This window comes from Mahella australiensis 50-1 BON (assembly GCF_000213255.1).
GTDB classification, from domain to species: Bacteria; Bacillota; Clostridia; order Mahellales; family Mahellaceae; genus Mahella; species Mahella australiensis.
In genome coordinates, this window is sequence record NC_015520.1 from 2189118 (window position 1) to 2304460 (window position 115343).

116 protein-coding genes, 1 tRNA gene, 1 pseudogene and 1 other annotated feature (2 of these 119 cut by a window edge) are annotated in these 115343 nt (G+C 41.9%); of the genes and pseudogenes, 9 read left to right on the top strand and 109 right to left on the bottom strand.

Going from position 1 to position 115343, the window contains the following annotated elements:
- From MAHAU_RS10240 to nagB, 4 genes are all read right to left on the bottom strand, one after another.
- Positions 1-117 carry the 5' portion of a GntR family transcriptional regulator gene (locus tag MAHAU_RS10240; RefSeq protein ID WP_013781658.1) on the bottom strand. It extends 639 nt beyond the left edge of the window, so 117 of the gene's 756 nt are visible here — the first part of the coding sequence; its start codon is at positions 115-117; its stop codon lies off the left edge, out of view.
- Positions 118-124: 7 nt separating this feature from the next.
- Positions 125-976: a sugar phosphate isomerase/epimerase family protein gene (locus tag MAHAU_RS10245; RefSeq protein ID WP_013781659.1), complete on the bottom strand. Its 852-nt coding sequence runs from the start codon at positions 974-976 to the stop codon at positions 125-127.
- Positions 977-991: 15 nt separating this feature from the next.
- Positions 992-2050, bottom strand: a complete 1059-nt coding sequence (locus MAHAU_RS10250) for a Gfo/Idh/MocA family protein (protein WP_013781660.1) — start codon at positions 2048-2050, stop codon at positions 992-994.
- 70 nt (positions 2051-2120) lie between these two features.
- The gene (nagB, locus tag MAHAU_RS10255; protein WP_013781661.1) at positions 2121-2879 is read right to left on the bottom strand and encodes a glucosamine-6-phosphate deaminase; all 759 of its coding nucleotides are present in this window, start codon (positions 2877-2879) and stop codon (positions 2121-2123) included.
- A gap of 635 nt (positions 2880-3514) precedes the next feature.
- Between nagB and MAHAU_RS10260 the strand changes: the two genes are divergently transcribed.
- The gene (locus MAHAU_RS10260) at positions 3515-5506 is read left to right on the top strand and encodes a right-handed parallel beta-helix repeat-containing protein (protein ID WP_013781662.1); all 1992 of its coding nucleotides are present in this window, start codon (positions 3515-3517) and stop codon (positions 5504-5506) included.
- Positions 5507-5705: 199 nt separating this feature from the next.
- Here MAHAU_RS10260 and MAHAU_RS16230 read toward each other — a convergent pair.
- The 4 genes and pseudogenes from MAHAU_RS16230 to MAHAU_RS10280 all read right to left on the bottom strand — a co-directional run.
- Positions 5706-5909, bottom strand: a pseudogene (locus MAHAU_RS16230) (family 43 glycosylhydrolase); the annotation flags it as partial.
- Positions 5910-5948: 39 nt separating this feature from the next.
- Complete coding sequence (locus tag MAHAU_RS10270; RefSeq protein ID WP_013781663.1) at positions 5949-6329, bottom strand: desulfoferrodoxin; 381 nt, start codon at positions 6327-6329, stop codon at positions 5949-5951.
- Positions 6330-6346: 17 nt separating this feature from the next.
- The gene (rbr, locus tag MAHAU_RS10275) at positions 6347-6880 is read right to left on the bottom strand and encodes a rubrerythrin (protein ID WP_013781664.1); all 534 of its coding nucleotides are present in this window, start codon (positions 6878-6880) and stop codon (positions 6347-6349) included.
- 84 nt (positions 6881-6964) lie between these two features.
- On the bottom strand, positions 6965-8941 hold the full coding sequence (locus MAHAU_RS10280; protein WP_013781665.1) for a beta-galactosidase: 1977 nt from the start codon (positions 8939-8941) through the stop codon (positions 6965-6967).
- Positions 8942-9089: 148 nt separating this feature from the next.
- Here MAHAU_RS10280 and MAHAU_RS10285 point away from each other — a divergent pair, with 148 nt between their 5' ends.
- Positions 9090-10169, top strand: a complete 1080-nt coding sequence (locus MAHAU_RS10285) for a Gfo/Idh/MocA family protein (protein WP_013781666.1) — start codon at positions 9090-9092, stop codon at positions 10167-10169.
- Positions 10170-10199: 30 nt separating this feature from the next.
- Here MAHAU_RS10285 and MAHAU_RS10290 read toward each other — a convergent pair whose 3' ends face one another.
- The 11 genes from MAHAU_RS10290 to sleB all read right to left on the bottom strand — a co-directional run bounded on the left by MAHAU_RS10290 (position 10200) and on the right by sleB (position 23606).
- Entirely contained in the window at positions 10200-12461 is a 2262-nt protein-coding gene (locus MAHAU_RS10290) for a glycoside hydrolase family 3 N-terminal domain-containing protein (RefSeq protein WP_013781667.1), read from the bottom strand.
- A gap of 277 nt (positions 12462-12738) precedes the next feature.
- Positions 12739-13767 (bottom strand): oligopeptide/dipeptide ABC transporter ATP-binding protein, encoded by a 1029-nt coding sequence (locus MAHAU_RS10295; RefSeq protein WP_013781669.1) that lies wholly within the window; start codon positions 13765-13767, stop codon positions 12739-12741.
- The gene (locus MAHAU_RS10300) at positions 13768-14754 is read right to left on the bottom strand and encodes an ABC transporter ATP-binding protein (protein ID WP_013781670.1); all 987 of its coding nucleotides are present in this window, start codon (positions 14752-14754) and stop codon (positions 13768-13770) included.
- A 10-nt stretch (positions 14755-14764) separates the two neighbouring features.
- Positions 14765-15619 (bottom strand): ABC transporter permease, encoded by an 855-nt coding sequence (locus tag MAHAU_RS10305; RefSeq protein ID WP_013781671.1) that lies wholly within the window; start codon positions 15617-15619, stop codon positions 14765-14767.
- Between the two features lie 6 nt (positions 15620-15625).
- Positions 15626-16612: an ABC transporter permease gene (locus MAHAU_RS10310; RefSeq protein WP_013781672.1), complete on the bottom strand. Its 987-nt coding sequence runs from the start codon at positions 16610-16612 to the stop codon at positions 15626-15628.
- Between the two features lie 75 nt (positions 16613-16687).
- Positions 16688-17590, bottom strand: a complete 903-nt coding sequence (locus tag MAHAU_RS10315; protein ID WP_041644078.1) for an ABC transporter substrate-binding protein — start codon at positions 17588-17590, stop codon at positions 16688-16690.
- Positions 17587-18573: an ABC transporter substrate-binding protein gene (locus MAHAU_RS10320; protein WP_041644080.1), complete on the bottom strand. Its 987-nt coding sequence runs from the start codon at positions 18571-18573 to the stop codon at positions 17587-17589. Before MAHAU_RS10320 ends, MAHAU_RS10315 begins: the two co-directional genes overlap by 4 nt.
- Positions 18574-18798: 225 nt before the next feature.
- Positions 18799-21129: a helix-turn-helix domain-containing protein gene (locus MAHAU_RS10325; protein ID WP_013781673.1), complete on the bottom strand. Its 2331-nt coding sequence runs from the start codon at positions 21127-21129 to the stop codon at positions 18799-18801.
- Between the two features lie 112 nt (positions 21130-21241).
- Positions 21242-21424, bottom strand: coding sequence for a small, acid-soluble spore protein, alpha/beta type (locus MAHAU_RS10330; protein WP_013781674.1), 183 nt, complete (start codon positions 21422-21424; stop codon positions 21242-21244).
- A 106-nt stretch (positions 21425-21530) separates the two neighbouring features.
- A complete protein-coding gene (ypeB, locus tag MAHAU_RS10335) occupies positions 21531-22883 on the bottom strand; it encodes a germination protein YpeB (protein WP_013781675.1) in 1353 nt (450 codons plus the stop codon).
- A 15-nt stretch (positions 22884-22898) separates the two neighbouring features.
- Positions 22899-23606 carry a spore cortex-lytic enzyme gene (gene sleB / locus MAHAU_RS10340; RefSeq protein WP_013781676.1) on the bottom strand — a complete coding sequence of 236 codons (708 nt, stop codon included), beginning with the start codon at positions 23604-23606 and terminating at the stop codon, positions 22899-22901.
- A gap of 125 nt (positions 23607-23731) precedes the next feature.
- On the opposite strand from sleB, the gene MAHAU_RS10345 reads away from it, so the two are divergent.
- Complete coding sequence (locus tag MAHAU_RS10345; protein ID WP_013781677.1) at positions 23732-23944, top strand: aspartyl-phosphate phosphatase Spo0E family protein; 213 nt, start codon at positions 23732-23734, stop codon at positions 23942-23944.
- Between the two features lie 9 nt (positions 23945-23953).
- Here the strand turns inward: MAHAU_RS10345 and MAHAU_RS10350 are convergent, their stop codons facing one another.
- From MAHAU_RS10350 to MAHAU_RS10400, 11 genes are all read right to left on the bottom strand, one after another.
- Complete coding sequence (locus MAHAU_RS10350) at positions 23954-25384, bottom strand: aminotransferase class I/II-fold pyridoxal phosphate-dependent enzyme (protein WP_041644578.1); 1431 nt, start codon at positions 25382-25384, stop codon at positions 23954-23956.
- A 98-nt stretch (positions 25385-25482) separates the two neighbouring features.
- The gene (gene spoIIR, locus MAHAU_RS10355; protein ID WP_483466652.1) at positions 25483-26127 is read right to left on the bottom strand and encodes a stage II sporulation protein R; all 645 of its coding nucleotides are present in this window, start codon (positions 26125-26127) and stop codon (positions 25483-25485) included.
- A 210-nt stretch (positions 26128-26337) separates the two neighbouring features.
- Positions 26338-27423, bottom strand: coding sequence for a uroporphyrinogen decarboxylase family protein (locus MAHAU_RS10360; RefSeq protein WP_013781680.1), 1086 nt, complete (start codon positions 27421-27423; stop codon positions 26338-26340).
- 155 nt (positions 27424-27578) lie between these two features.
- On the bottom strand, positions 27579-28340 hold the full coding sequence (locus MAHAU_RS10365) for a nucleotidyltransferase family protein (RefSeq protein WP_013781681.1): 762 nt from the start codon (positions 28338-28340) through the stop codon (positions 27579-27581).
- Positions 28334-29209, bottom strand: coding sequence for a 4-(cytidine 5'-diphospho)-2-C-methyl-D-erythritol kinase (ispE, locus tag MAHAU_RS10370; protein ID WP_013781682.1), 876 nt, complete (start codon positions 29207-29209; stop codon positions 28334-28336). Before ispE ends, MAHAU_RS10365 begins: the two co-directional genes overlap by 7 nt.
- 75 nt (positions 29210-29284) lie before the next feature.
- Positions 29285-31420 carry an ADP-ribosylglycohydrolase family protein gene (locus MAHAU_RS10375; RefSeq protein WP_013781683.1) on the bottom strand — a complete coding sequence of 712 codons (2136 nt, stop codon included), beginning with the start codon at positions 31418-31420 and terminating at the stop codon, positions 29285-29287.
- Between the two features lie 248 nt (positions 31421-31668).
- Positions 31669-32787 carry a galactonate dehydratase gene (gene dgoD, locus MAHAU_RS10380; RefSeq protein ID WP_013781684.1) on the bottom strand — a complete coding sequence of 373 codons (1119 nt, stop codon included), beginning with the start codon at positions 32785-32787 and terminating at the stop codon, positions 31669-31671.
- A 47-nt stretch (positions 32788-32834) separates the two neighbouring features.
- Positions 32835-33704, bottom strand: coding sequence for a carbohydrate ABC transporter permease (locus tag MAHAU_RS10385; RefSeq protein WP_013781685.1), 870 nt, complete (start codon positions 33702-33704; stop codon positions 32835-32837).
- 19 nt (positions 33705-33723) lie between these two features.
- The gene (locus MAHAU_RS10390) at positions 33724-34638 is read right to left on the bottom strand and encodes a carbohydrate ABC transporter permease (protein ID WP_013781686.1); all 915 of its coding nucleotides are present in this window, start codon (positions 34636-34638) and stop codon (positions 33724-33726) included.
- Between the two features lie 82 nt (positions 34639-34720).
- A complete protein-coding gene (locus MAHAU_RS10395; RefSeq protein WP_013781687.1) occupies positions 34721-36157 on the bottom strand; it encodes an ABC transporter substrate-binding protein in 1437 nt (478 codons plus the stop codon).
- Positions 36158-36384: 227 nt separating this feature from the next.
- The gene (locus MAHAU_RS10400; protein WP_013781688.1) at positions 36385-41121 is read right to left on the bottom strand and encodes an OmpL47-type beta-barrel domain-containing protein; all 4737 of its coding nucleotides are present in this window, start codon (positions 41119-41121) and stop codon (positions 36385-36387) included.
- A gap of 494 nt (positions 41122-41615) precedes the next feature.
- On the opposite strand from MAHAU_RS10400, the gene MAHAU_RS10405 reads away from it, so the two are divergent.
- From MAHAU_RS10405 to MAHAU_RS10415, 3 genes are all read left to right on the top strand, one after another.
- Positions 41616-44018 carry an AraC family transcriptional regulator gene (locus MAHAU_RS10405; protein WP_013781689.1) on the top strand — a complete coding sequence of 801 codons (2403 nt, stop codon included), beginning with the start codon at positions 41616-41618 and terminating at the stop codon, positions 44016-44018.
- A 108-nt stretch (positions 44019-44126) separates the two neighbouring features.
- A complete protein-coding gene (locus MAHAU_RS10410) occupies positions 44127-44489 on the top strand; it encodes a cupin domain-containing protein (protein WP_013781690.1) in 363 nt (120 codons plus the stop codon).
- 37 nt (positions 44490-44526) lie between these two features.
- Positions 44527-45369 carry an NAD-dependent epimerase/dehydratase family protein gene (locus MAHAU_RS10415; protein ID WP_013781691.1) on the top strand — a complete coding sequence of 281 codons (843 nt, stop codon included), beginning with the start codon at positions 44527-44529 and terminating at the stop codon, positions 45367-45369.
- Between the two features lie 231 nt (positions 45370-45600).
- Here MAHAU_RS10415 and MAHAU_RS10420 read toward each other — a convergent pair whose 3' ends face one another.
- The 19 genes from MAHAU_RS10420 to MAHAU_RS10510 form a co-directional block, all read right to left on the bottom strand.
- On the bottom strand, positions 45601-46533 hold the full coding sequence (locus MAHAU_RS10420; RefSeq protein WP_013781692.1) for a carbohydrate ABC transporter permease: 933 nt from the start codon (positions 46531-46533) through the stop codon (positions 45601-45603).
- An 11-nt stretch (positions 46534-46544) separates the two neighbouring features.
- A complete protein-coding gene (locus MAHAU_RS10425) occupies positions 46545-47495 on the bottom strand; it encodes an ABC transporter permease (RefSeq protein WP_013781693.1) in 951 nt (316 codons plus the stop codon).
- A gap of 160 nt (positions 47496-47655) precedes the next feature.
- Positions 47656-49371: an ABC transporter substrate-binding protein gene (locus MAHAU_RS10430; RefSeq protein ID WP_013781694.1), complete on the bottom strand. Its 1716-nt coding sequence runs from the start codon at positions 49369-49371 to the stop codon at positions 47656-47658.
- A gap of 403 nt (positions 49372-49774) precedes the next feature.
- The gene (locus tag MAHAU_RS10435; RefSeq protein WP_013781695.1) at positions 49775-51538 is read right to left on the bottom strand and encodes a sensor histidine kinase; all 1764 of its coding nucleotides are present in this window, start codon (positions 51536-51538) and stop codon (positions 49775-49777) included.
- Positions 51539-51784: 246 nt separating this feature from the next.
- Entirely contained in the window at positions 51785-53506 is a 1722-nt protein-coding gene (locus MAHAU_RS10440; RefSeq protein ID WP_013781696.1) for a hypothetical protein, read from the bottom strand.
- Between the two features lie 41 nt (positions 53507-53547).
- Entirely contained in the window at positions 53548-54351 is an 804-nt protein-coding gene (locus MAHAU_RS10445) for a response regulator transcription factor (RefSeq protein ID WP_013781697.1), read from the bottom strand.
- A 65-nt stretch (positions 54352-54416) separates the two neighbouring features.
- On the bottom strand, positions 54417-55184 hold the full coding sequence (locus tag MAHAU_RS10450; RefSeq protein WP_013781698.1) for an SDR family NAD(P)-dependent oxidoreductase: 768 nt from the start codon (positions 55182-55184) through the stop codon (positions 54417-54419).
- 11 nt (positions 55185-55195) lie between these two features.
- Positions 55196-55933 (bottom strand): SDR family NAD(P)-dependent oxidoreductase, encoded by a 738-nt coding sequence (locus MAHAU_RS10455; protein WP_013781699.1) that lies wholly within the window; start codon positions 55931-55933, stop codon positions 55196-55198.
- Positions 55920-57131 carry an AGE family epimerase/isomerase gene (locus MAHAU_RS10460; RefSeq protein WP_013781700.1) on the bottom strand — a complete coding sequence of 404 codons (1212 nt, stop codon included), beginning with the start codon at positions 57129-57131 and terminating at the stop codon, positions 55920-55922. The genes MAHAU_RS10455 and MAHAU_RS10460 overlap by 14 nt, the downstream gene beginning before the upstream one ends.
- A 25-nt stretch (positions 57132-57156) precedes the next feature.
- Complete coding sequence (locus tag MAHAU_RS10465) at positions 57157-58062, bottom strand: RraA family protein (RefSeq protein WP_013781701.1); 906 nt, start codon at positions 58060-58062, stop codon at positions 57157-57159.
- 11 nt (positions 58063-58073) lie between these two features.
- Positions 58074-59432 (bottom strand): mandelate racemase/muconate lactonizing enzyme family protein, encoded by a 1359-nt coding sequence (locus MAHAU_RS10470; RefSeq protein ID WP_013781702.1) that lies wholly within the window; start codon positions 59430-59432, stop codon positions 58074-58076.
- 65 nt (positions 59433-59497) lie between these two features.
- The gene (locus MAHAU_RS10475; protein ID WP_013781703.1) at positions 59498-60352 is read right to left on the bottom strand and encodes a carbohydrate ABC transporter permease; all 855 of its coding nucleotides are present in this window, start codon (positions 60350-60352) and stop codon (positions 59498-59500) included.
- 16 nt (positions 60353-60368) lie between these two features.
- Positions 60369-61292 carry a carbohydrate ABC transporter permease gene (locus MAHAU_RS10480; protein WP_013781704.1) on the bottom strand — a complete coding sequence of 308 codons (924 nt, stop codon included), beginning with the start codon at positions 61290-61292 and terminating at the stop codon, positions 60369-60371.
- An 85-nt stretch (positions 61293-61377) separates the two neighbouring features.
- Complete coding sequence (locus MAHAU_RS10485) at positions 61378-62787, bottom strand: ABC transporter substrate-binding protein (RefSeq protein WP_013781705.1); 1410 nt, start codon at positions 62785-62787, stop codon at positions 61378-61380.
- Positions 62788-63174: 387 nt separating this feature from the next.
- On the bottom strand, positions 63175-64170 hold the full coding sequence (locus tag MAHAU_RS10490) for a glycoside hydrolase family 5 protein (protein WP_013781706.1): 996 nt from the start codon (positions 64168-64170) through the stop codon (positions 63175-63177).
- A 102-nt stretch (positions 64171-64272) separates the two neighbouring features.
- The gene (locus MAHAU_RS10495) at positions 64273-65886 is read right to left on the bottom strand and encodes a type 2 periplasmic-binding domain-containing protein (protein WP_013781707.1); all 1614 of its coding nucleotides are present in this window, start codon (positions 65884-65886) and stop codon (positions 64273-64275) included.
- Positions 65887-66061: 175 nt separating this feature from the next.
- On the bottom strand, positions 66062-66991 hold the full coding sequence (locus tag MAHAU_RS10500; protein ID WP_013781708.1) for a carbohydrate ABC transporter permease: 930 nt from the start codon (positions 66989-66991) through the stop codon (positions 66062-66064).
- 18 nt (positions 66992-67009) lie between these two features.
- Positions 67010-67873, bottom strand: a complete 864-nt coding sequence (locus MAHAU_RS10505) for an ABC transporter permease (RefSeq protein WP_245543915.1) — start codon at positions 67871-67873, stop codon at positions 67010-67012.
- 254 nt (positions 67874-68127) lie between these two features.
- Positions 68128-69138: a LacI family DNA-binding transcriptional regulator gene (locus MAHAU_RS10510; RefSeq protein ID WP_013781710.1), complete on the bottom strand. Its 1011-nt coding sequence runs from the start codon at positions 69136-69138 to the stop codon at positions 68128-68130.
- A 324-nt stretch (positions 69139-69462) separates the two neighbouring features.
- Here MAHAU_RS10510 and MAHAU_RS10515 point away from each other — a divergent pair, with 324 nt between their 5' ends.
- Both MAHAU_RS10515 and MAHAU_RS10520 read left to right on the top strand, forming a co-directional pair.
- Positions 69463-70938, top strand: a complete 1476-nt coding sequence (locus MAHAU_RS10515; protein WP_013781711.1) for an aldehyde dehydrogenase family protein — start codon at positions 69463-69465, stop codon at positions 70936-70938.
- 17 nt (positions 70939-70955) lie between these two features.
- Positions 70956-71159: a DUF1858 domain-containing protein gene (locus MAHAU_RS10520; RefSeq protein WP_013781712.1), complete on the top strand. Its 204-nt coding sequence runs from the start codon at positions 70956-70958 to the stop codon at positions 71157-71159.
- Between the two features lie 290 nt (positions 71160-71449).
- Here MAHAU_RS10520 and yfmH read toward each other — a convergent pair whose 3' ends face one another.
- The 9 genes from yfmH to MAHAU_RS15115 form a co-directional block, all read right to left on the bottom strand.
- Positions 71450-72736, bottom strand: a complete 1287-nt coding sequence (gene yfmH / locus MAHAU_RS10525) for an EF-P 5-aminopentanol modification-associated protein YfmH (RefSeq protein WP_013781713.1) — start codon at positions 72734-72736, stop codon at positions 71450-71452.
- Positions 72733-74025: an EF-P 5-aminopentanol modification-associated protein YfmF gene (yfmF, locus tag MAHAU_RS10530; protein ID WP_013781714.1), complete on the bottom strand. Its 1293-nt coding sequence runs from the start codon at positions 74023-74025 to the stop codon at positions 72733-72735. The genes yfmH and yfmF overlap by 4 nt, the downstream gene beginning before the upstream one ends.
- Positions 74026-74076: 51 nt before the next feature.
- Positions 74077-74601 (bottom strand): YhcN/YlaJ family sporulation lipoprotein, encoded by a 525-nt coding sequence (locus MAHAU_RS10535; RefSeq protein ID WP_013781715.1) that lies wholly within the window; start codon positions 74599-74601, stop codon positions 74077-74079.
- 65 nt (positions 74602-74666) lie between these two features.
- Positions 74667-74864 carry a hypothetical protein gene (locus MAHAU_RS10540; RefSeq protein ID WP_013781716.1) on the bottom strand — a complete coding sequence of 66 codons (198 nt, stop codon included), beginning with the start codon at positions 74862-74864 and terminating at the stop codon, positions 74667-74669.
- A gap of 61 nt (positions 74865-74925) precedes the next feature.
- Positions 74926-75489: a flavin reductase family protein gene (locus tag MAHAU_RS10545; RefSeq protein ID WP_013781717.1), complete on the bottom strand. Its 564-nt coding sequence runs from the start codon at positions 75487-75489 to the stop codon at positions 74926-74928.
- A gap of 93 nt (positions 75490-75582) precedes the next feature.
- Positions 75583-75659: transfer RNA gene (locus MAHAU_RS10550), tRNA-Val, on the bottom strand.
- A gap of 58 nt (positions 75660-75717) precedes the next feature.
- Complete coding sequence (locus MAHAU_RS10555) at positions 75718-76245, bottom strand: nitroreductase family protein (protein WP_013781718.1); 528 nt, start codon at positions 76243-76245, stop codon at positions 75718-75720.
- Between the two features lie 12 nt (positions 76246-76257).
- Entirely contained in the window at positions 76258-76893 is a 636-nt protein-coding gene (locus MAHAU_RS10560; protein WP_013781719.1) for a bifunctional 4-hydroxy-2-oxoglutarate aldolase/2-dehydro-3-deoxy-phosphogluconate aldolase, read from the bottom strand.
- Positions 76894-77034: 141 nt separating this feature from the next.
- Positions 77035-78786, bottom strand: a complete 1752-nt coding sequence (locus MAHAU_RS15115) for an N-acetylmuramoyl-L-alanine amidase family protein (RefSeq protein WP_013781720.1) — start codon at positions 78784-78786, stop codon at positions 77035-77037.
- Between the two features lie 409 nt (positions 78787-79195).
- Between MAHAU_RS15115 and MAHAU_RS10570 the strand changes: the two genes are divergently transcribed.
- A complete protein-coding gene (locus tag MAHAU_RS10570) occupies positions 79196-79894 on the top strand; it encodes a cell wall hydrolase (protein ID WP_216086237.1) in 699 nt (232 codons plus the stop codon).
- On the opposite strand, the gene truA is transcribed toward MAHAU_RS10570, so the two are convergent.
- The 51 genes from truA to tuf (MAHAU_RS10825) form a co-directional block, all read right to left on the bottom strand.
- Complete coding sequence (truA, locus tag MAHAU_RS10575; protein ID WP_013781722.1) at positions 79891-80628, bottom strand: tRNA pseudouridine(38-40) synthase TruA; 738 nt, start codon at positions 80626-80628, stop codon at positions 79891-79893. The genes MAHAU_RS10570 and truA overlap by 4 nt on opposite strands.
- 4 nt (positions 80629-80632) lie before the next feature.
- Complete coding sequence (locus MAHAU_RS10580) at positions 80633-81421, bottom strand: energy-coupling factor transporter transmembrane component T family protein (RefSeq protein ID WP_013781723.1); 789 nt, start codon at positions 81419-81421, stop codon at positions 80633-80635.
- Positions 81411-82277 carry an energy-coupling factor transporter ATPase gene (locus MAHAU_RS10585; protein ID WP_013781724.1) on the bottom strand — a complete coding sequence of 289 codons (867 nt, stop codon included), beginning with the start codon at positions 82275-82277 and terminating at the stop codon, positions 81411-81413. Before MAHAU_RS10585 ends, MAHAU_RS10580 begins: the two co-directional genes overlap by 11 nt.
- The gene (locus MAHAU_RS10590) at positions 82265-83104 is read right to left on the bottom strand and encodes an energy-coupling factor transporter ATPase (RefSeq protein ID WP_013781725.1); all 840 of its coding nucleotides are present in this window, start codon (positions 83102-83104) and stop codon (positions 82265-82267) included. The genes MAHAU_RS10585 and MAHAU_RS10590 overlap by 13 nt, the downstream gene beginning before the upstream one ends.
- Positions 83105-83106: 2 nt before the next feature.
- Positions 83107-83601 (bottom strand): bL17 family ribosomal protein, encoded by a 495-nt coding sequence (locus MAHAU_RS10595; protein ID WP_013781726.1) that lies wholly within the window; start codon positions 83599-83601, stop codon positions 83107-83109.
- Positions 83588-84553 carry a DNA-directed RNA polymerase subunit alpha gene (locus MAHAU_RS10600; RefSeq protein WP_013781727.1) on the bottom strand — a complete coding sequence of 322 codons (966 nt, stop codon included), beginning with the start codon at positions 84551-84553 and terminating at the stop codon, positions 83588-83590. Before MAHAU_RS10600 ends, MAHAU_RS10595 begins: the two co-directional genes overlap by 14 nt.
- A gap of 59 nt (positions 84554-84612) precedes the next feature.
- Complete coding sequence (gene rpsD, locus MAHAU_RS10605; protein WP_013781728.1) at positions 84613-85233, bottom strand: 30S ribosomal protein S4; 621 nt, start codon at positions 85231-85233, stop codon at positions 84613-84615.
- Between the two features lie 22 nt (positions 85234-85255).
- Positions 85256-85660, bottom strand: a complete 405-nt coding sequence (gene rpsK, locus MAHAU_RS10610; RefSeq protein ID WP_013781729.1) for a 30S ribosomal protein S11 — start codon at positions 85658-85660, stop codon at positions 85256-85258.
- Positions 85661-85681: 21 nt separating this feature from the next.
- The gene (gene rpsM, locus MAHAU_RS10615) at positions 85682-86056 is read right to left on the bottom strand and encodes a 30S ribosomal protein S13 (RefSeq protein ID WP_013781730.1); all 375 of its coding nucleotides are present in this window, start codon (positions 86054-86056) and stop codon (positions 85682-85684) included.
- A 13-nt stretch (positions 86057-86069) separates the two neighbouring features.
- A complete protein-coding gene (rpmJ, locus tag MAHAU_RS10620) occupies positions 86070-86183 on the bottom strand; it encodes a 50S ribosomal protein L36 (protein ID WP_013781731.1) in 114 nt (37 codons plus the stop codon).
- 17 nt (positions 86184-86200) lie between these two features.
- Positions 86201-86419 carry a translation initiation factor IF-1 gene (gene infA, locus MAHAU_RS10625; RefSeq protein ID WP_013781732.1) on the bottom strand — a complete coding sequence of 73 codons (219 nt, stop codon included), beginning with the start codon at positions 86417-86419 and terminating at the stop codon, positions 86201-86203.
- A 4-nt stretch (positions 86420-86423) separates the two neighbouring features.
- The gene (locus tag MAHAU_RS10630) at positions 86424-86708 is read right to left on the bottom strand and encodes a KOW domain-containing RNA-binding protein (protein WP_013781733.1); all 285 of its coding nucleotides are present in this window, start codon (positions 86706-86708) and stop codon (positions 86424-86426) included.
- A gap of 4 nt (positions 86709-86712) precedes the next feature.
- Complete coding sequence (gene map / locus MAHAU_RS10635) at positions 86713-87480, bottom strand: type I methionyl aminopeptidase (RefSeq protein WP_013781734.1); 768 nt, start codon at positions 87478-87480, stop codon at positions 86713-86715.
- A complete protein-coding gene (locus MAHAU_RS10640; protein WP_013781735.1) occupies positions 87477-88112 on the bottom strand; it encodes an adenylate kinase in 636 nt (211 codons plus the stop codon). Before MAHAU_RS10640 ends, map begins: the two co-directional genes overlap by 4 nt.
- Positions 88113-88131: 19 nt before the next feature.
- Entirely contained in the window at positions 88132-89388 is a 1257-nt protein-coding gene (secY, locus tag MAHAU_RS10645; RefSeq protein WP_013781736.1) for a preprotein translocase subunit SecY, read from the bottom strand.
- A 1-nt stretch (position 89389) separates the two neighbouring features.
- Positions 89390-89830 (bottom strand): 50S ribosomal protein L15, encoded by a 441-nt coding sequence (gene rplO, locus MAHAU_RS10650; protein ID WP_013781737.1) that lies wholly within the window; start codon positions 89828-89830, stop codon positions 89390-89392.
- A gap of 20 nt (positions 89831-89850) precedes the next feature.
- The gene (rpmD, locus tag MAHAU_RS10655; protein ID WP_013781738.1) at positions 89851-90036 is read right to left on the bottom strand and encodes a 50S ribosomal protein L30; all 186 of its coding nucleotides are present in this window, start codon (positions 90034-90036) and stop codon (positions 89851-89853) included.
- A 13-nt stretch (positions 90037-90049) separates the two neighbouring features.
- Complete coding sequence (gene rpsE / locus MAHAU_RS10660) at positions 90050-90553, bottom strand: 30S ribosomal protein S5 (RefSeq protein ID WP_013781739.1); 504 nt, start codon at positions 90551-90553, stop codon at positions 90050-90052.
- 15 nt (positions 90554-90568) lie between these two features.
- On the bottom strand, positions 90569-90940 hold the full coding sequence (rplR, locus tag MAHAU_RS10665) for a 50S ribosomal protein L18 (RefSeq protein ID WP_041644592.1): 372 nt from the start codon (positions 90938-90940) through the stop codon (positions 90569-90571).
- A 21-nt stretch (positions 90941-90961) separates the two neighbouring features.
- Positions 90962-91504 carry a 50S ribosomal protein L6 gene (gene rplF / locus MAHAU_RS10670; RefSeq protein WP_013781741.1) on the bottom strand — a complete coding sequence of 181 codons (543 nt, stop codon included), beginning with the start codon at positions 91502-91504 and terminating at the stop codon, positions 90962-90964.
- Between the two features lie 21 nt (positions 91505-91525).
- Complete coding sequence (gene rpsH / locus MAHAU_RS10675) at positions 91526-91921, bottom strand: 30S ribosomal protein S8 (RefSeq protein ID WP_013781742.1); 396 nt, start codon at positions 91919-91921, stop codon at positions 91526-91528.
- Between the two features lie 22 nt (positions 91922-91943).
- Positions 91944-92129, bottom strand: a complete 186-nt coding sequence (locus tag MAHAU_RS10680; RefSeq protein WP_013781743.1) for a type Z 30S ribosomal protein S14 — start codon at positions 92127-92129, stop codon at positions 91944-91946.
- 14 nt (positions 92130-92143) lie between these two features.
- Positions 92144-92686, bottom strand: coding sequence for a 50S ribosomal protein L5 (rplE, locus tag MAHAU_RS10685; protein WP_013781744.1), 543 nt, complete (start codon positions 92684-92686; stop codon positions 92144-92146).
- A 27-nt stretch (positions 92687-92713) separates the two neighbouring features.
- A complete protein-coding gene (rplX, locus tag MAHAU_RS10690; RefSeq protein ID WP_013781745.1) occupies positions 92714-93040 on the bottom strand; it encodes a 50S ribosomal protein L24 in 327 nt (108 codons plus the stop codon).
- Positions 93041-93052: 12 nt separating this feature from the next.
- The gene (gene rplN, locus MAHAU_RS10695; RefSeq protein ID WP_013781746.1) at positions 93053-93421 is read right to left on the bottom strand and encodes a 50S ribosomal protein L14; all 369 of its coding nucleotides are present in this window, start codon (positions 93419-93421) and stop codon (positions 93053-93055) included.
- Positions 93422-93458: 37 nt separating this feature from the next.
- Positions 93459-93716, bottom strand: a complete 258-nt coding sequence (rpsQ, locus tag MAHAU_RS10700) for a 30S ribosomal protein S17 (RefSeq protein ID WP_013781747.1) — start codon at positions 93714-93716, stop codon at positions 93459-93461.
- Between the two features lie 26 nt (positions 93717-93742).
- Positions 93743-93943 (bottom strand): 50S ribosomal protein L29, encoded by a 201-nt coding sequence (gene rpmC, locus MAHAU_RS10705; RefSeq protein ID WP_013781748.1) that lies wholly within the window; start codon positions 93941-93943, stop codon positions 93743-93745.
- The gene (gene rplP / locus MAHAU_RS10710; RefSeq protein ID WP_013781749.1) at positions 93933-94376 is read right to left on the bottom strand and encodes a 50S ribosomal protein L16; all 444 of its coding nucleotides are present in this window, start codon (positions 94374-94376) and stop codon (positions 93933-93935) included. Before rplP ends, rpmC begins: the two co-directional genes overlap by 11 nt.
- Positions 94300-95046: a 30S ribosomal protein S3 gene (gene rpsC / locus MAHAU_RS10715; RefSeq protein WP_013781750.1), complete on the bottom strand. Its 747-nt coding sequence runs from the start codon at positions 95044-95046 to the stop codon at positions 94300-94302. Before rpsC ends, rplP begins: the two co-directional genes overlap by 77 nt.
- A 12-nt stretch (positions 95047-95058) precedes the next feature.
- The gene (gene rplV, locus MAHAU_RS10720; RefSeq protein WP_013781751.1) at positions 95059-95448 is read right to left on the bottom strand and encodes a 50S ribosomal protein L22; all 390 of its coding nucleotides are present in this window, start codon (positions 95446-95448) and stop codon (positions 95059-95061) included.
- Between the two features lie 26 nt (positions 95449-95474).
- Entirely contained in the window at positions 95475-95759 is a 285-nt protein-coding gene (gene rpsS, locus MAHAU_RS10725; RefSeq protein WP_013781752.1) for a 30S ribosomal protein S19, read from the bottom strand.
- 17 nt (positions 95760-95776) lie between these two features.
- Positions 95777-96607, bottom strand: a complete 831-nt coding sequence (gene rplB, locus MAHAU_RS10730) for a 50S ribosomal protein L2 (protein WP_013781753.1) — start codon at positions 96605-96607, stop codon at positions 95777-95779.
- A 30-nt stretch (positions 96608-96637) separates the two neighbouring features.
- Positions 96638-96928, bottom strand: a complete 291-nt coding sequence (gene rplW, locus MAHAU_RS10735; RefSeq protein WP_013781754.1) for a 50S ribosomal protein L23 — start codon at positions 96926-96928, stop codon at positions 96638-96640.
- A complete protein-coding gene (gene rplD, locus MAHAU_RS10740) occupies positions 96928-97551 on the bottom strand; it encodes a 50S ribosomal protein L4 (protein ID WP_013781755.1) in 624 nt (207 codons plus the stop codon). The genes rplW and rplD overlap by 1 nt, the downstream gene beginning before the upstream one ends.
- A 17-nt stretch (positions 97552-97568) precedes the next feature.
- A complete protein-coding gene (gene rplC, locus MAHAU_RS10745) occupies positions 97569-98207 on the bottom strand; it encodes a 50S ribosomal protein L3 (RefSeq protein ID WP_013781756.1) in 639 nt (212 codons plus the stop codon).
- Between the two features lie 13 nt (positions 98208-98220).
- Positions 98221-98529 (bottom strand): 30S ribosomal protein S10, encoded by a 309-nt coding sequence (gene rpsJ, locus MAHAU_RS10750; protein ID WP_013781757.1) that lies wholly within the window; start codon positions 98527-98529, stop codon positions 98221-98223.
- Between the two features lie 94 nt (positions 98530-98623).
- Positions 98624-99823: an elongation factor Tu gene (tuf, locus tag MAHAU_RS10755; RefSeq protein ID WP_013781758.1), complete on the bottom strand. Its 1200-nt coding sequence runs from the start codon at positions 99821-99823 to the stop codon at positions 98624-98626.
- Positions 99824-99842: 19 nt separating this feature from the next.
- Positions 99843-101912 carry an elongation factor G gene (fusA, locus tag MAHAU_RS10760; RefSeq protein ID WP_013781759.1) on the bottom strand — a complete coding sequence of 690 codons (2070 nt, stop codon included), beginning with the start codon at positions 101910-101912 and terminating at the stop codon, positions 99843-99845.
- Positions 101913-101969: 57 nt separating this feature from the next.
- A complete protein-coding gene (gene rpsG, locus MAHAU_RS10765; RefSeq protein ID WP_013781760.1) occupies positions 101970-102440 on the bottom strand; it encodes a 30S ribosomal protein S7 in 471 nt (156 codons plus the stop codon).
- Positions 102441-102468: 28 nt separating this feature from the next.
- Positions 102469-102843, bottom strand: coding sequence for a 30S ribosomal protein S12 (gene rpsL, locus MAHAU_RS10770; RefSeq protein WP_013781761.1), 375 nt, complete (start codon positions 102841-102843; stop codon positions 102469-102471).
- A gap of 58 nt (positions 102844-102901) precedes the next feature.
- Positions 102902-103153, bottom strand: a complete 252-nt coding sequence (locus MAHAU_RS10775; RefSeq protein WP_041644089.1) for a ribosomal L7Ae/L30e/S12e/Gadd45 family protein — start codon at positions 103151-103153, stop codon at positions 102902-102904.
- Between the two features lie 172 nt (positions 103154-103325).
- Entirely contained in the window at positions 103326-106856 is a 3531-nt protein-coding gene (rpoC, locus tag MAHAU_RS10780) for a DNA-directed RNA polymerase subunit beta' (protein WP_013781763.1), read from the bottom strand.
- A gap of 14 nt (positions 106857-106870) precedes the next feature.
- On the bottom strand, positions 106871-110656 hold the full coding sequence (gene rpoB / locus MAHAU_RS10785) for a DNA-directed RNA polymerase subunit beta (protein ID WP_013781764.1): 3786 nt from the start codon (positions 110654-110656) through the stop codon (positions 106871-106873).
- 307 nt (positions 110657-110963) lie between these two features.
- Positions 110964-111344, bottom strand: a complete 381-nt coding sequence (gene rplL, locus MAHAU_RS10790; RefSeq protein WP_013781765.1) for a 50S ribosomal protein L7/L12 — start codon at positions 111342-111344, stop codon at positions 110964-110966.
- Between the two features lie 35 nt (positions 111345-111379).
- Positions 111380-111907 carry a 50S ribosomal protein L10 gene (gene rplJ / locus MAHAU_RS10795; protein ID WP_013781766.1) on the bottom strand — a complete coding sequence of 176 codons (528 nt, stop codon included), beginning with the start codon at positions 111905-111907 and terminating at the stop codon, positions 111380-111382.
- Positions 111908-111939: 32 nt separating this feature from the next.
- Positions 111940-112086: a sequence feature (ribosomal protein L10 leader region), on the bottom strand.
- Positions 112087-112097: 11 nt separating this feature from the next.
- The gene (gene rplA, locus MAHAU_RS10800) at positions 112098-112793 is read right to left on the bottom strand and encodes a 50S ribosomal protein L1 (protein ID WP_013781767.1); all 696 of its coding nucleotides are present in this window, start codon (positions 112791-112793) and stop codon (positions 112098-112100) included.
- Between the two features lie 53 nt (positions 112794-112846).
- Entirely contained in the window at positions 112847-113272 is a 426-nt protein-coding gene (rplK, locus tag MAHAU_RS10805) for a 50S ribosomal protein L11 (protein WP_013781768.1), read from the bottom strand.
- A gap of 23 nt (positions 113273-113295) precedes the next feature.
- The gene (nusG, locus tag MAHAU_RS10810) at positions 113296-113847 is read right to left on the bottom strand and encodes a transcription termination/antitermination protein NusG (RefSeq protein WP_013781769.1); all 552 of its coding nucleotides are present in this window, start codon (positions 113845-113847) and stop codon (positions 113296-113298) included.
- A 6-nt stretch (positions 113848-113853) separates the two neighbouring features.
- Positions 113854-114096: a preprotein translocase subunit SecE gene (gene secE, locus MAHAU_RS10815; RefSeq protein WP_013781770.1), complete on the bottom strand. Its 243-nt coding sequence runs from the start codon at positions 114094-114096 to the stop codon at positions 113854-113856.
- A gap of 6 nt (positions 114097-114102) precedes the next feature.
- A complete protein-coding gene (gene rpmG / locus MAHAU_RS10820) occupies positions 114103-114252 on the bottom strand; it encodes a 50S ribosomal protein L33 (RefSeq protein ID WP_013781771.1) in 150 nt (49 codons plus the stop codon).
- 112 nt (positions 114253-114364) lie between these two features.
- Positions 114365-115343 carry the 3' portion of an elongation factor Tu gene (gene tuf / locus MAHAU_RS10825; RefSeq protein ID WP_013781758.1) on the bottom strand. Its footprint extends 221 nt past the window's final position, so 979 of the gene's 1200 nt are visible here — the last part of the coding sequence; its start codon lies beyond the right edge, outside the window — the gene reads right to left on this strand; it ends in the stop codon at positions 114365-114367.

Sequence of the window (115343 nt, forward strand, 5' to 3'; positions counted from 1 at the left end):
GCCCGGTTTTAAGTCTCCAGCCTCTATGAGAGCCCTCATACGTTCCTTTATCTGATAGTATATAGGTATAGGTGATTCTTTATCTATATCGCTTATATCGATTAAATCTATGAGCAATCGCCTCCTATAGCCCAAGACCTTTCAAAAATTCTACCGCCTGGCGTATATCGGCCTCGGGATCAGCGCCCGCCTCGCGCTCTATAGTAAAGAAACCTTTATAACCCACCTCATCCAATGCTTTCACGTATGCTGGAAAATCCACGGCACCTTGACCTAACGGCATCTCTTCAAAATAATCGCCAATACGGAAATCCTCTATACCCCCATCAGCGAAAAAGCCATATATGATCTCAGGATCGGTTTTTTTCTTCATTATGCCGTCCTTCGCATGCGTATGAACTATGTAGTCTTTTAGATTATACACGCCCCCTACAGGATCATCGCCCGTAACCATTACCAGATTGGCGGGATCATAATTCACGCGCACACCTCGGCTATGCAAGCTATCCAAAAAGCGCTTTAAGGTCTCGGTTTTTTCCGGCCCCGTTTCTATAGCAAAATACGCGCCCACTTGATCCCCGTATTCTCCCAATTGCTCGCAAGCCTCTTGCAATATCTTGTATCTGTCGTGATTCGGATCGGATGGCACTACCCCTATATGAGTGGTCACCACATCTGTCTCTAAATCCCTTGCCAGATCCATTATACGCTTTGAACGTTCTATTCTTGCCGGATTATCTTCTTTTACCGCAAAACCATGCCCACCCATATCGCCGCACAAGGCCGAAACCTTAAGACCGTTATCTTTTATATAGTTTAAAAGTTCATGCCGTGCAGAAAGTGATAGATTCTCTGGAGCCATTTCTCCTGATACCGCATAAATCTGTATGGCAGCAGCACCTACCTCACGTGCTTTCTTTATACCTTCACGCACACCCAGACGGAAAGAATCCACCATTACGCCTATCCTATTCATAATGCTTTTACCTCCTTATTTGATTATGACTTCATGTCCTGTGCTGGCTGATTCATATATTGCATCCAATATTTTCATAAGCTCCACACCATCCTCACCGGGATTCAAACACGGTGTGCCGTTGGCTACACAATCTATAAAATGCGCCATCTCTTTGTCGAATATAGGTTGAAAATCATTTTGATTCACATCTATGAAAGGTTTTGTATCCGTAAGCACATCGTTGCGTTCAGAATAAATCTCAAAGTCTGGTTCCATAGTAACACCGGCCTTGCTGCCGTAGAGCTCCAAATAAAGCTTATCGCGTTTTATATGCTGAGTCCAGCTATTCTCGACTATAAGCGTAGCCCCGTTGTCAAAACGCACAAAACCCGCTGCCAGATCCTCCACATCGTTATAATCGCTGTAATCAGCCGATTTATACTGTTGTATGCCTATTATATTTGAACGCGGCCCCACTAAATCATAGGTTGAACCCATTGCCAGCACCGCTTTGGGTTTATCCATCAGATAACGCACCAAATCGATCATATGTACTCCGAGATCGATAAGCGGTCCCCCGCCCGAACGCTTTTTATCGGAGAACCAGCCACCCGGATTGCCTACGCGGCGTAAGCAACCTGTCTTTGCATAATATATCTGTCCCATATCGCCGTTATCTATCATGCGCTTTAATATCTGCGTGTTGAGTCCAAAACGCCTCACAAAACCGACCATGAGGAGTTTACCCGCGTCTTTTGCAGCATCCACCATCTGCTGAGCCTGTATGGCGTTCAACGCCAACGGTTTCTCGCATAATACATTCTTACCGGCTTTAAGAGCTGCTATGGTAGCCGGGGCATGTACGTTATTCCAAGTGCATACGCTGACCGCATCCAAGTCCTCCTGCTTTAACATCTCATTATAATCGGCATACGTATGAGGAATATTATAATACTGTGCAAACTGTTTTGCTCTCTGTTCATTTATGTCGCAGTTGGCTACTACCTCAACATGGTCCAGCTTCTTATAGCCGGCCATATGCGTATGGCTTATGCTTCCATTGCCTATTATACCTACTTTAACCTTCTTCATCGTTTCTGTCCCTGCGTCCTCGCGCAGCAGACAATCCTCCCCTCGTTTTAATTCGTTTATATTATATAATTTAAGCTACAAAACTGCAATCAAAATAATCTTTCGGCATAGATGACGCCGCTTGCCTATCCAGAATCACCGTAAGCTGAGGATGCAATTGCAATACCGAAGCCGGCACTCGTTGCGTTACAGGGCCTGTCAACGCTTTAGCAATTATATCAGCTTTGGCTTCTCCTGAAGCCATCAATATTATAGAACGGCTTTGCATGATGTTCTTTATACCCATGGTAACGGCCTGTTTGGGCACATCCTCTACAGAACCAAAAAATCTAGCATTGGCCGCCCTGGTAGTTTCGGTAAGATCGACCACGTGCGTAGTCGTCCCAAACGGCGTGCCAGGCTCGTTGAAGCCTATATGCCCGTTTAATCCTATACCTAATATCTGCAGGTCTATCCCCCCATGCTCTTTTATGGCGCAATCATACCTTTTGCATTCCGCTTGTATATCATTTGCCATACCATCGGGTATATGAACATTTTGGGGTAGTATATCTATATGCTCAAAAAGATGTTCATACATAAAGTGGTGAAAAGATGCCGGGTGAGATGCTTCGATACCCACATATTCATCGAGATTAAACGTCACAACCGATTTGAAGCTGATAATACCGCGTTCATACATTTGTACAAGATATCGATATGGTCCTATCATTGTACCACCTGTAGCCAATCCTAATGTAGTATCCGGGTATTTAATCAGCCGATCACTTATTACCCCCGCTGCATGATATGCCATCTCATCCTCTGTATCGGCCACATATATCCTCATATAATCCCTCCTTTCTTTGTCATATGGTTGTATAGTGGTCTATACCATTATTATAAAACAGACCTTTTTAAAAAGCAAGCGGGCCGTAAAATAAATTTCGGCCCTTCGTGATTCATATATACATAGAAAGGGGCCATATATGGCCCCCTTTCTATAAATCATCCCATATAGGCAAATGCTTATATAACCGCCATCTTTTATCATGTACATCATATGTAATGTGTCCGCAGTTAGGTAGGGCAAACTGCACAATCGTGGGCAGATGTAGCCACTATATAAAATGTACTATTATCTACATTGATAGATAGTACCTTTATCCCTTGCAATCTGACATTATTTTCGATAAAATCATTTATAGAATTCAATCCGATTCACCTTCTTTTTATTTTTTTGAATTCTATATTAACAAACGGTGAATCGGATTTTTTCTACCCTTTTATCAGCTATCTGCCAAAGTATTTTGTGGAATTAGCTAGGCTTCACAAAATTCGGCGTTGAACCAATATTATGGTTTGGAGCGGGTATTGTAAAAGGCCATCACATATAGTATAATCTCTAGTATGAGCGGCAGCCTCTGCCGCTTTATTTATAGCGATCATATCATACATATTTCAATAATAGGATAGGAGGTTCTTATGAAATACTACGTAGATGCAAATGCTGCAAAAGACGGAAACGGCTCTATTGAGAGACCATTCAAACGGATCGGCGAAGCCGCGAAGGCAGCGCTTCCCGGTGATGAAGTACTGGTAGCACCGGGGATTTACCGGGAATATGTAGATCCGATCCATTCCGGCACTGAAGATGGCCGTATCACTTATACAAGTACCACACCTCTTGGCGCAGTGATCACCGGCGCGGAACAGATAAAAACCTGGCAGCACTACAAGGAAAACGTCTGGGTATCCCGAGTCGCAAACAGTGTTTTCGGTAGTTACAATCCCTATACAACTTTGGTATATGGAGACTGGTATTTCGCGACGCCAAACAAACATACAGGCTGTGTCTATCTAAATAACAAATCGATGTATGAAGCCACAAGCTTGGAAGAGTGTATCAAAGGCGATGTTTATGAATGCAGTTGGGTACCGGAGGATTCTGTTTACAAGTGGTATACCGAGCAGGATACAGATGCTGATGAAACGATCATTTATGCCAACTTCCAGGGATTGGACCCGAATAAGGAAAATATAGAGATCAACGTCCGCCGCAGATGTTTCATGCCTTCCAGAACAGGCATCGGTTATATTACGGTCAGAGGATTCAAAATCGATAAAGCCGCCACCACCTGGGCGCCGCCTGCAGCTTTCCAGGACGGCATGATCGGTCCTCACTGGAGCAAGGGCTGGATTATTGAAGATTGTGAAATTTCGAACAGCAAGTGTGCCGGCATTTCTCTGGGCAAATATCTTGATCCTGACAACGAGCATTATTTTACAAATAAGCAGGTAAAGAGTCCTACCCAGATGGAACGCGACGCGGTTTGCCGCGGCCAGTATCACGGATGGCTGAAAGAAAAAATCGGCAGCCATATAGTACGCCGCTGCAACATCCACCACTGCGAACAGGGCGGCATTATCGGCCGTATGGGCGGTGTGTTCAGTATCATTGAGGACAACCATATCCACCATATCAATAATATGATGGAGCTGGGCGGAGCGGAAATCGCTGGTATAAAAATGCACGCGGCCATTGACGTGATCATACGCCGCAACCATATTCACCATTGCACTATGGGAATTTGGTGTGACTGGGAAGCCCAGGGTACACGTATTACCCAGAACCTGCTCCATGATAACCAGCGGCCGCCATATGCCAAAAATCTTCCTGGAAGTATGATGTCTCAGGATATATTTGTAGAAGTCAGCCATGGCCCAACATTGATCGACAACAATATCCTGCTTTCAGACGTCAGCCTTCGTATTGCAACACAGGGCGTGGCAATGGTCCACAACCTTATCTGCGGCGCATTTACCAGCGTCGGCAATGGAACAGGTACGCGCTATACGCCGTATCACATACCACACCGTACTGAAGTGATGGGCTTTATGACCATTCTTCATGGTGATGACCGTTTCTGCAACAATATCTTTGTCCAGAAGTGGCCTTCTGAAGACTATGTGGTCTACCATGATCAGAACACAAGTGTCATTCGGGAAAACAGACAGGTAGGTACGCATGTTTTCGATGATTACCCGACCTATGATGAATGGATCGCACAGTTCGATTTCACCAGGCGTCCGAATATGATGGCTTTAGAGCCTGCTCATTCAGGTTATCTACCAGTCTGGAGCGAAGGGAATGTATATCTGAACGGCGCCAAGCCATGGAAAAATGAAGTGAGCGGTCTGGTCGTTGAAAAAAATGATCAGGATCTCAAAGTAGAACTGGTGGAAAAAGATGGCCATTATTATCTGCACACAAATATATATGATTACATCAGGAATTTCAGTGATCGGATGATAAATACCGAAGTTCTCGGCAAAGCCTTTGAACCGGAGCAATACTATGAAAACCCGGATGGAACGCCGATACGCTTTGATACCGACTACTTCGGAAATCATCGCGGTATCCATGTTATACCGGGTCCGTTCGCATCATTTTCCGGTAATATTGAACTATTATAATCACAAATGTAACGAGGCGATAGGCGCGTACCTTCTTGTGATTCATTATTGGCAGTAAAGGTCATCGTCATAGTGCCTTCAGTGCAGACTCCTGCTGTACAACCGGCTCCGATGGTGACTGCCCCATGCTTCCCACAACACGGAACAGATATTCATTAGGAAGAGGGCCTTCCATTGTTTCCCGTATTACGCTTCTGTCGCCCGTGACATTGGTTGTTATCATATAGAATCTGCCATTATGATAACGGAGAGTCGGTGCATAGATACCGCCCGATGGCTTGCAGCAACGCAGCAGCACCTGACTTTCGCGCGTCAGGCAAGCACCGATCTGTTTCCAATTGATCAGATCGCGGCTATGAAAAATCGGAACGCCCGGAAAATACTCATTCGTATATAGATAGAAAAGGGCCATATATGGCCCTTTTCTATAAATCATCCCTTATTAAGACTTCCACAATCCGTGGACATTGCAGTATTCGCGCGCTTGCAGATCATCGCCCTGCACGGCAAAGAAAGCTTCCGGCTTATCGCCTGGTTTCAGGAACTTTCTATAAGAAGCCCCGTCAACTATCAGCTCGATCCATTCGATATAGTGCTCAGGCAACATAGGATGCGGTACACTCCCTACTTTGACCAATACGCCGTCACCCGTTTTCTCTATTACCGGCACGTGTTTCTCGGTCGCCGCATCAGCTGTCTTTTCTTCCAGCAATTCCATGGGCTTGCCGCAGCATACTAACGTGCCGCCGCCAACATGCAATACCTCTACGATATTACCGCATACTGAGCATTTATAAACCTCTTTAGTATTCTTGACGCTCATCATTCATACCTCCATTATTAAAAATTATCGCACAAAAGTTCAAAGAAAGACTGTGGATGTTTGCAGGCCGGGCATACCTTCGGCGCTTCAGCGCCTTCGTATATATATCCGCAGTTACGGCATTTCCATTTGGTAGGACCAGCCTTGACAAAGACCTCACCATTCTCCACATTTTTAAGTAAAGCGTTGTAACGCTCGTTGTGATGTTTCTCGACTTTGGCTACTTCATGAAAGAAGTCCGCTATGTCGTCAAAACCCTCTTCGCGGGCTACTTTTTCAAAGCTTGGATACATATCGGTCCATTCATAGTTTTCGCCTGCAGCAGCCGCCTTTAAGTTATCGGCCGTATTGCCTATGCCGTTCAAGAAACGAAATATGCGTTTGGCATGCTCCTTTTCGTTACCGGCCGTTTCTTCAAATATGCCGGCTATCTGCTCATAACCCTCCTTTGCCGCCTGGCTGGCAAAATACGTATACTTATTGCGCGCCTGCGATTCTCCTGCAAAAGCCGCCCAAAGATTTGCTTCTGTTTTGCTACCTTTTAACTCCATCGTTTCATACCTCCATTATTAAATTAAATTTGTTTGTTCAAACAAATTATAACACACAGGCGAATGATTATCAAGAGATATTTATTATTTTATTTCTAACACAGCTACATCGCCCGCAGTTATATCGATCGAAGAGCTCAATTGACGACCTGAAATAAGTTCGGTCCCATAAGGTATAGTTATGCTTACATCGTGATCGTTATGATTGAGTATGAAAGCATATACCGCTTCCCCTTTATAACGCGTACATATCTCTACGCCTTTTGGTGGGACAATCAATGGTTTTATGTGAGCATTTTGCAATATACCCACTAAGAGACTGTCGTAGAATTCTTCATCGTCAAAGCATGTACCTATATAATATACAGTACCATTACCATGATGGTTTATAGTGGCCGCCGCATACTCATCTATGCTTGTTTCTTCATAGTACGCCAGCGCCGTAGCTTTTTCAGGTATAATCCAATCAGCAAAGACGCTGCAGCTATACCGCTTATCGCCGCAAGCCACTCGATAACTGGCATGGTTATTTAATGCTTCATATTCCTCTATACGTATACCAGCCATGTCTTTTAAAAATCCTGGCAGCACCATATCATATGGTATATTCTCCACATCTTTAACGCCGCTTCTGAATGTTAATACGACAGTGCCACCATTTCTGGCAAAACCATCGAGCTTGCCGGCAATTTGCTCGGTCATTATGTAAGCTGTGGGTACTATCAAAAGTTTATAGCCTGACACATCGTCGACGTCTAAATTAACAAAATCAATATTTATACCTTGTTTGATAAAGGCTTTATAGTACTTCATCATATGATCTATGTAGTTAAAAGCATTGCTATTAGGCTGTATGTGAAATGCCCATCTATCTTGGTATGACAGAGCTATGGCCACATCAGCCTTTATTTGGGACCCCTCTATTTTAGAGGCGAGTTTTTGAAACTCATAGGCCACCTGAGCCGCTTCTCGATAGCGGCGGTTCGGCTGACCATCATGCTGCAACAGACCATGCCAGTATTGTTCCTGACCGTAACGGCTGGTACGCCAGCGGAACCACATAAGCCCATCAGCCCCATGCGCTACAGCTTGGTAATTCATACGCCTCATTTCTTTGGGCCTTAAGTTACGGTCATATATAGACGCACCTGTCGGACCGGCGCTGGTTTCCATAATCCAGAAATTCTTATGTTTGAGGCTGCGCATTAAATCATGCGAGGCTGATCCTCGTCTATACGATGCCATCCTGTCATCCCATGTCGAACCATAGTTATAATAGTAATCCCATGACACAAAATCCAAATCATGAGCTAGCTTATAATAATCGAGGTTATCGTAAAAGCCCATAAAGTTATGAGTAATGAATTGATGTGGGCAAACTTCCCTTAATATGTCGATCTGCTCTTTCTGAAATGAAACTACCTGATCGGAATAAAAGCGCATATAATCGAGTTCCAAACTGGGATTGCTAGGTATACGCCGCGGCAGCGGCACTTCGTCAAAGCTGCGATAACTATGGCTCCAGAATATAGTCCCCCAGCTTTCATTTAACCTATCTATACTGCCGAAACGCTTTTTTAACCAATCATGCCATGCTGCTTTACACGTATCGCAATAGCAATTAGGCTCGCCGAATTCGTTATCGGTCTGCCACCCTATAACAGCCGGATTATTCCTGTAATGTTCAGCCATAGCACGCGTTATGCGCTGGCTAAGCAGCCTGTAGGATAAGCTGCTTGGACAGTTATCTTTGCGCGCTCCATATGGTATTTTATGGCCGTTTCTATCGGTAGCCACCGTATCTGGATACTTCAATGCCACCCATGCCGGCATGGAACCTGTCGGAGTACCCAATATAACGCTTATGCCATGATTATGTAAAATATCTATAGCCTTGTCCAACCATGAAAAGTCATATATGCCTTCTATAGGTTCCATTTTTACCCAAGCAAATTCGGCCATGCGCACAGCATTTATGCCTGCCTCCTGCATCATCTCAGCATCGATCTGCCAACGCTCTTCCGGCCAATGCTCCGGATAATAGTCAACACCTACATACATAAGAGCACCCCTCCATAAAGTTATATATTCTAATGACATGATACTACAAACCCTGTACTATAGCAAGAAAGAAAACTGAGCTTGCTTATTATCCATTTGCGTTATACAATATAAGGCGTAAAATTAAAACTTGGAGGTTTTATTATTTATGGAAAAAGTAAAGGTGGGTATCATCGGAGTCGGCGGTATTGCCAACGGCAAACACATGCCGAGCCTATCTGCTCTAAACAACGTTGAGATGGTGGCTTTCTGCGACCTCATCGAAGAAAGGGCTGTAGAAGGCGCAAAAAAGTACGGCGTACCCGGCGCCAAGGTATTTACGGATTACAAGGATCTGCTGGCTATGGATGATATAGACGTGGTTCACGTATGCACGCCTAACAATGCCCATGCCCCTATAACTATAGCGGCATTGGAGGCAGGCAAGCACGTAATGTGTGAAAAGCCCATGGCCAAAAATTCCGAAGAGGCCAGAGCCATGCTGGAAGCTGCTAAAAGAACCGGCAAAAAACTGACTATTGGCTACCAGAACCGCTTCAGACCCGACTCTTTATACTTAAAGAAGATGTGTGAAAATGGTGAATTGGGTGAGATCTATTTGGCCAAAGCATTGGCTATACGCAGGCGTGCGGTTCCAACCTGGGGCGTATTCCTGGATGAAGAAAAACAGGGAGGCGGTCCACTGATAGATATAGGCACTCATTCACTAGACCTGACGCTCTGGATGATGGATAATTATAAACCAGCTATGGCCGTAGGGACCACATATCATAAACTGGGCAGCAAAGAGAACGCCGCTAATGCTTGGGGTTCATGGGATCCCAAAAAATTCACCGTAGAAGATTCAGCTTTTGGTTTTATAACATTTGAAAATGGGGCTACGGTGATACTCGAATCGAGCTGGGCTCTTAACACGCTGCAAACTGGCGAGGCCATGACCGTGCTTTGCGGTACCGAAGCCGGTGCCGATATGCTAGACGGTCTGCGCATAAACGGGGAAAAATATAGCAAAACTTATGTATTTAAGCCCGAACTAGGCGGCAAAGGCGTGGATTTCTATGAAGGAGAAAGCATTACTCCGGCAGAACTCGAGGCTAAGATGTGGATCGACAGCGTTATAAACGATACCGAGCCATTGGTCAAACCTGAACAGGCGTTGGTGGTAACCGAAATATTAGAAGCCATATACAAGTCAGCAGCCACAGGAAAACCGGTATATTTCAAGTAATCAACGGGGGCTTTACGCCCCCATTTTCATTTATTGAATAACAACATCGGCAAAGAATCTGCGTTCAGCCATTACCTCTCTCTTTTGGCCGTCTATTTCAAAACTTCCCTCCAGCCTTATGTCGTCGGATGAGCTCCCTACCATTATCTTAAACGTGCCGGGTTCAACGACCAACCTCATATCTTTATCGTGGAAGGCCAATTGATCGGCGTATAATGTAAATGTAATCTCTTTGGTTTCGCCCGGCTGAAGGTTTACGCGTTTGAAGCCCTTTAGTTCCTTAACAGGCCGAACAATGCTGGATACTTCATCGCGTATATAAAGTTGCACCACCTCGTCTCCGGCCAGTTGCCCTGCATTAGTCACCTTAAAGCTTATATCCACTTTACCAGCCGACGGCGCTACAGCAGGCGTTATGCTGAGATCGCTGTATCCGAACGTCGTATAGCTCATGCCATAGCCAAACGCAAAAGCCGGCTTAGTCTCGGTAGACAAATAATTTATGTAGGAAGCTGGCTTTAGATTATAATTTATAGGTATCTGACCCACTTCGCACGGCAACGATATTGGCAATCTCCCCGCCGGATTATAATCCCCAAACAGCACATCGGCTACAGCGTTGCCGCCTTCTTCACCAGGATACCAGGCTTCCATAAGCGCCGAGGCATTATCAGCCAATTCCTTTGCAGCGAATGCCCTGCCGTTTATGAGCACAACTATTACCGGCTTACCGGTATCCTTTATGGCTTTTACAAGCTGCATCTGAACACCCGGAAGCGTTATATCGGTTCTATCATCGTTTTCGCCCGATGTGCCTTTACCGAATATACCGGAATTATCCCCTACTACCACTATAGCTGCATCTGCTGCTCGAGCAGCGTTCACGGCTTCAACAAATCCATCTGTAGATGGATCTATAATATCGCATCCCTTGGCATATGTTATGCGACAGCTATCGAGCACCTTATTTTTGATACCTTCCAATACTGTAACTATATGTACCGATGTTTTATCATATGAGCGGTGTGCCATAAATGCATAGTCCCCGAGCATATTGCGCGCATTATCGGCATTTGGTCCTATCACTGCTATAGACTTTATATCTTTGCTTAAGGGCAATACATTGTCGTTTTTCAAAAGCACTATAGATTTGCGAGCTATATCGCGAGACATCTCCCTCTGCTCAGGCGTTTCAAATAAGCCAGGCACGCTGTCGACATCCACATATACACCATCGAAAAGCCCAAGCTCAAACTTGGCCGTCAAAACGCGTTCTACCGATTCATTTATCGTAGCCTCGGATATCATGCCTTCTTTTACGGCATCCATTAACGGCTGACCATAGCAATCCATCTTAGGCAATTCTATATCTATACCTGCTTCCAAGGCTTGAACCGCGGCTTCTTTTTTGTTTCCGGCGGTGAAATGGGCCTTTCTCAATCGATCTATGGCATCGTAATCCGATACTACTATGCCGTCAAAGCCGAAATGGCCTCGCAGAATATCGGTCAACAGCTCGCGCGATGCCGCACACGGTACGCCATCTATATCATGATAAGCGTTCATAACCGATTTAGCATTGGCTTCCCGCACCGCTGCCTCAAATGGGAACAGGAATATATCCCATAATTCTCTCTCCCCGACGTGAACAGGCGCACAATTTCGGCCGCCTTCGGAAAAGCTGTGGCCGGCAAAATGCTTCAACGTGGCAAATATACCTTTGGTTAAATCTTGCCCCTGCAAACCGCGCACATAAGATACAGCCATACTGGCCACAAGATATGGATCCTCACCAAATGTCTCTTCTACCCTGCCCCATCTTGGATCCCGGGCAACATCGAGCACGGGCGAAAGCCCCTGATGAGCGCCTGCCGCCTTCATCTGCTGCCTTATGACCCCTGCCATAGCTTCTATGGCCTCGGCATCCCATGTGCTGGCCAAACCTATAGCCTGCGGAAATACAGTGGCACCATCCGCCATAAAGCCGCTTAGGCATTCCTCATGTACTATAGCCGGTATGCCCAGCCTTGTTTTTTCTTTCAGATATTTTTGTATGGCATTGGCAAGTTCGGCAGCATGCTTAGGTGAAGTATCCACTTTGGATGGGTCGCCAAGGCCTCCGGCTACTCGAGTTATCTGGCCTATGCCATTTGAGAGCAACTCTTCCAGTTTTTCTTCCGATAGCTGCTCTCCGCTGTCATCCAACAAGTCCTCTATCGGAACTGCGTTGAGCTGAGCTATCTTCTCCTCCAGCGTCATTTGTGAAATTAGTCGTTTAACCTGTGCATACATATGAAATCCTCCCAAATACCCATTTTTGACATCATTATTGTTCAAATATTTATGAACCTGATCTCAGACTTTATTATAAACCACTACTTAGGTTCTTGCAATGAAAACTATTTGTCGGCCTTCTTTGAGGTTACGCGCAAATATACATACGCACTAATGACAGTCAAACCATTTATAGCTACTGCCATAATTATGATTATGAACTCCGGTGATGTCGCACTTATGAAAGGTAGTATTATTAAGCTCATAACCAACAACATTAGCGAGAAATACAATATCACTTTGAAAAAGCTGCTTCTTGTTCCCATTTCCACTTCGGTATCCTTTCTACTAAATGACAAGCCACCATTTCTTCTCCCAGGGGGATCAACGGTGGTTCTTTCTGTTCGCAGATAGCCTCGGCATATGGACAGCGCGGATTAAAGCGGCAGCCTGCCGGAGGATCGGCAGGATCCGGCATATCCAGGCTCTTCAAGGGCAAGGGTTTCATAGCCCTGGCAATCTTAGGATCCGGTATTGGCACTGCAGATAACAGCGCCTGCAAATATGGATGTCTTGGCTCTGCCAAAATCTTATTGAGGTTACCTGTTTCCACTATTTTGCCCAGGTACATGACAGCTATTCTGCCATGTGAAGCTATATATCTAGCTGTAGCAAGGTCGTGGGTTATATATATAAACGCGATATTGAATCTGGCATTCATATCCGACATAAGATCCAACAGCGATATACGCAGCGAAACATCCACCATGGATACTGGTTCGTCAGCTACTATAAGCTTGGGTTGAACCGACAATGCTCTTGCCAACAATATTCTCTGTCTTTGGCCGCCGCTCAATTGGTGGGGATATTTATCCAAAAATTGCTCTGGCGGTGTAAGGCCGACCATCGTGAATAAATCCTCCAACTGTTTTCTGGCTTCATTCTTGCTCTTAGCAAGCTTATGCCTGAATAACGGCGCGCTGAGAGACTGATATATGGTTCTGGCAGGATTTAACGCTGCATATGAATCCTGATGTACCATTTGCACGCTTCTCCTATATTCGAAGAAATCCTTGCCCTTTAATGACCAAATATCCTTGCCCATAAACGTTATGCTACCAGAAGTAGGCTTAAACAAACCTGTAACCATCTTACCTATGGTAGTCTTGCCGCATCCACTTTCGCCAACCACAGCCAGTATTTCTCCCTGATTTAACCGCATATCTACTCCGACCACGGCCCCCACTTTACGCTTAGGGGCTAATAACCCTGCCCTATTTTCAAATATCATATTTATATCTTTTAGCTCCAGCAAAGGCTCCATTTATGCATCCATCCTTTCCCATTCAAGGCATGTCGTAAAATGCCCAGGTTTAACCTCTATAAGCTTTCCTTGTTCCTCGCCGTTACAAAAGCCCGTATTATAAAAGCCGCATCGAGGAGCAAACCGGCATCCTTCCGGCGGATTAATAAGATCCGGCGGTGCGCCTGGTATGGGCCGTCGTTTACTCACATCATCGGTAAGCGATGGCGCAGCATGTATAAGGCCCTTGGTATATGGATGTAGCGAATTATAGAATACGTCATCGACCGTTCCCAGCTCTACTACCCGACCAGCATACATAACAGCCATTCTATCGGCAATTTTACCCATGATAGAAACATCATGCGTTAGAAATACCATTGTGATGCCGAGATCAGCATGTATAGCCTTTAATATATCCATTATATAAGCTTGAGTTATAACATCCAGCGCTGTGGTCGGTTCATCCAATATCAACAGCCTAGGGTCGAGTAAAAGGCTCATAGCTATAATGGTCCTCTGCTTCATACCACCGCTCAATTGATGCGGATATGAACTCAATACCTGATCTGGTTCCAATCTTACATACTCCATTAACCTTCGCGCTTTAGCTAAAACATCCCTTTCGGATATATTATCGCCGTTATGGGCTGCGGCCGTTTCAAGAAATTGTTCTTTTATCCTTATGACAGGATTCATGGAATTTTGGGCTGCTTGAAATACCATGGCCACGTCGCTCCATCTGTATTTTCGAATTTCCTCATCGGATAATTTTAATATATCCTTGCCATTATACAATATCTGACCGCCGCTTATCTCACCGGGCACAGATACTATGTTTAATACCGTAGATGCCAGCGTCGACTTGCCGCTTCCACTTTCGCCGACTATGCCAAGAATCTCTCCGCGCTGTACATCCAGCGACGCTTTATCTACCGCTCGCAATACCCCGCGGCGCAACTTGAATTCCACCGTAACATCCTTAAATTGTAATATATTCTCTGCCACTTATCTCACCTCACTGCGCACGTAGTCTGGGATTCAATGCCTCGTCCAGGCCATTTGCGAAAAACAGGCATCCCATCTGGAAAAACATTATGCCTAGTACCGGTACCAGGAAATAAATAATAGCGCTAGAACCATATAATGCTCCAGTATTAGATATTGCCATCTGTAGCATCATTCCCCAATGAGTAGATGAAAATGGAACAAGCCCCAACACCATGAGGCCAACACTGGCTGTAATAGCCCCTCGCATTATCATTATAAAATTTATAGCTATATATGATGTAATATTGGGTAACATCTCAGCGAATATTATATGTGGCAGACCCAGACCCAATATGCGGCTGGCCTCAATAAAATCTCTTTGTTTTAATGAAAGTATTTGTGACCGTATAGCCCTGGCTAACCCCGCCCATGACCATATGCTCAGCACTAGTCCGAAAGTCACAGGATCTGATATTTTTATAACCATTGACAATACCATCATTATAGGAAAACTTGGAACTGTTAATATAATATTTGTGATAAACATTAATATAGCATCTACTGTGCCACCTACCACACCTGAAACTGTACCCATAATAAACGCTATTAATAAAGTAAATAATGCCGATAAAAAAGCAACTACAAGCACGTTTCTGGAGCCATGCACAAATTGAGACAATGTATCTCTACCCGCATAATCCGTACCAAGAGGATGCTCCAAAGATGGGAGTTGAAGCCGTTCTGCATAATTGGTCTGCGTAGCAAGTGGTATAATATAAGGACCAACTACAGCCATAAACAAAAATATAAGCAAGATAATTAAGCCTACAAAAGCTTGCTTATTTCGATTTATCACACTAAAGAACCCTTTTATCGTGTTCATAACAGTTTATCCCTCCTGCCTGATTCGAGGATCCAAGATAGAATACAGTATCTCAGCTATCAAATTAGCCAGCACAACTGCTATCGTTATCATGAGAAACATGCCCTGCATAAGCGTAAAATCTCTGCGTCCGACAGCCTGATTCAAAAAATATCCCACACCCGGATAAACAAATATATTCTCAACAAGCGGTGAACCGCCGAACATCATACCGAACGATATAGCCAAGTTGGTTATCAGAGGCAAAAGAGCATTCCTACCTACGTATGTAGTTATTATTCTCCTTTGCGATAATCCTCTGGCCTTTGCCGCTGTTACGTAATCCTCCCCAAGAACGCTTATAGCATTGCCTTTCATAGCCAATGCCCATCCTCCCAAACCGGTAATAACATAAGCGCTTATCGGCAGTATAGCATGTTCTAGCACACTGGATATATAAGGCCAATTGAAGCCGGGCATAACGGACGAATCATATGGTCCCCGATTAGGAAGCCACTTCAAGTTTACCGCAAATATGATTATTAAGATAAGGCCCACTATATAATCCGGTATTGAGCCGGCAATAGAGGCATAAATAGAAACGATGGGGTCTACTATGGTATTTCTCTTCCATGCCACGTACATGCCTATAAATATACCAATTATAAATGAAATAAACAACGAAATGGACAATAACAATAACGTCCATGGCAGTGCACCTGCAATAACCTGTACAACTGGCTTTTTAAATGACATGGATTCGCCGAAATTCCCCTTTAATAAACCCGAAACATATCTACTGTACTGTTGGATTATCGGTATGTCCGGATCATAGTTTAACATCGATTTAGCACGTGCATACGCCTCTTCATAATTTACGCCCTGATTTCTCACCATATCCATGGCTAAGGTTTCTACAGGATTACCGGGCATCATTCTTATCACTACAAATGTAATGGTCATAGCAAAAAATATTGTCAGTATAATCAACATTAACCTTCTTATCCAAGCCATTTTATCACCTCTTCACATTATAGGTTGGATTAACCGCATGCTCAAAACATGCGGTTAATCCTTAAGGGGTCTTATTTACTTATAATACAGCTCGCCTAATTTTAATAATCTTGCTATCACACGCGTATTAGCTCCTCCATACCATTCCGGCAACAACGGATCATCAGGATAAGATAATTTAGTGTTGTGTATTTTTATCGGTGCTGTCTTCTCGCCTATCGGCATAATAGGCACAAATTCATTGGTGGCTTGTGCTAATTTTTCCGTTATCTTTGCTTGTTTATCCTTATCCGTGGCATAAAACAGATCATTCAATAAGGATATGGGATCTACGGTTTCACCAGAAGATAATTTCACGTTTATCTTGGGATCACCGCTTGCTGTAGGGGCCTTTAACCCCATCCTTACAGCACCATCTGCATAAATGCTCCTGTAAAATTCCCACGGTTGTCCAGCATACGATAATCCACCTGGGCGAAAATCAAAGCTCATCATAGCTTGGCCCCTATCCAAATAATCCCAATATGCACTTATTTCCATAGCTTTATATTCTGTTTTTAAGCCAAACTCATTGAGCTGGTTAGCAATCGCATCTCCGCACATAAAGAATATAGCCCATGAATTCATGGCTGCTACTTCAAGCTGTACCAATTGTCCTTTGGAATCACGCCAGAACCCATCAGAACCTTTGCTCCAGCCTTCTCCTTTCAATAAAGCCTCAGCTTTAGATGGATCATACGCATAATCTTCCATATCGTCCAATATATTTTGGCTTAACCATGAATCCCTTATAGTCGGTGTTAAACCTGAACAATAGGTATCAGGCATTTGAGTACCTGGCTCAGCTACCTCAAGCAACGCCTTCTTATCTATAGCACATATTATTGCTTTTCTGACGTTTGGATTATCTAACGGATACTTGCTAACATTAAATTGCATAGAAGGTTGGCTATATTCAGGGGACCATACAATTTTCATTTCAGGATATTTTTCCTGCAGTTGCTTTTTTCCTGCAGTTGCTTTAGAACATCAGGAGCAACACCACCTACATCGAGATCATATGCTCCACTCATAATATTAGAAACAAATGCCTCAGTAGTCGTATCTCTAAGTGCTTTTACCTGCTCTATTTTTAAATTACTGGCAGACCAACTATTAGGATTTTTCTTTAATATAGCTTCAGATGCTGTTAAATTAGATATAATGTAAGGACCGTTACCTACTATTTCCGTTACTGCCGGTTTAAACTTATACAGGTCTTCTCTTATCGCGGCTATTGCATCGTTTGTTGCCTGATCAACGTTACCTTGTGCATCTCTTTTTTCCGTCAACGGAGCTAACTGATCAGCCCATTTGCCATATATATGATAAGGACCTTGTATAAGATTAGCAAAAGCCATCGGAGCCATTACCGAACCGGTGTTTCTCCAATTTATAATTACCGTATAATCATCCGGGGTTTCGATGGTATCAACGTATTTCCACATAGGCCAACCAGCCATGAAACCCAAATAATAAGTGGATAAAACATCTTTACTAGTAAACGGTGTTCCGTCACTCCACTTTATGCCTTGTCTCAAATGTATTATGAGTTTATTACCCTCTTCCTCGAATGACTCTCCAAGCATAGGAATAAATTCTGTTTTACCTGCCTTTACATCAGGAACACAATCAAACAATCGATCATATACTAGGTCTCCTAAATTGTTTAACCCTGGTGGTGCCCAAGGGTTCCCATTTATTGCCGGAGGCGGATCAAATATAGCATTGATAGTAATTATTGTTGCGTCACCCTGTGCCTCTTGATCTGTCGAAGTACTTCCACTCGGCTCATTTGTATCAGTAGAGCTCTGCTCCCCACCTGCCGGCGGTGTCTCAGCAGGATTGCCACAGGCCACCAGCAGCAGTGACAACACCAGCAACAATGCCACAAAAACTGAAACCTTCCTCGTTCTTCGCATATTATATTCCTCCTATCTCCTATTTCTATTATATATTACATAGGGATGGGCTTTCCCATATAATAAAATTGCCCCTTATCACCTCCTATATAATAATGTGGTTCCCAAACCTTACCCTTATATCATAGGTGAGAAAGGGACAACTGTAAATTTCTAATTTCTTATATGGATAAACAATGCGTTGGAATTACGATGTTTAAAATCTTATTTTCAATATACAGTATCTTAGAAAGCCACGCCATTTCTGTATTCACCTGGCGTTATGCCTTCGCCCTTTTTGAATACGCGGATAAAACGCGCTGATGTGCCATAGCCTATTTTTTTCGCTATCTCATTTATGGATAGGTTCTCATCGTTTAAAAGTTCTTTGGCCTTTTTTAGCCGCACAGCATTTATATAATCGGTCATATTTTGATCAGTCTGTTCTTTGAAAAAATAAGATAAATAAGATGGATTAAGCTTAAAATATTCAGCTATCGTAGCCACACCAAGATTTACATCATTATAATGCTCCTCTATATACGCTATAATCCTCTTACACAATTCTACATTATGGCTTTTTCGATTGTCTATTATATAGCTGCATATACGTTCATATATATTTTTTATTGTATCATGCATCTGTTCCACCGTCTGGCACTCCAGAATTTGCTCTACAGGATTGAAAACAGGCCCGAATATATCTGCATAGTCTACTTTTATCTCATTGAGCGTCTTTATAGCTGTGCTCATTATATCAAAGAAAAGACATTGTATAAGGCGGTATGGGAGACTTCTTTCAATGAAATTTTCATGCAATATATCATTCAATATGCCCTCCGCCTTTTCAAATTCTCCTGCCTTTATATAATTGATGAGTTGGAGCTCTATGTTCAGTGGGTAATAATAATTCTGTTCCTTTTGTTGTATATCTCCATAATATATTATGGTATGACTACCTTTTATTATCTTATAATTTAACGCTGTAACTGCTTCTCTATAAGACGTTTCTATAGACGGTATGCCTTCATGCACATCGCCGATTCCTATCGTCAAGAAAAAATTAAACTCTCTCTCCAAAAATATCTTTGCTTCCTGAGCTATATTCATCATAATATTTGCAACTCCGGCAGTATTGGAATCATCGAAGTTAATCAGTAAAGCCAATTGATCCTTATTGAGCTCCACCATATAAGCCCTACCCACTCGGTTGCCTAATTCCTCCATAACATTTGTGGTGACAAATCGCACCAGCGCCCATTCATATTCTGAGTCAGCCTTTATGAAGCCGCTGCGATCATCTATATCCATCACCATGACCGCAAATTTGTCGGATATCAATTGGATATCAAAAAGCTCCAATGACCTATCTATATTATCTTTGCCCTGACTGTCGACATGACCGTGTATAAGCCTGAATAATAGATTGGTCCTTAGCATAGGGCGTTGACTGGATAATGTGTCTTTAATCCTTTGACTTTCGTCCACGGTAGACGTTATAGCTTCTTTTATAAAATCATATTCGTTCTTATACGTCGGCTCTCCCACAGTATTTGATTTGCTGGACAACATTGCGATCAACTCTTTTATGGGATTGTAATTTTTTGACGCGAGGAAATAAGCCAATACCAATCCAATAACCAGGCATACAGCCATAGTCCATAATGTAAATGTACGTATATACTCCACTTTATCCATGAAGATGCTTGTCGGCACAATCGAAACATATTTCCAATCAGTTACGTACGATGTAGCATAAGAAGCCACTACATCTTCGTTATCATAATTGGCTGTAACAGTGCCTTCTCTGCCAAACATATTATTGAATCCCGGTGCATCAGGTACAGTTAATGGAGCTGTGAGATTATCATAATTATTCTTTGTACTCGCTATCATATTATTTTGTCCATCTACTACATATATGAGGCCATGATTAGCCAACTCTATATTTTTCAATAAATCGTATATTTTGCGTTCATTTATGAGTATAATCAGATTGCCTGCATATACCTTGGAACGCCACATGAGCGGTTGTATATAGGTTATAACATTCTCCGGCCATTTGCCTGCCTGCATAGACTGAAGCGGCAGATAACCATTAAAGCCATCCTGTCTTTTTAGATAGCCATACCACTGATCATAGCTTATATCATCGTAATGATACATATTATCATAAAAAAACGATGGATGCCATTGCCCTGCGGGGCTTATAATAGTATCATCGTTTTTAAAGTATATATATACATCGTCTATAAATTGGTTCATGCTTTTATACCTGAATAAATCGCTTAGGGTTTTTACAACAAGCTGGCGTTGCTTTACATCATCTCCCGTACCTTCCAGCATAGCTTGTATATTGGGATTATATGTTATCTCCAAAGCAAACTGTTTCATATCCATAAGCTGCGCGTCTACAACTTGGCGCACTTGCTGTAACATAGCCATATTATAGCGCGTGGATTCCTGCTCCACTATTTGGCCGGCTTTCATATATGCTATACTCCCTATACCTAAAGGAATAGATAATATAAGCACATACGAAATTAAGAATCTTACAAAAACGCTTTTTTTAGGCATTGCATGGACCCCCTACTGAAATTTCTACAAACAGTTTTTACAATAAAATTATATACTTTTTATAATTTTTATGCAATAGCAAAAGGAAGGCCGAAGCCTTCCTTTTGCACGGTTACTTTGTGGAATTCTGCAGATTCTTTTCGGCATATTCGATAGCCTTTGATACCAAATTACCGCAGTTCCTGGAGCTCACGCCGCCCCAACCCTCATTTCGTACCGTCTCATATACGCCGAGTTCCTTGGCCAATTCCATTTTAAGCTCATCAGACATTAAGCTGTGATTCTTTCTAGCCATAGTCTGCGCCTCCAATCGTCTTTTGATGTTGGCGTTGCAACTGTTCGCTGATCAGCTTGGTATTAGTGTACCTCCCGTTATTTTATTTATCCTGCTAAAATACTTCCTAAATAGTCAATATACCATTATCAGTAGTCAATATTTTCAGTATATTTTCTTCATTTCCATTTAAGGCATTTATATACACAAGGTATTGTTCACCCGCAAATTCGGCTTTAAATTCATAAGTCAGCACTTCGTTTTTGGCTGGAGTAGGTATAACAGCCAAGCGGGCTGATTTTATACTCAGCCTGTCGCTGACGAATTCGCGGGCTTCTTTCTCCGTAAGTGTCGGTTCAGGCAGCTTACGCTGTATATGCGACATAAGATATCCTGTAGATTCAAAACCTACTATATTGCCATCGTCCATTGAAACCTTCACCTTTATAAGGTCGGGATATACTATTACATCATCCTGTTTATAGGCAAAGTTTATTATGGCTATGCCATTATAATGCTGTGCGTAGGTAGCTGCCATATTCTTATATCCTTTTTCTCTTAAAAAAGTACCGGCTTTGTCCATGGCCTGTTGTATGGTCATATTTTGCTTTGGCGCTGTGGCAGAACTGGTCATCCATATTATTCGGCCGCCCTTTTTGCTTATATTTATAAAAATGTGCGGCCGAGAGGTATTCTTGGGCGTTATTTCCATATTCCATGTAGGTATAGCGCCTTTATCCTCACCTATCTTTCTTATAGATGCTACAACGTCTTTTCCTATAAAGTTCTCAGCTATCTTTTGAGCCTGTTCATATGATACACTATTTCCTATCAATCCTAAAGGCTTGCGTCGCTCCACGCTTTCTGAAAATGGTCCGTCATATATGAGAGTCGGATAATCCATCATGGTTTTTTCTATATCTTGGAAATGACTATCCACTGTAGGTGCCTTCTGATTATTTAATGTGCGACCGCCTTTTTGCATTATCTCGCTCCACGATATATGATTGGCGCTTACATCCTGTTCAAGAGCTAGAAGTTGGGATTTCATGTCGGCGCTATAGTTATGCAGTTCCTCGAGTTTACGCCATTCTTCTCCGCTTATGGTCTTGCCTTTGGTGGCGTTGCGAGCCAGATAATATGAAAAATCGCCTATTTGATTGAGAAATTTAGCCGTATTATCCAGCGCTATATGGGATATAGGCAATTGCCCCAATGAATCACCCGCGCTTTCAGCCTGTCTCCATATATCGGTAAGTATAAGCGAATATTGGGCAGGCGTAGCGGTAGCCATTAGTTTCGACATATTCCCCTCTATGCTTTGCGTATAAGAAACGAGATTATAGAAAGACTTTTCGTAAAGGTTTTCCATATATATGTTATATTGCTGCTTTTGGCGATACTGGTCATATCCCCACAAGCCTACTACCACCAATGATGTCGCAAGAACCATGGGTAGTATCCAATGCCTTCGCTTCATTTATACAACCTCCTTCTATCTGGCAAACCTGTGCTTGCCTATCACCGTTATAACCGGCCGGCTCCATATCCATCCGCTGGTGGTCTTGGCGGGATTATAGTAATAGATAGCTCCGCCTGATGGATCCCATCCATTTAGGGCATCCACTGCGGCGTTTATCGACTCTTGATCCGGATCCAGCCACATCTGACCGTCGGCCACTGCAGTAAAAGCCCCCGGTTGATATATAACACCGGCAATGGTATTGGGAAATTTTGGGCTTTCCACACGATTCAATACCACAGCGCCTACCGCTACTTTACCTATATAGGGTTCTCCTCGGGCCTCGCCGTGTATGAGCCTTGCCAGCAATAATACGTCATTGCGGTTTGAACCGCCGCGTGAAGGTGTATAGGCTGTAGATGGCTTACCGGTATTAAGGGTCACACCCATAGCTGCCGCTGTAGCCGGACCAACCACACCATCGACTTTTAGGCCGTTTTTTCTTTGAAATTGTTGCACCGCTGCAAATGTCTTCGGCCCATAGGAAGCATCTACAGGCCCATCATAGTATCCCCATTGTTTCAGCTTACGTTGGACTTCGGCTACCTTATCGCCTTTAGCACCATAGTATAGATTACCGGTTTGCGCCTCCGCAAATTTCGGCATCTCAAAGCATATAGCCGTTGTGCTTACAATGGTTATAAGCACTGCTAGGCTTAAAATGGCATATCGTTTTTTCAATCCTTTCACTCCTCAATTTAGTTTACGGTTATATTTTTTGTAATATATTATCTAATATACGGATATTCGATCGCTTATTGAATATATTTGTCTAAAATGTTACAATATATTTGGAAACATTTTGGATGATAAAAAAGGTGGATGAAATGAATGATCTTATAATAGAAATAAAAATTCTTCAGCGATTGCTCAATCGATTGCTGGAGAATAATAAAAACGATGAATTAGCATCGGATGAAATATTAAATATCAGCAAAAAACTAGACAGGCTCATCTTGGAATATTACGAAGCTGAGCGGCATAAGCATAGCTTTCATAAGAAAAAGACAGCTTATTGATGCTGCCTTTTATTCACCCAAAACTTTTATATAATTGACATATGGATCCTCTGTGCCTTGGAGCTGACACTCTTCTTCTTTTAATATATTCACATAGTCCACCACATCCTGCGTGATCCTTTCTCCCGGACAAACGGCCGGAATACCCGGCGGATAAGCCATTATCATCTCGCCGCTAATCTCGCCAACCGCCTGTTCAAGGCGTATCGAACGCTTGCGGCTATAATAGGCCTCGCGCGGCGATATTACCACATGAGGCACGCATGGCACCAAGGTATTATTACGCATGGGATGTACACCTTGTTTAAGCGCCACCTTCTTTAATGCTTCTATTAAGCGATCGATGGTATTCTGATCGTCGCCTATCCCTATAATAGCCAATATATTATAAAGATCAGCCATCTCCACCTGTATATTGTGCTCATGGCGCAGTATATATTCCATCTCATATCCTGTTATGCCCAGCCGCCTTACATTTATGCCCAGCTTAGTTTCGTCAAAACCAAAGCTTCCGGGAGTACCCGCTACTTCCTGCCCAAAAGCATATAATCCATCTATTTGATTTATCTTATTGCGGGCATAACGGGCTAATTGTAGCACTTTGTCTATAAGTTGCGTACCTTCATGTGCTAATTGATATCGGGCTGCATCCAGGGAAGCCATTAATACATAGGACGCGCTGGTAGTCTGAGTGAGATTTAAAACAGTTTTCATATTGGCAGCCCACGCTTCTTCACCTTTAATCAATAAAATTGAGCTTTGTGTCATAGAACCGCCCGTCTTGTGTATACTCACTGAGCTCATATCAGCACCCACTTTCATGGCATGCTCCGGCAGTTCGTCATGAAATGGGAAATGAGCTCCATGGGCTTCATCGGCCAGCATCATCATCGCGTTATCGTGAGCTATAGCGGTTATAGCCCTTATATCTGATACAACACCATAATATGTCGGGTTTATAGCAAATACAGCTTTGGCATAGATGTGCTTTTCAACAGCTCTTTGAACACTTTCCACATCCATACCCATTGCAATTCCAAGCTCCTCGTTTATTTCAGGCGTAATGTATACCGGCACAGCGCCGCTTAATATAAAAGCTCCTATTGTGGATTTATGAGCATTTCTGGGTACTATAATCTCATCTCCCGGCTCACAGCTTCCCAATATCATAGCTTGTACGCCCTGTGTGGTGCCGTTAACCAAAAAAAAGCAATCGTCGGCATCATACAATTCGGCCATCAAACGCTCCGATTGCTTTATAACTCCTATAGGATTGCATATATTATCGAGGTCCTCCATGCCGTTTGCATCTATCTGCAGCACCCGCGCGCCTACATATTCGCGCCACAGCGGGACGCCGCGTCCTTGCTTATGTCCCGGCACATGGAAGGATATAACGCCATCCTCTACATATTTTTTCAATGCCTCCAAAAGCGGCATTTCGTTTTGATCCGGCAAGTATCATGCCCCCTTCCTCTATTAATAAACTATATAATATTAGCGCAATCAGGGGACAAATGCAACAATAATTTATGCGCTCATCGTACGGTAAAAATATTCGATATGCTGGGCCATGCCTCATCCCACCACTCAGCTATTTTAAACTTAAAATTTATACTCGGTACATCCTCTGTTTCTTGTGCATCCTCATCATCTTTATCAGGTTGCTGAGCTTTAGCCGTAGCCTGATCAACCGGTTTGCGCACAGGCTGAGACTCCGGGGATGGCTCTGTAGCTTCCTTGGCCACGCCATGATCGGTATCTATAAAGCAAAGCGGCGGGAACATGACACACCACCAATTGGCGCCTTCTCCTTGTCCTATCACGATCCTTAATGCCTCATAAGTGCCGGCCGGAAAAACCATTTCGCCGTAAACTTTAGTTGGAAAATCATAGTATCCAAAGTAAACCTTGGCAGTATAATCTTTGCCGGATCTTTTTATTTCATCATTAGCTATGGCTTCTATATAGGACATGTTGTCCATTATAGCCTTACGTTGTTCATTTATATCGTTTGCACTGTCAAATCTATTATGCACTTCATTCAATATGCGATCACGCACTTTAAGCTTAAGCGCTTGATCCTCCGGCGAATCACTATTAGCAATTACATGAAACCTTATTATATTGTCACTGGTAAGTTGCGGCGTATCTGCCGATGCCGGCGTATAGCCAGCATGCAAAAATGCCACCGCTGCTATAGTCAGTACAATAAAGGCCAATAACTGTTTTTTTACTTTCACATTAGCTCCTCCTTAGTATCGCATTACCTAATATGAAGTATTAACAGTTATTGACCTTTTTAAACATTTTTATATCGTTGCTTGGCCACAAATACTCCCCGCTTACGCTCCGGTTGAAATATGAGCCAGTATTGCACAAAAGCCGGAAGATTAAAATTTTATCGGATAATTACCGTATTGTTTTATCAATTCGGTTATAGCTATAAGGTTTTCTATAGGCGTACCATAAGATGTAGCATCACCAGTGGATAATATGAATCTATCGCCCGGAGCTATATTTTCAAGTATGTCCAGCACGTATTCTTTCGTTTGATCAACGCTCATGCGCTTCAACGCCGGCGGCTCTATACCGCCTATGATAACCTTGCCCGGCCACATCTCTAGGGCCTCATGTGCCCATGTATCGCCTGTAGTAGGCGGACATATCGAGTCGACTCCATCTACCGTAAGATTAGCCACCTGATAGCGCATTCCCTTTAATTTACCGCACATGTGTGATATATAAATCTTCCCAGCTTTATGCAATACGTCGGCGTATTGATTCAGATAGTCGGTACAGTACATATCAAACCATCTTGGGCTCATTACAGTAGTAGATGTATCCTCATATACGATTATAATCTCAGCCGGCGATTCAGCCATAACCTTATAGCATTCCAGATTGCTCTTATGCATGGCCTCCATAAGGTCATGCATCTCATCGGGATAATCGGCTACAGCGTAGGTAAAGCCCTCTATACCCATAATATCTTGTAGCAATACTTGTATCGGCGTTAGTGGACCTGACGCGGTTGCCAGACCATCATCGCCTATATAATCCTGCTCTTTTATGAATGGCTGGTAGTCAGGCTCGTAATAGCGGCTTTGAACGACATACTTGTACGTCTTTACATCGTCTTTATTTTCTATAAAATGTTTTATTCTGAAGCTGGTATTTCCACCTTGCTGATATACTTGATATACGCTGCCAACCGGCGTTTCAAAGGTCTGAATCTCCTTGTCGCCTTCACGTCTTACCGAATACTTCACACTAGCATCCGTTTTTTCCCTTACTACAGGTACATGTCGTTCAAACACATCAGCACCTATATAACGCAGCGTCTCTACCACATTCATCTCATGTATGCCCTGTTCAGCAAGTGATGATGTATAATATCCATCTATCAATGGCGCCCACGGTATCCTGTCCGGATGTTGATCATTTAGTACTGCCAATAATCGTTCTTTTGATGTCATATATCAAACACCTACCTTCCCATAAATTTATATGTAGCCTATTATCGCTAAATTTATATTATGGACGCATAGAAATACAGTATTCTTTATATTTACTCCAAATTATATGCTCTAGACTCAGGTAGTCAAGCACGTCCCATACCTGCTAGATATTTTCATATTGGTTGCGACTTACCTTGAGCAAAGTATTTCATTACCATTTCAATGTCATTGGGCTTATCCACATCGTTTCCTATTTCAGGGTAATCGGATATTATGGCCTTGGCTGTTATATTCAATATCTGACCGAAACGTTGTTCGATTTGCTGAATAGTACCTATACCCAGCACCAATTTTATAAGCAAACCGATGCCAAGTAACCTGGCTGTTTTTATAGGTTCTTTACGAAACTCTATCAATTTTTCGGCGAAGTCCTTGCATCTTTTAAATACCGCAGGAGAAATATAAATGATATTGCCTCCGGTAAATGTACCATCTTTTAGCTTTACATATGTACGCTTGACGCCTGGAAATCGTTTTTCATTTATTTCTTTATTAACTATAGGATAACAAAAATCTGCTTTTACATCTTCACTACGCTTTATGAAGTCCTCTATAGCCTCGGGCGTTATCATAGGTATATCAGACGTAAGTATGAGCACATGCTCATCCGAGGCGAACACCTCTATACCTCTGCTGGCATTTTCTAGCATAGAAGAGCCTTGTGGTATTATATAATCCACCTTATCACCTATAACCGGTTCAAGTTCTTCAGCAGGACCTACCACCGATATCTTACCGACATGGGGTGCTGCTCTCAACGCATCGATTATATACTCTATCATCGGCTTATCGTCTATAAGCATTAGCGCTTTATTGCCTTCTAAAGCGCTGTGGTCGTCTTCATTATCGCCGGCTAGTATAATAGCATTCAGCATATTTCCTCCCTTTCTCCCACAAGCTGTAACAAAAAAACTTCGCTGCCTGAAACAATGGTTTTAAGCCTATCAACAGCCGTTACAGCACTCACACGGCTATCAAATATACCAAAAACAGATGGACCGCTACCGCTCATACAAGTGCCTAAACACCCGCATTGAAACATAATATTTTTTATCTCGTCTATTATAGGATAATGCTTAAGCGCAACTATTTCCAAAGTGTTGAACATACATTTGCTTATAAGCCTTAGGTCCTTACGCTCTATGGCTTCAAGTATGGGTTCTATAGCTGCATGAGGCTTAATATCCATTCCGTCCCATTCTTTATATGCTGCCGACGTCGATATGGCAATAGGCGGTGTAATCAAAACCAAATATCCCTGCGGTAAAGCCTTTAACGGGATAAGATTCTCGCCTATGCCTTCGGCCAATACAGTGCCGCCTTCAACGCAGTAAGGCACGTCAGCGCCCAAGGTAAGAGCTATATCTCTAAGCTCCTGAACCGTCGCTTTTATACCCCATAGTTTGTTCAAACCCCTTAATACGGCAGCTGCATCACTGCTGCCGCCAGCCAGTCCCGCAGCAACAGGTATGCGCTTGTCAATGTATATACGTGCCCCATATGATACATTGAAATATCTGCAAAACGCTTCGGCAGCTTTATAAGCCAGATTGGTATTATCCCATGGCAAGCAATTGCTAGAGCCCTCCAATATTATACCATTATCGGCCTCGTCTATTTCTATTGTATCATAAAGCGGTATGCTATGCATTATCATCTTCAAAAGATGATATCCGTCCTGGCGCCGGCCTATTATATCCAGGAAAAGATTTATCTTAGCATTTGCTTTTTCTATAATTATCATGTATATAGTTTAGCATCAGACGTACTTTATTGCAATAACGAATGCTACTGTATAATACCCAAAAGTTATAAGCGTTTATATTCCTTCTACAGCAAAACCGGCATAATGCGTGTGACTGCCTCCAAAATTGGAAAATCCTATTTGGCCATGCATGTATGGACTAGTTTCATCCTTATATTCTATAAGATTTCTCCCATCTACTGATACCGTATACTCATTACCTACAACTTCTATCTCTATAGTATACATATGCCCATTTATCCAATCAAATTCGGACTGTGCCAGCACATTATATTCGCCGCTCTTTTTATATAGCGCTATAGTATTATTCGGCGCCAGTCCCACCGCATATGAGCGCATGGCCCCCTGCACACGAAAATTAACATTATGAAATTCACCTAACTTTGGTATAATCCTGGCTTCAAAGCGGTAATCCTTCCACTTGACATCGCCGGTATAGCTTTCAGCGACTCCCCCGCAATAACTGCCGCTTAACTGTCCGTCCTCCAAAGTCCATAATCCTCTTAGATAAGTAAGTTGGCTCACCATCTCGTGCAAACCTTTCCATCTTTCTATTCGTTCTTTGGAGAAATCTATGCTATAGCATGGTTTACCCATAAATCGAAAGTCATCTAAATAAATTGTTATTGGAAATTCTCCTCTGCCTATAAAGCGTTGTCCGGGCATAAATTCGATCCCCGACTCTGACAAAACTGCATCAGACATGCCGGGTATATCATAAGACAAGCGCACCCATTGCTCGGCTTCAACCATAATCTTGGGGCCATAATAACGTTTCCCCGAGTTCCTGTCTTTTACATACAGCGATGCCATTATACCATCTACATCCTTAGGTACTTTAATATAAGTTTCTATTCTCTGACCGGGATACAGCACCGATGAGAAATCCGGATCGTAACGGCTATCATCGAAATCATCAGGCGTATAATAGGTTTGGTAGTATACACGTACGGCATTGCCTGCGTGAGCTTTGGGTACCGTTATCTTAATGGAACGATTACCAGCATGTGCCGCTTCACTCGTATTCGAGAGTATCATTTTGCAAGATACTTCATCGCTGTCAGTGCGGAAAGCATGTGTGGAACCTGGATACTCAAAATGAAAGTATCTATCTTTAGCGTTTAATATCTCACACCATGTTTTCGGAGGCCGCTCGCCTGCTATCTTATATCCTAAATTAGCAGTATAACTGGCTAACGCCGGTATATCCCATATATTTAAGGACCCTATGGTGCTGGAACAGCACAGGAAATCGTTTATAGGCTCTATCCATGAGCGAGCTATACCATCTATGCCGTTCATCGTGCCTACTATAGCACCGGCATTACCCACATTGCAGTCAGTATCCCAGCCGCACATGTTGCATATGTTTATAGTCCTGGAGAAATCACCTTGTCCGTATAGCAGGGATAGCACTATTACAGCAGAATTAGGTATAATATGGCAGTTGCCCGGATAAAGGTGGTATCCAAAGTGTTCCCTTACATATTTAAAACACTGTCGCCAATCTTCCGGATGAGAATGATAAAATTCTATAATGGTTCCCGCCATACGGTTATACTCGCAATCAGCGGGTATAACTGACAACCCAGCTTGTATGATTTTTTCTATATCATTATCTATAAACGCCTGAGCTACACAAGCCGCTATGAACATACCGCCGTATATACCGTTGCCGCCGTGCGTAACACTAGCCATTTTTCTAGCATAATCGGCAGCTCTATGAGGTTGACCTGGATTCAAGAAACCCCATACATCTATAAATATCTGTCCACCTATCTGCTCAGCCACAGAAACACCATTTTGTTCTATAGAGCCGGAACGCGGCGCCATAATCCCACCCTTCAAGTTTGCATAAGCTGTGTGCTCCGTCGATTTGCCATATCCTCCCCACCAAAAAAATCCGTGACCGTCAGGTACATAATTCAGGAGGGTAAGGCCCATTTCTCGGGGCGTTATATCATCGGTGCGATCGTAATCCTCCAATGCTCGCATAAAGAACACTGGTCCATTTGTATCATCATCGGCAGCGAAATTTTTAAATTCATATGGATATGTACTTATCTCACCAAACGTGCGCTGCAGGCGGTCATAAGTCCAACCTTCCACATTGGCTCCATGGCGAACGCCTATAATTTTCCCCAGCCATCCGGAATAGATCCTCTCGATATAATTCTCAGGTATGTTCATAAACTTTCTCCTCCCTATAATAGGCCAAAAATATTAATCATCTATCTTGACGCACAAATATTATATAACAGCATTGCTATAACCGCAATCCTTTTGGTATCTACTGTATTTAATATTACAATTTCAGGTCTAAAAGGTAATAAATTCTAGTAAGCAGGCATTATTAAGGCAATTTATGAACAAAGATAAAATAATGTTCATAAATTGCCCATAAAACATCCTAAGTGAAATTATATTAAGATATGTCTCTACCATTCGGCAAAAGAGCCGTCGTCTTTATAATACCACCTTGGAGTATCCCATCCGCCATCATATAATTTACCTTTTATAGCTTCTTCATCGAGTTCTATCCCTAGGCCAGGCTTTTTAGGTATATCGATATAACCGTTTTTGATTTCAAACGGATGCTTTATATATCCTTCTCCTGTCGACACTTGTTCTTGACACAAAAAGTTTGGAATATTAGCATCTAGTTGTAAGCCTGCCGCCAACGAAATAGGCCCCAGCGGATTATGAGGCGCGACCGAGATATAATAAACTTCCGCCATAGCAGCTATTTTCTTTGCCTCCATTATGCCGCCGCAATGGCATAAATCGGGTTGTACTATCGAAACGGCTTGCTTCTCAATAACTTCTCTAAATCCCCACCTTGTAAAAAGTCTTTCTCCGGAAGCTATAGGTATAGACGTTGAATTAGCTATTTTAACCATTGCATCGGCATTTTCCGGCAGACAAGGCTCTTCCAAAAACATTATACCATACGGCTCCAATATTTTAGCCAGCTTTACTGCCATAGCCGGACTAAATCTACCGTGACAATCGATGGCTACATCCACATCTTTAGGTATCGCATTTCGTATAGCTGCTATCTTTTTTTCACACTCCTCTAAGAATGCCAAGGAATCAATAGCTCTCACCGGAGTATCAAATGATGTTTTCAACGCCGTAAAACCGGCATCCGCCTTTCCCTTGGCAGATTCTGCGCATTCGTCCGGCGTATTACCTGCTATATGGGCATATACTCGGACACGTTCCCGGACTGCCCCTCCCAACAATTGATACACCGGTACACCGAACCACTTTCCGGCTATATCCCATAATGCTTGTTCTACACCGCTTATAGCACTAACTAATACCGGCCCGCCTCTATAAAATGTTCCTCTATACAATACTTGCCAATGTTTCTCTATCTGCAGTGGATCCTGCCCTATCAGGTAAGGCTCCATTTCTTTTACGGCCGTCGCTACTGTCCGGGCTCTACCTTCAACTATAGGTTCTCCAAGGCCTACAATGCCCTCATCGGTATAAACTTCTAAAAAATGCCACCGCGGTTTAACAAATATACTCTCTAACTTTGTAATTTTCACGCTACCTACTCACTCCATTCATACTCATATAGTCAAATTAATATCTATCATCCTTTGATCCCTGTCAATTTTATACCCTGAACCAGATACTTTTGTGCAAATAAAAATACTATCAGCATCGGTATGGTCGCATATACCAACAATACCATTATTAAATGCCAGCCGAAGTTTCCGCTAGACTCCATATTATATATCGCCACAGTTATGGTCCATGCTTTGGAATCGGGCATCATTATTAATGGAAAAGCAAATTGTTGATAAACAGCTAAAAATGTTTGAAGCACCACAATGGCTATAATAGGTGTAGACAGCGGCAGCATTACGGAAATCAATACCTGCATAGTTGATGCGCCGTCAATTTTAGCCGCATCAAAGAGTTCATCTGGTAAGCCGTCAAAAAAACCTTTCAAAAGAAGTATGGCCCATGCCCAGGCGCTCCACGGTAATACAACGGCCCAAGGGGTATTTATAAGATTCCAACCTGTAATCGGAAAACGTCTCATTACCAAATAAGTAGGTATCATAGTCGCTTCGTTTGGTATCATCATAGTAGCCAAGAAAAACAACAATATATATTTGCTTCCTTTAGGCTTTAGCTTTGATAGAGCAAAAGCCGCGAGAATGCTAATAGAAACCTGTATAGCAATTGTTAAAGCTGCTATTAAAAATGTATTGTAAAAATAATGACCAAGGGGAATAAGCTTAAATACTTGCGTATAGTTCTCAAAGTGGAATTCTTTGGGGATTAATCTAGGCGGAAGTTCAAATATATCCCTTATACCTTTTAATGAAGATGATAGAAGCCAAATAAATGGAAATATTTGAATCGGGATCCCAATGCTTAGTATCGCTATGATAATGGCATAAGCGCCTTTATACTTCGGTACTTTAATCTCGCTATCGGTTATAAGCGCCATTCTACATCACTCCTAAATATTAATCTTCTTCACGTTGCATTCGAATTTGGATATAGCTCAATATTATAAGAACTATAAACAATCCTACTAATATTGCCATAGCATAACCATAATCGTTGCCCGTATAAGCTGTCTTAAATGCATACAGCGATATTGTCTCACTGGCACCTGCCGGACCTCCACCTGTCATTATCATAGGCTGATCAAATATTTGCATAGCGCCTATTACCTGTAATAATGCCATTATCTGGACCACAGGCATTATACTGGGCAACAAAATATGCCATAACTTTTGAAAAAATCCCGCTCCGTCAATGGAAGCCGCTTCAAACAGTTCGATAGGCGTATCCTGTACGGCAGCTAAATAGATCAAATAATTGGTTCCTCCGACTATTATCAAGCCAGGAAAAAACATAACCCACTTAACCTGAGCAGGGTCATTGAGCCACAACTGCGGCGGTAAACCGACCAAAGATATTAGATAATTAGCCAAGCCGTAATCAGGGTTCCATATATATTTCCACAAAACCAACATAGCAATACCTGGCGCTATTGCCGGTATATAATACATAGTCCTAAAAAACGCATTGAAACGCCTTACCTCGTTCATGAGTATAGCTAAAACTATAGGCCCCCAAAAGCCGAATAAAAATGAAATACCTGTAAATTCAATGGTATTCAATGCCGCTGTCTTCAAATCTGCATCCGAAAACATTCTGATATAATTTTGCAAGCCCACAAATTCTCCCGGCGGATTAGCTATATTAAAACGAAAAAATGATACAAAAATACCTTCTATTATAGGATAATATTTAAATAAGCCAAAAGCAATGATAGCCGGTAATAAAAAAAGCCACCCTTGTATATTATTATGCTGTTCAAGAGATCTCGTCTGATGCTTCGCGTGTGCAGGGGTAATGTTAACTTTCGCCATACTTATACCTCCCAAATATTCTTCGCTAAAATTCTACAATGAGGGGATTAATTTTACATTAATCCCCGTAATACATCTTACTTTACTTTTTAAACGTATCAGGATATTTAGAATAAAGATCATCCTGGCACTTTTGCAATATCTGTTGCGCCTTCTGAGCTGTAATATCTTTATCCAATATAATCTGTTGTATAGGCTTTACTAAGGCGTTCTTAACATCATTCCAGTGCGGAAACCATGGTTCTGCCTTTGCCGTCTTTGAAAACTCAGGTATTTTTTGCTTCCATGACTCCGGTATATTCGTCGCATAATCCAAATAATTAAAATCCGTCCTAGGAGAAGGCGTTAATATAGGGGCATTATTGGCAGCTTGGACTTGAGCATCGCTCTTAAGTTTATCGACATCATAGCCCATATATTGTATATAGATCCATGCGGCTTGTTTTTGCTCTTCTGTAGCTTTCGGGCTTATAGTCCATGTTTCGCCGCCGCTGAGATGATAATTTGTGCACCCCTCTTTAGCAGGTACTGCAGCTATATCAAGGTCATTAATATCGCCGCCATACTTAGTAACATAGTCGCTTGAAAATCCTCCTACGCCCCCCCATTCCATAACTACGCGGCCTTGCGTGAATTCCGCTATAAGGTCGGTATAATTCTCGAGAACATTTTTCTGCGTAGCTTTATACTTCCATATGAGATCATGCCAAAACATAATCGCGTCCACACCCGGCTGTTCGGCAAAAGTCAATTTCCATGTTCCATCATCGTTGGGCACGCCCATCTCGCCGCCGGCATTCCAAACAAAGTTTGTAAACGGCCATGCACACCATTCCATCCCCATCAAGCCAAAACCGAAGCGATTTTTACTCGGATCTGTGAGTTGACCAGCAAACTTACCGAATTCATCCCATGTAGTCGGAATATTTGCTGGATCCAATCCGGCTTCCTGAACGAGTTTTTTGTTTACGACTATATACTGTAAATATGCACCCCTAGGCACCGCATACCATTTACCATCGACCTGAAGAGCCTGTTCGTATCCATTAAACACTTTGCCTTGATTTTTCAAATCCCAATTCTCTACCAGCTCTGTCATATCCCCTATAGAACCGTCTCTGGCCCTGGTCGGAATATCCACATATGGGAAACAACCAGCTACTGTTGGTTCTTCGCCTGATAATAAAGCTTGGTCATATTTTTGCCTGTAATCTGTTCCCGGAGCCAATGACTTATCCTCCACTTTTATCCACGGATATTTTTCTCTAAATGCTTTTATTACTTCATCGTAATGCTGTTTTTGCCATGGCAAAGCCGTATCGTCAGGTTTATCCCAAGTTAAAATCGTAACTTCTTTCGGTTGTTCAGCTCCCCCTGAATCATTGCTTCCTTGTTCCTGCTCCTGTTGATTAGCACCTTCATCACCTAATGTAGCCGGCGGAGTACTGCTACATCCTACAATCGTTAAACTCATTACCAATATTGCCAACAATATGATTAACAATTTTTTACCTGTCATTTAAATATTTCTCCCTTCTTTATTGCGAATAATAGATTAATGTTATAAACACTATATTTGATATAAAGACTTCTTTTTCCCCTTTAATATTATCCGCTCCATAATAGCTTCATTAATATCATCATTAATCACCCCCCAATAGTTTCATCATTTAGCACCTATAAATTAGGCTAGTATATACCTCATATAACGTCAATGATAAAAATGTAAAGCAGATTAAAAAAATGTTATTTCGACCATATTTCGATAAGAGCATCAGCATCGGTATTTAGAACCGCTCTTGCCTCGTCGGTTATGAATTTCTTCATAGCTTTGCTATTTAAATGCTTTGTAAAATCTTCCATGTGTTTGATGGCCTGATCCGTGTATCCTATATCGAGCTGATGCCCTACCTGATTAAGATTATTCTTGAGTTGCTCCAACAGTGGCGTTTTGATATCCCTTGATACCTCATATCCGTACAGTAGTTTTTGCATAGAAGCGATACTGGTTGTTACTTTAAACATATAATCCGCCTCGACCTTATTCCCCGCTTTATCCTCTATAACAATGCTAATATTGTGTTCTCCCAGTTTACCTGCAAAACTTAACTCTTTACCAGCTTGATAGGGCTTATCATCGATAGCAATAATCGATGACTTAATACCTGATAGGTTATCTTCAACTGCAACGACAAAGCTTAAAAGTTGATAATCCTCAAAAACTGAGCCATTTCCAAAGGATGTGTCGTTAATCGTTAAGCTGAATGTTGGAGCAGTTTTATCGACTCTAACGGTTATAGTTTTTGCTTCTTCAATATTGCCTGCGTTATCAATAGAATGATACATAATATCATATTGGCCGTCGGCTCTCAAAACAACAGGCCCACTATAGTCAGACCATGTCTCTCCGTTGTCCAGACTATATTGGGTTTTATTAACACCGGATATATCATCCTCTGCCATCAATATGACCGTTACATCGCTCTTATACCAACCGTTGTTTTCTTCACCTTCAATTTGAATTTCGCTCACGGGAGGAGTTTCATCGTCAAGCTCTAACGATGTCAGATCAGTCAGTATCAAATCACCATATAACGTCGGATCCTTCGATGCGCCAATACCACTCATATACTCTATCCAGCCTCTCCTGCCAGTTTCATCATTATCATTGACTAAAAGCGAAAAACCAAGATCCGTTCCAGATTTCGGCGTCATTCCGGTTGGTAGTATATCCGACCAGCTGATAGCCATTTCATAACTCGTTACTTTACTGCTATCATTGCGCATTACTTTAATTATTGAATTCGTAAGGCCAGCTGCACCAAAACCGCCTGTTATTGTTACCGTACCCGTATCAGATCTTAAGGCAATGTTATTTTCGGTATGTGGAAGTATTCCGGGTCCCTGCGCCCTTCCTGGATCAATCGAGAATTGTATACTGTCACCTGCCCAGTTTTGCGACGGCGGATATATATTATAATGTATGTTATCTATAACACTAACGCCTATATATAAGTAATCAGTGTCCCACTTGATATATCCCTTTGCGCTCAAATCATTAGGACCACCCCAATCGCTCATTCCTTTAACCTGCCATGCCTTATCAAGTGTAAAAGACATGGCATCATTCCATTCATCGGCATTGAGTACACCCTCTATATCAATTGGTTTGTCCGCTTTTATAGCTGTCAACGAGGTTACGTTTCTCTCAATAATCTGAGTATACCCATCATCTCTGTCAATTTGAATTTTTACATAGGTAGGTGTATATTCATCTATAGATGATATGGGAAATTTCACTATTGCTGCAGAATTTGGTGCTACTGAATCAAACGTCGCATTTCCTGCCATATCTGCCGGTTGCAAAACAGTTACCTTCCCACCGGGTAATAAAATTTTATCGCTTCTATTTGTTATTTTAACAACAATATCATATCCGTTGCCACTATCATTCAATTGGGGAAACACCTCTAACACCGAGGGATCTATTATATTTATCTGTACTTTAAGTACGCCAAATATATTTCCTGCAGAACTCGTAGGATATATGCGTATTTCTCCTGTTTTAATATCGGATGAATCAGGCGCACTAAATACTAATGTATCTGTTGAGCTACCCGCACTAAATTGTTCACCCGATTTTAATTGCCACCCAACCGGAAGGTCAACAGCATACATGCCTGATAGATTAACTGCACCAGCAGACCTATTTATTTTTATTGTAACATCATTACCAGGTGCAACAGTTACACTTGATGTATCTGTTGCAAAAGATGGGGTTGTCTCAATTATGGGGTCTTGCACAAAATTACCTTCAATATATATAGGCTGTGCAGAGGCCATTAGTGTTACAGCTCCATTTATGGTATCATAATTTTTAAAATTGCCGAAAATATCTGCAATTCTTAAATCATCGCTTCCCAGATTCAGGTTTATATATTGATCACTATTGTTTGCCCATAGGACAATGACATTTTTATCTTCCGAATCTCTATGGAACTTATACATCCTTATATTATTATCAATAGTATTGTACGATTTTACATAGGTTGTTCCCGCTAATATATCAGATACTGCGTTAAATGCAACATATGATGGTTTTGCAGTTAAATCAGCTCTTACCACACCACCGTTTGTTTCATAAAAAGTCGGGTCTGTTCCATCGTTCATAAAATCGTACCAATATATTCTATCTATAAGCTCATTGTTTACAAATCCAGTAACGTATAATTGCGCCGCATACGATGCTGACATAATTTCTGAAAGACCTCCCCATCCTGGATCTTGTGTTGCATAACCCGTTTCCGTCAACAATAAGTCTACATCCTTTATTATTCCTTTCCCTTTAATGTAATTATTTAAATCTTGGAAGCTATTAACCAGTCCTTCGTTTTCAGGATTTTGATTTGAGTATATGTGAAAAGACATCGCATCCGAATAATCCAAGGCACCTAAGTCAATTATTTTTTTAAGCCATGGTGCATCATAACCGAATGCAACACCACAGACAACTTTTATATTTTGATCTATGTTTTTTATAACAGGATAAGCAGCCTCCAACATTTTTACGTATTCTTCCGGCGAGGTTGAGCCGTTAGGTTCATTTCCAATCTCAAAATATTCCGCCTTTCCTTTTACTTCTTCAGCATAAGGTTTAACAACTTGCTCTGCCCATTCATTGTAAGACCCATCTGAATCCGGCTGCCCCAGATAAACACCTGTTAACAATCTATAACCGGCAGATATTATCTTGTCTACAATTGCAGTAGCCCCTTCCCTACCATCCCTAATATTTATGGCACCTGTTTGTTTAATTAAAGGCAACCCCTTATCTACATCAGGCCAACTAACACAGTAATGTGTATTCATTCCTAAAAATGTAGCTATATCCTTACCGTCTAAATTTGTTATCACACTAAAATTATATTTTTCACTTATATTTATAGAGCTGTCTGAATTTCTAGCATTAATAACCAAAGTGTATGTTCCTTTAGGCATTATGCTAAACGTTAACGCCTTTGTAAGTTTTGATTCTTTTGGCATTAAAATAATATCAAATGTTCCATCGTCAACAGGGCTGTTCATGCAGTCAAGCACATAATAATTCACTGTTAACTCAACAGTTGAAGCAAATTGGTTGCCGAAAAAGAGATTTATTGAAGGTGCCTCATTCTCAAAGAATATATTTCCTGATTTACTACTGGCTCCTTCTATTGTTACTATAGGAATTCTCTCTACAGTAATGCTATGAAAGCATATCGGAACACTTGTATGTATCCTAAAATCTCCGCCATTTTCCCTATTAGCAAATTTAACATCATCTATGGTGTATGTCACTGTTTTCCACGTATTGGTTCCAGTCAAATACGTTGTTGTAGTCGGCCCGCCTGACCAAGGATATGATACTCCATCATAAGTTAAACCAAAGTTCTGTTTTCCATCTACTTTAGCATCATAATATTCAATGGTTATTATCACCTTATGTTTGCCGTCATATATATATCCATCATCCACATTACCGTAAATTACGCCGTAACCTGGTTTGGTTTGCCATCCTGATTTCCCATCATATGTTTCTATCGTATAGCCAGAACCATCCCCTGTCCATACCACAATGCCATTGTCAACTGGCGTAGTCCCAAAAATAACGCTTACCGACGCGCTAACGTTTACAAACTTAATTGTCATTGCAGAAGCATATGGCTCACCTGTTAAGGCTTTTGGTGTAACCTTTATTTCACCATACCTTTCACGATAATTATTTGGCACGCGAATAACAATGTTGTCTATAGTACTACCCGCCACGAAATCTTCACCAGAAACAATCATCCATCCTTCAGGCATAACCAGATCGTACGTGCCGGAGAGGTTTTGCCCTTCTATACTACGGAGAATTCTAATTGTCACATCTTCGCCAGCTTCTATTTCAATATTTGAGTTTTCCGGCTCGAATAAATAATCGCAAGACATATACTCAAATGCCTCAATAACAATATAAGCATTGCCATCGATAGATTGTCCGGCTACTTCTACTCTAAGCGTATGTTCCCCTGCAACTAAGTTATCCTTCTCGAATACTTTAGCCGATTGTATAAATTCAGTGCTGTAGGTATCCACACTAGCTCCTAAATTACCGTCTATATAAATTTTCGCTATACCGCCAATATCCATTTTTCTCATGTATAGTACAACAGAAGTCCCTACAAATTTAAAATCCACATATTGGTTTAAGTTACCGCATCCATTATACATCCAAGCCCAGGAGTCACTCCACCAGCCTCCACCATTAAACATAAAGAATGAATATTGGGTATTTTGGCTCCAACTCCCTTGTCCTCCATAAGGAGCGGTAGTTGCATCTATCCTAACAAATTTCGATTCAGCATGAGTATTCATAGCCATTCCCGGCACCATGGCCGTCGATAAAAGCACGAATACCAACAATCCAACAATCCATTTTGCTACTCGTTTGGTTTTCAACATTTGTATATCCCCCTTAATATAATAATTTTGAATAAAATACCATTCCTCATGTTTAAATATTAAATCACGGCATTCTTTGTTTAGAGCATCATCTATACTGTAATAGCTTCATCTCCACCATTGTTTATCACTTTCCCAATGGCTTTATCATTAATATGACATCCTGTTATAAACGATGTTAATGTATACTCTGTATAACGTCAATGATAAAAATGTAAAGCAGATTAAAAAAATGTTATTTTACACATATAAACGGCTATTGTATGCAACATGCCAGTTAAAAATTGTTCTGGGCAACTGTTCATACAATATTATGCATAGTCGAGAGTAATTGTTATCAAGCCCGCGATATATGTAATATAGTTACTATTATAGAAAAAATAGTATAATAAACGTAGAAGAGGCTATTGACTCTATGCTACTGCTAATATATAATTCATATATGTAATAAATAAAGACCTATGGTGAGTCAGTGTAGGGGGTGTATTTTCTATATGCATTTTACTATTTTTAATAAAGACTTTCGTAAAGTCAAAGGTATATTTTTCAACCAATTACTCATAGCATCTATATTCCTTGCCATAGCTCCTGCCTTGGTAATCTTTATTCTAAGCTATAGCAATTATAATAGCGCACTAGAAAATCAAGCCAAGAGCCAGAACATATTTATGGTAGAACAGTATAATAAGAATATAGAAGATAGCTTATCCAAACTTATAAACGAAACGAATAGGCTGCTTCTAAATGAGAATATAAATACGTTCGACCTTTCAATGAGCAAGTTGTATTTCAACCCCAGCGAAACAAATATTTTTTTAAGCATATATAATAGTTTGATGGAAGAACAGAGAGTATTATATGAAACTGTCGATTCGATATACCTTTATTATCCAAAGATCAATCTGGTTATTTCTAATTACGGTTATTACGAAAAAAATGCTTTTTATGATACGGATATTATCAAAACTTTAGACACAGATAATACTCCTAAATTTGATTATTACATAATTAACCGTAAAATAAATTACCCCGAAAACTATAGTATGACAAACAGATATCTGGGCAATGTATTAACGGTTATCAGGCCTATGCCATTTAGTATTAATAAAGCGTTTCTTGTCTTGAATATCAAAGAAGATGTATTTTTGCATATTAATAATACTGATAAAAATATGACTGATATATTCCTAATTACAGACGAAAAGGGTAATGAGGTATTTTCTTCTATAAAATTAAAAGATAAGTATGATTACGATGTGCGTTCAAGCATTCTTAAATCTATCCCGAATATTTGGCAATCAGGATTTTTTATTAATAACGACGAATCCGATTTAACAGTATTTTATTCTGAACCTAATAAGTATGGCTTAAGAACCGTAATGCTTTTACCTAATAACTATATATATACCAATATTGACTCTTTAAAGCTCCTGATTATAGCCATATTTGCGTTTACTATGGCATGCTCGCTAATAGTATCTTACATTATCTCTCAAAAACTCTATGGTCCCTTAGGACATTTATTATCTAATATTATAATAAAGAAAAGTAATACCGCTAATATTATTAAAAATAGAAACGAATTTAGCCTTATAGAAAAAGAGTATACTTCTATAACAGAACAAAATCTTCAATTCTCTCAAAAGCTATCTGCCAATTTACCTTTGTTAAAAGAATTGTTTTTTAAAAACATCTTGGATGGAAAAAGCATCGATATCGAATCGATAAATAAAAGGGCTGATTTTTTAGAAATCACTAATATTAAAGACGCAACTAGCTTCACTGTATATGTTCTGCTAGTTGAAAACACAATCAACGTTTTAGACACAGATAATATATTACAATTACACTATCTTAAGGAAGCCATAAATACTGTTATAAAAAATGAGCTTAAATATGAAAATATAGAAGTCTTATATATCTCCGCAGACGATGATATGGTTATTTTAGTATCATGGGATGAAGAAACCGATAATAAGCAATTTATACCGGAAAGAATAGACTTGGCATTAAAAAATCAAATTGCAGCTAATATATATATTGGCGTCGGTATTACTGTAAATGATATTACCGCTTTAAAATATTCTTATTCCACAGCTATAAATTCTATACATTATGTAGGGATAAATGATACAAGCAATATAGCATACGCTGATCATTGCCAATATACTGTATTGAAACCAGACCACATTATCTCTAAGTATAAAAAGCAGCTATTATTGGATATTCTAAACTGCGATTATGATAATTCCATTGCCACTTTCAATAAGATGGTAAATGAAATTCTAACCCAAAATATTCTGTACGAGTGTTTTCAAGAAGCAATTATACAGTTGCTAAACGACATCTTAAGGTTCATAGAAACAAACGGTATTCCTGTTATATCTATAGATAAAAATCTATATAAAGAAATTATGAATATAAAGACTGTTAAAGATGTTATAAATTGGACTATAAACCAATTAAATGAAATAATATACTATATTAGCAATCATAAAACAGATCATCACTCGGTTTTAGCTATTGATATCGTCAATTATATACATGCTAACTATGATAAAAACATTAATTTAGAAACTACCGCAGATCATTTTTCGTTATCCAGACAATGCTTTAGTAAGATTTTTTCTCAAGAAGTTGGTAAAAGTTTCAATGATTATCTCAATGCAGTTAGATTAGAAGTGTCCATAAAATACCTAAAGGAAAGTGATATGTCAGTAAAAGATATTTCCGAAAAAGTCGGCTTTGGCAGCAGTCAATATTATATAAAATTGTTCAAAAATAAATACGGCATTACCCCGGCACAATACAGGGATAAGATAAACTATTCCTATACCGTGTCTGTTGCTAAACCGTATGATAAAATAGCTCAGAGCAGTTCAAAAGATGTAACATAAAAGGGCGAATAACAACAAATATTTTTCTTCCTTTCTACTCTTATTTATGATAGTATGATTGTGTGATTAGGTCATACAAAAGATTAAAAAGGCAAGGAGGTATCGGTAATGGTAAAGGTAAACTGGCGCAACGTACGGCCTACAATAGCCCATGAAGCCGGCATAGATTGGAGGTTGTTATCCGGTCAATCACTAAAAAGTAGCGACGACCCTTCAGCATGCATGGAAGCTATGATGTATGTATCTCTCGCATCACTACAACCCTCATTATCTTATCACCCTCACTCTCATGGCGATCATGAAGAAGTATATTATATAATAAGCGGAAAGGGTGAAATACGCATAGACGATGAGGTTCAATCGATACGCGACGGAGATATCATATACATAGGTGTAAATCAAATTCATGAGATACGCAATACCGGAGATGAAATGCTCAATTTCCTCGCTTTCGCCGCGCAAACAAAATAATTCAAAATAACTCGATATTTGAAAGGTGGGTTAACTTATGAAAATAGCGGTTACTGGTGCCCACGGAAAAGTAGGGCAGGCTGTTATAAATGATCTTTTGGATAATAACTACGAGGTGCGTGCCATAACGCACAGCCATTGGAACGAATGTCCGGTAGATCAAGTATCGGTTGACATTACAAATTACGAACAAGTATATGATGCTTTGGGTGGTTGCCAAGCTGTCATCCATCTGGCTGCAATACCAAGCCCTAGAAAGAATGCCGACACGCTGGTCATACACACAAATGTCATCGGCAACTATAATATCATGCTGGCTGCGGGTAACCAGGGCATAAAGCACATAGCTGCGGCTTCCAGCGACTGCGCTTTTGGCTTCACCTATAGCCTAAACAGGCCCAAGCCTGTCTATTTACCGGTAGATGAGCAACATCCTACGCGGCCGGATGATTGCTACGGTCTATCCAAGGTTTTATCGGAGCGCACGGCTGATGCTATGGTTCAACGTTTCCCTGGCATTTCTATAGCAAGCCTTCGCATTACTCATGTAATTAATCCTGAAGAATATTCCTTCGATTCTTATTTTTCACAATGGCATGATAATCCCGAGGCCGGGCCATGGAATCTATGGTCATATATAGACGCCCGTGATGCTGCCAGGGCCTTCAGACTAGCCATAGAAACCAACCTGAACGGTCATGAAATATTCTGCATAGCAGCGCCGAATACCAGATGCTCCATACCGTCCGCAGCTTTGATAGAGAAATACTTTCCGACCGCTCGGCTCAAAAAAATGTTCACCGACCATGAAAGTCTGGAGGATTCATCAAAAGCCGAACGAATATTGGGTTTCAAAGCAATACACAGATGGGATATATAAATTGCGTTACCATTCCATTGGCGATCTCCATATCGCCAATGGAATAAGATATAATTTTGTTGATACAGTTTAGACGTATCCACATCTATACTGCTTATATAGCGTTATCTTTCGCATTAGGCGCAGTAGTCATCTGGCATCTTGGGTCTGCCATTCGTAGAAATTATACCACTCGCACCGTATAATTTCGCTTTGCATTGCCTTCACACATCCGAAATTAAAGCATCAGCTTTATCCCTTTACACCCCCCAATGTTAATCCTTGTACAAAATATCTCTGCAAAAAAGGATATACGAACAGTATAGGTACCACGGCTATTACTGTCATAGCTGCCCTTATCGAATTTGGCGTCACCGTTTGCCTGGCTGATTCTGTACTGGTAGTCGTGGCCAGAGCTATATCCATAGCATTAGACGACATAGTGCGTGCAGCTTGTAACAGCTTTTGTAATTCGAATTGCAAAGTGCTTAATTCGGGTTTACTTGAAGCATATAACATAGTATCAAACCATGAATTCCATTGTCCTACTGCCGTAAACAAAGTTATAGTGGCCAATACCGGAATACTTAATGGCATTATTATTGTAAAAAGAATTCTGTACTCACTTGCTCCGTCAATTTTAGCCGCTTCAACCAAACTATATGGAATCCCTTCAATATAACTTCTCATTATCATTATATTATAAGCGCTTATAAGCCTTGGAAGTATATAAACCCAAAAATTATTTACCAACCCTAACGATTTTATCAATAGATACGTTGGTATCAATCCACCATTAAAATACATAGTGAAAACCAAAAATTTAGTTAATAGAGGACGAAATATAAAATCCTTGCGGCTGAGTGTATAAGCAACCATTAAGCACGAAAGTACGCTTGTAGATGAACCTATCACTGCCCTTAAAGCAGATATTTTTAGAGCTTGAGTTATATTTTTGTTCTCTGTAAAAATTACTTCAAAGTTCCTCAATGAAAACTCCCTCGGCCATATATATATTCCGCCACGTACTGCATCAGTAGCATCATTAAATGCTATAGCTATTACGTTCAAAAAAGGATATATGGTAACCACACATAATAGAATAAGAAGAGTATAATTAATTATATCGAATATAGCATCTCCAATACTGCGTCTTTGTAACAGCCTAGTTTGTTTTTTGCCCATAAATACCCCTCCTAGAATATTCCTTCTTCGGATACTTTTTTCGAAATATAGTTTGCCAACATTATTAATATAAATGAAACCACCGAATTGAATATCCCTATAGCTGTGCCATAAGAATAACGGAAGTATTTCATTGCATAATTATATACGTAAATTTCAAGCGTTGTGGCACTGTTGCTTACAGCCGGATTCATAAGTAAATATACTTGATCAAATCCGGCATTTAATATCCAACCTATATTCAATATCAATAGAATTTTTATTGTAGGTGCTATGCCTGGAATAGTAATATGTATAATCCTCCTAAATCTTCCGGCTCCATCAATAGCTGCGGCTTCATACAAATCCGGATCTATGGAAGTCATAGCAGCCAGATAAATTATCGCTCCCCATCCAACTTCCTTCCATACATGAGACAATGCTACAACCCACCAAAAATACCCTTCTTCACCCAAAAAAGGTATGGGCTTATCTACTATATTAAGTTTAAGCAAGATCTCGTTTACAATTCCATCAGTTGGAGAAAGAGCCATATAAACGATGTTTGCAGCTACAACCCATGATACAAAATACGGTAAATATGATATCGTTTGAACCGTCCGTTTAAATAATACATTTCTTACTTCATTTAATAAAATTGCTAAACAAATAGTGGACACAAAGCCAAATATCAATTTCAAACTACTTATAGCAAGTGTATTTCTTAATGCTTCATAAAAGTCTCTATCACTAAATAATTCCTTGAAGTTCGCAAGCCCAACCCATTCCGAACCCCAAACTCCGCCTGCGGGAGTATAATTCTTAAATGCCAAAATCCATCCCCATAAAGGTAGATAATTAAAAATAAGTACAATTATCGCAAATGGTAGAGATAGTACTATTAATTGCCTTTGTTCACTAACTTGTTTCCAAAACGGTTTAATATCTTTTCCCAAATTTCTCTTCGCATTCACTATTGCCATTTATTAATCAGCATCTCCTTCCCAATTGCCTAGTGACGTTTCATAATTTTACAACCACAATCATAGATGAAAATAGCTTAAGCTATTTTGTGAGGTGCATAATAAAACATGCACCTCACAAAAACTTTCTACCAACGAATAACAAATTCTCTCTACGCTATTATTCAGCTTGATAATACTTAACACTTTCTTTTATTTGTTTTGTTACCTCATCTTCGAACGCTTTTAGATCCAACTTGCCCAATTCATTCTGGTACTGCTTCCATATATTCTCAAATTCATTATCATTAGTGGCCATTATAGCTTTAGGCAGATACTGAAGCGCTAACTCCAGAGCTTTTTCAACAGCTATCTTACCCGGATGGTCAGCCGGCATTTTCGTTCTAATAGCCCAACCAGGTTCATATCTAGCAGGATATTGAGGAGCGAAGAAATCGGAGAGTGTTTTAATATTATATGCCTTCAATACCTCTTTTTCATAGTCCTTATATTTAACGTTAAAATAGTCATCCGTCTTAGTAGGAGATACAGGATTACCATCCGAATACACGCCGTATTTCGGATCAGTCGTATCCTCCATTCGTGGGAATTCCATGAACTGTGAGATCCCTTGTTTCTTTTGATAATCAGGATCAAGATAATTCTTCCATTGTTCTTCAGTCTTTGTCATTTTACCATTTTGAATAGTATAATCTTCTCCCTCAATTCCCCAAAAGTTTAATTTATTTATATCCTCTGCTGCCATTCTATCAAGAAACTTAAATGCTGCTTCTGGGTCTTTACATTTAGTAGTAATGGCTATCCCGGTTTGTGTCGCAAACGCCGCAGGGCCTGCATAATATTCTTTTTCGACCCCTTCAAAGACCACAGGAAAACCTATAGGCGCCCTATTGAATAATCCTTCTTTTTCAAGAGCATTTATAGCTTCCTGGAACATACCTCTCTGATCGTAAAAACCAATTACGCGGCCAGAACTCAATTTAGCTAAATATTGATCATTGTTTTGCATAAATGTTTCAGGGTCCATTAAGCCATCTCTCCAAAGGCCATTCAACCATTTTGCCCAATCCTTGCTAAAGTCAGCCGTCATTATAGTTTTGGCTTCTAGTGTTTCTTGATCGACATATACAGGCCCATCGTTAGGATAACCTGCCAAAAATCTAGCGCCACCATATTGAAGAGCTGAAGCTCTCCAAGCCTCTGTAGGTAACACAAAACCAATGGTAGGTTGCCCATTATATGTCGGGTTTTCTTTTACATAACTTTTTATAATATCCGTATACTGAGGTAAGGTTTTGATAACCGGCCATCCAGCGTCTTTAAGCACATCAAGAGCAACATAAAATCCTGCCGCAGGATACAATTTATCTTGTCCCGCTCTAGTACCGCTTATATAATAGGTTTTACCATACTGGCTTTTTAATAGTGCTAATTCAGAGGGACGATAGATTTTCTTAATATTTGTACCATATTTTTCAATATAATCGTCTAACGGTATAAATGCTCCTGCCGCGACGAAATCCCCCGCTGCTTCTCCAGGATTAACCAGATCGGGATAATCGCCTGAGGCTATCATAACACCCGCTTTTTGTCTAGCATCTGTACCTACTAAATACTCTACTTTTAGCTTAATACCCGTTAATTCTGTGATCTTTTTACCTATCGGTGTATCAAATGGCATAGTCAATGAATTCAAGCTATAATTAAAGAAAGCAGTAAATTCTTTTACTTCACCTGTTTCACCATTTTCCTCAGCCGCCTCTGATTTTTCAGCATCGGTATTATCCGCCTTGTCAGTATCAGCACCACAGCCACCAAGTATCACTATAGCCAAAATCACAAAGGCCAGAAATACGCTAATACCTTTTCTATACATAATATTCTCCTCCTCGTATAATAGTATTTTTTCAGTTTTTTTAATTCACTCTCCAGTTTGGATCAATACAACTTTACATTTGATGACTTAGTTCGGTGGTGCTCTGGAAATATTTTTAAACATTAAACGATAAATACAAATATAACTAATGTCTTTTAAATATAGTGTACTGAGCAAAACTATACAAAATTGGGTAATAATGTATCCAAACATTAACATAATCTGACGTTACCTCCTTTCCCATCCTTCCAGCTTACACCCCTCAAAACCTGATCTTCAGATAACTCTTCTTGTTAAAAAAATTATTTATCTTTTAACATTCTATAAATTACTATTACTATTGTATTTTATATTCTACGAAACGTAAATGAATCAGTTTCGGTTATTTTTGTATTTATTTCGGTTATCTATCACTGATCACGGGAACATCCACAATTACCTTGGTCCCAATATTTTCACCACTTTCAAGCTCTATACCATAATTTTCTCCCCACAGAAGTTTTATCCTTTTATTTATATTTAATAAACCTATACTCCTTTTATCATCTGGATATGCATACCAAGTATCTACGGGACAATCTAAATATTTCTTTAATTGCTCAAGTGAGTCCTTGTTTATCCCTATACCATCATCATTGATTTCAAATCTCAATAGATCATTGCTGATTATCCGACCGCTTATTAACAAATTGCCCTTACCTTTTTTTGGTTCCAATCCGTGATAAATAGCATTTTCGACTAATGGCTGAAGCATCATTTTAAAAGTTTTAAGGTCTAGTATGCTTTCCTCAATATCATAGATAATATTAAATTTATATGGATATCTTATTATCATAATGTTTAAATAATCTTTTATGCACTCTATCTCCTCTTTCACATAGACTATGTCAGCTTCTTTGGCACTGTATCGAAATATTCTGGATACAGCAGCACAAATGTTAGCAATTTCCATAATTTCATTAGCCATAGCTATTCCACTTATACAATTAAGAGTATTATACAGAAAATGTGGCGTTATCTGGTTTTGTAATGCTGATATCTGGGCCTGTTTCTTAGCCAATTCCGCCTCATAAAGCATCGATTGATCCGAAATTATCCTTCGTGTCATATCTTCGATTTTATCCAGCATTTTATTAATATCATTAGCTATTAAGCCGATCTCATTGTTTACTTCAACATGTAGTCTCCATTCTATATTTTTTTCTCCGATATGACTCATAGACTCAGCAAGCTTTGAAATGGGACTAGTTATACTGTAACCGAATAGTAAAGTAAAAAATAGTAAAACAAGCGTTATTATAAGGATTATTAATATACCAAAACTTCTTAGCGGTAACATATCTGCCGTTAATTCGTCTGTAGGTATGATACTAACGATTTGCCAGCCAGTGTTATTCATTGTTTTTGTTTGGATTATGACTTTATCCTTTCCATATTTATCTTCCGCTTGTGAAATTTCATAGTGTTCCCCTGACTTTAATTCATTGTTCCCAGCAATTATATTATTTTCACTATCCAATATCATGAATATTGAATTTTTTGTAACCGACAAGTTAGAAACAATATCATGAAAAAATGTAGTTTCTATAAAGAATATTGTTACTCCGATTTTTTTAAGATATTCAGCAGACGACTTTATGGAAAAAACAGGCATTACATAGGCAATATTAGAAATTAGATCATCGTTTTCTTTAACTACTGACGTATATGTAGGTTTTATAAAGTTTTGTCCTTTAAAATCATATATTTTATCCAGCGCCTCTATAACGTTAATTTTAAGATCACGGGATGTCGTGAAAATCTTGTCTTGTTTACATATTATATATATATCATTTATGTTATCATTCAAACTCTTTACATAGTCTACGGTATTACAAGCCATAGGATATATCTCTAATCGCTGTATTGGATTGTCAAATATAATATAATCCTGTATATATAAATTGTAGGAAACAGCATTGGCTTCTTTCTCTATATTTTCAGTAAGAACTTTAAGCTGATCCTCTACCTGATTCATTAATGTATTAACATAATTCACCGCTCGTTTCTTGGTGAGTAAGTCAAACGCATAATAATAAAACATTTGCATAGCAAGCATAATAACAATGATAAGGAAAATTAATATTACAAGCTGTTGTTTTAGTTTTAATTTATTGAAATGCAACATAGACTTCCTCCTTTAATTCCCCTTTATGCTAGCCACGGTTTTTACTTCTCAAACGTCCTTAATAATTAGATCTGATAATTATTATAACTTATATTGCTATATAGCTTACAAATAGAAAAATCAAGCACTTTAAAATTTCAGGTTGCGCTATGCTATATAAAGACTATTGCCTAAAATCTGCAAGGTATATAAAACCAGATTTCAGGCAATAGTTTAACTAAAAACAATAAATCAGGCTATTAATATTCAGCCCTTTATCATCTTAAATACTCTATTTACTCCAGGTGAAAGGCGAAGTTTAACTACCATTTTTTCTCCTTCCGGCTGAGCTTGAATAATATGCTGATTAACTAAATCCTCAATAGCAGTATATTCGTCTTTTAACTCCAATCGTACCTCATCATACCATGGCTGGAACGAATGTAATATAAAAGAGTGGTTATCATATGCGAAAAATCCGACCTTCGAAGGTGCATCTAAAAGTACAGGGATGTTTCTGCTAAAGACCTGACGTATAGGAAAAAGAATTTTCCTGGGATAATTATATATATCACCGTAGTCTTCAGGTATGGTAATGATATATAAACACCCCTTTCCATATAAGATTTTAATTAAAATTGGGAAGTTATTGTCTTCCCCAAACCCCGCAATTAATTCCCAAGTATCGTTGGTCTGAAATTCAAGTTGAGGGAGTAACATAGCCTTTGTAGATTCTTCACATCCCTCAAAGCAAATCCCTCCATCGTTGGAATATGCATAGCGATTCACAAAAGCTTTGCGATCGGTCACCCTTACATTTGCTAGCATCTTTTGGAATCCCAATGGTGCAGACGCCTTAAGAAAACCTGATGTTACAATTACATCTGCTCCATCCATAAGGCTTTTTTGAACCTTAAAAATAATATTTTCATCCATTGCTGCGCTTTCGGTTAAAAATATCGTTACAGCGTCTTCAGGATAAGTTGGCCTAGGCTCTAAAGGTATCCCCAACATCCCAATATAATTGTGAAGATAATCCTCACCATGACTGTGAAAAGGAAGATAACAAGCGACGCCTATGGGGTTTCCCAACTTTCCTAAGTATTTATCGACATCCTCAAATAACTGACCATTGATTGGAATACACAAGGAGTACTCCGGATTTAGCAATGACCCTAGGGAGAACATCATAACTTCCTTGGCCTTCGCGAATAAAGTTAAATAAGCCTGCTGAGCATATGATGTTAAATTATAGGAGCATTCGTAAGGATCATACCACCCGCCCCCATTACGCTCCGGAGCTACATTCTCTAAATAACGCATATTAAAATAGCTTAAATATTTAGGGAGATGCTGTTGAGTATAAGTAGGGTTTCGCGTCTCAGTACCCGTATAAACGCCATCAAAAATCTGTGGTTCATCTTCCAAATCATATCCACTGTCCTGATAGTGCTCATACCAATTTGGATATTTTATAACCATTTTCGCTTTAGGATTGACGCGCTTAGCTGGCTTAACGATGACATTTTGAGCTATATCTCTCATAAGATCCAACCTAAACCGATCCCACGTCTTATCTTCTTTTGCTCGTATACAAGAAGGGCATCTGCAATTCGTAAAAAAGAAATCATCCAATATAATCTCATCGAACAATGATGCTGTAAATTCCGATACTTCTGTTAGTAGCTTAATAGTATCAGAATTGGTATAACATAGCGGATCAAAGCCACCCTCACCATTTGGCATGCCATCCGTAGTGATGCCGCCAGCGATTTCTATGCCCTTGCTGCGGAAAAAATCACGTATACGCTCCATTTGCTGCCTATCGATCATTAAACCATGACGATAAGTCTCTAGATAAACTTTTCCTACTTTTACGTGCTTCTCAATCCATGCAAAGCGCTGGACAAACTCATCTAAATCATTGATGCGCACCAGATCTCCAACAGGACAATAAATAGCAGCCGTAAAATTTTTGTATCTCTCCATAAACACACCCCTCTGTAATTAATAAAGTGCTTTTATAAATCCTAAAAACCATCTAAATATAAAGAATTCTCAACAGATATACATTTTTTATTCTTTTTGTACTTTGCAGGTGTATCACCAGTATATTTCTTAAAAACCTTATTGAAATAGCAATAATCCTTATAACCACTTTCCATACATACTTCCTCAACCGTCATCGAGGTAGTCTGCAACAAATGCATGGCTTTATTGATCCTCAAATAATTTATATATTCCGAAAATGTTTTTCCTGTTGTTTTCTTAAATAATTCTGAGCAATAGGTAAAGTTAATATAGAATTTATCAGCAAGCTCTTTTAGGTATAATGGTTTATCAAAATTCTTATTCACATATTCTAAAAGCTCTTTAAACCCTTTATTCTCTATTGCTTGTAAAACTGAATCAGCTTCGTCGGACAATTTTGCCAAATACGTCTCTTTATCTCTCGCTTTTTTCCTAAGATACACTGTCAATTTTTCTAAAACACGGTATATTTCCTGGCTTTGAAGAGGTTTTAAGACATAATCAAATGCTCCTTCCCGCAAGGCTTCCTGTGCATAAGAAAATTCAGCAAAGCCACTCACAATGATAAAAACTGTATCCATAGCTTTTGCTCTTACCTTTTTTATAAGTTCTATTCCTGACAACCCTGGCATTCTTATATCAGTAAAAACTACATCCGGGTTTTCTTTGTATATTATTTCATATGCTTCTTCAGAATCAGTAGTTTCACCGATTATCTTATATCCCATATCATCCCAATTGAATATTTTTCTCATCCCCACAAGCGCCCATGGTTCATCATCTACGAACAAAACTCTATACACATTTATCGCCTCATATCAATATCAATAACATGTTCTCATATAATGCACCTTGCTAAATTTTACAATTATAGCAGGATAGCCCCACCATCCACAATAATGCTGGCTCCGGATATATGATGGCTTTTTTCTGATGCTAAAAATATTACAATATTTGCTACATCCTCGGGCATTCCAGGCTTTATAAATGACAAATTATACTTTCGTGGTCTATCTATGCGTTTGCGTTTAAAAGGATGCGTTTGGCCGGACTTGAATTCAATCTTTGTACCGCCGGGCAATATCTCATTGACCGTTATGCCATATTGGGCAAACTCCAGCGCAGCTTCCCGGGTTAGCATTTTTATTCCACCTTTTGTCATGGAATAACATACATCAAAATCGCCCGGGCGTATACCATGCACCGATGATATATTTATTATTCTCGGGCATTGACTGTTCTTAAGATAAGGCAAGGCAGCTTGCATACAGCGAAAATATCCTCCGAGATTTATATCCATAATCTTATCGTAATCCTCCTCGGTATACTCGTCTATATCCATGTTAGGCTGCCACGCCGCATTGTTTACCAATATATCTATACCACCGTAAAGTTCAAAGGTTTTAGCTATCATAGCATCAACCTGATCTCTATAAGCCACATCAACATACATCGTGAAAGCCGTCCCTCCCGCCTCCCTTATGTCGGCGGCCGTCCTTTCGGCCATATCAGGATTAGAGTTATAGTTGAAGAGCACATTAGCACCTTCAGCTGCCAAAGCCTTGCTGATACCCGCTCCTATACCTTTGCCCCCGCCTGTGACAACAGCCGTACGTCCTTCCAGTAATTTCGCCATATCGTTCACCTCTATCTGTCGCCATAATACAGCATGTGGCCGCCATCCAGTCGGATATCAGCCCCGTTTATAAACACTGCATCTTTTGAAATTAAAAAGCTCACTACGCCTGCAATGTCTTCCGCCTTTACCAGCCTTTTTAAAGGAATCTTGGTTTCGGCATCGTAATTAAATGGCGAAAGAAGGCTATCCAGCAACTCCCTCTGCTCTTCCATATAATCGGCCTCAATCACATTGGCCCGAATGCCCTTTCGTCCATAAAACAGTGCTATCTCTTTACACAGCATCTTTACCGAACCCTTGGCTGTACTGTAAGCAAAGGCACAGCCTGTGGGTTTTTCATCGTGCAAGGTTGACAGGTATACGATAGTGCCGTCCCCTTTCTGCGCCATATGTTCACCGAATACTTTGGTGGTGATAAAGGCACTTTTTGCATTATAATCCATCGCTCTTTTAAAGTCTTGCTCCGACATATCCTCAAGTTTCGAGCGTAATATTGCATTATCCGTATGTATAAGGTGATCCACGCCGCCTGTCCTGGATATTATCATATCCAACAGCATTTTCATATCCGCCAATAACCAAGTATCAAACGAATAATTGTTATCGGTCTTTTCTATAACACCTTTATTGCTTCGATGCGGATAGTTATTTATAACGGTGATACCCTCATCCTTCAATCTGGCAGCGATAGCAGCGGCAGCCGGATGAGAAGCATCGGTAATGAGCGCCGTCCTATTTACTTCCATGATCTTGCACGCCCTCCAGCCGTTGCATCAATTCAAGGCACATTCTTGTATTATGATAAGGACATGTCCATCCGTCTATACGATTGGCATGCTTTTGATCTGAAATCGCAAAGGAAAACCATCCGCCGTTCACATGATCTATAAGCTCTTTATCCACGAACTCCCATACTGCTTTTGCTGCGTCGAGATATTTATCTTCTCCAGTCAACTGCCACGCGTTCAAAAAACCGACCACAGCTTCGGCCTGTACCCACCATACGCGATGCAGATCTACAACGCCTTCCGGCATCGATTCATTTATTATGCCTCCATTTTTATGCCATCCTTCTTTCAATACCGCTTGTGCCATATTAAGGGACACGACTTTAACCCGTTCTTTTAATCTATCGTCGCCAAGGGCTTCTGCTGCTTCCCACAACAACCAGCTTCCTTCTATATCGTGACCGTAGGAAACTACAGGGCTTAAAGAATTCCATTGATCATCGAAGAAAAGCTTAAAATGCCATGTATTATGATCTATGATTTTTTCTATCATAATCTCTATTTGCTGGTAGAGCTTATCCCTTAATCCTGCGTCAGACCATGCCTTGTAAAGGGCAGTATATGCCTCCAAAAGATGCAAATGCGTGTTCATGGTCTTGGTAGCTGAGCTATACGGATTTATATTGCTGACCTGCATTCTCTGCTCAAATTTCCAATCCCGTGTCAGCGCTTCATAATAACCCTTGTTCTGCTTATCGTAAACATGCTCTTCCAGAGAACGGTATACGGCTACAGCTTGTCCCAAAGCCCTTTCATCACCGAAAGCTGCATAATATTCCGAAAGCCCGTATATGACAAAGGCTTGGCCATATGTGCGTTTAGTGGTATCGTATACCGTTCCGTCAGAATTAAGCTCCCAAAAGGCGCCTCCGAATTCGTCGTCTATAAAGTTTGAAAGCACATAATCGTAGGCGCGTTGCGCCATCTCTTTATAGTTTTGATCACCTAATGTACGGCACGCCGCCGCAAATGTCCATATAAGGCGTGCATTTAATACTATATGCCTTCTAGCGTCGGTATGAGGTTTAAGCTCCGCGTCCACTACACCATAAAAGCCCCCCTGCGGATCCGGAGCATACTTCTCCCAGAAAGCCAATATGCTTCGAGCTTCAGCTTCCATGGCATTATAAAAATGCCGTAATTCTTCACCCACCATATGAATTGCCTCTTTCCGTATAATCTTATAATCTTATCTCGCCTCTGGACTCTTTGTCCTGTCTTTCTTTAGCCTCCCGCAGTTCCTCATCCCACGTAAGATGCCTATACTCTTCAGCCTGAGGGTCTTTGGCAAACCAATCTATAAAGTCCTCCCACATGGACACTGTCCATGGAGCATCGATCTGAGCCGTAGTATAGCGTTTCTCCGCTAACCTTATAAATCCCCATACATCTCTTATATGGGATTTTTCAGCTCCTACTACACATTCTTCAGCTAAATGCGGCGGTATAAACAGCACGCCCGAATGCGTACCCAGCACCACATCCCCCGGCAAGCATATAGCCTTGCCTATACGGCATGGGCCGTTGAATCCGACCAGCGTTACGTCACCTATACCTGTAGGATCATTGCCTCGATAATACGTTTTTATGGAATCGATGCCCATTATCTGTTCCACATCGCGCACCCCGCCCCATATAACCGAACCTCCGCGTTTCGTCCTGGCTGCTATCGCTGTGGAGAGGTTACCGCCTACAAATGTCCCCTGATATATCTTATCGAATAGATCTACTACTACTACATCATCTTCCACCAATGAATCGATTACCCATTGATTGAAGAAACCCCGACGGCCTTCTTGTTCGTAACCGTAATTCAATAAAGTTTCATGTAAGTCAGGACGGTAGGGCACCATAACAGCCGTTACCGCTCTTCCTACCAGAACCTTATCCTCATTTATCACCTTAAAATCGCCTTCAAATTGATAGCGATATCCTTTACCCCACAACGGACCCCATGCTTCCTCCAGCGTTATCTTTCGCATCCGGCGCAGTATGTCATCGGGCACTTTGGGCCTGCCATCAGCAAACCTCTCGCCTTTCCACAGCGGTGTTATCTGCACTATATCATCATAATAATCGAATTTCATGATATCTCCTCCTAACTCCACAGTCTATCATAAGACCATTCGTCGTCCCATTGCTCCGTAGATTCCCATAAGCCGGGAAAATCCGGATGGACATGTTCGGCCAGTACCTCGTCGTTAAGGGATTCTATACCCAGCCCCGGAGCATCAAGTACCTTTATATATCCTTTGTCCACTATCGGCTTGGGTAAACCGTTGACCATATCATCCCACCACGGAACATCAGCCGAGTGGTATTCCAGTGCCAGGAAGTTCTCGGTGGCGGCGACGCTGTGAACGGCCGCCATACACGCTATGGGGCTTTCAGCCATATGTACAGCCATGGCTATGCCGTGTTCCTGAGCCATATCACCTATCTTCTTGTTTTCTAAAATACCGCCCGATGATAATATATCGGGATGTATAACCGATAGGGCATTGGTTTCTAAAAGCGGTTTAAAACCTTCTTTGAGGTATATATCCTCGCCGGTGCATATAGGCACAGCAGTGGCTCTGGAAAGCCTCACATATTGTTCGGTCAACTGCCACGGTATAAGATCTTCCAACCATGCAAGATTATATTTCTCCAGTCTGCGAGCTAATTTTATGCAGTCTTCCACGCATATATGCCCCACATGATCGATGGCCAGAGGCACTTCATATCCTATGATCGAACGCACCTCGCTAACGTATTGTTCCAGCATATCGAAACCCTTCTCGGTTATATGTATGCCGGTAAAAGGATGCGCTACATTCAGTATATCATACCAGCGGTTTCTGCAATATCTAAATTCTTCCTTGCATGAAGCTTTTGACATGGCATCGGCTCTAGCCTTCATTTCTTCTAAAAAGCCTAAGGGAGCTGATATTGTACCGGGTTCATGTATGATCTGATTGAGTCCTAAATCCATCTTAAGAAATGTAAATCCTCTCTCCATACGCTTCTTCAATGCATGGCCCATAGCAGTACCCGTATCACGACCGCTTATGTCAGTATCGCAGTATATCCGTATCTTGTCGCGGAATTTACCGCCCAACATTTGATAAACAGGTACGCCGTATGCTTTGCCGGCCAAATCCCAAAGCGCTACCTCAATGCCACATACGCCGCCGGCCTGGCGTGACACCCCCCCGAATTGCTTTATACGTCGGAATAGTTTGTCCACCTCACATGGGTTTTCATCCAATAGCCTGCTCTTCAGCATAAGAGCATATGTCTTGCTGGCCCCGTCGCGTACCTCTCCATATCCTACCAGCCCTTGATTGGTGTAAATTTTCATGAGGGTGCAGTGCATAGGCGCTCCTGCCACGTCTACAAACCTCATATCGGTGATCTTCAGATCGGACGGCTTAGAATATGTGTTCACGTGTTCTAATGCTTGACTATAATCCACCTTTTATACCCCCTATGTTTTTATTTTATTGTAGCCATTATAACATGATAAATGCTATAGTACAATCATGCTTTTATAGCACCTGCTGTTATGCCTGATATAAAATATTGATTTGTAAATATATATACTAATATAATCGGAATAAGCGATATTGTAGTACCCGCCAGCATTATATTCCATGCCGCAGCACCATCCTTGGTATTTTGCAACGCTACCACGCCAACTGTCAATGTCCTTATCTTCTCGTTAGACATCGTAAATACCAAAGGCATCATGTAATCGTTCCACGTGGCTTTGAATGTAAGGAGCGCTATTGTGGCCAAAATAGGCTTTGACAGGGGAATTATTATCCTCCAATATATACCGAAAAAGCCGCAGCCGTCTATAGTAGCAGCTTCATCCAGTTCTTTCGGCAAGCTCCTAACATATCCCATGAACAGATATACGTTTGTCACGTTGACTCCAAAAACATAAACGATTATCAGGCCCCATAAACTTTTATTAGCACCGATAAGTTTTGTTACTTGCAAAATCGGGTATAACGTAATACTGCCCGTAGATATAAACATCGTTGCCAAAAAACTTCCAAGCAATAATTTTTTGCCTGGAAAATCCGCTCTATCAAACACATATCCCGCCATAGAGTTCAGGAAGAGGATGCCCACAACGGATATAGCAGTAACAAATATACTGTTCCACGTATACCGGGCAAAATTAGCCAATTCCCAAGCTTCTTTAAAATTTTCAAAACGCCACTCTTTAGGAAGCAACCTGCTGCCGCCAGCAACAAATTCCGCATTTGGCTTAAAAGAACCGAAGATAGCGTACACTATTGGAAATAAAGCAATTATAAGTACTATAATCAAAAATGCATAGAGCAGTAATAAACCCGCGGTGCTGATCCTCATTTTTTTCGTCATGATAACTATCCCCCCATCAATAGTTCTCTTCTAATTTTCTTGACATCCACAAATAAACCGCTGTAACTGCCCCTATTATTATTGTAGCTACCAAGCCCATACTGCTCGCGTAACCGAGTTGCGGTTGTGCGGTGGTGCTCATATTATCCACGAAGAAATAACGGAATATATATGTCATCATAACCTCGGTATCATGCCCTGGCCCGCCGTTGGTCAAAACCTTAAATAAATCAAATGTCTTCAAACTGCCTATTATAGCCAGCATCAAAATTATTTGTAGCATTCGCCCTAACATGGGTATTGTAAGGTGAATAAATTGCTGTACAGGCGTAGCCCCGTCTATGTCTGCGCTTTCATAAATCTCATCCGGTATACTCTGCAGACCTGCAAGGAAAAGAATCATATTCAATCCAAAGTTCTGCCAGATAGAAACTATCATGCATACTATCATAGCCAAACTGCCCTGCCCTAACCAATCTATCGGTTCACTTATAATGCCTATGCTTTGGAGTATACCATTCAATATACCCTGATACGGAGAGAAAATAAAATAAAATACAAGGCTCATTACAGCCGTACTAGTAACATTAGGCAAAAAATATACCGTTCTGAAAAGGTTGCGCCCCTTAAGGTTGTTATTTAGAATCACCGCTAATATCAAGGCCAAAGGAATTTCAACCAACAACTTTGCCGTGGAAAAATAAAATGTATTACCCACTGCTTTCCACCATACAGTATCTCTGGTGAACAGCCTTACGAAATTATCCATTCCAACAAACACAGGCGGCGTATAACCGTTATATTTGTAAAAAGCCAACCTTAAAACCCATAACTGAGGATAAAGAACGAATGCTATAAAGCCTACTATGGTTGGAAGCAACATAATATAAGCCACTCTGTTCTGCTTTATCCTTTTTCCCAATGAATTCCTTTTATCCATAGTAATCCCCCTATCCATAAAGAATAATGCTAGAAATTCATTTATGGGGTTGACTATACAACCCCATAAATGGACGATTATAAATCTATTTACCTGTTGGATTCATGGGATCAAAATTTTCTATTTTATACACCTCAGGATCAAATTTGCCTTCATCTATAGCGGCTTGAACAGCCCTATTCATCCTCTCGTCAAGGTCTTGAAGTGCTTTATCTATATCCACTTTGCCAGCCATTATGGTGTTGAACACCGTGCCTCTATCATCACCCTCTACCGTTATTCCTGGCGGCTCCGGCGGGTATAGTGCGTCCATAGATGTATCAGCAAAATCCTTAAATCCTTTTAATGTCGGTGGATTCTTAGAGTTCGCAGCTATTTCCGGTCTTAGGGGTACACCTTTACCCTCTTCATAATATCTTGTAAGGGACTCGTCACTTATAAGGAATTCAAACAACTTCATAGCCTCTTTTTTAACCTTCGATTTACTATTTATAAAGAGATATGTTCCGCCGCTAAATTCGCCCTTCCCTTTTGCCACTCCGTCCGGCGTAGGCAAAGGAGCAACTCCCCAATCTATCTTAGCCGGAAATTGATCGTTAAATACACCCACATCCCATGAAGCAGCTGTCATCATGCCTATATTACCCTCCGAAAATTGGGCTCTGGCAGGATCATTCTTCAACTGTAAACCTCCCGGGAATAAGCTACCGTCTTTTTGCATCCGCAGGTATAGTTCCAATATGGGTTTTTCTACTTTATAATTATACTGTAAATTTTTATAGTCAAAATATTGCCAGCCGGCCACTTTAGCCAACTGATCGGCGTATTGCCACCATATCCAGGTTTCGGCGGTAGGCAAACAAAAACCATACTTAGGCGGGTCTTGTGTTTTGCCATATTCAGTTATTTTCTTAGCATAATCGATTACTTCTTGATATGTTTTGGGAGGTTTTTCTGGATCAAGGCCGGCAGCTTTGAAAAGATCTTTGTTGTAAACCAAGCGGAAGTTATTGCCCACATGTGGAAGGCTATATATTTTACCGTCTATCATATTTATACCTTCCACAAAATATTGTTCATTTTTAGCTTTTACTTCTGGGCTCATCAGATCATCCAGCGGTTCGTAACGCCCCATGTCCACCATATCCTTAAGCGGAGGCCCCCCCGTATGAATATCAGGTGCTTGATCGTTCTGATATGCCAAATTCAGCACATTAGTATAGTCATCGGTATGAACGGTCATCTCAACTTCTATATTGGGGTTTTGATCCATAAACTGATTTATAAGATCTTGTATAACCTCCATGTCGTGTCGCTGATGGGTCCAATAAACAACCTTTGTCTTACCTGCGGTTGCTCCGCCGTTCGATCCAGAATCGGCTGCTTCCTTATCATCCGTATCGCTCCCATTGTCAGTAGTAGTACAGGCAACAAACAGCGACGCAGTAATAAATACTACGAGCATCAGACTTATTAACTTTATCCATTTACTCAATTTAGTTCTCCTCCTTTTGTGTGTAAACACCCGGACAACATTACCGTTCTAATTGCCAATGCCGATTATAATATAAGGTCTTTATTCTCACCCCCAACATTCGGAAACTACGAAGTAATCCAATATAGTAACATCAAGCCTCTTATAATTTACAGCATTCTTACCACCCCCTTTTATAGCCGTATCAATTCTTCTGTATTACTCCATCATCTTTACGTTTAACATTATGCGATGTTCTGATACTATCTTTTTAGAGCTCCACACTGAATTTTTTGATCTTATAATAGATATGTTTATAACCTAATTTCTACATCAAATTAACTTATATTCATATACTATCATAACCGTTACACATAGTCAATGATGATTTTAAACTTTGCCCGAAAATCAATATCTTTGTAAAAGCTCCAACATTTTCTTATCAAGTTTATGCCCTCTGTAATCAACATACTCTACATCATCGCGTTCACTGTCAAGTATACCGAATCCCCCCTTTAAGTTCCACAACGCATAACCGATATTGTACCCTTTAAGTATATCCAATACATCTTCCATCCAACGAAGCACAACATCATGGGGAGTTTTGTTGAAGCAACCACCTTCACCGCAGTGTACGCCCATATTAAAATTCTCTGCCATAGCCGCCCATGCCCCGTAATGCTTTTCTAACCGTTCACGGTCCCACAGACCATCTTCCGCATAACCTCCGGGCCATTTAGGATATGGAAAGCTTTGTTGGCGATCCACCCAAGACGCTCTGTAGTGCGTTACACCAGACGGAATGTAGGCTCGACAGCTCTGGGCTACGTTTTCTTTAGCCAGGTCACCTAAGTCCGGCATGGGAACATTGCCATACTGCAGACCATCCAGAAGTATAAGCCTGTCAGGATCTATTTCATGTATAGCCGATATAGTTGGCCTCATAACAGCAGCATGCTCGCCGGGACCAACTCTGGATGGCTCATTAACCAGATTAAAACTGACTTCTGACGAAGGTATGCCTTTATAACGTTTGGCGAATGTGGTCCAATGTAGTTTAAACGCTTCCAATGCTTCTTTATCATGCCAAAGAACAAACGGCTCCACCCTATCCCCGGCCACAGAATAGCCAGGTGCACGGTGAAAGCTAATATTGACATGTATGCCGTACTTTTGTCCCCAACGAACCGCCTGATCTACCGCATCCAATTTATTTTCATTAACAGAAAACGGATCATCATTGTCGATCCAAAAAGTATAATTCAAAGGCAAACGAACGAAGTCGAAACCCAAATCAGAAACAATTTGAAAATCTTCTTCCTCAAAGTATCCCGGCGAATTCATCACAAACATACCAAGGAGATTGAAACCTCTCCAACGAGGGAGTACTTTTTGCTTATACATACCATTCACACTTTCCTTTCTTAAATATGGGCGAGAACAGAATATTTGCAGCAAAGACAAATTATCCGATTCTCGCCGTTAGTATCTTTGCCAGCAGTCAGCTTATTTTAATTTGGCATTGAGCTCATCGATCACAGGTTGCATCTTAGGAATCATCTCTTTAACATAGTTATTCCACGCCGTGGTTACATCATCCTTTGAAGCAATAACTTCTTTCATTTTTGCAGTTACGTCCGATGCAAAAGAACCCCATTGCATAAATTGCGGACCATCAAAAGTATTTAAATCCCAATTCAATGGATGCACGTGATAATCAGGAGATGTCTGCATAAATTGATGTATAGCTTCAAACGCCTCAAAACCCTCTTTGCGGTCCGTCTCGGTAGGCGCTCTTAAAAGGCCGGGAGGCGTATATTCATTGAACGCCATATCTACATACGGACTTTTATAAGAGCCATCCGGATTTTTAGGCCACAAGATTTCCATAGTACCATCAGCCTTATCCTTATAGTCTTTACCCGGTATACCAGCTACCCTAAATCTACGTCCTTCTTCAGTTAATAGCCAATTCCACATATCAAGTATACGATCAAGTTTCTCATCGTCCACTTTGTGGCTGATATTAGCAACAGTCCAATAATCCTCCGTCTGCGTAAGCCAAAAAGATTTGTTATCTTTTGGACTAAATACTACCATAGGGGCTATCTGATCAGCGATCTTTATTATACCGCTATCTAGCATCTTGGTATATGCTCCGTTAAACCAGCTTGGAGAATTATTACCTAGGAACATAAATGAACGACCGCCGTAAAAATTATCCGCACCCTCGGAACCACCAATAACCATCTGGTCTTTCCATATATAGCCTTCGCGATACAACTGGGCTACAAACTTCAATTCCTCGAGAAACTCAGGTGTAGCCATATATGGTGTCCATGATCCGTTAACCTTAACATAGCCATTACGATCTTCAGCCATTCCCAAAATTTCTGTAAATACAGTTGGAAAAGCCCACGCTTCCGAGGTAATACCCAAAGTATTGCCAACCCCATTTTTACCTGGATCCTCTTTTTGGACAGTCTTGATCATTTCTTTGACTTCATCCCACGTATACATATCACCTTCTTTATACATACCAATCTCTTTAGCCCAATCCCGGCGATACGCAAACATAGGATAATAGGCATCCTTTAGCCACTCAGGATTATTACGATAAGCCGGCCATCCATAAAGTTTCCCATCTATCGTGAGCACTTTATCGTCCGAAACAAGTTCTTCCCGTCGTTTAGCCAATTCCGGCCATTTATTAAGATCCGCAGGGATTTCTTTAAATGCGCCTTGATTTGCCCACGCACGAAACTCTCCCGTATTGCTTAATTTCATATCCCACCAAAGAATATCGGGAGTATCATCGGCAGCCACCCATGCTCGGACTTTCTCAAACCAATCTCCCCACGTTACTGGGATATATTTCCACTCAACATTAAACTTCTCATTAAACCACTTATTTTTTTCAGTCTTACCAGATTTTTCAGCATCCAGCACCGACATACTGATCGTCATCTTTTTAGCATATGGATTTGCGTTCTCTTGCACGGAACTATCGTTCTCAGATGATGCATCAGTATTTTCGTCCTGCGTTGATTTACCACAAGCTACTACGCCAACAAGCATAAGCAAAACTATAATAAAGCATAGAACCTTCTTCATATCCATATAAACAATCCTCTCCTTTTATATTATTTAATAGGAACTGTGTAATTGTATAAAACACCTGAAGCTTACCATCTCAAACCATGAATATTCACCCCCCATCCTTGCTTAGTACAGTAGCCGCTAAATTCTACAGCCGTTAAATATTATTACACAGACCTATCACACACAAATGTCTCTACCCCTTGACAGCTCCTAAAGTAAGACCGGTAATAAAGTACCTTTGAAGGAATGGATAAAGCGCCATTATAGGAAACATTGTAACCACAATGCTGGCCATCTTTACACCTTCTCCATATGTCGGCGGCCGAGTCTCACCGGTCATGGCCTGATTCGACACAAAATTTGCATCTTGAATGATCTTGCGCAACGTGAGCTGCAATGGCCATTTCTCTATGTCCTTAAGGAACAACATGCCATGCCACCACTCATTCCAACGTTCTACCGCATAATAAAGCGTAAAAGTAGCAAGTATAGGCAATGAAAGTGGCAAAATTATGCGGATAAGTATCGTCATTTCACTAGCACCATCCATACTAGCCGACTCTATTAACTCTTTAGGTAGACTGGAAAAATAATTTGATATTATAAGCATATAACTTACCGAAATAACAGAGGGCAATACCAGCACCCAAAAGCTGTCCATTAAGCCAATATCCCTTATAAGCAAATAATAAGGAATCAAACCTCCGCCAAAATACATTGTAAAAACTACAAGAAATCTGAAAAAATTACGCCCTGGTATCGGTTTTGTAAAAGCGTAGGCCATCAGAACAGTCAATATCATATTATATGCAGTACCAACTAGCGTAGCAATAGCAGAAACAAAAGTAGAATGCATTAACAAATCAGATGAAAGCACAAATTGGTACGATTCCCAAGTAATCCTCTTTGGAATCAACATAAAAGGCGAACGTACATAATCTTCTTGTGGAACTATAGAAATTAAGATCGTATTATAAAAAGGATACAGTATAATGACCCCGAATAAGCTCAATATCAAGATTATCATAAAATCCCCAAATGTAAATCTATTTAGTCCCCCTTTTTTTCGCACACGACTTACCTCTATCGTTTCAGTTTTTACATTAATACCATCTTTACCCATTTAAATCATACCTCCTCTTTACATTATACCTTCATAACCTAAAGCCCTTGCTGTATAATTGGCTATAGCTAAAAAAGCAAAATTTATAACGCTCTTAAACAAGCCTACAGCTGTAGAAAATCCGTAATCCATTACTGTTGTACTTTGGAAACTTAAACGATATATATAAGTATCCAAAATGTCACCGACCTTATATACAGGAGGAGAATAGAGGTTGAATACCTGATCAAAATTAGCATTCATTATATTACCCATGCTTAATATAAACATGATCACTATAATACCGAGGATACCCGGAAGCGTTATATGAATAATCCTCTGCCACCTATTACATCCGTCGATAGTTGCAGCTTCAAATAATTCGGGATCAATACTGGTTATCGCAGCCAAGTATAATATTGTACCCCATCCTGCTTCTTTCCATATGTCAGTTCCTACTAATAACAAACGAAAATATGAAGGATTATACAGTATATTCCACGAACTGCTTAAGCTTGGATCTAAAAGAACAGCCAATTTTTTTATCGCACCAGAATCCCCCAGCAAATTTAATACTATACCGGAAACAACAACCCATGAAAGAAAATGAGGAAAGGTATATACTGTTTGAAGCGTACGTTTATATGTTTGTGATCTTATTTCATTCAATAATATAGCTAATATAATCGGAATCGGAAAGCCTATTAATATCTTTAATAAAGATATAATGATCGTATTTTTAGTGGCCTGCCAAAAAGCACTTTCTGCGAACATACGTTCAAAATGCATAAAGCCTACCCATGGGCTCTCGGCTATACCAGCAAGTTTGTAAGTTTTAAAAGCTAATTGTATGCCATACATCGGAGCATAACGAAATAATACAATAAGAGCTAGTCCTGGCATGAGCATAAATAAATATACCCATTTATAAATATAAATTCTTTTCCAAAGCGTTTTCCATCCTTTTTTAGTCCTTAAATTTATAACGTCTTGAGAATTTGCCAAATTCGGCGACATGAACATGTACGTACTACCCCCTCTTTTTCTTTATCTTTGAATATGCATACCTAATATTAAAACTATATTATCTGTACCGAACACCCCCTTTTACTTTATAACTAATGCTTAAAGCCATGATTTACTTTATAAAGTATAAATCATTGGTGCTTTTTCGTTGAATCCCTTACCACTAAATTAGTATCAATCTCTATAAATTCATAAGGCTCATTTTTATTGGAAATCCTAAAAAGCAGTTGTTCCAGCGCTTTTTCCCCCATAGCTCGTTTATGTACATTTACAGTGGTCAGTGCTGGATGGAAAATACCAGCTATTTCAATATTATCAAATCCTATCACCGAGACATCCCCCGGTACGTTTATTCCCATATCCATCAAACCTTTTATAAAAGCAAAGGCTATTTTATCATTAGAACATACCCAAGCAGTGGGAAAATCATCATTATATTTTATTTTCTCTTTAAAATACGCCATATTATCAACAAAATCGACTTCTTTTAACTTAATATCCAACCATATGTAATTATTATCCAATTCAAGACCGAATAGCTTCATATAATACATAAAAGCATCATATCTTCTTTTAAAACTATACGCCCATTCATTGTTTCCAATAAAGCCTATTTTCTTATGCCCATTTTCGTATAGATATTTTAAAGCTTGATATATACCTCTTTTATTAGCAGTATTAACATAATCGCACTGAATTTCCTCGCTGTAATGATCGACAACAACAAGAGGAATATTCGTAGCTTTAATTTTTTTTATGAATTCATTATTTAAGGTACCAACTACTATAACACCATCTACGATTTTCCCATCTACAGTATATGGTATAACTTGCTCTTCCTCTGTTTTTACGTCTATAGCAGTTGTGCTAAGTTTTATGTTCTTACTTCTTGCCGCTTTCTCTATGCCGTATAATATATTCGGCCAAAAAGTAGGTTCTCTAAAAAAATCCTCCCGGCACAATACCGTAACGTTATTGATCTCTTTATTTATAACCCTTTTGTAGCCCATCTCTATAGCCGTGTCAATTATTTTACTTCTCACTTCGTCACTAACGCCGTCGGCATTGCGCAATGCTTTAGATACCGTATTTTTTGAAACTCCGACTACTCTTGCAATATCTTCTAATCTTATATTACCCACTTTTGTAACCTACTTATCACACTAAATTAACTTGCACTCATATATTATCATAACGGTTATATATAGTCAATAGCTATTTTTACACATGTTATTATTCTGTGATATTGTCATAGTAAAATTATTCTGCGATGACGTCAGCATGAAAGGAGATGAGCAGTATTGTATGGTAAGGTAGAAGATAATATTTGATTTTTTGACTCTACAGGTGTATTATAAAGGCAAGAAAGGGGATGTTCTTATGTATGGTTCAGCATAGACAACAAATGAATATAGGAAAAAGGCAATCGATATTTGTCCCTTTAAAATGCAAAGGAGGATATTCACATGTCTAAGTTGATCGATGATAGTTACAAACTCTTTATTGACGGTAAATGGGTCGATGGAAAAGAAGGTAAGACTTATAAAGAATATAATCCAGCCAACGGCGAATTATTAGCAACGTGTGCAGATGCTGGAAAAGAAGACGTAGATATGGCCGTAAACGCGGCGTGGAAAGCGTTTGAAACATGGAAAGACGTAAGCCCTCAAGAACGTGCTAAGATGCTTCTTAAAATCGCCGATCTAATCGATGAAAATGCAGAAAAATTGGCTATGATAGAAACCCTAGACAATGGCAAACCTATACGTGAAACTTCCACTATAGATGTCCCTCTAAGTTCGGATCACTTCCGTTATTTTGCTTCAGCTATAAGAACAGAAGAAGGCCAAGCTGTAATGATCGATAAAGACACCATGAGTATAATCTTAAGAGAGCCTATAGGCGTTGTAGGCCAGATAGTCCCATGGAACTTCCCGCTTTTAATGGCGGCATGGAAGCTCGCTCCCGCACTGGCTGCCGGCGATTGCGTTGTATTTAAACCTTCTTCCGAAACATCTCTAAGCGCGCTGGAGCTGGCCAAGCTCATGAGCGAAGTATTGCCTCCAGGAGTGATAAATGTCGTCACGGGTAAAGGTTCTACCACAGGCAATTACATGCTTGAACACGAAGGCTTCCGCAAACTAGCTTTCACTGGTTCTACAGAGGTCGGTTACACTGTAGCTGAGGCAGCAGCCAAAAAGCTTATTCCTTCCACATTAGAGCTGGGCGGCAAATCTGCCAATATTTACTTTGAAGATGCACCATGGGAGAAAGCCATAGAAGGTTTACAGATAGGCATCCTATTTAACCAAGGCCAGGTCTGCTGCGCTGGCTCACGTGTATTTATCCAAGATTCCATATATGATAATTTCCTCGCTGACGCTATAGCAGCCTTCGAAAAAGTAAAGGTGGGCCTGCCGTGGGAAAAAGATACACAAATGGGCTCACAGATCAATGAAAACCAGCTCAAAAAAATCCTTGCCTACATAGAGATAGGCAAAAAAGAAGGTGCCAAAATAGCCGCAGGAGGCTACCGCATCACTGACAATGGTCTCGATAAAGGCTACTTTATAAAACCTACCATACTCATCGATGTCGATAATAAAATGAGAGTGGCCCAGGAAGAAATCTTTGGTCCAGTTGTATGCTTCATACGCTTCAAGGACGAAGATGAGGTTATTAAAATGGCAAATGATAGTGAATACGGCCTTGGCGGTGCCGTATGGACAAAGGATCTCAATCGCGCTTTCCGCGTTGCTAGAGCTGTGGAAACCGGTAGGATGTGGGTAAACAATTACAACAACCTGCCTGCACACGCACCTTTTGGCGGCTATAAAAAGTCTGGTATAGGACGTGAAACGCATAAGGTTATCCTTGAGCATTATACGCAGATGAAAAACATTTTTATCAGTTTCACCGAAAATAAAACAGGACTTTATTGAGGTGGCGATCAATAGATATGATCACTAAGGATACCCCGGTCGAGGAAATACTTCAAAAATACGACGTGCTGATATACTTTCTGGAAAACGGCGTTTCCCCTTTTAGCTGTGCAGGTGCTTTCCCGCAAAGTCTCGGAAAATTGCTTGAGATAAAGAAGGTGAAAGACCCGGATGCGTTTATAGACGGGCTTAACAAGTTAATCGAAGAAAGTACACGATAGATAAGCTCACTTAACAAGAGACGGCACTTACAAGTACCGCCTCTTGTTTTGCAAATACACCTTTCCTATTCATTTATATTGGATTTAAGCCAACTACTTTTCAATAAATTGAGGAGCACGTAGTTGTCAAGGGTATGTTTAACAAAGGCAAATCGCTGTTGCTAGAAGGACATGATGGTTATGTGCCGATTTTTGTCATCTAATATAAGTTAATGACGTGGTCTATCGGCAATGCACCTCTTCGACCACGTCATACAAACATCGATATAACTTCCTGTTATCTCCGATTCTTATTTTTTGGGTTCTATTATAGAAATAGCGCAATACTTCTCATCGAAATGTTGGCGAAGCCTCTCCTCAACATCTGAAATCTTTACATCATCCAACACTTTAGGATAATCGAGTAAATTTATGTCTTTAAAGGTCGCTGCAATATATGCCGATGCTATACCATCTATACGGTTTAGGCTCATTAGAAAATCTCCCAGCATTTTTCTTTTAACCCTGTCGAGATCATTTACATTCAAACCGCTCTGTTTATAATTATTTATAGCTTCCATTATCCTATCCTGCACCTTGAGCGGCCGCTGCGATTCGCCCCCCATCAGGCTAAAGCCGTAATGTATTTCTCCTGTATAATCCTTTTCAAAGGTAGCGTTGATAAGACCATCTTTATACAAACTCTGGTATGTATCAGAACTTTTACCTATGAGCATATTAAGCAGTACACCAGTAACTATATCCTTTTTCATCAATTTATTGCCTGACATGCCAGTATCCGAATCCTTAAAGCCGATATAAAACATCGGGATCGCCACCGCTAATTGCTGTTTAACTAACGGTTGCGCTACGTCCATAGGTTCGTCAGGATATATACGTTTGATATCTCCGCGTCTGGACATATTCTTGTCTTTAAAGCTTCGCTTTACTGTTTTTATCACTTGCTCTTTGTCTATATCGCCTATTATAAAAATAGCCATATTATCGGGATGATAAAACGTCTCATAGCATAGATAAAGCTGTTCTTTAGTAATACCTGTTATGGATTCCACCGTACCGGCTATATCGTTTTTTACAGGGTGATTTTTATACAACGCACCCAACAGGTTAAAGTAAACGCGCCATGCCGGATTATCCTCGTACATACGTATCTCCTGAGCAATTATGCCTTTTTCCTTCTCAACATTTTCATCGGTAAAGTAGGGCCTGTTGACAAAGCCAAGCAATAATTCAAGGCAATCATAAAATTTGTCGGTAGATGAAAATAGATAAGCCGTCATATTGAAATTTGTGAAGGCGTTAGCCTGCGCTCCCAAAGCAGAAAACCTTTCGAATATGCTACCACCTTGTTCCTCAAACAGCTTATGCTCCAGAAAATGAGCTATACCACAAGGAACTTCTATAGGTTCTCTATGCTTTCCGCTCAAAAACTTTATGTCATTAGAACCGTAATTAGTGGCATAAATAGCAAATTGCTTGGTATAACCCGGCTTAGGCATTATAAAAACGGTAAGACCGTTATCTAGCTTATATTTATATATTCTTTCTTCTATAGCACTATTTTCTATGACGGTCATATTCTCTCAGCCCCTTTCATAGCTTTGTTTGCCAGGAAATAAATAGTATCCAGATTTATCCGTTGTGCTATCTTTACTACTTGATTCATCTCTGCGGCGTTTATGCTTTCTATGAGCTGATCTATAGTAGAATGCTTTTTTAATATCGCGTTGCTCAGATAATAATCCGTCAATTGCTGAGGGCTATCCATTATCGAGCGTAGAGAAGTGGTCAGTGCTTTTTTAGAAAAATCCAATTCCTGCGATGATATGATGCCTCTTTTCATTTCATCCAATTGCTCAAGCATGATATCCAGAGCTTTTTTATAATTTTCTATCTCTATGCCCGAGCTTATTATCATCAAACCTTTATATTTTTCTAATCTCGCATAAGCATAATAAGCCAAGCTGGCTTTTTCTCTGACATTAAGGAATAGCTTGGAATGGGGGCCCCCGCCCAATATGCTAGCATAGAGCATTAGAATAGGATAATCAGTATCGTCCGGAGCGGTATTGGTTCTTAAGCCAAGCGATAGTTTGCCCTGCAAAACATCCATACGTTCTACGACCTCTTTGGGTTCTGTTATCGCTTTTTTAATAATCTCTTTGGGTATCCTCTTCACAGTCCCTCTTGGCCAGTTAAAGATAGCCTCAGCCTTATCGCGTATGGCATCAGGTTCTACATCGCCTAATATAAATATATCGACTGGACTGCTGGCTACCACATCTTTATAATATTCATAAAGATTATGGGCATTTATACCAGGCAGGGCATCTGTACTACCGTATACATATGTGGCAAATGGTTCGCCTTTACACATTTCTTGTATACAACGCTCGACTGCGTATTGAGCCTTATCGTTTATTAACCCCTCTATGAGGTCCTTGAGGTTCTGTTTTTCTTGCTCCACGTAATCCTGATTAAAACCTTCGTCTATAGTCAATGGTTTCGATATTATATCATTTAAGAAGGATAATCCCTTATCTATCAAAGCATCATCCCCTGTATATTTGGGATGCACGATATCCAATCTGAAACCTATAATTTGCCGCTCGCCTTTTTTTAATACATCGGCATCGAAATCTGCACCATATATGTCCTCTAAGAAGCGCTCTATCTGTATCGTATCTCTAAAGCCCTGACAACCGCGTTTCATGACACGAGGCAATAGAGCATTTAACGTTGCTGTATCTTTATTTAACGCTCTATGAAAGAAAATATTAAAGTGAATGGTCTTAAACTTTTTAGTACTTATAACGTGCAAATCGATGCCGTTATCCAATTTATAATCATATGTAGATATATCCATATATATGCTCCTTTAGTTGTTATATAGGGGAATAAGCCTGGCGGCCCAGGCTTATTGCGTATTCACTTTAGGGGTTATGCGATTTATCATCTCATTTATCTCTTTCGCAAAACCGCTAAGAGGTTTACCCTTGGCTATATCGCTCATCATGATCCTTATCCTATCGAAGAGATCCGGATCAGCCGTTACGACGACGTTATCGATGGCTTTATCAGCGGCTTTAACAGTCGTCTCGATATTTTTCTTTACTTGATCAGAAAGCTTGCCTTCCGTAGTCCCCTCAATAGTAACCCCTACAAGCGCGGTATTACCGGTTATAACTACTGCTGCCTTTTCTACCTCAGGCATAGCCGCTACCTGATCCGCTATACGCTGCGAGCGCGCTATCATATCGTTCGCATTAGTATTGGGCGTGGTAGGCGGCGTTATAGTTTTAGGCGGAGTGGCCGTCCTCGGAGCCGGCGGTTGAGGAGTGGGAGCCGGCCTCCGCGTGGGTGTACAACCAACTACAGCGAAAGCCAGTATCAGCAAACAAATCAATAAAGCAATTGAACCATACCTTATATCTTTTTTCAAAATTATCGCCTCCTTCAATGATAGTGTTTGACAAGAAGGCGCTTTTTATTAAATGCAACTTATCCTTACTTTATTAAATCATAGCATGATTGTAAATCATTGTCATCAGCGTTGTTTATAGCATTTTTTAGCTGCATGACAGTACTGTTATCCACATCGCCTGTTTGGCCAAGTATCCTGCTGCATACCGCCCGGCTGGCATAAGATTGTTTATTATCGCTTACAAAAGATATTATCTCGCGGGCCATTTTATCCTTTTCCACAAGCATTCCTCCGTTATTATAAATTCTCTATAATAGTATCTATAATATGAACTGACTTAATTCATATTGATTTTCTAACAGAGAATCCTTGTTTACCCAATATATCGCCCAGGCTAAAATACGTCGTGCCAACATAGGCAATTAAATCCAATTTATTGAAATCGATTTTATGATTGGATACTATATCTTCTCGCACATCGACAGCTACCACCTCAGCTACGAACATATCATGCGAACCCAGGCTGAGCATATGCTTAACCCGGCATTCTATATTCACAGGACTGGCTTTTATAATAGGGACATTTACTTTGGATGCTTCGGCTTTCTCTACACCCAAATGCTCAAACTTGTCTTCATGGCGGCCGCTGCGAGAACCACAGTAATCCATTATCTCCAGCAATTCTCTAGTGGGTAGGTTTATAACAAATTCACCTGTTTCTTTGACCATATGGCTGGAAAATCGGCCCGGACGAATGGATATAGATATCATTGGCGGCTCTGAACACACCGTGCCTACCCACGCCAATGTTATTATATTATCCTTTCCTGCCTTATCTCTACATGATACCATAACAGCCGGTAATGGATATAATACTGTATCCGGTTCTAATACTACTTTGTCCATTTTTCTACCTCCTATGCGATTTGAAACCATTATATGCCAAATCGGAGATTTTGTCAAATAAAATAAAGGAGATGAAATCGATCATCTCCTTAGTGGTGGGGTTAACAGGACTCGAACCTGTGACCTCCACGATGTGAGCGTGGCGCTCTAACCGCCTGAGCCATAACCCCTTACAGTGACTATTATAATATATAATCGCCAACAGTGCAAGTGATTTTTTGCCGTCTCTCACCACATATCCCAATGCAGCGCTTCATCCAATGGCTTGCGTTTGCGTTTTGGTGTCATATGTCCCGGATCCGGATAACCCACTGCTATTATTATCATGGGGCGATAATCAGCAGGTATATCGAATAATCGCCTCAATAATGCATCATTTATATCACCTATCCAGCATGTGCCTAAGCCATAATTCAAAGCCGCCAGCAATATATTTTCAGCGGCTGCAGCAACATCCTGAGATGAATGAAGATTTGGGCTGGGCAATGCCGGTATTTGTTGCAATGGATCAAAATGTGAACATACTATAATAGCTGCTGATGCTGTAGGCAAAAATTTAGCATATGTAGAGTTAAGTGCTATCTCATTCATCTTCTCTTTATCTTTTGTTACAATAAAAGCCCATGGTTGTCTATTATGTGCGGATGGCGCTTGGCAACCGGCTTTTACCAACTCTTTTATGATATCGTCACCGACATCTTTATCCAGATAATGCCTTATGCTTTGCCTATTCATTATAGCATCTATAATATCCATAGTTATCACCTCTCATACACTCACTGATTCAACAAATGTGCGCGCCAATTCAGTTACACTGTCATATTTATCTTGATAGATCATTTGTTTATTGATAAGCTCTCCGCCTATGCCCAATCCAACAGTACCGGCCTGGATAAAGCTATACGCGTTATCTATATTTATACCGCCTACAGCTACAAACGACGCATCATTGAATGGCCCGAGCAATTGCTTTACATAGTCAGGGCCCAGCGTTGCTGCCGGGAAAAGTTTTATTAGGTCGGCATCGGCTTGCATTGCAGTCGCTATCTCCGTTGGGGTCATAGCCCCTGGCAGCACCGCCTTGTCCATCGCCTTGGTTAAATCTATAATTTTTTTATCGGTGTGCGGACATACTATAAACTGTGCACCTGCCGATATAGCATCATAAGCCGCCTGTGGTGTCATGACAGTGCCTGCTCCTATCGTTATATCAGAGCCCCAGCGCTGTACCATATTCTTTATCATGTCAACGGCACTGGGCGTATTCATGGTAATTTCCATGATAGATATACCGCCCTTTAGAAGGGCTTCTATGGTTGGTTCTATATGGGCATTATCAATGCCGCGTATAATGGCTATAATGCGTTCATTCTTTATGTTACCGACTACTTCTTCAGCATTCATTATTACTGCTCCTGTTAATATATTTTGACTGCCTTATCTATCTCAAATTATATTATAGCAAAAAACCGTACTAACGAAAACTATAAAAAATTAAGCCGCAGACATCACCCAACAGGCACTATCTGCAGCTCATATGTTTAACTAATCATTAAAGTACTTTACTATAGCGTTATATATGCCTACGGCCGAATTATGCTGTACGGTTGGGTTCATCAATAAAGCCCTATCATCGGTATTATTCAAAAAGCCCAGCTCTATAAGAGCAGATACTACGTTAGCTTCCCTCAATACAGCAAAGTTTTCCGGCGAAGGGTATTTTAGGTTTCTAGATAAGCCATTGGCTTTAGGCACTTCTTCAAGCAACGTTTCAGCTAATCTATACCGCTCTGCAGTGTTATAACCGTTATAGTATGTCGAGGTATTGTGCGCCATATAATACACCTGAGCCCCTCTGGCATTTCCCGAACTGGTACCAGTGCTGTTGCCGTGTATAGAGACGAATATAATATTGTCCTGATATTTTTTCTCTATATCGAATATCTTGATCATGTCAGCTTTGCTAGGATAACCCGTTTTGCTAGTATTACCCTGGTTATTATTCAAAACCCACGTAAAACTGGCAATATATCCGTTAATATCGGATATATATTTCTCTTTGTCGGATACCTTCTTAAGCTTTGCGTTTACTTCATCTATAGCTTTATTCAACGCCGGTATACTTTTATCTTCTATGTCATCTATTTCGGCCCTTACAGCATCCCGATAAGCAGTCAACGTAGCCTCTACATCATTATCATTTTGCTCCGGCATATACTCATCATCCAATGCCGCTACGGCATCGTTATATCGCTTCTCAGCTTCGCTCAAAGCAGACGGGTTAACATTAACATCACTTTTAATGTCCTGCAAATTTTTCCACGCGCTTATGGCGACGTTAAGCTTGTATGCCTGATCATCGAGATATAGAAGCCTCTCTTGCAGAACCTTTTTCTGTTGTTCTAAAGACTGTTTTTGAGCAATTTCTTTATTCAAAGTCTTTTGTAGATCGGCCAGCTCCCGTTCTGCCACTTTTTTCTCCTGCTCCAGTATATATTTATTAACCATCGCGGTCCGGTCATACAGTTCTACTGTAACATCAGCAGTCCGCGTAGGTATAACGGTGGCTCCGGCTTGTCGCAGAAGCTCTACTGTTTTATTGGCTACAGCGAGATTTAGGTCTTTTTCCTTATAACCGGCATTTGTCGTACCAGGATCAGTACCACCATGACCTGCATCGATAAACACTACTTTACCGCTTAATATGCCAGGCTGTGGTTCCGGCGCAGGCACAGGTGTCGGCGTTGGCGCAGGCGTCGAGCTTGTACCGCTTACCACCAGGTATTGCTCACTGACATAGCCTGTTATGCTGCCATACTTTATCTGATACCAACTGCCGCTTTTGCTCAGCACTTCCACTTTGGTACCATTCTTCAGACTACCTACCACCTTGTACTGCGTGCCGGCCCCGCTGCGTACATTAAGCGTCGTATTAACCTTCACTGTGCCGGTCTGTGCACTGCTCCGCGATGGCACTGGTTGTGCGGTACTAATAGCTTTCGCCACTGAATTATGTAGGTATGCTGTGGTTCCATTATATTGTATCTTGAAAAAGCTGCCTATGGTATCTACATAAGTAAATCTTTGCCCCCTCGTAGCCTTTCCTATAATGCCGCTGTTCAACGAAGCTGCAGACCTTATATTTGCTCTCGAACCTGGCGATACCGTTACTTCGACAGTGCCATTAGCCGCTTTAGCCGATCCTATACCGAGCGTGGCCGCGGCTAGCATAGCGATAGCTATTATTGCCGCCCATAAAAACAACCTGCTTTTCAATATGATCTTATCCTCTGTCAATTTCTCACCCCCTTCGTATATATTAGACCATCATATTATCTATAACATATCTTAAGAGATTTGGCAATAAGGCTATAGTATCATAAGTTGGCAAAAAGTGAAACAAAAGCTAGTATATCTACTTTTTTCTCCATAATCCTCGCCTATGCTATGGAAAGCTGTATGCCAAAATATTTATTCTCTACATCATTGGATATTCTGAGTATTTATGGTATATGTACTATAATTGTAAAGAGGGTATAAAAAATATAGTTAAATGGGTTTTATCGTACGATACGATGGATCAGGGGCTATTTTGAACATATAAGCGGCTTTGTATATTGGCTTGGATTTGTTACAATTGTATTACAAATATTAAATAAATATTTCAGTTCCTATAAATAATGGATTTATGGAAAGGGGTTTTGTATTGAGGTTTTCTAATAAGAGATTGATATCGGCTACGCTAGTCACGATGTTTCTGTTCTTCTTTATAGTTTCAGGAGGCTATACACACGCCGCTTCTACAATACTGAAGGTAGGTAGCAGCGGCAGTCAGGTATCCCAGTTGCAAACGGCATTGAAGCAGCAAGGTTATTTTTATGCCAATGTCACAGGGTACTACGGCTCCTTAACACGCGATGCCGTAATCCGCTTCCAAAAAGACCGCGGCCTTGCGGCAGATGGCATAGCCGGACCACAGACGCTTAATGCATTGTACGGGGCGTCCTCTACTGCCAACAGGGGTACTACTGGAAATTATCGAGAAGACATATACTGGCTGGCACGTATTATAGAGGCGGAGGCCGGAGCCGAACCATATCTAGGTAAGGTAGCGGTAGGCAATGTCATAATGAATCGCGTAAAATCCCCCAACTTTGCGAATTCGGTAAAAGCAGTAATATTCGAAGATTATCACGGTATACCACAGTTTAGCCCGGTGGCCGATGGAACTATATACAATACGCCATCAACAGCCAGCAATCAAGCAGCCCAAGAAGCTTATAACGGAGCAAGACCTGTGGGCAGCGCATTGTATTTCTTCAACCCAGCTAAGGCCGAGGGCGGATGGATAGTGAAGAACAGGCAGTATATAACCACCATAGGCAACCACAGTTTCTATAATTAATAATACACCTCCACCAAATATAACCCATGCGGGCCGGCAGTTTTGCCGGCCCTTTTTCTGTCGCGGGCTTCCAGTATAAGCTTTGCATCGCAAGCGGTAATCTTACCTATACCTACATCTATAAGTGTACCGACCATTATCCTCACCATATTATACAGAAAGCCGTCGCCTGATATCGATATGCTTATCATTTTGCCCTCGGTTTGTATGCTTATATCCCATATATTCCTTACCGTATCGCGCACCGTACTACCGCTGGCCTGAAACGAAGAAAAATCATGTGTACCCACAAAATATAGAGCCGCCCTTTTCATAGCATCTGCGTCCAACGGTCTTGCTACATGAAGGCTGAAGTTTCTTAATAGTGCCGAGCTGTAAGGAGCATTCCAGATGATATAGCGGTATAATTTACCTTTTGCATCAAAGCGGGCGTGAAATGACGGCAGCACGTCCTGCGCATCGATAACCCTTATATCCTCCGGCAAAACGGCGTTCAGAGCATAAAGCCAGCGATCTGTCGGTATATTGCTTTCAGTCTTAAAATTGGTCACTTGTCCTAATGCGTGTACGCCTCTATCAGTCCTTCCAGCCGCTATAACCGTACTATGTTGCCCTGTAAGGCTTTCTATCGCCTCTTCTACCACTTGCTGTATTGTCAAGGCGTTCTTTTGATACTGCCATCCGGCATATGCTGTGCCATCATACTGCAATGTCAGCTTTATATTTCGTTCCATATCCTTAGACAACACTTATTATAATGATGGCAGCTGTAAATATGACTGCGCCATAATCCAGTCTTGAAAATTTTAATATCTTAAACTTGGTACGCCCCTTACCACCTCTGTAGCACCTGGCTTCCATCGCAAGCGCTAATTCGTCGGCCCTGCGAAAAGCACTTATAAACAATGGCACCAGCAGCGGCACCATACTCTTTGCCTTGTCCAGTATATTGCCGGTATCGAAGTCAGCCCCCCGCGCCATTTGAGCTTTCATAATCCTGTCGGTTTCTTCTAACAACGTTGGAATAAAGCGCAAAGCAATGGTCATCATCATGGCCAATTCCCCTACTGGAAAATTGATGGTTTGAAGAGGGCTCATCAGCCGCTCTATACCATCGGTCAATTGAACCGGCGATGTGGTCAGCGTCAAAACAGAGGCGCCCACTATAAGGAATACCAGGCGCAACGCTATTAATACAGCTTGGTTAAGGCCGGCTTGAGTCACTGCAAGGGGGCCGATATTAAACAATACAGGTCCGCCTTTAGTAAAGAATATGTTTATAACCAATGTAAGCACAATTATAGGCCACAATGGTTTTATACCCTTTAAATAATAGCGCACTGATATGCCGGAAAGCATTATCACTGTACAAATATATATAGCAGGAAATATATAATGCCATATCTCATTCAATACAAATACCCATATTATAAAAGCCAACGTCAATATGAGCTTGCTCCTGGGGTCCAACCGGTGTATGACAGAATTGCCGGGAAAGTATTGACCGATAGTTATATCATTGAACAAGCGCTTTACCTCCCCAAACCTTTAATATCTCATCCACAGCCTGCTCCAAAGAAAATATGCTGATTTTTACATCTTTGCCGCGCTGCGCTAATAGCTGCATGAGTTCGGTTATCTGCGGTAATCCTAGCCCCATACTTTTTAGCATATCACCTTTAGAAAATACCTCATCGGGTTTACCCATAATAGCCAATCGACCTTTGTTCATAACCATTATGCGATCAGCCAGCCTGGCCACATCCTCCATGCTATGAGAGACCATTATTATGGTAATGCCGTTTTTTATTTGCAATTCCTTAAGCATGGTCAGCAATGCCTCTCTGCCCACAGGATCCAAACCTGCCGTAGGTTCATCTAGTATAAGTATCTCAGGGTTCATGGCCAGCACGCCCGCCAGTGCTACGCGTCTGCGCTGTCCGCCGCTCAATTCAAAAGGCGAACGCTCCTTTAGTTCGTCATAATCCAGCCCAACCAGTTCCATAGCATAGCGCACCATATCAGGCAAGCGCTGCTCTGGTATCCCCATATTTATCGGGCCAAAGGCTATATCTTTATAGATAGTTTCCTCGAACAACTGCTGTTCAGGATATTGAAATACTAAGCCAACTTTGTGTCTTATATCTTTGATTCTGGTGCTTTTATCGGATAAATCCACACCATCTATAATCACGCTGCCGGATGTAGGCTTAAGGAGACCGTTAAGATGCTGGATGAGAGTGGATTTGCCTGAACCAGTATGCCCTATGAGCCCTACAAATTCCCCTGCTGATATCTCAAAGCTTACATCCGAAAGCGCTATCGATTCAAACGGCGTTCCCTGCATGTATATATGCGTCAGATGTCTTACTACAATAGACATAAAGCCTCTGCCATCTCCTCTACCGTTAGGATATCGGGCGGAATATTCAGACCATGATCTCTCAAGTTTATAGCCAGTTCGGTCATGGCAGGAATATCTAATCCAGCTTGTTTTATGTCATTTATCCGAGTAAATATTTTTTTGGGCACATCATCCATGATAATGTGCCCATAGTCCATAACCAGTATCCTATCAGCCTGAACAGCTTCTTCCATAAAATGCGTAATAAGGATGACGGTAATACCTTCATCCTCATTAAGGTGTTTTATAGTAGCCATTACCTCCTGGCGTCCCGTCGGATCTAGCATGGCAGTGGGCTCATCCAATACTATGCATTTGGGATGCATGGCTATTATACCGGCTATGGCCACACGCTGTTTTTGTCCGCCCGAAAGCATATGAGGCGCAAAGTGCGCATATTCGGCCATGTCCACCAGCTCCAACGCATCATGCACTCGTCTGACTATTTCATCATGAGGCACTCCCAAGTTTTCAGGACCAAAGGCCACATCCTCTTCGACTATAGTAGCTATAAGCTGGTTATCCGGATTCTGGAATACCATCCCGGCTGTTTGCCTGATAGCCCACAGCATTTGATCGTCTTTTGTATTCATGCCATCTACTATGACATCCCCGCGGCTCGGTTTAAATAAAGCATTTATATGCCTGGCAAACGTTGATTTACCCGAACCATTGCGCCCTATGACAGCTACAAATTCCCCATGCCTTATACTAACATTTATATTATCCAACGCCTCGGCACTTTTATCTTCTTCTCCCGGATAAATGAAACTCACATCGTTGAATTCAACGATAGTATCTCTCATCGTTATACCAACTCTATTATAACCATATCAGAAGCATCGCCTCGGCGTTTACCAACTTTCAGTATCCTAACATATCCACCATTTCTGTCGGCATACCGTGGCGCTATCTCATTGAACAATTTTTCCACCACAGGATGGTTTATCTGCCTTAATCTCTCTTTGTATTCGGATTTTGTCTCGTCTGATTTTTTAGAATCTTTCACATCGTATATATATGACATAATCTGCCTTCTAGCATGCAAACGCGAAGGCGCGTCATTTTTCACATGTATGGTCACCGTTTGTTGTTTTTCATTATTGACCTGTTTATCCACTTCGATTACATTATTTGCTTCTTTTTTAGCCAGCGTTATAAGCTTCTCAGCTATTTTTCGTATCTCTTTGGCCCGGGCTTCAGTGGTTTGTATCTTGCCATACCACAAAAGCTGGGTCACGAGATTGCGCAATGTCGCTTTGCGCTCATCGCTGGGTTTGCTTAGTTTTCTATAAGCGCTCATTTCCAGCCTCCTCACTTTCTTTTAAAGTTAAACCCAATGCATTTAGCTTTTGTATAACCTCATCCAACGATTTTCTGCCAAGATTCCTGACTTTCATCATTTCGTCTTCGGTCTTTTCTGTTAATTCCTGTACAGTGTTTATACCTGCTCTTTTTAAGCAGTTATATGAACGTACCGAAAGGTCCAATTCTTCTATGGTCATGTCCAACGCATGCTCGCGCTTCTCTTCGATCTTTTCTTCTGGAACTTCGATATTCTCTATATATTCGCTCATATTCGTAAATAACACGAGATGCTCATCTAAAATCTTAGCTGCAAGGCTAATGGCTTCATCCGGCTCTATAGCACCGTTAGTCCATACCTCCAACGTTAATTTATCGTAGTCGGTTATCTGACCAATCCTAGTATTCTCTACTGTATAGTTTACCTTCCTTACAGGCGTAAATATGGAGTCCACAGGTATAACGCCTATAGGCTGATTGGGCTGTTTATTCTTATCAGCCAAAACATAGCCTCTGCCGTTCTGCACTGTTATCTCCATATATAATTTACCATCTTTATCCAGCGTAGCTATTGGCTGATCGGGGTCTACTATTTCTACATCCGCGTCAGCTTTTATATCGCCTGCCGTTATCTTTTTTTCTCCCTGTGCTTCTACAATAAGCACTTTGGGCTCGTCGCTGTGTAACCTGATAGCGAGATCTTTCAGATTGAGTATTATATCAGGCACATCCTCTATAACGCCCGGTATGCTGCTGAATTCATGCAATACGCCATCGATCTTAACCGAGGTAACTGCCGCTCCTGGTAAAGAGGAAAGCAGCACGCGCCTCAGCGAATTGCCTATGGTTATGCCGTAACCCCTTTCCAATGGTTCTATAACAAACTTGCCATAACAACCGTCATCGCTTATCTTCACATAATCTATCTTAGGTTTTTCTATTTCTATCATTAAATAGAACCCTCCTTAAAACGCTTCTAGCATTATATACCTAAACGAGGGCCGACACATTACTTTGAATACAACTCCACTATCAGATGCTCTTCGATCGGTATATCGATATCCTCTCGTGCGGGCATTGCCACTACATTGGCAGTATAATTCTCCATATCCACCTGAAGCCACGCAGGTATCGTTCTTGGGGTTTTATCTTGCAATGCTTTGAAAATCTCCAATTGCCGGCTGGACCCCTTTACCGCTATAATATCCCCCGGTTTAACGCTGTACGAAGGGATATTTACCTTACGGCCATTGACCGTTATATGCCCATGGCGCACCAATTGTCTGGCCTGCGCCCTAGAATCGGCAAAGCCAATCCTATATACGGTATTATCTAAGCGCCTCTCCAGCAACTGGAGCAGGTTTTCACCGGTAATACCCTTCATTCGCTCTGCCATTTCAAAATAACGTCTGAACTGATCCTCAAGAACACCGTATACGCGTTTGGCCTTTTGTTTTTCCCTTAATTGCAAGCCGTATTCGGATTGTTTGCGTCTGCTTTGGCTGTGCACACCAGGGGCTACAGGCCTTTTATCAAATGAGCATTTATTATAGCAGCGCTCGCCTTTAAGATAAAGTTTCATGCCCTCGGCCCGGCATTGCTTGCATACTGAATCTATATATCTAGCCATTAAGATCTATACACCTCCATTATTAGACCCTTCTTCTCTTTGGTGGACGGCACCCGTTGTGCGGTATAGGCGTTACATCCTTAATCATGCTTACTTCCAAGCCGGCAGCTTGCAGTGAACGAATGGCCGCCTCGCGTCCGGCACCTGGCCCTTTAACATATACCTCCACGCTCTTCATGCCCTGGTCTATAGCTACTTTAGCTGCAGACTCGGCCGCCATCTGAGCTGCAAACGGTGTGCTTTTGCGTGAGCCTTTAAATCCTACAGTCCCTGCACTAGACCAAGATATAGCGTTACCGCCATTATCTGTTATTGTTACTATAGTGTTATTAAACGTAGAATGTATATGAGCTATACCTTTGTCTACGCCCCTATGTTCCCTTTTTCTTCTGGTAGTTGTGGTTTTCTTGGTTTTTGTTTTAGGCATATCTTTTCCTCCTTATCGCCTTTAAGACTTCTTTTTCTTAGAACCGATAGCCCTCTTGGGGCCCTTACGTGTTCTGGCGTTTTGTTTTGTATTTTGGCCTCGCACTGGCAAGCCCTTCCTATGGCGTATGCCCCGATAACAATTGATATCTATCAATCGTTTTATATTCATATTTACTTCTCTGCGCAGATCACCTTCGACTTTATAATTCTTCTCGATGGCATCGCGTAAAGCGCTTATCTCGGCTTCGGTTAAATCCTTCACCCTGGTATCCGGGTTTACTCCGGTAGCCTTCAATATCTCATTCGCTCTAGCACGGCCTATACCGTATATATAAGTCAACCCGATCTCTACTCGCTTTTCTCTGGGTAAATCTACACCAGCTATTCTAGCCACTATTTACACCTCCTCATCCTTGTCTTTGTTTATGTTTCGGATTTTCACATATAACCATTACCTTGCCATGGCGTTTAATGACTTTACATTTCTCGCACATGGGCTTTACAGATGGTCTAACCTTCATAATTTAAACAACCCTCCTCATTTACCGCGCCATATTATACGACCTCTTGAGAGATCATAAGGCGATAATTCAACGGTCACTTTATCTCCTGGCAATATACGGATAAAATTCATCCTTAGCTTACCCGAAGCGTGTGCTAAAACTTTATGGCCATTTTCCAGTTGCACCTGAAACATGGCATTGGGTAATGCCTCTATTACCGTTCCTTCGACTGCTATCATATCATCCTTAGACAATATATCATACCTCCTCGCCCTTAGGCATATAACCCAAAGCCTCTAACGCTTTCCTAATATCAGAGTTGGAAAGACGCTTACTATTTGATATTTTTTCCTTTATTTCACCTATCAATTCGTTTTTTATCTCCAGGTGCTTAAGTTTTTTCTTTTTCGGATTTTCTACTTTGCGCAATACACCATCGGCAATAAACGCATAGTCGCTGCCTTCAATGCCTATCACTATAAAATACCTTCCTTTATCCCTGCCTGCTTTTGAACGAACTACCTGGCCTATATCTACATCCACTTTATCAGACCTCCGTCAAAATTATGGGGTTTTGATCCGTTATGGCTATCGTATTCTCATAATGGGCTGATAAGCTCCCATCCTGGGTCTTTACCGTCCACATATTAGGCATAACCTTAACCCTGTATGTCCCCATATTGACCATAGGCTCTATGGCCAGTGTCATACCTGCTTCCAGTCTGGGTCCTCTACCCGGCCGTCCAAAATTAGGCACCGGCGGGTCTTCATGCATTTCTTTGCCTATGCCATGTCCGAGGTATTCCCGTACCACCGAATACCCGTTGCTTTCAACGTATTGTTGTATAGCATTGGATATGTCGGTCAGCCTATGGCCGTGCATAGCAAATTTAAGCCCTTCGAAGAAAGATTGCCGTGTCACATCGATAAGGCGCATAGCATCATCCGATATCGCGCCTACAGCATAGGTACGCGCTGCATCGCCATGGTAACCGTTCAATATAGCTCCTATATCGATACTTATAATATCGCCATTTTGTAGCACTTTGTCATCGCTCGGTATGCCGTGCACCACCTCATCGTTTACCGATGCGCATATGCTTGCCGGAAACGGCTTTACCCCAGGCTGTGCTGAATATCCTTTAAAAGAGGGTATAGCGTTATGCGATATTATAAAGCTCTCTGCCATGCGATCCAGCTCTGCTGTGGTTATGCCTGGCTTTATGGCACTACGCAACAATTCATGGGTCTGCGCCACCAGACGACCGGCTTCTCGCATAAGCTCTATCTCATGATGGGATTTTAGTGTTATCATGAAACGTCGCTTCCCAAAGCCTTGCATATATCCGCAAACGTACCTTCTATAGGCTGATCGCTGTTTATATTTATCAATATGCCGCGTTTCTCATAATAATCGATAAGCGGTTGCGTCTGAGCTTCATAAACCTTTAAGCGATTGCCGAAAGTCTCGGGCTTATCATCTTCTCTTTGATAAAGCTTCCCGCCACATTTCTCGCATATGAGATCGCTTTTGTCTGGATCCTCTATCCTGTAACTTGCGCCGCATTTTTCGCATAACCAGCGATGCGTTATGCGATCCATCAGCTTATCGAATGGTATCTGTATGTTTATAACGCGATCTACTCTTGCAAATGTATCCAATGCCTCAGCCTGAGGCACCGTGCGCGGAAATCCATCGAGTAAAAAGCCCTTTGAGCAATCCGGTTTTTGTAAACGCTCCTTCACTATCCCTATAACTATATCATCCGGCACTAAGGCACCATTTTCAACATATTCCTTTGCTTTAAGCCCAAGTGAGGTTCCTTCACGCATGGCCTCGCGCAGCATATCGCCCGTAGATATATGCGGTATACCATATTTCTCAGCTAATCTGGCGGCATGAGTGCCTTTACCCGCTCCTGGAGGCCCTAATAATACTATATTCAATATTACCACCTCTATTGCATTACTTCAAGAAGCCTTTATAATGCCTCATCAGCATCTGCGCTTCTAATTGTTTCATGGTCTCAAGGGCCACGCCTATGACGATCAATACAGCCGAGCCTCCAAAATACAGCGGTATACCCGAACCTGATGTAAATACGGCAGGCAATACTGCAACAGCCGCCAGGAACAATGCGCCTGCCAGTGTGATACGGCTGGATATCCTAGCCAAATACTCTGCGGTGGGGCGCCCGGGCCGTATGCCTGGTATAAAGCCCCCGTACTGGCGCAGATTATCGCTTATTTCTATCGGGTTGAAGGTTATCTGCGCGTAAAAATACGTAAATAATATTATCAATACGGCATATAAAATCAGATACAATGCGCTGTTTGGTGCGAAATAACGCTCAAACCACTGGCCTATACCGCTGCTCGGCCAAAATTGGCTTATAGTTTGCGGCAGCATTAGTATGGATATAGCAAATATTATTGGTATAACGCCGCCGGCATTTACCTTCATAGGCAGGTGCGTGCTCTGACCACCGTACATGCGGCGCCCTACCACGCGCTTGGCATACTGCACAGGTATCCTGCGCTCGCCCTCATTTACGAATACAACAGCAGCTACCAAGGCCACCGCTCCTACTACCAAAAGCGGAACACTCCATATTGATATTGCTCCCGCCCTTATGGATTCGGTCATGGTTATAACGGTCATCGGCAATCTTGCTACTATGCCTGCAAATATTATCAGAGATATACCGTTGCCTATACCTTTCTCTGTAATCTGTTCGCCTAGCCACATAAGAAAAGCGGTGCCGGCTGTCAATGTCAGGGCAACAACAAAATACGAGAAAAAGCCTTTGTTTACCACTATATTTTTGAGTCCATATGTGATACCCAGCGCCTGCACGAAGGCCAAAACAACAGTAAGGTATCTGGTATATTGAGCTATCTTCTTGCGCCCCTCTTCGCCCTCTTTTGCAAGCTTTTCCAGGCTCGGTATAGCTACAGTCAATAGCTGCATAATTATGGATGAATTAATATAAGGTGTTATACTCATGGCAAATATGGTAAAATTGCCAAAGCTGCCGCCGGAGATTATATCGAAGAAGGCCAATAGCCCTCCTTGTTCTATCATTTGATTGAGGTATTCGTTGTTTATTCCTGGAATAGGTATAAACGATCCTATCCTGAATACCAGCAGCATCCCTAAAGTATAAAGGATCCTGCGCCTCAAATCTTCAAGCCGCCATGCATTTTTGAGCGTTTCCCACACCTTATATCACCTCTGCCTTTCCTCCGGCAGATTCTATCTTTTGCTGCGCTGTTTTGCTAAACTTATGGGCTTTTACCGTAAGGCTTTTGGTAAGCTGGCCGTCGCCCAATATCTTGACGCCATCTTTTATATTTTTGATTACTCCCTCTTGTTTTAATACCTCGGGAGTTATCTCCGCACCATTATCGAAACGCTCTAAAGCAGCCACATTAATCTCGGCATACTCCTTAGCGAAAATATTGGTAAAGCCTACCTTGGGTAAACGCCTTGTCAACGGCATCTGACCGCCTTCAAACCCGGGCCTTACGCGGCCACCGCTGCGCGCATTCTGGCCTTTATTGCCACGGCCGGATGTGGTGCCAAGCCCTGAACCGGTCCCTCTCCCTACGCGTTTAGGGGATTTCCTCGCCCCTTCCACGGCTTTTAGTTCATGGAGTTTCATAGTACTACACCTCCTTGTTCCTAATCCTGTATTTCCTGGACTTCTACCAGATGGTGGACCACATTGATCATGCCTCGAATATCTGGCCTATCTTCCTGCACTACGCTGCTGCCCACTTTGTGAAGCCCTAAAGATTTTACCGTCCTTATTTGATTTTCCAATGCACCTATAGTGCTTTTTCTCAGTGTGATCTTCAATTTAGCCAATAGCCTTACCCCCCTAACCGACGATATCCTGTTCGGTTTTTCCCCTCAATCTGGATACCGACTCCAAAGTTTTTAATTGCTTCAATCCTTCTATAGTAGCTCTTACCATATTTATGGGGTTATTTGAGCCAAGCGACTTGGTGCGTATATCCTTTACTCCGGCTGATTCCAATACCGCACGTACCGGCCCACCAGCTATAACGCCAGTACCGGCTTTAGCAGGCTTTATAAGCACCTCGCCGCTACCAAAATGTCCCAATACTTCGTGTGGTACTGTGGTATCTACCATAGGCACGTTTATGATATTTTTCTTAGCATCTTCTATGCCCTTCCTTATGGCCTCAGGTATTTCAGCAGCTTTACCCATGCCTGCTCCTACATGGCCGTTTTCATCACCTACTACGACCAGAGCACTGAATCGGAAATTTTTGCCGCCTTTTACAACCTTGGCAACACGGTTTATAAAAACCACTCTTTCCTTTAATTCACCTAAAGAATTAGGGTCGATCTTCTGCATCACTCACCCTCCTTATTAAAATTTTAATCCGGCTTCTCTAGCCCCGGTCGCTACTTCTTTTACACGCCCATGATAAATATAGCCGCCTCTATCAAAAACCACTTCTTCTATGCCCTTAGCTATAGCCCGTTGAGCTACTACCTTACCTACCAGCTTGGCGGCATCGGTTTTTGTACTCTCTTCGGCAAGTTGATCTTTTACATCTTTATCTAATGTAGAGGCCGATACAAGTGTATGCCCGACCGTATCATCGATAATTTGAGCATATATATGATTGAGGCTCCTGTAGACGTTTAAACGTGGCCTAGCCGGTACGCCATCCACCTTTTTACGAACCCTAAGATGCCGTACTTTTCTCGCTTTATTCTTGTCTTGTTTAGTGATCATATTATCCCATATCACCCTTTCCTACTTTTTACCGGTCTTTCCTTCTTTTAGTTTCAATACCTCTGTCTCATATTTTATGCCCTTGCCGTGATAGGCATCGGGCACACGTACCGCTCTTACATTGGCAGCTACAGCCCCTACCTTTTCTTTATCAATGCCCTTTACGATGATTTTATTAGGGCTGGGCACTTCAAATGTTATACCCTGAGCTTCCTCTATTTCGACCGGATGTGAGTAGCCCACCGTCAGTACAAGCTTATTGCCCTGTTTCTGTGCACGATATCCCACGCCGTTTATATCGAGTCCTTTTTGAAAGCCGTTGGTCACGCCTTCCACCATGTTATATATAAGCGTGCGGGTTAAGCCATGCAGCGCATTGTCCTGCTTGCTGTCGCTTTTAGGCATAACGGTTATAGTATTATTCTCGACCGCAATGTTCATATTGCGGTGTATAGACCTGCTCAATTCGCCTTTAGGCCCCTTTACCTTTATCATATTATCAGGGGTCACCGTCACGGTTACGCCGGCAGGTATATCAATGGGTTTCTTCCCAATTCTAGACATCTTTCCACCTCCTGAAACAGTTTACCATATATAGCACAATACTTCGCCGCCAACGCCTTCCTGACGGGCTTTCTTATCAGCCATGACTCCTTTGGACGTTGACAAAATAGCGATGCCAAGCCCACCCAGGACTTTAGGCACATTGTCTTTTCTCGTATAAACCCTTAAACCGGGTTTGCTTATGCGTTTTAAACCGCTTATAACGCGCTCTTTATTGGAACCATATCTTAGCGTTAAACGCAAAATGCCCTGCTTACCGTCGTCTATAAACTCACAGGAACGTATAAAGCCCTCTTCTACTAATATTTGGGCTATATCTTTTTTCATCCTGGATGCCGGGATATCTACTACATTATGCCTTGCCACAAGCGCGTTGCGTATACGCGTCAACATATCTGCTATAGGATCCGTTACCATATCGTTTTAGCCTCCTTTCCTTCTACCAACTGGCCTTCTTTATTCCCGGTATTTGGCCCTGATGTGCCAATTCCCTAAAGCATATCCTGCACACGCCGTATTTCCTCAGATAAGCATGCGGTCTACCGCATATGCTGCATCTATTATATGCGCGTGTGGAAAACTTCGGCTTCCTTTGCTGCTTTACAATCAACGATTTCTTAGCCAATATATCACCTCCCGCTAATCCTCTCTAAATGGCATACCCAGTAACTTTAGCAGTCCCTTGGCCTCTTCATCGCTTTTGGCTGTAGTAACGAACACTATGTCCATTCCCCTAACCTTATCTATTTTATCATAATCTACTTCGGGAAAGATCAATTGTTCTTTTACCCCTAATGTATAATTTCCGCGACCATCAAACGCCTTGGAAGAAACCCCTCTGAAGTCCCTCACTCGCGGTAATGCTATATTGAAAAGTTTATCCACAAATTCATACATACGCTCGCCGCGCAGCGTTACTTTAGCTCCTATCGGCATACCGGTCCTCACCTTAAAGGCCGCTATTGATTTTTTGGCCTTTGTTATTACCGGTCTCTGGCCTGTTATAGCCGCCAATTCGTCGCTGACAGCCTGTGCTACCTTTGGGTTATCCTTAGCATCTCCCATACCAACATTAATTACTACTTTTTCCAACTTAGGGACTTCCATTATATTGGTATATTTAAACTGCTGCTGCATAGCAGGTACTATTTCATTTACATAAGCATCCTTTAATCTCGCCACCGTCCGATCCCCTCCTTTCTGTTAACTTTAATCGGTAAATTCTCGGCCGCAGTGTTTACATACTCTTACTTTGCTGCCGTCTGCCAGAATTTTTTTGCTTATCCTGGTGGGACGCTTACATTCGTCACACCATAGCATCACCTTAGAGCTGGGAATAGGGGACTCCTGTTTAACCAGGCCTCCTTGTTGCACCGAACTGGTGGGTTTTTTATGCTTGGTAACGATATTCACATCTTGCACCACGATCTTGCCATCCTGCGGCAGAGCTGTAAGCACCTTGCCTATCTTGCCTTTATATTTGCCGTTGATCACTATAACAGTGTCGCCTTTTTTTACATGAAGTTTATTCGGCATATTTGCACCTCCTCATAACACCTCCGGCGCCAGAGAGATGATCTTCATATAATCTCTATCCCTCAATTCTCTGGCTACCGGACCGAATATACGCGTGCCTCTAGGCTGCTTATCGTCGTTTATGATAACAGCCGCGTTATCATCGAAACGTATATACGAACCGTCAGGCCGTTGCATGCCTTTGGATGTTCTTACTATAACAGCTTTGACGACATCGCCTTTTTTAACAACGCCTCCTGGCGTTGCATTTTTAATAGAAGCTATGATCTCATCGCCTATATTTGCGCTCTTTCTATTTGGGCCTCCCAATACGCGGATACACATTATCTCCTTGGCTCCGGTATTATCAGCCACTTTAAGCCGTGTCTGCGGTCTAATCATAATTTCACCTTCCTTGCTCCAAATTTATGGAACTCCATCATTTAGCCCGTTCCAGTATCTCTACCACTCGCCATCTTTTATCCTTGCTAAGCGGCCTGGTTTCCATTATCAATACTTTATCGCCTTCATTACACTCGTTATTCTCATCGTGCGCTTTATATTTCTTTGTCCTTTTTATATACTTGCCGTATAATGGATCCTTTTTCAGCGTTTCATTGGCCACTACTACGGTCTTATCCATCTTATTGCTCACGACTATACCTACCGCTGTTTTGCGTCGATTGCGAACGACCATATCTATATCTTCCTTTCTCCAATCAGCTATGCTTCGCGCCTAATCTCGCGTTCCCTTAATATAGTCTTTACCTGGGCTATGGAACGCCTTACTTCTCTAATACGCATAGGGTTTTCTAATTGCCCTACAGCCAGTTGAAAGCGCAGGTTGAATAGCTCGGTTTTTAAATCGGCCAATTGATCGTTCAGTTCCTCTACAGATAATTCTCTAAGCTTGTCAACCCTCATTGCTTTCACCACCTACTGCTTCTAAGTCCTGGCGTTTTACAAACTTGCATTTTATAGGTAATTTATGTGCCGCCAGGCGAAATGCCTCTTTGGCTACATCTTCTGATACGCCGGATAACTCAAACAATATCCTCCCGGGCTTTACTACGGCCACCCAATACTCCGGCGATCCTTTACCGCTGCCCATACGTGTTTCGGCAGGTTTCTTTGTAACCGCCTTATCCGGGAAGATTTTTATCCACACTTTACCGCCTTTGCGTATATATCTATTTATAGCTATACGGGCAGCTTCTATCTGATTGTTGGTTATCCATGCCGGCTCCAAAGCCTGCAGCCCGTATTCGCCATAAGCAACTTTATTGCCTCGGCTGGCCACGCCTTTCATTCTGCCTCTTTGCGGTTTTCGATACTTTACCCTCTTTGGCATTAACATGTTTATTCCCTCCTTCTTCAGCAACGGCCCATTTACCCTTGCCTAAAACATCTCCTTTATATATCCATACCTTGACGCCTATACGCCCGTACGTTGTGCGTGCTTCTGCAAACCCATAATCTATATTGGCGCGCAATGTTTGAAGCGGTATGGTACCTTCGTGATAATGCTCGCTTCTTGCTATTTCAGCTCCTCCTAGACGTCCAGAACAGGTTATCTTTATACCTTTAGCTCCTGATTTCATAGTACGGCTTATAGCCTGTTTCATAGCACGTCTAAAAGATATGCGCTTCTCTAGCTGCGAAGCAACATTTTCAGCCACCAACTGTGCATCGAGTTCCGGGAATCTAACTTCTAATATATTCAGCGAAACAGCCTTGCCCGTTAAATTCTCTAGGTCCTTCTTCAGTTTGTCAACCTCTGTACCGCCTTTACCTATAACCATACCGGGTTTAGCGGTAAATATATTTACGCGTATTCTATTTGCAGCTCGCTCTATCTCTATCCTCGATATACCGGCGCTATAGAGCTTTTGCTTCAAATAAGTGCGAATTTTATAATCTTCCAGTACATTGCCGGCAAATTCCCTATCGTTCTTGACTAACCATCGCGAATCCCAGTTTTCTATAATACCTACCCGGAGTCCGTGCGGATGCATCTTTTGACCCAACTAGCATACCTCCTATCTTTTCATCTCGTCCAAAATAATGGTTATATGGCTGGTACGTTTGCGTATTCTATAAGCCCTTCCCTGAGCCCTCGGATGTACCCTTTTCAATGTGGGCCCCTGATCAGCATAAACCTCTGCCACATAAAGGTCATCCGCATCCAAACCCAGATTATTCTCAGCATTAGCTATAGCCGAACGCAACAGTTTTTCTACCACCGTTGAGGCAGCTTTGGGCGTATAACGCAATATATTTAAAGCATCTTTAACCCTTTTGCCGCGGATAAGATCTATAACCACCTTGACTTTGCGCGATGATATTCTAATATATCTAGCTATGGCTCTAGGCCGTCTATCTTTATTTTCTTCTCTTTTTTGAGCCTTCTCACGCTCTCTAGTAGCCATGTGTTCACTCCTTCCTTTATTGCTTGCTACCTTGCTGACGTAGAACGTTCGGTGCGGTCGCTGTGCCCACGGAAGGTCCTGGTAGGAGCAAATTCTCCTAACTTATGGCCTACCATGTCCTCAGTAACATATACCGGCACATGCTTTCTACCATCATGTACAGCAAAAGTATGCCCTACCATTTCAGGAATAATGGTGCAGCTACGAGCCCATGTCTTAACAACCTTTTTTTCTCTTTTTTGATTCATCTCAGTAACTTTTTTTAGTATGTTTTTATCTACATAAGGTCCCTTTTTTACCGATCTGCTCAATGCAAGCTGCCTCCTTTCTACTTCTTCCTGCGATTTATTATATATTTATCGCTGTACTTATGTTTCTTACGCGTCTTATAACCTAACGTCGGCTTGCCCCACGGTGTAAGCGGACCCGGATGCCCTATAGGAGCTTTACCTTCTCCGCCACCGTGTGGATGGTCCACAGGGTTCATGACAACGCCGCGCACTGTCGGCCTTATGCCCATATGCCTCTTACGGCCGGCTTTGCCTATCTTTATGTTCTCATGATCGATATTACCGACCTGACCTATAGTGGCACGGCAATTTAACCTCACCAACCTAACCTCACCTGAAGGCAACCGCACGTGGGCATAATCGCCCTCTTTAGCCATCAATTGAGCCTCAGCACCAGCCGAACGCACCATTTGTGCCCCTTTGCCCGGCGTAAGCTCTATATTGTGTATACCGGTGCCAACCGGTATATCCTTAAGCAATAATGCATTCCCAGGTTTTATATCGGCTCCTTCACCTGATATAACAGTATCACCTACATTTAATCCTAAAGGGGCTAATATATAGCGTTTCTCACCATCCACGTAATGCAACAACGCTATATTAGCGCTTCTATTCGGATCATACTCTATAGCCGCTACTTTAGCAGGTATATTGTCTTTATCTCTTTTGAAATCTATAACCCTATATTTTGCCTTGTTTCCACCGCCTCTGTGCCTTACGGTTATACGGCCGTAAACATTTCTGCCAGATTTCTTCGGAAGAGGCTTTAATAAGGATTTTTCGGGTACCTCTTTCGTTATCTCATCAAACGTCGAAACGGTCATAAACCTTCTAGCTGGCGATGTGGGTTTATATTTTTTGATGCCCATCGTCTTCACTTCCTTTTATATAAGCTTTTATCACATGCCCTCAAAAAATTGAATGGCTTTGCTATCCGATGTTAAGGTGACAATGGCTTTTTTCCAATTCGGCCTGCGCCCAACATTGGCGCCCATACGCTTAACCTTACCCCTCATATTCATGGTATTAACCTGCTTGACCTTAACGTCGAATATTTTCTCCACCGCATCTTTTATTTGATATTTGTTAGCATCAACAGCTACTTTAAAAGTATATCTCTTATCCTGCATCATGCCATACGTCTTTTCTGTAAGCAGAGGACGAATTATTATATCATGAGGATCTCTCATCACACATACACCTCCTCCACTTTGGGTACAGCATCCTTGAGTATTATAAATTTGTCGCAGTTTAATATATCATAAACATTTAAGGTATTGACCAACGCAGTCTTTACCCCTGGTATATTTCGCGATGATTTTTGGATTATCTCATCCTTCTCCGGCAAAACCATTAATACCTTCCTGTCAGCCTTGAGATTGCGCAATATGCGGAACATCTCTTTTGTCTTGGGCTGCTCTATTGATATATTATCCAACACTATCAGCTCATTATCTCTTACCTTAGATGTCAAAGCACTTTTCATAGCCAATCTGCGTAGCTTTTTGGGCAATGTATAGCTATAATCCCGGGGTTTTGGGGCGAATACCACGCCGCCCTTAATCCACTGCGGAGCCCTTATGCTGCCTTGTCTGGCTCTACCGGTGCCTTTTTGCCGCCATGGTTTTCTACCACCACCGCGTACTTCGCCTCTGGTCTTAGCAGACTGCGTGCCCTGGCGCTTATTAGCCAGTTGCATCTGCACTACCTGATGCAGCGCCGCCTCATTTACTTCTATGCCAAAGATTTCATCCTTCAGCTCTATTTCGCCCACCTGCTGGCCTTCAATGTTATATACTGGAACTTTAGGCACTTTACGCGTCCTCCTCCCTATCGCTTTTTATTCTTTATCGAATACTTTACTTCAACGATGCTACCGCGTCGTCCCGGAATGCTGCCTTTGAGTAATAATAAGTTGCGCTCAGGATCGGCTTTTACTACTTCTAAGCCTTGTACCGTCACGCGACGCGCTCCCATATGTCCGGGCAAATGCTTATTCTTAAATACGCGCCCTGGAGAAGTACCTGCGCTCATGGAACCCACCCTTCGGTGATATTTAGAGCCATGGGCCATGGGCCCTCTATGAGCACCCCAGCGTTTAACAACGCCAGCAAAACCTTTGCCCAATGATATGCCGGAAACATCCACTTTGCTGCCAGGTTGAAAGATATCGGCCGTTATTTGTTGCCCTACCTGGTAATCTTCTATATTATCCGGCTTAAATTCTCTAAGATATTTTTTATACGGAACATTCGCCTTTTTTAAATGACCTTGTTTAGGCTTATTGATACGATGTTCCTTCACATCCATAAAGCCAAGTTGGATAGCGTTATAGCCGTCTTTTTCTACAGTTTTCTTTTGAACCACCACGCATGGGCCGGCCTCTATAACTGTCACAGGCAACGCCCTGCCATCATCCATAAAAAACTGCGTCATGCCTATTTTTTTACCTAGTATGCCCTTTGCCACCGCTTCCACCTCCCTATAACTTTATTTCTATATCCACGCCTGCAGGCAGATCCAAGCGCATCAGAGCATCTACGGTCTTGGACGTAGGCTGCAATATGTCTATCAAGCGCTTATGAATTCTGGTCTCAAATTGTTCGCGCGAATCTTTATATTTGTGCGGTGCTCTCAATATGGTGACTATTTCGCGTTCGGTCGGCAGCGGCACAGGTCCCGAAACAGTCGCTCCTGTGCGTTTGGCAGTAGCCACTATCTGCTCTGCCGATTGATCCAAAACGCTATGGTCGTATGCTCGTAATTTTATGCGGATTTTTTGTTCCGCCATCGCTTTCCCCTCCTTTTTAGCTAGGAAAATATAAATACACTCATCCTGGCGTATTTACGGCTTTATAAATCTGTAAGCGGTACCGCCTACAGATTTATTCTATAACCTCGGTGACAACTCCGGCTCCTACCGTTCGGCCGCCTTCTCGTATTGCAAATCGCAATCCTTCTTCTATCGCTATCGGCGTTATCAGCTGTACTTCCATTACTATGTTGTCGCCAGGCATTACCATCTCTACCCCTTCGGGTAATTGTATCGTACCTGTCACATCGGTCGTCCTGAAGTAGAACTGTGGCCTGTATCCGTTGAAAAACGGCGTATGCCTACCCCCTTCTTCCTTGGTCAGCACGTATACCTGCCCCTTGAAATGCGTATGCGGATGTATGCTGCCCGGCTTGGCCAATACCTGCCCTCTCTCTACTTCTTCTCTCTGTATGCCCCTTAACAGTACGCCTACGTTGTCCCCTGCTATCGCTTCGTCCATCGTCTTGCGGAACATCTCTATACCCGTCGCTACTGTCTTCCTCGGACGGTCTGTTAACCCTACTATCTCTACTTCTTCGCCTACTCTTAATCTGCCTCGATCTACTCTGCCTGTAGCCACTGTGCCACGCCCGGTTATCGTGAATACGTCTTCTACCGGCATCAGGAACGGCTTGTCTACATCCCTCTCGGGTGTCGGTATATATTCATCTACCGCATCCATAAGTTCAAGTATCGGTTTTACCCATTCGTTATTCGGGTCTCCTCCCGCTTCTAATGCCTTTAGTGCCGACCCTTTTATTATCGGTACTTCATCTCCCGGGAATTCGTATTCATTTAACAGATCCCTTACTTCCATCTCTACTAGCTCTATCAGTTCGGGATCGTCTACCATATCGGTCTTATTCAAAAATACCACTATATATGGCACTCCTACCTGGCGCGCCAGCAGTATATGCTCCCTGGTCTGCGGCATGGGACCGTCGGCTGCCGATACCACCAGTATCGCTCCGTCCATCTGCGCTGCGCCGGTTATCATGTTCTTAACATAGTCGGCGTGCCCTGGACAGTCAACGTGCGCATAGTGCCTCTTCTCGGTCTCGTATTCCACGTGCGCCGTGTTTATTGTGATGCCCCTGGCTTTTTCTTCGGGCGCTTTGTCTATCTCATCGTATTTGGTAGCCTGCGCCCGGCCAAAATGTGCCAGCGTCATCGTTATAGCTGCTGTCAACGTCGTCTTGCCGTGATCGACGTGCCCTATTGTACCTATATTTATATGCGGCTTGCTTCTCTCAAATCTTTGCTTTGCCATCTCTTGTTTCCTCCCTTTCTTACTTAGTATTCAAAACTTTCTCGGCTACATTTTTGGGTACAATCTCATAGTGAGAAAATTGCATGGTATATGTTCCCCTGCCTTGTGTCTTGGATCGCAAATCTGTAGCATATCCAAACATCTCAGCCAAAGGTACTAATCCTCTTATAACTTGAGCTCCATTACGACCCTCCATACCCTCTATATGACCGCGGCGGCTGCTTATATCGCCCATAACATCGCCCATATATTCTTCAGGCACTACCACTTCAACCTTCATGATAGGCTCTAGCAGTACAGGCGCCGCCTTCTTCATGCCTTCCTTAAATCCTATAGACGCCGCTATCTTAAATGCCATCTCAGATGAATCCACTTCATGATATGAACCATCAAACAGCGTCACCTTTACATCTACCACAGGATAACCGCCCAGAACGCCGCTGTTAAGCGCTTCCTGTATGCCCTCATCGACAGCCGGTATATATTCTCTGGGCACAACACCGCCTACTATCTTATCGATGAACTCATAACCAGCACCGCGCTCGTTCGGCTCCAATTGCAACCATACATGACCGTACTGACCGCGGCCACCGGACTGACGTATAAAACGCCCTTCAGATTTGACCGTCTGCGTGATAGTCTCTTTATAGGCCACCTGCGGATTCCCTACATTGGCTTCTACCTTAAATTCTCTGAATAATCTATCTATTATTATCTCGAGATGAAGTTCACCCATACCCGAGATTATAGTCTGACCTGTATCAGGATCGGTATGGACTCGGAAGGTGGGGTCTTCTTCAGCGAGTTTAGTAAGCCCGATAGCCAGCTTATCCTGACCAGCCTTAGTCTTGGGCTCTATTGCCACCGATATAACCGGTTCGGGAAATTCCATAGATTCCAGAATTATGGGGTTATTCTCATCGCACAATGTATCGCCCGTAGTGGTATCCTTTAAACCCACTATAGCCACTATATCGCCGCTGTAAGCCCTGTCTATCTCTTCGCGGTGATTGGCATGCATCTGCAGTATCCTGCCTACGCGCTCGCGCTTACCTTTTGTAGAATTATATACATATGAGCCAGCTTCCAGCGTGCCGGAATATATCCTGGTAAACGTAAGTCTGCCTACGAACGGATCGGACATTATCTTAAACGCCAAAGCGGATAACGGCTGGTCATCATTGAGCTCGCGCTCTACTTCATCGCCGGTCTTAGTGTCTATGCCGCTTACATGCCCTATATCGGCTGGCGATGGCAAGAAATCGACTATGGCATCCAGCAACGGCTGCACACCTTTATTTTTATATGAACTGCCGCATAAAACTGGCACCATTTTTACTGCCACCGTCGCTCTGCGTATAGCTGCGATCAGTTCTTCTTGACTTATCTCCTCGCCTTCAAGGTACTTGATCATTATCTCATCGTCCTGCTCGGCTACCGCTTCTAAGAGCTTATTCTTGTATTCCTGCGCCATATCCATCATATCGGCCGGTATCGGTTCGTCTTCCATAACCGTTCCGAGATCGTCTTTATATATTATAGCCTCATTTCTTATCAGGTCGATTACGCCGATAAAGCTATCTTCTTTGCCTATAGGCAATTGGATAGGCACGGCATTAGCATTCAACCGTTCTCTCATCATCTTAATGGCGTTAAAGAAATCAGCACCCATAATGTCCATTTTATTAACATAGGCTATACGTGGCACGCCGTATTTATCGGCTTGTCTCCATACGGTTTCAGATTGAGGCTCTACGCCGCCTTTAGCACAAAATACTGCAACTGCGCCGTCTAGGACCCTCAGCGATCTCTCCACTTCCACTGTAAAGTCCACGTGGCCTGGCGTATCGATAATATTTATTTTATGGCCCTTCCACTGCGCAGTAGTAGCCGCCGACGTTATGGTTATTCCCCTTTCCTGCTCCTGTTCCATCCAGTCCATAGTAGCGTTGCCTTCATGGACTTCACCGAGCTTATGAATTCTCCCGGCATAAAACAAGACGCGTTCGGTAGTCGTGGTTTTACCCGCATCTATATGAGCCATTATGCCAATATTACGCGTTTTTTCTATGGGAAATTGTCTAGGCACACTCACCCTCCTTTCTAACACAAAAATCACTGATATACCGATAATCTTTCATCAAATCTACCACCTGTAATGTGCAAAAGCTCTATTTGCTTCCGCCATCCTATGCATTTCTTCTTTTCTTCTTATGCTGCCACCGGTATTATTGACTGCATCCATGATTTCATTAGCCAGCTTTTGTTCCATGGTCCTTTCATTGCGTTGGCGCGCAAAGTTAACCAGCCAGCGCATGGTCAATGAAATCCTTCTCTCCGGTCTTACCTCTACGGGAACCTGATAAGTAGCTCCTCCCACCCTACGCGGTTTGACCTCGAGCACAGGCATAATATTGTTTATGGCTTCTTCAAATACCTCCATAGGATCCCTGCCGGTTTTTTCGCGTATTATATCGAAAGCCCCGTAGCATATATGTTGAGCTATGCTTCTCTTTCCATCCTTCATAACGCAGTTTATCAGCCGCGTAACGTTAGCGTTGCTGTATACCGGATCGGGCAACACTTCTCTTTTAGTTACATTGCCTTTTCTAGGCATTTATATCCTCGCCTCCTTATGTTTGAGGTTATTTCTTGGCTCTTTTAGCGCCATATTTAGAACGTCCCTGTTTACGGTTGGCCACCCCGGCGGTATCCAAAGCACCTCTTATAATATGATACCTTACACCGGGCAAATCCTTAACCCTACCGCCTCTTATAAGCACCACTGAGTGCTCTTGCAAATTATGGCCTATACCTGGTATATAAGCGGTAACTTCCATGCCGTTTACCAGGCGAACCCTAGCCACTTTACGCAAAGCGGAGTTCGGCTTTTTAGGCGTAGTAGTCTTAACCACCGTGCACACACCGCGCTTCTGCGGCGAGCCCTTCAAGGCCGGTGACGCTGACTTTTTCTCTACAGTTTCCCTTCCTCGTCTCACCAATTGATTTATAGTAGGCATCGTTTCACCTCCTTCCATATACAAAGGTAAGTCGGGATGCAACTCCCGACTCGCTTCGCTATGCCTTTAATATAGCCGCTGTAGCAGCACCAACTTCAATCCCGCAAGCCTCTCCCAATTGCTCCATGGTATCGACATATTCTATCTCAATACCATTTTGTTCGCAGGCATTGACAATTGCATCTTTAATATGCTTATCCGCGTCATTGGCTATGAATACCACAGTTGCGCTATGTTCCTTTATAGCCCGTATAGTCTGCTTCATGCCAACAGCTTTGCAAGCACTGTCTTTTAAAACCTCAATCGCCATAGTATGAGACATCGATAAACAGCCGATCTACAATGTAACCGCTGCTTATACCGATCTTGCGTCTCTCCTTTCCCGGTGAACAATTTTATTGTTCTCCCAATAATGGCCTAAATATGAGGCCAAACACTTTCCTATTTTATCATCAGCCCGCAACCATGTCAACAATATTTTTTCAGCGAGCAGCTATCTGAGTTTGCTGCGCTGGCACCACTTTTATACTTTTATACCTATTCATGCCGGTGCCAGCCGGTATCAATTTGCCTATTATAACATTTTCTTTCAAACCTATCAGCGGATCAACCCTGCCTTTAGTAGCCGCCTCCGTCAGAACACGCGTGGTCTCTTGGAAAGACGCTGCCGACAGGAACGAATCTGTGGATAGAGAGGCCTTAGTGATGCCCATCAATACCCTTTTAGCTACCGCGGGCCTTAACCCCTGAGCTATGGCTGCTTCATTTTCACGTTCAAATGCGAACATATCCACCAAGCTGCCCGGCAGCATATCGGTATCTCCAGCATCTTCTATCTTCACTTTGCGCAGCATCTGGCGTATTATAACTTCTACGTGTTTATCATTTATATCGACGCCTTGCAATCTATAAACCTTCTGGACTTCTTGCAGCAGATAGGTCTGAACCTCTACTACACCTTTTATCCTTAAAATATCGTGCGGGTTCACCGACCCTTCTGTCAGTTCATCGCCAGCTTCTATTTTCTGTCCATCGGTTACCTTTAAACGTGAACCGTACGGTATTGTATAGCTTTGACTGTTGCCGTCATCAGACGTAATGACGACCTCTCTTTTATGTTTGCTTTCATTTATTGAAACAGTGCCGTTTATATCCGATATAATGGCTAAGCCTTTAGGCTTCCTAGCTTCAAACAATTCTTCCACACGCGGCAAACCTTGCGTTATATCCTCTCCGGCCACACCGCCCGTATGGAATGTCCTCATGGTGAGCTGGGTGCCCGGCTCGCCGATCGATTGCGCTGCTATAATCCCCACAGGCTCGCCTATCTCAACCGGCTGATTAAAAGCCAGATTTCGCCCATAACATTTGGCACATACGCCTATTTCTGCGCGACAGGTCATAATTGACCTTATATAGACTTTGTCTATGCCAGCCGCCACTATCGCATTCGCTGTTTCCTCGGTAATTTCATGATTTTTATGCACAATAACCTCGCCTGTATTCGGATCCAACACATCCTCAGCAGCATATCGTCCTTCTATGCGATCTTTCAGGCTCTCTATAACCTCATTGCCGTCTTTTATTTCCGAAACCCATATACCCTTTACCTCCTCGCCAAGGCGAGCGAAGCAATCATCTTCTCTTATTATGATATCCTGGCTTACATCCACCAGTCTCCGCGTAAGATATCCTGAATCGGCTGTACGCAGGGCAGTATCAGCCAAACCCTTTCTAGCTCCATGTGTGGATATGAAGAACTCCAACACAGTCAGCCCCTCGCGGAAATTGGATCTTATAGGCAGCTCTATTATTTTACCCGATGGGTTGGCCATAAGACCTCTCATACCAGCTAACTGCCTAATCTGATTTATGCTGCCTCGCGCTCCAGAATTAGCCATCATATATATAGGATTAAATCTATCCAAATGCTTGAGCAGCGCTTGAGTAACGTTTTCGGTAGTGGTATTCCATATATTTATGACCTCTTGATAGCGCTCGTCATCTGATACAAGCCCTTTGCGATATAGCTTATTGACGTTTTCTACTTCTTTCTCGGCTTCATCCAACATCTGTTGCTTTTCAGGCGGTACAACTATATCCATAACGCTTACAGTTATAGCCCCTTTTGTGGAATACTCAAAGCCCAATTTCTTTATTCTGTCCAGCATTTCGGCCGTTACTTCTATGCCATGCTTCTTATAACATGCGTCTATGATCTGGCCCAATACCTTTTTATCCACCAGTTTATCTACTTCTAGAGTAAACATATTGGACGGATCATCTCTATCCACGAAACCCAAATCTTGAGGGATAGCTTGATTGAATATCAGCCTGCCCACAGTTGTTTTTACGCGACCTACATGCCATTGACCGTTTATTTTCTTCTTTATCCGTACGTTTATAGAAGCGTGCAGGCCTAGCTCTCCTATCTGATAAGCCATTATAGCTTCGTCTATGCCGGAAAAGTACATACCTTCGCCCTCTTCGCCTTCGCGATCTATAGTAAGATAGTAGCATCCCATAACCATGTCCTGCGTAGGGTTCACTACCGGCCTGCCATCAGATGGTTTCAAGATATTATTGGCTGCAAGCATCAAATACCTGGCTTCGGCTTGAGCCTCCACAGATAACGGTACATGTATGGCCATCTGATCGCCATCAAAGTCAGCGTTATAAGCCGTACATACCAAAGGATGGATCTTTATAGCCCTGCCTTCTACTAATATCGGCTCAAATGCTTGGATGCCTAATCTGTGCAGAGTGGGCGCCCTATTTAACAATACGGGATGCTCTTTTATTACTTCTTCCAGGACATCCCATATCTCTGTCCGGGCTCTTTCCACCATGTGTTTGGCGTTTTTTATATTATGTGCATAGCCTTTTTCTACTAACTTTTTCATGACAAATGGTTTAAATAACTCCAAAGCCATTTCCTTTGGTAAACCGCATTGATACAGTTTGAGGTCTGGACCTACAACTATAACCGAACGGCCCGAATAATCCACACGTTTACCTAAAAGGTTCTGTCGAAAGCGCCCTTGCTTGCCTTTGAGCATATCGCTCAGCGATTTCAACGGGCGATTGCCTGATCCTGTAACGGGTCGGCCCCTGCGTCCGTTATCTATGAGCGCATCGACAGCCTCTTGAAGCATACGCTTCTCGTTTCTCACTATTATATCCGGTGCCTGTAACTCCAATAGTTTTTTTAGACGATTGTTTCTGTTCAGCACGCGCCTATACAGATCATTTAAGTCTGATGTGGCAAACCGGCCACCGTCTAATTGAACCATCGGGCGCAGATCAGGTGGTATGACGGGCAGGGCCTCCAATATCATCCACTCTGGTCGATTACCAGATTTCCTGAATGATTCTACCACTTCCAAACGCTTTACTATCCTTACGCGTTTCTGACCGGTAGAACGCTCTAATTCATGGCGCAATTGGGCAGACAAACTATCCAGGTCTATAGCCTGTAATAGCTCTTTTATAGCTTCAGCTCCCATACCGGCTTTAAATCTATTACCGTATGTCTCTACAGCCTCTTTATATTCCTTATCGCTCAAAAGTTGCTTTTCTATAAGGTCGGTATCACCGGGATCTATCACTATATATGAGGCAAAATACAGCACTTTCTCCAGTGACCTGGGCGACATATCCAGAATCAAGCCCATGCGGCTGGGAATCCCCTTAAAATACCATATATGGGACACCGGAGCTGCCAATTCTATATGCCCCATACGTTCGCGGCGCACTTTGGACTTGGTAACCTCTACACCGCACCTGTCGCATATAATACCTTTATAGCGTATGCGCTTATATTTGCCACAATGGCACTCCCAATCTTTTACCGGTCCGAATATCCTTTCGCAAAATAAACCATCGCGTTCGGGTTTTAGCGTTCTATAATTGATGGTTTCAGGTTTTTTTACCTCGCCATGTGACCATTCGCGTATTTTTTCTGGAGAGGCCAGCCCTATTTTTATCGACGTAAAATCATTAAGCTCATTCATAATCGTCACCTCTATTAAAACTCGTCTTCATCCTGGTCGTCTTCAGGCGTCTTAGCCGCTTTGCCCGGCTTCTTGGCAAATTCGTCATCAAGGAGCTCCTCATCGAGATCATCAAAATTATCGAAATCCTCATCCAATTCCTCTATTTCAAGGTCATCGAATTCTTCTCCTTCAGTAAAGAAGCCCTCTTCAGCCAATTCAATTTCATTTGGCTGGACTTTCAGCTCTCTATCCTCATTATCCCCAAGCTCCTCCATATCGGCAAGATCAAACCCTGTAGTATCATCGTCGATAGATTCTTTTATTTCTATTTCCCGGTTGTCTTCCGATAATACTTTTACGTCTAAAGCAAGGCTCTGCAGCTCTTTTATCAAAACCTTAAATGATTCAGGTATGCCTGGCTCAGGTATGTTCTGACCCTTTACTATAGCCTCGTACGCTTTGACCCTTCCTACCACATCGTCGGATTTAACCGTCAATATTTCTTGCAATATATGCGATGCGCCATACGCCTCTAATGCCCATACCTCCATCTCTCCGAAACGCTGGCCGCCAAACTGCGCTTTGCCACCAAGTGGCTGCTGGGTTACCAACGAATACGGACCTGTAGATCTGGCATGAATCTTATCGTCTACAAGATGCGCCAGTTTGAGTATATACATATATCCTACCGTCACTTTGTTTTCAAACGGTTCTCCAGTGCGGCCATCATAAAGCGTGATCTTACCATCTTCGGAGTATCCTGCTTGTTTCAATACATCAACGATATCTTCCTCGCGCGCTCCATCGAACACTGGTGTGGCTACCAACCAGCCTAGGGCCTTGGCCGCTAAACCGAGGTGCACCTCCAAAACCTGACCTATGTTCATACGCGACGGCACGCCTAGCGGGTTTAACACCACATCCAGCGGTGTGCCATCGGGTAAAAATGGCATATCCTCCACCGGCAATATCCTTGATATTACACCTTTATTACCATGGCGCCCTGCCATTTTATCGCCGACAGAAATCTTTCGCTTTTGAGCAATATATACCCTTACCAATTCATTAACGCCCGGAGACAACTCATCGCCGTTCTCTCTGGTAAATACCTTTACATCGACCACTATGCCGCCTTCGCCATGCGGCACGCGCAATGAAGTATCCCTTACTTCGCGTGCTTTTTCGCCAAAAATCGCTCTGAGCAACCTTTCCTCCGACGTCAATTCGGTTTCGCCTTTGGGCGTAACCTTGCCTACCAATATATCGCCGGCTGTAACTTCAGCACCTATCCTTATTATGCCGCGCTCGTCCAGGTCTTTGAGTGAATCTTCGCCTATATTAGGTATATCCCTGGTAATCTCCTCCGGCCCTAATTTAGTGTCTCTGGCTTCGGCTTCATACTCCTCTATATGTATAGAGGTGTAAACATCATCTTTAACCAAGCGTTCGCTGATCAATATGGCGTCCTCGTAGTTATAGCCTTCCCATGGCATAAAAGCCACCAATACGTTTCGTCCTAAAGCTATTTCGCCCTGGTCGGTAGCAGGCCCATCGGCTATTATTTGGCCTTTCTCCACCCTCTCATTCAAGCCAACTATAGGTTTTTGATTTATACAGGTACCCTGGTTAGAGCGTATAAATTTCCATAGCTTATAAGTGGCAGTATGACCATCATCCTGTTTTATTACTATTTCTCTGGCATTGACCTTGGTAACTACGCCGGCTTCTTTAGCAGTTACTACCATGCCAGAATCCAAAGCCGCTTTATATTCTATACCGGTACCTACAATGGGCGCTTCAGTTTTAAGCAAAGGCACAGCCTGTCGCTGCATATTAGAACCCATGAGTGCTCGATTAGCATCGTCGTTCTCCAAAAACGGTATCATAGCAGATGCAACAGACACCACCTGTTTGGGCGATACGTCCATAAAATCTACCATCTCACGCGGCACGGCCACTATCTCCTCATGGCTGCGTGCCATAACCGTCTTATCTTTAAATCGGCCTTCTTCATCGAGGGGCTCATTCGCCTGCGCTACTATATATTCTTCCTCTTCGTCAGCGGTAAGATAAACCACCTCGTCAGTAACAATCCCTGTATCTTTATCTACTCGCCTATACGGCGTTTCTATAAATCCATACTCGTTTACCCTGGCATAGCTGCTCAAAGAACCTATCAACCCTATGTTGGGTCCCTCAGGGGTTTCTATAGGACAAATGCGTCCATAATGCGAGTAATGGACATCACGCACCTCAAATCCTGCCCGGTCACGGCTCAAACCACCCGGTCCTAACGCGCTAAGACGGCGTTTATGGGTTAATCCGGCTAACGGATTTGTTTGGTCCATAAACTGGGATAATTGGCTACTGCCAAAGAACTCCCTTATAGCAGCCGATATCGGCCTTATATTTATTAACTCCTGCGGCCTCACTATATCCAAATCCTGAATAGTCATACGTTCTTTTACGACGCGTTCCATACGAGCCATGCCTATGCGAAATTGGTTTTGCAGCAGCTCGCCTACTGATCTCAAGCGTCTATTACCGAGATGATCTATATCATCCGTATGGCCTATACCATACAAAAGATTAAAATGGTATTTAATGGATGCTATTATATCAGCCTTTATTATATGCTTAGGCCATAATTCTGCACTGCGCTGCTTTAATGCCGCTTTTATATCTTCTACGTCAGAATAGGTATCCAGGATTTCCTTTAAAACAGGATAGTAGACCTGGTCTTTTATACCAAGCTCCGACACATCAAAAGATACATATTTATTTAAATCCACAAAATTATTGCCTATAACCCTTATTGTTTTATCTTCATCGACGACTATATCCACTTTATCTATGCCGGCATTTTGTACCTCAAGGGCTTTCTCCCTGTTTATCCTTTCACCGGCCTTCACTATGATCTCACCCGTATTTGGATCAACGATATCGGCGACGGATTTTTGGCCTGTCAATTGTAAAGCCAAGCTGAGTTTTTTATTGAATTTATAACGTCCAACGTTAGCCAAGTCATACCGCTTGGGGTCAAAAAACAACGAATTAAACAGGCTCCTGGCATTATCTACCACCGGCGGTTCTCCCGGCCTCAAACGCTTGTATATCTCTACCAACGCCTCATCTTCGCTCTTAGTATTATCTTTATCGAGTGTTGCTAATAGCCTTGTATCTTCGCCGAACAATTGTAGCAATTCACCGTCTGTGCCATATCCCAATGCTCTGGCCAGGGTGGTTATGGGTAACTTTCTATTTTTATCTATTTTTACATATACTACATCGTTGGTATCGGTTTCATATTCCAACCATGCGCCTCTATTGGGAATAAGCGTGGCAGCATGCAAACGCTTGCCGGTTTTGTCTATCTGTTCTTCATAATATACGCCCGGCGATCTAACTAACTGGCTTACTATCACCCTTTCGGCACCATTTATTATAAACGTCCCTTGCTCGGTCATAAGAGGGAAATCGCCCATAAATACTTCTTGCTCTTTTACTTCGCCGGTCGAGCGATTGATCAACCTTATCTTTACTTTGAGAGGTGCGGAATAAGTAGCATCTCTCTCCTTGCATTCTTCCACAGTATATTTGGGATTTTCGTCAAATTCATAATCCACAAATTCCAGCATGAGATTTTCAGTATAGTCTGTTATCGGCGATATGTCTTCAAATACTTCGTATAAGCCCTCTTTGATAAACCATTCATATGATCGTTTTTGGATCTCGATCAGATCCGGCATATCGATGATCTCTTCTATCCTCGAAAAGCTCATCCGGGCCTTTTTACCCAATTTAACAGGATGCACCATAAATGCTTCACTCCTTAAAACTTTATAGCATATTCGATGCCAAAAAATAAGTACCCTAAAAAGCACAAAAACCTTGTTATAAAATTATACCCTTGCAATTATACTGATATACAGTTAAAATATAAATAGATAATGCATAACGCTCCTTTCTATATAGCTTTACGCAAACACATTAATGCAATTATTTATCTTATCATACAAGCTATATAGAGTCAATACCCATTTTGGCACAAAATATGCTAAAAAGCCGTATATGGTTCCATATACGGCTTTTTCGTACCTATTGCTTGTTATAGCTGCTGTTAGCTTATTTTATTTCTACTTTTGCGCCTACTTCTTCAAATTTAGCCTTTATGCTCTCCGCTTCTTCTTTGCTAACGCCTTCTTTCACCGGCTTCGGTGCATTGTCGACCACGTCTTTAGCTTCTTTCAGGCCAAGACCGGTAACCTCGCGTACTACTTTGATAACCTTTATCTTTTCAGCGCCTACCTCAGACAATACTACATCGAATTCGGTCTTTTCCTCTTCAGCAGGAGCAGCAGCGGCAGCACCGGCTGCCGGAGCAGCAGCTACAGCTACGGGCGCAGCAGCGGTTACTCCGAATTCTTCTTCCAGGTCCTTTATCAAATCGGACAATTCCAATACGGTCATGCTTTTTATAGCTTCTATTATTTCTTCCTTAGTCATAATTAATATATCTCTCCTTTATTATTTTAATAATTTTAAGCTGCTTTAGAATCTTTTATAGCGTCTAATGCATATACAAATTTCCGTATAGTACCCTGCAATACGTTTACTAATCCGCTTACAGGAGCATTGAGTTGGCCCATCAGCCTTGCCACCAGCACCTCCTTGGACGGCAGCTTGGCCAGAGCTTCTATATCGGGCGGTAGCATCAATCTCGAGCCGCCCAAAATTCCAGCTTTTAGGCTAATCTTTTTACTGGTACTTATAAAGTTTGTCAGCACCTTAGCTGGCGCTACGGGGTCTGCATAGCCGAAAGCTATAGCCGTGGGGCCTTTTAAGTATGGAACCATGGCTTCATAACCGGTGCCTTTAGCTGCCAATTCAAGCAAGGTGTTTTTTACAACCCTATATTCAACCCCTGCATCGCGGCATAGTTTCCTCAAGCCAGCGTCTTCTTCAACGGTAAGGCCTTTGTAGTCCACTAATATGGCGACATTGGCCTGGCTCAATTTTTCTTTCAATTCGTCTACGGTCTTTTGTTTTTGCTCTTTGGTTATAGGCACTTGAATATCACCTCCTTCTCATGCCAATAAAATCATCATAATAAAAAGCTCTCTCGCTGCAGGCATGCAGAAAGAGAGCTTTGCTTTCTCTTTAAACTATCATACCTCGGCAGGCGATCAATAAAATGATCCTTATGCATAAATACACCTGCTGTCTACAGCGATAATCGATTCTATTATTTTTATATTATTATGCAGCTAATCTGGCAGCATTGACTTTTACGCCCGGACCCATGGTAGTAGCCAGTACTACACTGCGCACATATGTGCCTTTAGCTGACGAAGGCTTTGCTCTTAAAATGGCTTCCATAACCACTCTAAAATTATCGGCTAACTTCTCTTTGCCAAAAGAGACCTTTCCTATCGGCACATGTATTATGCCGGATTTATCCACCCTGTACTCTATCTTACCGGCTTTGGAATCATTCACGGCTCGCTCTATATCCATAGTGACAGTGCCTGTTTTGGGATTGGGCATTAAACCTCTAGGACCTAATATTCTACCCAAGCGACCTACCAAGCCCATCATATCCGGCGTGGCTATAGCCACATCGAAATCCAACCAACCTTCATTCTGTATCTTAGCGACAAGTTCCTCAGCGCCTACATAATCAGCTCCAGCACGTTGTGCCTCTTCAGCCTTATCGCCTTTGGCGAATACTAAAACCCGTACATTTTTGCCTGTACCATGAGGCAAGACCACTGTTCCTCTCACCTGCTGGTCAGCGTGCCTCGGATCAACGCCGAGTTTGACAGACAATTCTACTGTTTCATCAAATTTTGCTTTGGGCAACTTTAGCAATATGTCCAAAGCCTCTTCCAAATCATAGGACGCAGTCTTATCATACAGGCTTAATGCCTCTTTATATCTTTTGCCTCGTTTCATAAAATAAAACCTCCTTGTGGTAATATCGGAGCATATCCTCCCACTGTTTTGTATTAGTCTTCTACTACTATACCCATGCTGCGAGCAGTACCGGCTACCATGCTCATGGCAGCCTCTAAGCTTCCCGCATTTAAATCAGGCATCTTTAATTCCGCTATCTTGCGTATAGTCTCCTTGCTCACCTTGGCGACCTTTTCTTTGTTTGGACGACTGGAACCTTTTTCTATGCCGGCCTCTCTCTTCAATAAGACGGCGGCTGGCGGTGTTTTGGTTATAAAACTAAATGAACGGTCAGCATATACGGTGATTACCACCGGTATAATAAGCCCTGCCTGATTGGCCGTGCGTTCATTGAATTCTTTACAAAATCCCATTATATTAACGCCATGTTGCCCCAAAGCCGGTCCTACAGGCGGAGCAGGCGTAGCTTTACCAGCCGGTATTTGCAATTTTACAATAGCGGCTACTTTTTTAGCCATTCATATCACCTCCAATTGAAATATTATATCTTTTCTAGTTGTACAAAATCAAGCTCTACAGGCGTATTTCTACCAAACATAGAAACAGCAACGCGCGCCTTCTGTTTGTCATAATCTATATCTTCTATTTTACCTATAAAACTCTCTAATGGACCTGATATCACCTTTACGCTGTCGCCTACGCCAAAATCGATATGCACCGATACTATATCTATCCCCATCTTTTCGATTTCTTCGTCGCTGAGCGGTATAGGCTTAGAACCCGGTCCTACAAAGCCGGTGACACCTCTGGTATTCCTGACAATATACCATGTTTCATCGGTCATCACCATTCTGACCACAACATAACCTGGATATACTTTGCGCATAACAGAACGTTTGACCCCATCTTTTACCTCTATCTCTTCTCTCATAGGTACCCTAACATCCAATATAAGGTCTTGCAGCCCTCTGTTCTCTATAATTTTTTCCAGGTTGGCTTTTACTTTGTTCTCATAACCCGAATAGGTATGCACTACATACCATTGCGCATCCTGTTTTTCTAGCTCCGGCATAGCGGTATCTGGCTTAGCCATCCTCCTTTATGATATAATAAGCCTGAATATTCTTTCCAGGCCAAGATCTATAATGCCGAATACTATTGCAAAACCCAGTACCACTACCAGCACTACGCCAGTATATGTGAGCAATTGATGCCACGTGGGCCATACCACCTTTTTCATTTCGGCATACACATCTTTAAAATAACCTATCAGGTCAAAACGCCTGCTTTTCGGTTTTTTATCAACCTTAACATTAGTACTTTTTTCTTTTACCATTTCCATTTTACCCTATCTCGTTTCTTTATGAACGGTATACTGGCGGCAAAATCTACAATATTTTCTTAACTCCAGCCTATCTGGATCGTTCTTTTTGTTTTTCATTGTATGATAATTCCTTTGCTGACACTGCGTGCAAGCAAGAGCTATCTTTACGCGCATATTCACACCTCCATAAACATATGCAATTTACTTTATCATATATACAACTTCATGTCAAATAGAAAAATTAAGCCACCACTACGTGCGGCAGCTTAATTTCCTAGTTTACGGTTTATTCTATAACCTCGGTGACAACTCCGGCTCCTACCGTTCGGCCGCCTTCTCGTATTGCAAATCGCAATCCTTCTTCTATCGCTATCGGCGTTATCAGCTGTACTTCCATTACTATGTTGTCGCCAGGCATTACCATCTCTACCCCTTCGGGTAATTGTATCGTACCTGTCACATCGGTCGTCCTGAAGTAGAACTGTGGCCTGTATCCGTTGAAAAACGGCGTATGCCTACCCCCTTCTTCCTTGGTCAGCACGTATACCTGCCCCTTGAAATGCGTATGCGGATGTATGCTGCCCGGCTTGGCCAATACCTGCCCTCTCTCTACTTCTTCTCTCTGTATGCCCCTTAACAGTACGCCTACGTTGTCCCCTGCTATCGCTTCGTCCATCGTCTTGCGGAACATCTCTATACCCGTCGCTACTGTCTTCCTCGGACGGTCTGTTAACCCTACTATCTCTACTTCTTCGCCTACTCTTAATCTGCCTCGATCTACTCTGCCTGTAGCCACTGTGCCACGCCCGGTTATCGTGAATACGTCTTCTACCGGCATCAGGAACGGCTTGTCTACATCCCTCTCGGGTGTCGGTATATATTCATCTACCGCATCCATAAGTTCAAGTATCGGTTTTACCCATTCGTTATTCGGGTCTCCTCCCGCTTCTAATGCCTTTAGTGCCGACCCTTTTATTATCGGTACTTCATCTCCCGGGAATTCGTATTCATTTAACAGATCCCTTACTTCCATCTCTACTAGCTCTATCAGTTCGGGATCGTCTACCATATCGGTCTTATTCAAAAATACCACTATATATGGCACTCCTACCTGGCGCGCCAGCAGTATATGCTCCCTGGTCTGCGGCATGGGACCGTCGGCTGCCGATACCACCAGTATCGCTCCGTCCATCTGCGCTGCGCCGGTTATCATGTTCTTAACATAGTCGGCGTGCCCTGGACAGTCAACGTGCGCATAGTGCCTC

What these genes read in the sequence shown, in the direction of transcription:
- MAHAU_RS10360 (WP_013781680.1), bottom strand. Translation starts at nt 27,423, where the DNA reads ATGACATCAAAAGAACGATTATTGGCAGTACTAAATGATCAACATCCG.
- rplV (WP_013781751.1), bottom strand. Translation starts at nt 95,448, where the DNA reads ATGGCTACTAGAGAGCGTGAGAAGGCTCAAAAAAGAGAAGAAAATAAA.
- rpsQ (WP_013781747.1), bottom strand. Translation starts at nt 93,716, where the DNA reads ATGGTCGTTCGCAATCGACGCAAAACAGCGGTAGGTATAGTCGTGAGC.
- MAHAU_RS10460 (WP_013781700.1), bottom strand. Translation starts at nt 57,131, where the DNA reads ATGGTGGGTGAAGAATTACGGCATTTTTATAATGCCATGGAAGCTGAA.
- rplW (WP_013781754.1), bottom strand. Translation starts at nt 96,928, where the DNA reads ATGAGAGATCCTCATGATATAATAATTCGTCCTCTGCTTACAGAAAAG.
- rpsK (WP_013781729.1), bottom strand. Translation starts at nt 85,660, where the DNA reads ATGCCTAAAACAAAAACCAAGAAAACCACAACTACCAGAAGAAAAAGG.
- MAHAU_RS10515 (WP_013781711.1), top strand. Translation starts at nt 69,463, where the DNA reads ATGTCTAAGTTGATCGATGATAGTTACAAACTCTTTATTGACGGTAAA.
- MAHAU_RS10345 (WP_013781677.1), top strand. Translation starts at nt 23,732, where the DNA reads ATGATAAAAAAGGTGGATGAAATGAATGATCTTATAATAGAAATAAAA.
- map (WP_013781734.1), bottom strand. Translation starts at nt 87,480, where the DNA reads ATGATAACACTAAAATCCCATCATGAGATAGAGCTTATGCGAGAAGCC.
- MAHAU_RS10285 (WP_013781666.1), top strand. Translation starts at nt 9,090, where the DNA reads ATGGAAAAAGTAAAGGTGGGTATCATCGGAGTCGGCGGTATTGCCAAC.
- MAHAU_RS10435 (WP_013781695.1), bottom strand. Translation starts at nt 51,538, where the DNA reads ATGTTGCATTTCAATAAATTAAAACTAAAACAACAGCTTGTAATATTA.
- MAHAU_RS10430 (WP_013781694.1), bottom strand. Translation starts at nt 49,371, where the DNA reads ATGTATAGAAAAGGTATTAGCGTATTTCTGGCCTTTGTGATTTTGGCT.
- MAHAU_RS10590 (WP_013781725.1), bottom strand. Translation starts at nt 83,104, where the DNA reads ATGAGAGATACTATCGTTGAATTCAACGATGTGAGTTTCATTTATCCG.
- MAHAU_RS10315 (WP_041644078.1), bottom strand. Translation starts at nt 17,590, where the DNA reads ATGAAAATTGTATGGTCCCCTGAATATAGCCAACCTTCTATGCAATTT.
- MAHAU_RS10330 (WP_013781674.1), bottom strand. Translation starts at nt 21,424, where the DNA reads ATGGCTAGAAAGAATCACAGCTTAATGTCTGATGAGCTTAAAATGGAA.
- rplX (WP_013781745.1), bottom strand. Translation starts at nt 93,040, where the DNA reads ATGCCGAATAAACTTCATGTAAAAAAAGGCGACACTGTTATAGTGATC.
- MAHAU_RS10555 (WP_013781718.1), bottom strand. Translation starts at nt 76,245, where the DNA reads ATGGATATTATAGATGCTATAATGAATAGGCAAAGCATAAGGCATTAT.
- rpmG (WP_013781771.1), bottom strand. Translation starts at nt 114,252, where the DNA reads ATGCGCGTAAAGATAGCTCTTGCTTGCACGCAGTGTCAGCAAAGGAAT.
- ypeB (WP_013781675.1), bottom strand. Translation starts at nt 22,883, where the DNA reads ATGAAGCGAAGGCATTGGATACTACCCATGGTTCTTGCGACATCATTG.
- MAHAU_RS10305 (WP_013781671.1), bottom strand. Translation starts at nt 15,619, where the DNA reads ATGAACACGATAAAAGGGTTCTTTAGTGTGATAAATCGAAATAAGCAA.
- MAHAU_RS10490 (WP_013781706.1), bottom strand. Translation starts at nt 64,170, where the DNA reads ATGTATAAGCAAAAAGTACTCCCTCGTTGGAGAGGTTTCAATCTCCTT.
- rpsL (WP_013781761.1), bottom strand. Translation starts at nt 102,843, where the DNA reads ATGCCTACTATAAATCAATTGGTGAGACGAGGAAGGGAAACTGTAGAG.
- MAHAU_RS10365 (WP_013781681.1), bottom strand. Translation starts at nt 28,340, where the DNA reads ATGCTGAATGCTATTATACTAGCCGGCGATAATGAAGACGACCACAGC.
- MAHAU_RS10410 (WP_013781690.1), top strand. Translation starts at nt 44,127, where the DNA reads ATGGTAAAGGTAAACTGGCGCAACGTACGGCCTACAATAGCCCATGAA.
- yfmH (WP_013781713.1), bottom strand. Translation starts at nt 72,736, where the DNA reads ATGACCGTCATAGAAAATAGTGCTATAGAAGAAAGAATATATAAATAT.
- MAHAU_RS10520 (WP_013781712.1), top strand. Translation starts at nt 70,956, where the DNA reads ATGATCACTAAGGATACCCCGGTCGAGGAAATACTTCAAAAATACGAC.
- MAHAU_RS10325 (WP_013781673.1), bottom strand. Translation starts at nt 21,129, where the DNA reads ATGCCTAAAAAAAGCGTTTTTGTAAGATTCTTAATTTCGTATGTGCTT.
- MAHAU_RS10270 (WP_013781663.1), bottom strand. Translation starts at nt 6,329, where the DNA reads ATGAGCGTCAAGAATACTAAAGAGGTTTATAAATGCTCAGTATGCGGT.
- yfmF (WP_013781714.1), bottom strand. Translation starts at nt 74,025, where the DNA reads ATGGATATATCTACATATGATTATAAATTGGATAACGGCATCGATTTG.
- rpsD (WP_013781728.1), bottom strand. Translation starts at nt 85,233, where the DNA reads ATGGCTAGATATATAGATTCAGTATGCAAGCAATGCCGGGCCGAGGGC.
- rplA (WP_013781767.1), bottom strand. Translation starts at nt 112,793, where the DNA reads ATGAAACGAGGCAAAAGATATAAAGAGGCATTAAGCCTGTATGATAAG.
- ispE (WP_013781682.1), bottom strand. Translation starts at nt 29,209, where the DNA reads ATGATAATTATAGAAAAAGCAAATGCTAAGATAAATCTTTTCCTGGAT.
- MAHAU_RS10245 (WP_013781659.1), bottom strand. Translation starts at nt 976, where the DNA reads ATGAATAGGATAGGCGTAATGGTGGATTCTTTCCGTCTGGGTGTGCGT.
- MAHAU_RS10405 (WP_013781689.1), top strand. Translation starts at nt 41,616, where the DNA reads ATGCATTTTACTATTTTTAATAAAGACTTTCGTAAAGTCAAAGGTATA.
- MAHAU_RS10450 (WP_013781698.1), bottom strand. Translation starts at nt 55,184, where the DNA reads ATGGCGAAATTACTGGAAGGACGTACGGCTGTTGTCACAGGCGGGGGC.
- rpsJ (WP_013781757.1), bottom strand. Translation starts at nt 98,529, where the DNA reads ATGGCGGAACAAAAAATCCGCATAAAATTACGAGCATACGACCATAGC.
- rpsH (WP_013781742.1), bottom strand. Translation starts at nt 91,921, where the DNA reads ATGGTAACGGATCCTATAGCAGATATGTTGACGCGTATACGCAACGCG.
- MAHAU_RS10295 (WP_013781669.1), bottom strand. Translation starts at nt 13,767, where the DNA reads ATGGAGCCTTTGCTGGAGCTAAAAGATATAAATATGATATTTGAAAAT.
- rpsG (WP_013781760.1), bottom strand. Translation starts at nt 102,440, where the DNA reads ATGCCTAGAAAAGGCAATGTAACTAAAAGAGAAGTGTTGCCCGATCCG.
- rpoC (WP_013781763.1), bottom strand. Translation starts at nt 106,856, where the DNA reads ATGAATGAGCTTAATGATTTTACGTCGATAAAAATAGGGCTGGCCTCT.
- rplB (WP_013781753.1), bottom strand. Translation starts at nt 96,607, where the DNA reads ATGGGCATCAAAAAATATAAACCCACATCGCCAGCTAGAAGGTTTATG.
- MAHAU_RS10495 (WP_013781707.1), bottom strand. Translation starts at nt 65,886, where the DNA reads ATGGATATGAAGAAGGTTCTATGCTTTATTATAGTTTTGCTTATGCTT.
- MAHAU_RS10560 (WP_013781719.1), bottom strand. Translation starts at nt 76,893, where the DNA reads ATGAATGCTGAAGAAGTAGTCGGTAACATAAAGAATGAACGCATTATA.
- rplN (WP_013781746.1), bottom strand. Translation starts at nt 93,421, where the DNA reads ATGATTAGACCGCAGACACGGCTTAAAGTGGCTGATAATACCGGAGCC.
- MAHAU_RS10400 (WP_013781688.1), bottom strand. Translation starts at nt 41,121, where the DNA reads ATGTTGAAAACCAAACGAGTAGCAAAATGGATTGTTGGATTGTTGGTA.
- MAHAU_RS10290 (WP_013781667.1), bottom strand. Translation starts at nt 12,461, where the DNA reads ATGTATGCACAGGTTAAACGACTAATTTCACAAATGACGCTGGAGGAG.
- MAHAU_RS10390 (WP_013781686.1), bottom strand. Translation starts at nt 34,638, where the DNA reads ATGGCGAAAGTTAACATTACCCCTGCACACGCGAAGCATCAGACGAGA.
- secE (WP_013781770.1), bottom strand. Translation starts at nt 114,096, where the DNA reads ATGGAAATGGTAAAAGAAAAAAGTACTAATGTTAAGGTTGATAAAAAA.
- MAHAU_RS10385 (WP_013781685.1), bottom strand. Translation starts at nt 33,704, where the DNA reads ATGGCGCTTATAACCGATAGCGAGATTAAAGTACCGAAGTATAAAGGC.
- rpsE (WP_013781739.1), bottom strand. Translation starts at nt 90,553, where the DNA reads ATGCAGAAGATCGACCCTAATTCTTTAGGTGAATTAAAGGAAAGAGTG.
- MAHAU_RS10475 (WP_013781703.1), bottom strand. Translation starts at nt 60,352, where the DNA reads ATGACGAAAAAAATGAGGATCAGCACCGCGGGTTTATTACTGCTCTAT.
- rplK (WP_013781768.1), bottom strand. Translation starts at nt 113,272, where the DNA reads ATGGCTAAAAAAGTAGCCGCTATTGTAAAATTGCAAATACCGGCTGGT.
- rplP (WP_013781749.1), bottom strand. Translation starts at nt 94,376, where the DNA reads ATGTTAATGCCAAAGAGGGTAAAGTATCGAAAACCGCAAAGAGGCAGA.
- rpoB (WP_013781764.1), bottom strand. Translation starts at nt 110,656, where the DNA reads ATGGTGCATCCTGTTAAATTGGGTAAAAAGGCCCGGATGAGCTTTTCG.
- nagB (WP_013781661.1), bottom strand. Translation starts at nt 2,879, where the DNA reads ATGAGGATATATGTGGCCGATACAGAGGATGAGATGGCATATCATGCA.
- tuf (WP_013781758.1), bottom strand. Translation starts at nt 99,823, where the DNA reads ATGGCAAAGCAAAGATTTGAGAGAAGCAAGCCGCATATAAATATAGGT.
- MAHAU_RS10280 (WP_013781665.1), bottom strand. Translation starts at nt 8,941, where the DNA reads ATGTATGTAGGTGTTGACTATTATCCGGAGCATTGGCCGGAAGAGCGT.
- rplF (WP_013781741.1), bottom strand. Translation starts at nt 91,504, where the DNA reads ATGTCTAGAATTGGGAAGAAACCCATTGATATACCTGCCGGCGTAACC.
- MAHAU_RS10350 (WP_041644578.1), bottom strand. Translation starts at nt 25,384, where the DNA reads ATGCCGCTTTTGGAGGCATTGAAAAAATATGTAGAGGATGGCGTTATA.
- MAHAU_RS10505 (WP_245543915.1), bottom strand. Translation starts at nt 67,873, where the DNA reads ATGCCAGGACTAGCTCTTATTGTATTATTTCGTTATGCTCCGATGTAT.
- rplR (WP_041644592.1), bottom strand. Translation starts at nt 90,940, where the DNA reads ATGATCACTAAACAAGACAAGAATAAAGCGAGAAAAGTACGGCATCTT.
- MAHAU_RS10250 (WP_013781660.1), bottom strand. Translation starts at nt 2,050, where the DNA reads ATGAAGAAGGTTAAAGTAGGTATAATAGGCAATGGAAGCATAAGCCAT.
- MAHAU_RS10440 (WP_013781696.1), bottom strand. Translation starts at nt 53,506, where the DNA reads ATGGAGAGATACAAAAATTTTACGGCTGCTATTTATTGTCCTGTTGGA.
- MAHAU_RS10775 (WP_041644089.1), bottom strand. Translation starts at nt 103,153, where the DNA reads ATGGCGATTGAGGTTTTAAAAGACAGTGCTTGCAAAGCTGTTGGCATG.
- MAHAU_RS10420 (WP_013781692.1), bottom strand. Translation starts at nt 46,533, where the DNA reads ATGGGCAAAAAACAAACTAGGCTGTTACAAAGACGCAGTATTGGAGAT.
- MAHAU_RS10260 (WP_013781662.1), top strand. Translation starts at nt 3,515, where the DNA reads ATGAAATACTACGTAGATGCAAATGCTGCAAAAGACGGAAACGGCTCT.
- rplL (WP_013781765.1), bottom strand. Translation starts at nt 111,344, where the DNA reads ATGACTAAGGAAGAAATAATAGAAGCTATAAAAAGCATGACCGTATTG.
- MAHAU_RS10415 (WP_013781691.1), top strand. Translation starts at nt 44,527, where the DNA reads ATGAAAATAGCGGTTACTGGTGCCCACGGAAAAGTAGGGCAGGCTGTT.
- MAHAU_RS10455 (WP_013781699.1), bottom strand. Translation starts at nt 55,933, where the DNA reads ATGGAAGTAAATAGGACGGCGCTCATTACCGATGCTTCTCATCCGGCT.
- MAHAU_RS10500 (WP_013781708.1), bottom strand. Translation starts at nt 66,991, where the DNA reads ATGGGTAAAGATGGTATTAATGTAAAAACTGAAACGATAGAGGTAAGT.
- MAHAU_RS10545 (WP_013781717.1), bottom strand. Translation starts at nt 75,489, where the DNA reads ATGGACAAAGTAGTATTAGAACCGGATACAGTATTATATCCATTACCG.
- MAHAU_RS10375 (WP_013781683.1), bottom strand. Translation starts at nt 31,420, where the DNA reads ATGAACATACCTGAGAATTATATCGAGAGGATCTATTCCGGATGGCTG.
- MAHAU_RS10310 (WP_013781672.1), bottom strand. Translation starts at nt 16,612, where the DNA reads ATGGCTTGGATAAGAAGGTTAATGTTGATTATACTGACAATATTTTTT.
- rbr (WP_013781664.1), bottom strand. Translation starts at nt 6,880, where the DNA reads ATGGAGTTAAAAGGTAGCAAAACAGAAGCAAATCTTTGGGCGGCTTTT.
- MAHAU_RS10600 (WP_013781727.1), bottom strand. Translation starts at nt 84,553, where the DNA reads ATGATAGAAATAGAAAAACCTAAGATAGATTATGTGAAGATAAGCGAT.
- rpmC (WP_013781748.1), bottom strand. Translation starts at nt 93,943, where the DNA reads ATGAGGGTTGACAAGCTTAGAGAATTATCTGTAGAGGAACTGAACGAT.
- MAHAU_RS10320 (WP_041644080.1), bottom strand. Translation starts at nt 18,573, where the DNA reads ATGCGAAGAACGAGGAAGGTTTCAGTTTTTGTGGCATTGTTGCTGGTG.
- truA (WP_013781722.1), bottom strand. Translation starts at nt 80,628, where the DNA reads ATGGAACGAAATATAAAGCTGACATTGCAGTATGATGGCACAGCATAT.
- rplO (WP_013781737.1), bottom strand. Translation starts at nt 89,830, where the DNA reads ATGAAACTCCATGAACTAAAAGCCGTGGAAGGGGCGAGGAAATCCCCT.
- MAHAU_RS10395 (WP_013781687.1), bottom strand. Translation starts at nt 36,157, where the DNA reads ATGACAGGTAAAAAATTGTTAATCATATTGTTGGCAATATTGGTAATG.
- MAHAU_RS10425 (WP_013781693.1), bottom strand. Translation starts at nt 47,495, where the DNA reads ATGGCAATAGTGAATGCGAAGAGAAATTTGGGAAAAGATATTAAACCG.
- MAHAU_RS10585 (WP_013781724.1), bottom strand. Translation starts at nt 82,277, where the DNA reads ATGTCTATTGTAGTAAGACATCTGACGCATATATACATGCAGGGAACG.
- MAHAU_RS10595 (WP_013781726.1), bottom strand. Translation starts at nt 83,601, where the DNA reads ATGAGCGCTTATAGAAAACTAAGCAAACCCAGCGATGAGCGCAAAGCG.
- nusG (WP_013781769.1), bottom strand. Translation starts at nt 113,847, where the DNA reads ATGGCTAAGCCAGATACCGCTATGCCGGAGCTAGAAAAACAGGATGCG.
- MAHAU_RS10480 (WP_013781704.1), bottom strand. Translation starts at nt 61,292, where the DNA reads ATGGATAAAAGGAATTCATTGGGAAAAAGGATAAAGCAGAACAGAGTG.
- rpmJ (WP_013781731.1), bottom strand. Translation starts at nt 86,183, where the DNA reads ATGAAGGTTAGACCATCTGTAAAGCCCATGTGCGAGAAATGTAAAGTC.
- MAHAU_RS10465 (WP_013781701.1), bottom strand. Translation starts at nt 58,062, where the DNA reads ATGAAATTCGATTATTATGATGATATAGTGCAGATAACACCGCTGTGG.